This window comes from Rhodoferax sp. GW821-FHT10B06 (genome assembly GCF_059415605.1).
In genome coordinates this window covers 1-96,538 of record NZ_JBWKNO010000022.1, presented here as the reverse complement: position 1 = coordinate 96,538, position 96,538 = coordinate 1, and the positions used below count along the sequence as shown (strand labels likewise).

78 protein-coding genes, 1 tRNA gene and 3 pseudogenes are annotated in these 96,538 nt (G+C 57.7%); 27 read left to right on the top strand and 55 right to left on the bottom strand.

Going from position 1 to position 96,538, the window contains the following annotated elements; genetic code table 11:
* The first annotated feature begins 167 nt into the window (after nt 1–167).
* Complete coding sequence (locus AC07O2_RS23860) at nt 168–1,649, top strand: DegQ family serine endoprotease (protein WP_495234665.1); 1,482 nt, start codon at nt 168–170, stop codon at nt 1,647–1,649.
* Nucleotides 1,650–1,736: 87 nt separating this feature from the next.
* Here AC07O2_RS23860 and AC07O2_RS23855 read toward each other — a convergent pair whose 3' ends face one another.
* The 4 genes from AC07O2_RS23855 to AC07O2_RS23840 are packed head-to-tail and all read right to left on the bottom strand — an operon-like array spanning nt 1,737 to nt 6,802.
* Nucleotides 1,737–3,302: a DHA2 family efflux MFS transporter permease subunit gene (locus AC07O2_RS23855; RefSeq protein ID WP_495103593.1), complete on the bottom strand. Its 1,566-nt coding sequence runs from the start codon at nt 3,300–3,302 to the stop codon at nt 1,737–1,739.
* A 33-nt stretch (nt 3,303–3,335) separates the two neighbouring features.
* Nucleotides 3,336–4,688, bottom strand: a complete 1,353-nt coding sequence (locus AC07O2_RS23850) for an HlyD family secretion protein (protein ID WP_495234664.1) — start codon at nt 4,686–4,688, stop codon at nt 3,336–3,338.
* Between the two features lie 46 nt (nt 4,689–4,734).
* Nucleotides 4,735–6,255 carry an efflux transporter outer membrane subunit gene (locus AC07O2_RS23845; RefSeq protein ID WP_495234663.1) on the bottom strand — a complete coding sequence of 507 codons (1,521 nt, stop codon included), beginning with the start codon at nt 6,253–6,255 and terminating at the stop codon, nt 4,735–4,737.
* Nucleotides 6,245–6,802 carry a MarR family winged helix-turn-helix transcriptional regulator gene (locus AC07O2_RS23840; RefSeq protein ID WP_495234662.1) on the bottom strand — a complete coding sequence of 186 codons (558 nt, stop codon included), beginning with the start codon at nt 6,800–6,802 and terminating at the stop codon, nt 6,245–6,247. The genes AC07O2_RS23845 and AC07O2_RS23840 overlap by 11 nt, the downstream gene beginning before the upstream one ends.
* A gap of 78 nt (nt 6,803–6,880) precedes the next feature.
* Between AC07O2_RS23840 and AC07O2_RS23835 the strand changes: the two genes are divergently transcribed.
* The 3 genes from AC07O2_RS23835 to AC07O2_RS23825 all read left to right on the top strand — a co-directional run bounded on the left by AC07O2_RS23835 (nt 6,881) and on the right by AC07O2_RS23825 (nt 12,422).
* Nucleotides 6,881–8,686 carry an ABC transporter transmembrane domain-containing protein gene (locus tag AC07O2_RS23835; protein ID WP_495234661.1) on the top strand — a complete coding sequence of 602 codons (1,806 nt, stop codon included), beginning with the start codon at nt 6,881–6,883 and terminating at the stop codon, nt 8,684–8,686.
* 125 nt (nt 8,687–8,811) lie between these two features.
* Entirely contained in the window at nt 8,812–11,004 is a 2,193-nt protein-coding gene (yccS, locus tag AC07O2_RS23830; protein ID WP_495234660.1) for a YccS family putative transporter, read from the top strand.
* A gap of 110 nt (nt 11,005–11,114) precedes the next feature.
* The gene (locus AC07O2_RS23825; RefSeq protein ID WP_495097312.1) at nt 11,115–12,422 is read left to right on the top strand and encodes a Glu/Leu/Phe/Val family dehydrogenase; all 1,308 of its coding nucleotides are present in this window, start codon (nt 11,115–11,117) and stop codon (nt 12,420–12,422) included.
* Nucleotides 12,423–12,458: 36 nt separating this feature from the next.
* Here AC07O2_RS23825 and AC07O2_RS23820 read toward each other — a convergent pair whose 3' ends face one another.
* From AC07O2_RS23820 to ypfJ, 24 genes are all read right to left on the bottom strand, one after another.
* A complete protein-coding gene (locus tag AC07O2_RS23820; RefSeq protein ID WP_495234659.1) occupies nt 12,459–12,926 on the bottom strand; it encodes a DUF1178 family protein in 468 nt (155 codons plus the stop codon).
* 6 nt (nt 12,927–12,932) lie between these two features.
* On the bottom strand, nt 12,933–13,532 hold the full coding sequence (locus AC07O2_RS23815; protein WP_495234658.1) for an NUDIX domain-containing protein: 600 nt from the start codon (nt 13,530–13,532) through the stop codon (nt 12,933–12,935).
* 79 nt (nt 13,533–13,611) lie between these two features.
* The gene (locus AC07O2_RS23810) at nt 13,612–13,914 is read right to left on the bottom strand and encodes a DUF2818 family protein (RefSeq protein WP_495097315.1); all 303 of its coding nucleotides are present in this window, start codon (nt 13,912–13,914) and stop codon (nt 13,612–13,614) included.
* A 37-nt stretch (nt 13,915–13,951) separates the two neighbouring features.
* Complete coding sequence (gene nuoN / locus AC07O2_RS23805; protein ID WP_495103586.1) at nt 13,952–15,439, bottom strand: NADH-quinone oxidoreductase subunit NuoN; 1,488 nt, start codon at nt 15,437–15,439, stop codon at nt 13,952–13,954.
* Between the two features lie 25 nt (nt 15,440–15,464).
* A complete protein-coding gene (locus AC07O2_RS23800) occupies nt 15,465–16,937 on the bottom strand; it encodes an NADH-quinone oxidoreductase subunit M (RefSeq protein ID WP_495097317.1) in 1,473 nt (490 codons plus the stop codon).
* 12 nt (nt 16,938–16,949) lie between these two features.
* Nucleotides 16,950–19,010: an NADH-quinone oxidoreductase subunit L gene (gene nuoL, locus AC07O2_RS23795; RefSeq protein WP_495234657.1), complete on the bottom strand. Its 2,061-nt coding sequence runs from the start codon at nt 19,008–19,010 to the stop codon at nt 16,950–16,952.
* Between the two features lie 6 nt (nt 19,011–19,016).
* Complete coding sequence (nuoK, locus tag AC07O2_RS23790; RefSeq protein WP_490590185.1) at nt 19,017–19,325, bottom strand: NADH-quinone oxidoreductase subunit NuoK; 309 nt, start codon at nt 19,323–19,325, stop codon at nt 19,017–19,019.
* Nucleotides 19,325–19,984: an NADH-quinone oxidoreductase subunit J gene (locus AC07O2_RS23785; RefSeq protein WP_495103583.1), complete on the bottom strand. Its 660-nt coding sequence runs from the start codon at nt 19,982–19,984 to the stop codon at nt 19,325–19,327. Before AC07O2_RS23785 ends, nuoK begins: the two co-directional genes overlap by 1 nt.
* 48 nt (nt 19,985–20,032) lie before the next feature.
* Nucleotides 20,033–20,545 carry an NADH-quinone oxidoreductase subunit NuoI gene (gene nuoI / locus AC07O2_RS23780; RefSeq protein WP_495234656.1) on the bottom strand — a complete coding sequence of 171 codons (513 nt, stop codon included), beginning with the start codon at nt 20,543–20,545 and terminating at the stop codon, nt 20,033–20,035.
* A 12-nt stretch (nt 20,546–20,557) separates the two neighbouring features.
* Complete coding sequence (gene nuoH, locus AC07O2_RS23775; protein ID WP_495103581.1) at nt 20,558–21,640, bottom strand: NADH-quinone oxidoreductase subunit NuoH; 1,083 nt, start codon at nt 21,638–21,640, stop codon at nt 20,558–20,560.
* Nucleotides 21,637–23,781 (bottom strand): NADH-quinone oxidoreductase subunit NuoG, encoded by a 2,145-nt coding sequence (nuoG, locus tag AC07O2_RS23770; RefSeq protein ID WP_495234655.1) that lies wholly within the window; start codon nt 23,779–23,781, stop codon nt 21,637–21,639. Before nuoG ends, nuoH begins: the two co-directional genes overlap by 4 nt.
* A gap of 14 nt (nt 23,782–23,795) precedes the next feature.
* Nucleotides 23,796–25,148: an NADH-quinone oxidoreductase subunit NuoF gene (gene nuoF, locus AC07O2_RS23765; protein WP_495234654.1), complete on the bottom strand. Its 1,353-nt coding sequence runs from the start codon at nt 25,146–25,148 to the stop codon at nt 23,796–23,798.
* Nucleotides 25,148–25,651: an NADH-quinone oxidoreductase subunit NuoE gene (gene nuoE, locus AC07O2_RS23760; RefSeq protein WP_495234653.1), complete on the bottom strand. Its 504-nt coding sequence runs from the start codon at nt 25,649–25,651 to the stop codon at nt 25,148–25,150. Before nuoE ends, nuoF begins: the two co-directional genes overlap by 1 nt.
* Nucleotides 25,652–25,658: 7 nt before the next feature.
* Nucleotides 25,659–26,912, bottom strand: coding sequence for an NADH-quinone oxidoreductase subunit D (locus AC07O2_RS23755; RefSeq protein WP_490590192.1), 1,254 nt, complete (start codon nt 26,910–26,912; stop codon nt 25,659–25,661).
* A gap of 14 nt (nt 26,913–26,926) precedes the next feature.
* Entirely contained in the window at nt 26,927–27,535 is a 609-nt protein-coding gene (locus tag AC07O2_RS23750) for an NADH-quinone oxidoreductase subunit C (RefSeq protein WP_495234652.1), read from the bottom strand.
* 1 nt (nt 27,536) lies between these two features.
* Complete coding sequence (locus tag AC07O2_RS23745; RefSeq protein ID WP_495097327.1) at nt 27,537–28,013, bottom strand: NuoB/complex I 20 kDa subunit family protein; 477 nt, start codon at nt 28,011–28,013, stop codon at nt 27,537–27,539.
* Nucleotides 28,014–28,017: 4 nt separating this feature from the next.
* Nucleotides 28,018–28,377, bottom strand: a complete 360-nt coding sequence (locus AC07O2_RS23740; protein WP_495097328.1) for an NADH-quinone oxidoreductase subunit A — start codon at nt 28,375–28,377, stop codon at nt 28,018–28,020.
* Between the two features lie 61 nt (nt 28,378–28,438).
* Nucleotides 28,439–28,523, bottom strand: a tRNA-Leu gene (locus AC07O2_RS23735).
* A 116-nt stretch (nt 28,524–28,639) separates the two neighbouring features.
* On the bottom strand, nt 28,640–29,029 hold the full coding sequence (gene secG / locus AC07O2_RS23730) for a preprotein translocase subunit SecG (protein WP_495097329.1): 390 nt from the start codon (nt 29,027–29,029) through the stop codon (nt 28,640–28,642).
* A gap of 37 nt (nt 29,030–29,066) precedes the next feature.
* On the bottom strand, nt 29,067–29,810 hold the full coding sequence (gene tpiA / locus AC07O2_RS23725) for a triose-phosphate isomerase (protein WP_495097330.1): 744 nt from the start codon (nt 29,808–29,810) through the stop codon (nt 29,067–29,069).
* 4 nt (nt 29,811–29,814) lie between these two features.
* Complete coding sequence (locus tag AC07O2_RS23720) at nt 29,815–30,822, bottom strand: NAD(P)H-quinone oxidoreductase (RefSeq protein ID WP_495234651.1); 1,008 nt, start codon at nt 30,820–30,822, stop codon at nt 29,815–29,817.
* 72 nt (nt 30,823–30,894) lie between these two features.
* On the bottom strand, nt 30,895–33,024 hold the full coding sequence (gene pnp, locus AC07O2_RS23715) for a polyribonucleotide nucleotidyltransferase (RefSeq protein ID WP_495103574.1): 2,130 nt from the start codon (nt 33,022–33,024) through the stop codon (nt 30,895–30,897).
* A 265-nt stretch (nt 33,025–33,289) separates the two neighbouring features.
* Nucleotides 33,290–33,556, bottom strand: coding sequence for a 30S ribosomal protein S15 (gene rpsO, locus AC07O2_RS23710; protein ID WP_495097333.1), 267 nt, complete (start codon nt 33,554–33,556; stop codon nt 33,290–33,292).
* Between the two features lie 137 nt (nt 33,557–33,693).
* On the bottom strand, nt 33,694–34,575 hold the full coding sequence (gene ypfJ, locus AC07O2_RS23705; protein ID WP_495097334.1) for a KPN_02809 family neutral zinc metallopeptidase: 882 nt from the start codon (nt 34,573–34,575) through the stop codon (nt 33,694–33,696).
* A gap of 167 nt (nt 34,576–34,742) precedes the next feature.
* On the opposite strand from ypfJ, the gene AC07O2_RS23700 reads away from it, so the two are divergent.
* A complete protein-coding gene (locus AC07O2_RS23700; RefSeq protein ID WP_495234650.1) occupies nt 34,743–35,936 on the top strand; it encodes an adenylate/guanylate cyclase domain-containing protein in 1,194 nt (397 codons plus the stop codon).
* Here the strand turns inward: AC07O2_RS23700 and AC07O2_RS23695 are convergent.
* The 9 genes from AC07O2_RS23695 to guaD form a co-directional block, all read right to left on the bottom strand.
* Nucleotides 35,933–36,751, bottom strand: coding sequence for a M55 family metallopeptidase (locus tag AC07O2_RS23695; protein ID WP_495234649.1), 819 nt, complete (start codon nt 36,749–36,751; stop codon nt 35,933–35,935). The two genes, AC07O2_RS23700 and AC07O2_RS23695, sit on opposite strands and share 4 nt — an antisense overlap.
* Nucleotides 36,752–36,763: 12 nt before the next feature.
* The gene (locus tag AC07O2_RS23690; protein WP_495234648.1) at nt 36,764–37,810 is read right to left on the bottom strand and encodes a DmpA family aminopeptidase; all 1,047 of its coding nucleotides are present in this window, start codon (nt 37,808–37,810) and stop codon (nt 36,764–36,766) included.
* A gap of 5 nt (nt 37,811–37,815) precedes the next feature.
* Entirely contained in the window at nt 37,816–38,703 is an 888-nt protein-coding gene (gene gsiD, locus AC07O2_RS23685; protein WP_495234647.1) for a glutathione ABC transporter permease GsiD, read from the bottom strand.
* 14 nt (nt 38,704–38,717) lie between these two features.
* A complete protein-coding gene (gene gsiC, locus AC07O2_RS23680; protein ID WP_495097338.1) occupies nt 38,718–39,638 on the bottom strand; it encodes a glutathione ABC transporter permease GsiC in 921 nt (306 codons plus the stop codon).
* Between the two features lie 19 nt (nt 39,639–39,657).
* Nucleotides 39,658–41,193 (bottom strand): glutathione ABC transporter substrate-binding protein GsiB, encoded by a 1,536-nt coding sequence (gene gsiB, locus AC07O2_RS23675; protein ID WP_495234646.1) that lies wholly within the window; start codon nt 41,191–41,193, stop codon nt 39,658–39,660.
* Nucleotides 41,194–41,243: 50 nt separating this feature from the next.
* Nucleotides 41,244–43,070, bottom strand: a complete 1,827-nt coding sequence (locus tag AC07O2_RS23670) for a dipeptide ABC transporter ATP-binding protein (protein WP_495234645.1) — start codon at nt 43,068–43,070, stop codon at nt 41,244–41,246.
* Between the two features lie 29 nt (nt 43,071–43,099).
* On the bottom strand, nt 43,100–43,936 hold the full coding sequence (locus AC07O2_RS23665) for a class II glutamine amidotransferase (RefSeq protein ID WP_495097341.1): 837 nt from the start codon (nt 43,934–43,936) through the stop codon (nt 43,100–43,102).
* A 41-nt stretch (nt 43,937–43,977) separates the two neighbouring features.
* On the bottom strand, nt 43,978–44,544 hold the full coding sequence (gene dcd / locus AC07O2_RS23660; RefSeq protein WP_495097342.1) for a dCTP deaminase: 567 nt from the start codon (nt 44,542–44,544) through the stop codon (nt 43,978–43,980).
* Nucleotides 44,545–44,628: 84 nt separating this feature from the next.
* Nucleotides 44,629–45,912, bottom strand: coding sequence for a guanine deaminase (gene guaD, locus AC07O2_RS23655; protein ID WP_495097343.1), 1,284 nt, complete (start codon nt 45,910–45,912; stop codon nt 44,629–44,631).
* Nucleotides 45,913–45,958: 46 nt separating this feature from the next.
* Here guaD and AC07O2_RS23650 point away from each other — a divergent pair, with 46 nt between their 5' ends.
* Nucleotides 45,959–46,729 (top strand): tetratricopeptide repeat protein, encoded by a 771-nt coding sequence (locus AC07O2_RS23650; RefSeq protein WP_495234644.1) that lies wholly within the window; start codon nt 45,959–45,961, stop codon nt 46,727–46,729.
* A 23-nt stretch (nt 46,730–46,752) separates the two neighbouring features.
* Nucleotides 46,753–47,163 (top strand): hypothetical protein, encoded by a 411-nt coding sequence (locus AC07O2_RS23645; RefSeq protein ID WP_495234643.1) that lies wholly within the window; start codon nt 46,753–46,755, stop codon nt 47,161–47,163.
* 73 nt (nt 47,164–47,236) lie between these two features.
* On the opposite strand, the gene AC07O2_RS23640 is transcribed toward AC07O2_RS23645, so the two are convergent.
* The 8 genes from AC07O2_RS23640 to AC07O2_RS23605 form a co-directional block, all read right to left on the bottom strand.
* A complete protein-coding gene (locus tag AC07O2_RS23640; protein WP_495234642.1) occupies nt 47,237–48,922 on the bottom strand; it encodes an acid phosphatase in 1,686 nt (561 codons plus the stop codon).
* Nucleotides 48,923–49,106: 184 nt separating this feature from the next.
* On the bottom strand, nt 49,107–50,150 hold the full coding sequence (locus AC07O2_RS23635) for an adenosine deaminase (protein WP_495103562.1): 1,044 nt from the start codon (nt 50,148–50,150) through the stop codon (nt 49,107–49,109).
* Nucleotides 50,150–51,133 (bottom strand): aromatic ring-hydroxylating dioxygenase subunit alpha, encoded by a 984-nt coding sequence (locus AC07O2_RS23630; RefSeq protein ID WP_495234641.1) that lies wholly within the window; start codon nt 51,131–51,133, stop codon nt 50,150–50,152. Before AC07O2_RS23630 ends, AC07O2_RS23635 begins: the two co-directional genes overlap by 1 nt.
* A gap of 207 nt (nt 51,134–51,340) precedes the next feature.
* Nucleotides 51,341–52,507 carry a BMP family ABC transporter substrate-binding protein gene (locus AC07O2_RS23625; RefSeq protein ID WP_495097349.1) on the bottom strand — a complete coding sequence of 389 codons (1,167 nt, stop codon included), beginning with the start codon at nt 52,505–52,507 and terminating at the stop codon, nt 51,341–51,343.
* Between the two features lie 45 nt (nt 52,508–52,552).
* Nucleotides 52,553–53,473, bottom strand: coding sequence for an ABC transporter permease (locus tag AC07O2_RS23620; RefSeq protein WP_495234640.1), 921 nt, complete (start codon nt 53,471–53,473; stop codon nt 52,553–52,555).
* Nucleotides 53,473–54,564, bottom strand: coding sequence for an ABC transporter permease (locus tag AC07O2_RS23615; protein WP_495234639.1), 1,092 nt, complete (start codon nt 54,562–54,564; stop codon nt 53,473–53,475). Before AC07O2_RS23615 ends, AC07O2_RS23620 begins: the two co-directional genes overlap by 1 nt.
* Complete coding sequence (locus AC07O2_RS23610) at nt 54,551–56,107, bottom strand: ABC transporter ATP-binding protein (protein WP_495234638.1); 1,557 nt, start codon at nt 56,105–56,107, stop codon at nt 54,551–54,553. Before AC07O2_RS23610 ends, AC07O2_RS23615 begins: the two co-directional genes overlap by 14 nt.
* Before the next feature lie 62 nt (nt 56,108–56,169).
* On the bottom strand, nt 56,170–57,102 hold the full coding sequence (locus AC07O2_RS23605) for a LysR family transcriptional regulator (RefSeq protein ID WP_495234637.1): 933 nt from the start codon (nt 57,100–57,102) through the stop codon (nt 56,170–56,172).
* A 322-nt stretch (nt 57,103–57,424) separates the two neighbouring features.
* Here AC07O2_RS23605 and xdhA point away from each other — a divergent pair, with 322 nt between their 5' ends.
* The 3 genes from xdhA to AC07O2_RS23590 all read left to right on the top strand — a co-directional run bounded on the left by xdhA (nt 57,425) and on the right by AC07O2_RS23590 (nt 62,814).
* Complete coding sequence (xdhA, locus tag AC07O2_RS23600) at nt 57,425–58,894, top strand: xanthine dehydrogenase small subunit (RefSeq protein ID WP_495234636.1); 1,470 nt, start codon at nt 57,425–57,427, stop codon at nt 58,892–58,894.
* Nucleotides 58,891–61,218, top strand: coding sequence for a xanthine dehydrogenase molybdopterin binding subunit (gene xdhB, locus AC07O2_RS23595; RefSeq protein ID WP_495234635.1), 2,328 nt, complete (start codon nt 58,891–58,893; stop codon nt 61,216–61,218). Before xdhA ends, xdhB begins: the two co-directional genes overlap by 4 nt.
* Nucleotides 61,219–61,494: 276 nt before the next feature.
* Nucleotides 61,495–62,814, top strand: a complete 1,320-nt coding sequence (locus AC07O2_RS23590; protein WP_495234634.1) for a tyrosine-type recombinase/integrase — start codon at nt 61,495–61,497, stop codon at nt 62,812–62,814.
* Nucleotides 62,815–62,824: 10 nt separating this feature from the next.
* Here AC07O2_RS23590 and AC07O2_RS23585 read toward each other — a convergent pair whose 3' ends face one another.
* Nucleotides 62,825–63,892, bottom strand: coding sequence for a hypothetical protein (locus tag AC07O2_RS23585; RefSeq protein WP_495234633.1), 1,068 nt, complete (start codon nt 63,890–63,892; stop codon nt 62,825–62,827).
* 36 nt (nt 63,893–63,928) lie between these two features.
* Here AC07O2_RS23585 and AC07O2_RS23580 point away from each other — a divergent pair, with 36 nt between their 5' ends.
* The 6 genes from AC07O2_RS23580 (at nt 63,929) to AC07O2_RS23555 (ending at nt 69,572) form a co-directional block, all read left to right on the top strand.
* Complete coding sequence (locus AC07O2_RS23580) at nt 63,929–64,630, top strand: helix-turn-helix transcriptional regulator (RefSeq protein ID WP_495234632.1); 702 nt, start codon at nt 63,929–63,931, stop codon at nt 64,628–64,630.
* Entirely contained in the window at nt 64,623–65,558 is a 936-nt protein-coding gene (locus tag AC07O2_RS23575) for a hypothetical protein (protein WP_495234631.1), read from the top strand. The genes AC07O2_RS23580 and AC07O2_RS23575 overlap by 8 nt, the downstream gene beginning before the upstream one ends.
* Nucleotides 65,559–65,885: 327 nt before the next feature.
* Complete coding sequence (locus AC07O2_RS23570) at nt 65,886–67,028, top strand: hypothetical protein (RefSeq protein WP_495234630.1); 1,143 nt, start codon at nt 65,886–65,888, stop codon at nt 67,026–67,028.
* Between the two features lie 412 nt (nt 67,029–67,440).
* Complete coding sequence (locus AC07O2_RS23565; protein WP_495234629.1) at nt 67,441–68,034, top strand: hypothetical protein; 594 nt, start codon at nt 67,441–67,443, stop codon at nt 68,032–68,034.
* A complete protein-coding gene (locus AC07O2_RS23560; protein WP_495234628.1) occupies nt 68,003–68,365 on the top strand; it encodes a hypothetical protein in 363 nt (120 codons plus the stop codon). The genes AC07O2_RS23565 and AC07O2_RS23560 overlap by 32 nt, the downstream gene beginning before the upstream one ends.
* Nucleotides 68,325–69,572 carry a hypothetical protein gene (locus AC07O2_RS23555; protein WP_495234627.1) on the top strand — a complete coding sequence of 416 codons (1,248 nt, stop codon included), beginning with the start codon at nt 68,325–68,327 and terminating at the stop codon, nt 69,570–69,572. Before AC07O2_RS23560 ends, AC07O2_RS23555 begins: the two co-directional genes overlap by 41 nt.
* Here AC07O2_RS23555 and AC07O2_RS23550 read toward each other — a convergent pair.
* Complete coding sequence (locus tag AC07O2_RS23550) at nt 69,501–70,349, bottom strand: hypothetical protein (protein ID WP_495234626.1); 849 nt, start codon at nt 70,347–70,349, stop codon at nt 69,501–69,503. The two genes, AC07O2_RS23555 and AC07O2_RS23550, sit on opposite strands and share 72 nt — an antisense overlap.
* A gap of 136 nt (nt 70,350–70,485) precedes the next feature.
* On the opposite strand from AC07O2_RS23550, the gene AC07O2_RS23545 reads away from it, so the two are divergent.
* A complete protein-coding gene (locus AC07O2_RS23545) occupies nt 70,486–71,403 on the top strand; it encodes a hypothetical protein (protein ID WP_495234625.1) in 918 nt (305 codons plus the stop codon).
* Nucleotides 71,400–73,040: an RNA-directed DNA polymerase gene (locus AC07O2_RS23540; RefSeq protein WP_495234624.1), complete on the top strand. Its 1,641-nt coding sequence runs from the start codon at nt 71,400–71,402 to the stop codon at nt 73,038–73,040. The genes AC07O2_RS23545 and AC07O2_RS23540 overlap by 4 nt, the downstream gene beginning before the upstream one ends.
* A 505-nt stretch (nt 73,041–73,545) precedes the next feature.
* On the opposite strand, the gene AC07O2_RS23535 is transcribed toward AC07O2_RS23540, so the two are convergent.
* Nucleotides 73,546–74,130: a TetR/AcrR family transcriptional regulator gene (locus AC07O2_RS23535; protein ID WP_495234623.1), complete on the bottom strand. Its 585-nt coding sequence runs from the start codon at nt 74,128–74,130 to the stop codon at nt 73,546–73,548.
* 115 nt (nt 74,131–74,245) lie between these two features.
* Between AC07O2_RS23535 and AC07O2_RS23530 the strand changes: the two genes are divergently transcribed.
* The 4 genes and pseudogenes from AC07O2_RS23530 to AC07O2_RS23515 all read left to right on the top strand — a co-directional run.
* On the top strand, nt 74,246–75,001 hold the full coding sequence (locus tag AC07O2_RS23530; protein WP_495234622.1) for an SDR family oxidoreductase: 756 nt from the start codon (nt 74,246–74,248) through the stop codon (nt 74,999–75,001).
* A gap of 303 nt (nt 75,002–75,304) precedes the next feature.
* Nucleotides 75,305–75,518 (top strand): annotated as a pseudogene (locus AC07O2_RS23525) (transposase); the annotation flags it as partial.
* 201 nt (nt 75,519–75,719) lie between these two features.
* Entirely contained in the window at nt 75,720–76,577 is an 858-nt protein-coding gene (locus AC07O2_RS23520; RefSeq protein ID WP_495234621.1) for a glycosyltransferase family 2 protein, read from the top strand.
* 80 nt (nt 76,578–76,657) lie between these two features.
* Nucleotides 76,658–76,879: pseudogene (locus AC07O2_RS23515) on the top strand (SDR family NAD-dependent epimerase/dehydratase); the annotation flags it as partial.
* Nucleotides 76,880–77,060: 181 nt separating this feature from the next.
* Here the strand turns inward: AC07O2_RS23515 and AC07O2_RS23510 are convergent.
* Genes AC07O2_RS23510 through AC07O2_RS23495 form a run of 4 tightly spaced genes read right to left on the bottom strand, consistent with a single transcriptional unit; the run spans nt 77,061 to nt 83,103 of the window.
* Nucleotides 77,061–78,185 (bottom strand): glycosyltransferase family 4 protein, encoded by a 1,125-nt coding sequence (locus tag AC07O2_RS23510; protein WP_495234666.1) that lies wholly within the window; start codon nt 78,183–78,185, stop codon nt 77,061–77,063.
* Between the two features lie 2 nt (nt 78,186–78,187).
* A complete protein-coding gene (locus tag AC07O2_RS23505; RefSeq protein ID WP_495234620.1) occupies nt 78,188–79,333 on the bottom strand; it encodes a glycosyltransferase family 4 protein in 1,146 nt (381 codons plus the stop codon).
* A gap of 31 nt (nt 79,334–79,364) precedes the next feature.
* Nucleotides 79,365–80,438, bottom strand: coding sequence for a GDP-mannose 4,6-dehydratase (locus tag AC07O2_RS23500; RefSeq protein WP_495234619.1), 1,074 nt, complete (start codon nt 80,436–80,438; stop codon nt 79,365–79,367).
* Nucleotides 80,439–80,457: 19 nt separating this feature from the next.
* Nucleotides 80,458–83,103 (bottom strand): glycosyltransferase, encoded by a 2,646-nt coding sequence (locus tag AC07O2_RS23495; protein ID WP_495234618.1) that lies wholly within the window; start codon nt 83,101–83,103, stop codon nt 80,458–80,460.
* Nucleotides 83,104–83,293: 190 nt separating this feature from the next.
* On the opposite strand from AC07O2_RS23495, the gene AC07O2_RS23490 reads away from it, so the two are divergent.
* Nucleotides 83,294–84,337, top strand: coding sequence for a phytanoyl-CoA dioxygenase family protein (locus tag AC07O2_RS23490; protein ID WP_495234617.1), 1,044 nt, complete (start codon nt 83,294–83,296; stop codon nt 84,335–84,337).
* A 51-nt stretch (nt 84,338–84,388) separates the two neighbouring features.
* On the opposite strand, the gene AC07O2_RS23485 is transcribed toward AC07O2_RS23490, so the two are convergent.
* Together AC07O2_RS23485 and AC07O2_RS23480 are read right to left on the bottom strand one after the other, a co-directional pair.
* A complete protein-coding gene (locus AC07O2_RS23485) occupies nt 84,389–85,888 on the bottom strand; it encodes a polysaccharide pyruvyl transferase family protein (RefSeq protein WP_495234616.1) in 1,500 nt (499 codons plus the stop codon).
* Between the two features lie 7 nt (nt 85,889–85,895).
* The gene (locus AC07O2_RS23480) at nt 85,896–87,191 is read right to left on the bottom strand and encodes an ABC transporter ATP-binding protein (protein ID WP_495234615.1); all 1,296 of its coding nucleotides are present in this window, start codon (nt 87,189–87,191) and stop codon (nt 85,896–85,898) included.
* A gap of 14 nt (nt 87,192–87,205) precedes the next feature.
* Here AC07O2_RS23480 and AC07O2_RS23475 point away from each other — a divergent pair, with 14 nt between their 5' ends.
* The 4 genes and pseudogenes from AC07O2_RS23475 to AC07O2_RS23460 form a co-directional block, all read left to right on the top strand.
* Nucleotides 87,206–90,769 carry an ArnT family glycosyltransferase gene (locus tag AC07O2_RS23475; protein ID WP_495234614.1) on the top strand — a complete coding sequence of 1,188 codons (3,564 nt, stop codon included), beginning with the start codon at nt 87,206–87,208 and terminating at the stop codon, nt 90,767–90,769.
* A 5-nt stretch (nt 90,770–90,774) separates the two neighbouring features.
* Nucleotides 90,775–91,668 (top strand): UbiA family prenyltransferase, encoded by an 894-nt coding sequence (locus AC07O2_RS23470; RefSeq protein WP_495234613.1) that lies wholly within the window; start codon nt 90,775–90,777, stop codon nt 91,666–91,668.
* A 355-nt stretch (nt 91,669–92,023) separates the two neighbouring features.
* A protein-coding gene (locus tag AC07O2_RS23465; RefSeq protein ID WP_495234612.1) for an IS3 family transposase occupies nt 92,024–93,564 on the top strand; the annotation gives its coding sequence in 2 pieces (ribosomal slippage) (nt 92,024–93,058 and nt 93,061–93,564; 1,539 coding nt in all).
* Between the two features lie 15 nt (nt 93,565–93,579).
* Nucleotides 93,580–93,708: pseudogene (locus tag AC07O2_RS23460) on the top strand (IS3 family transposase); the annotation flags it as partial.
* Between the two features lie 74 nt (nt 93,709–93,782).
* On the opposite strand, the gene AC07O2_RS23455 reads toward AC07O2_RS23460, so the two are convergent.
* Complete coding sequence (locus AC07O2_RS23455; protein WP_495234611.1) at nt 93,783–95,849, bottom strand: ATP-binding protein; 2,067 nt, start codon at nt 95,847–95,849, stop codon at nt 93,783–93,785.
* Nucleotides 95,850–96,538 lie beyond the last annotated feature (689 nt).

Sequence of the window (96,538 nt, the reverse complement as noted above, 5' to 3'; positions counted from 1 at the left end):
TACGGCCTTGCTTTCCCTGGCTTGTTGTGTCATCTGCCTTCGTAGACTTTCCCCGTTTTGTTAGCCGCTCTAAGCCCCAGTTCAAAGGCCCCAAGTCTCTTTAAGACTGGCCTAAGCCAGCATCCCCATAGTCGAGCCATCGCAACGCTCTTCCAAAGGATGCTTCCATGAAAACGCAATCGCTTCACAACACCAAACTGGTATTGGCTCTGGTCGCCGCAGGTGCGATCGGCGGCATCGGTGGCTCGCTGGTCCACAACATAGACCAGGCACGTGCGGCCCCGCCCGTGGTCAGCAGCGCCAGCAACGCCCCCATCGCATTACCCGACTTCGCGCAGATCACCGCCCAGAACGGCCCATCCGTGGTCAACATCAGCGTGGTCGGCAGCACCAAGACATCCAACGACGACAGCGAAACCGCGCAGCGCCAGGGCCGCGACGACCCATTTGGCAACGACCCGCTGTTTGAACTGTTCCGCCGCTTCCAGCAGGGCCAGGGCGGCCAGGCACCGCGCGCCATGCCCACACATAGCCAGGGCTCGGGCTTCATCGTCAGCGCCGACGGCATCATCATGACCAACGCCCATGTGGTGCAAGACGCCAAGGAAGTCACCGTCAAGCTCACCGACCGGCGCGAATTCATCGCCAAGGTGCTGGGCTCCGACCCCAAGACCGACGTGGCCGTACTGAAGATCGACGCCAAGAACCTGCCCGTGGCCAACATCGGCAAGACCAGCGACCTGCGCGTGGGCGAATGGGTGCTGGCCATAGGCTCGCCGTTCGGCTTTGAAAACACCGTCACCGCCGGCGTGGTCAGCGCCAAGGGCCGTACCCTGCCCGACGACGGCGCGGTGTCCTTCATCCAGACCGATGCGGCCGTGAACCCCGGCAACTCCGGCGGCCCACTGTTCAACACCCGTGGTGAAGTGATCGGCATCAACTCGCAGATCTACAGCCGCACTGGCGGCTACCAGGGCGTGTCCTTCGCCATCCCGATGGACCTGGCCGGCAAGATCAAGGACCAGATCGTGGCCCACGGCAAGGTGGAACATGCGCGCCTGGGCGTGGCGGTGCAAGAGGTCAACCAGACCCTGGCGGACTCCTTCCACCTCGACAAGCCCGAGGGTGCGCTGGTGTCCAGCGTGGACAAATCCGGCCCTGCCGCCAAGGCCGGGCTGGAGCCGGGCGACGTGATCCGCAAGGTGGACGGCCGCACCATCGTGTCCTCGGGCGATCTGCCGGCGGCCATCAGCCTGTCTGCACCGGGTGAAAAAGTGCAGCTGGACGTGTGGCGCAAGGGCTCGGCCCAGACCATCGAGGTCAAGCTGGGCAGCGCCAATGACAAGCCCGAACAAGTTGCCAGCAGCAAGGAGCCCGCATCCCAAGGTCGCCTGGGCCTGGCGCTGCGCCAGCTGCAGCCTGAAGAGCTACGCTCTGCCGGCGTGGAAAACGGCCTGCTGATCGAAAACGCAGGCGGTGCCGCTGCCAATGCAGGCGTGCAGAGCGGTGACGTGCTGCTGGCTATCAATGGCACACCGGCGAAAAACGTGGAGCAGATCCGCGCCGTGGTGGCCAAGGCCGACAAATCGATTGCGCTGCTGATACTGCGCGACGGCGACAAGATCTTCGTGCCCGTACGCATAGGCTGAGCGAACAACGGACCCTGAGCGACCCATAAAAATGGGGCTGGTTCCGGCCGGAACCAGCCCCTTTTTTGCGCTTGCGTGGCGGACTTTTTAGTGCGCGCCGGCGGCTGCCTCCGAGGCAGCCGCACCTGCGGCCTGGGGCCTGCGGGTGATCCACACCAGCGGTATCAGCATCAAAAACAGCATGGACGATGCAAAGAACACATCGTTCGCCGCCAAGGTTGCGGCCTGTTGGCCCACCAGGCGGTTGACCTGCTCCAAAGCCTGCTGCGGGTCCAGACCCGCATTGCCCAGACCCGACAAAGCGCCAGTCGCCACCTGCCGCCCCTGGTTGATGTACTCCACCAGCTGCGCATGGTGCAAGGCCGTGCGGTTTTCCCACACCGTGGTGACCAGAGATGTCCCCATGGCACCGGCCGTGATACGCACAAAGTTGGTCAAGCCGGAGGCCGCGGGAATGCGGTCTGGCGGCAGACCGGAAAGCGTCAGGATACTCAGCGGGATGAAGAAGAAAGCCATGGCCACGCCCTGCACCAGGGTCGGCACCATCAACGTGGCTTCATCGGCCTGCACGTTGAATTTGGAACGCATCCACAGCACAAGACCGAACACGATGAACGCGAACGAGGCAAACATGCGCGGATCCATCTTGCCCACGTTCTTGCCCACGATGGGCGACAGCACGATGGCGAACAAGCCCACCGGCGCCAGGATGAAGCCAGCCTGGGTGGCGGTGTAACCCATGTACTGCTGCAGCCACAGCGGCAGCAAAACCACGTTGCCGAAGAACAGGCCATAGCCCACCGACGTCGCCAGCGTGCCGGCCCAGAAGTTACGCCGGGCGAACAGGCGCAGGTCCGTCACCGGGTGCTTATCGGTCAACTCCCAGGCCAGGAAGAACAAAAAGCCCACCAGCGCCACGGCTGCCAGTATCTGCACCTCGGTGGAGTGAAACCAGTCCAGCTCCTTGCCCTTGTCCAGCATGATCTGCAAGGCACCCACCCAGACCACCAGCAGGCCCAGACCCACGCCGTCGATCGGCAGCTTCTTGGTCTGCGACTCGCGCTTGTGGTACAGGGTCCAGGCGGCGCCGGCGGCCAAGATGCCCACCGGTATGTTGATGTAGAAAATCCAGGGCCAGGAGATGTTGTCGGTGATCCAGCCGCCCAGCAGCGGCCCCATCACCGGCGCCACCAGGGTGGTCATGGCCCACATCGCCATGGCGGTGCCCGCCAGCGCCTTGGGGTAGCTGGACAGCAGCAGCGCCTGCGACAGGGGGATCATCGGTCCTGCCACAAAGCCTTGCAGCACACGGAACGCGATCAGCATGCTCATGTTTGGCGCCAGGCCGCACAGCCACGAGGCCAGCACAAACATGACGATGCTGAGCGTGAACAGGCGCACCTGGCCAAAGCGCTGCGACAGCCAGCCCGTCAACGGCACCGAGATGGCGTTGGCCACGGCAAAGCTGGTAATCACCCAGGTGCCCTGGTTGGGGCTGACACCCAGGTCGCCAGCGATGGCAGACAAGGATACGTTGGCGATCGAGGTGTCCAGCACATTCATGAACGTGGCGGTGGACAAGGCGATCGTGCCCCACATGCGGGCCGAGCCCTCTAGCGGCGGGGGCGGAACATAGCTGAGGTTGGAGGACATTGCTTCAGACCCGTAGTACCAGCCGCAGCCGGCTTATTGCACCTGTGCAGGAAGGGACGCGGCGGCCAAGGCCGCAGGCGCTTCAACCGCCTTGGAAGCCTTGGGCGCATCATTGCGCGCCACCACGGCACGGCCACCCAGGTTGGCAGCGATCACGCGCTGCACTTCCAGGTCGGCGCCCTTGTCGGTGGGGGCGGCCAGCCTGGCCAGCGATGCGCTGCGCGGCGCATCGGCCAGCATCTTGCCGTCTTGCTTGGTGACATCGATGGTCGCGTCCATGGACAGGCCCACGCGCAGTGGGTTGTCCACCAGCTGCTTGGCGTCCAGGGCGATGCGCACCGGCACACGCTGTACCACTTTGATCCAGTTGCCGGTGGCGTTCTGCGCCGGCAGCAAGGCAAAAGCAGCGCCGGTGCCCACGCCCAGGCCTTCCACCGTGCCGGTGTATTCCATCTTCTTGCCGTACAGGTCGGCGGTTAGCTTCACGGGTTGGCCGATGCGGATATTGCGCAGCTGCACTTCCTTGAAGTTGGCGTCCACCCAGACCTGGTTCAGCGGGATGATGGACATCATGGGCGTGCCGGCGGCGATGCGCTGGCCGAGTTGCACCGTGCGCTTGGCCACATAGCCGTCCACCGGCGCCACCACGGCGGCGCGCTGGGATGCCAGATATGCCTCACGCACACGGGCGGCGGCGGCCAGCACATTCGGGTGCTGTTCGACGCTGGTGCCTTCGGTCATCGCCTGGTTGCTGGCCAGTTGCTCTTGGGCTGCAGCCACGCCGGCCTGGGCCGAGGCCACGCTGGCCTGCACAGTAGACAGGCCCGCCTTGGCGTTGGCCAGCTGGGTCTGGGCGTGGCTGAGTTCTTCCTTGGACACTGCACCGTTGCCAGTCAAGGACTGGCGGCGGCGCAGGTCATCGGCGGCGCGCTCCACCTCGCTCTGGGCACGGGCAATGTCGGTCTGGCTGCGCGCCACATCTGCCGTACGCTGGGCCACCTGCGCCGACAGCGCGGAGTTGTTCGCATACAGGGTACGTACCTGGCGCACGGTCTGGGCCAGGTTGGCTTCGGCCTGGTCGAGTGCCAGCTTGGCATCAGCGGGGTCGAACTGCACCAGAGGCTGGCCGGCCTTCACGAAGTCGGTGTCGTCGGCCATGATGGTCATCACGTTGCCGCTGACCTGGGGCGTAATCTGGATGATGTTGCCCTGCACGTAGGCGTTGTCGGTGTTCTCGTAGTGGCTGGCAATGACGGCGTCATAGGCCGCCCAGCCCAGGCCGGCCAGCACCACCACGCTGGCGATGGTGATCAGCGCCTTCTTGCGCTGGGGATTGCCGGCTGGGGCGGTTGCGGAAGCAGCGGGAGTGTTTGCGGATTCGGTCATGGTGTTCACCTGCATTCAATAAGGTATGAGTAGGGAGGGACAGAGCTCAGCGCACGAGCCCATTGTTTTTTGCATCCGATGGGGCGCTGGCGTACTGGCCATTTGCGCCGGCAGCTGCGTTTTTTGTAGCATCTTGGTTTGCATCCATTTGGGCTTCGGAGTAGCCACCACCCAGTGCGCGCACCAGGGCGACCTGGGTATCCAGCGCACGCGCGGCCAGGTCTACCTGGGTGCGGCGCTGGTTCAGCACAGCGGTTTCGGCGCTCAGTACGTTCAAGTAGTTGCCCAGGCCGGCGCTGTAGCGCTGCACGGCGATCTCGTAGGCCGACTCGGCCGCCTGCTGGGCGGCGCGCTGCTCAACCTGCTGGCGGGTGATGGACTGCTGCGAGGCCACTTGGTCGGCCACATCGCGCACGGCATCGATCAGGGCGGCGTTATAGCTTTCCACCGCGGCGTCCAGGTCAGCCGTCTTGCCCTTCAGGCCAGCACGCAAATGGCCTGCGTCGAATATGGGCAGATGGATGGCCGGGCCTATGCCCCACTGCCGGCTGCCCGACTCCAGCAGCTTGTCCAGGCCAATGCTGGAAAAGCCGGCAAAGCCCACCAGGTTGATGTTGGGGTAGAACTGGGCCTTGGCGCTGGCCACGTCCGAGCTGGCCGCCTCCACGCGCCAGCGGGCGGCGGTGATGTCGGCACGGCGGCCCAGCAGGTCGGCCGGTACGGCAGCGGCAGACGCTATGTTCTTAATAGCATCCAGCGCAGGTAGATTCTGCGCCAGTGCCAGATTTGGCTGACCTACCAACGCAGCCAGGGCATTGCGCGTCAGAGCGATTTGCTCTTGCACGGCTTCGACCTGCTGGCGCGCCTCGGGCAGACTGCCCTCGCTTTGGCGCAGCTCCAGGCGCGTATCCAGGCCGGCGCTGACGCGGTCGCGCACCAGGTTCAGCAGCTCGGTGCGCTGGGCCAGAGTGCGATTGGCCAAGCCCAGCTGAGCGTTCAGGCGCAGCAACTGGAAGTAGTTGCGGGCCACCTGGCTGGCCAGCAGGACGCGGGCGGCCTGGGCGTCGGCCTGGGCGGCCTTGGTCTGGCCCACAGCGGCGTCCAGCGCAGCGCGGTTCTTGCCGAAGAAGTCCAGCTCCCAGCTGGCTTCGAGCTGGGCGGTGCCCGAGTCATAGATATTGCCGGCCAGGGGCGCGGGATACAGGCCGTTGGCGGTGTAGAGCTGGTGCGTGGCATCCACGCCGGCATTCACCTTGGGCAGCAGTGCCGAGTGGGCCACGTCGGTACCGGCCTGGGCGCGGCGCACACGGGCCTGGGCGAGTTGCAGACTGGGGCTGGATTGCAGGGCCTGGGTGATGAGGCTGTTCAGCTGGGCATCCTGGAAGCCCAGCCACCATTGCGCATCTACTGCTGTGGCCTGGGCACTGGCATCCAGCCCCAAGGACTGGGGCGTGCGCAGTTGCGCTTCAGGCTTGATGCCGGAATAGTTGGCGCAGGCAGCCAGGCCAGCCAACAGGGTAGCGGCCAGCGCAAAACGTGGCAGGCGGTGGATCGATTTACTGCGCATCTTTTTCTCCGGCGGTATTGTTTGCGTGTGCCTGTACGGCGGCGGCGTTATCCAGAATCCGTTGCAAAAAGCTCTTCAGGGTTTGCCATTCCTCGCGGCTGAAACCGGACAAATAGGCGTTGTGCACATTGCTGAGCACCGCGGGCACGTCCTTCACGGCTTCGCGGCCGGCATCGGTCAGCGCCAGATTGACCACGCGGCGGTCCTGCTCGGAGCGCTCACGCTGGCACAGGCCCTTGGCTTCCAGGCGGTCCAGCAGGCGGGTCATGCCGCCAGCGTCCAGGGTGCACTGGCGGGCCAGCTCAGCTACCGTGGAGGCATTGGTATAGGCCAGCTTGAACAGCGGCTTCCACTGGGCATTGGTCAAGCCACTGGGCTCGAACTGACGCTCCATCTCCTGCGTGAAGGCAGCCACCACGCGGGACATCAGATGGCCCACGCTGTCGCCTCCGGCAACATAGTTGTCAGGTTGATAAAAATCGACCGGCGGCGGCAAAGGGGCGACGCTGGTCGCGTTCACGGCGTCTGAAGAGTTATTTGCAATCATGTCCGCAATATTAATTGCCTAGACAATTAATGTCAAGTCTTTGTTTGTTGCATCATCAACTATGGCTACACTCCGGGTATGGCAACCTCCCCCTCCTCTTCCCAAGCCGCCAAAGGCTCTCCGCGCTCCCTGTCCGGCCTGCTGCCGTTCTTGCGGCCCTACCGCGGGCGCATCGTGCTGGCCATCGTCTTCCTGATCCTGGCGGCGGGTGCCACGCTGGCTTTTCCGCTGGCGCTGCGCTCGCTGATCGACCAGGGCCTGGTGACGCAGGGCGCGGACGGCGGTGTGGACCGCGGGGCGCAAATCATGGCGCTGCGCAACCATTTCTTCGAACTGTTCGCGGTGGCAGCGGCGCTGGGCCTGTTCTCGGCGGCGCGCTTCTACACCGTGAGCTGGCTGGGCGAACGCGTCACGGCCGACATCCGCAACGCCGTCTACGCCCATGTGCTGAAGCAAAGCCCGCAGTTCTTTGAAACCACCCAGACCGGCGAGGTGCTGTCGCGCCTGACGGTGGACACCACCCTGGTCCAGACCGTGGTCGGCTCGTCGCTGAGCATGGGCTTGCGCAATGCGGTGATGGGTGTGGGCGCTTTGGGCGTGCTGGTCTGGACCAACCCGCTGGTGATGACCCAGGTATTTGGCGTGCTGCTGCTGATCGTGCTGCCCAGCGTGTGGTTTGGCCGCCGGGTGCGCAAACTGTCACGCGCCAGCCAGGACCGCGTGGCCGACAGCAGCGCCATCGCCGCCGAAGTGCTGAACGCCATTCCCGTGGTGCAGGCCTATACCGCCGAGGGGCGCGAAGCGCGCCGCTTCAACGACTCCACCGCCGCCGCCTTCCAGACCGCCGTGGGCCGCAGCAAGGCACGTTCGGTGCTGGTGGCTTTCATCATCACCGCCACCTCCGGCGCGCTGCTGTGGGGCCTGTACCAGGGAACGCAGGCGGTGCTACAAGGCAGCATCTCGGCGGGCCACCTGGGGCAGACCGTGGTCTACGTGATCATCCTGGCAGGCGCCACCGCCGTGCTGGGCGAGGTGTATGGCGATGTGCTGCGCGCCGCCGGTGCCAGCGAGCGGCTGATGGAGCTGCTGGCCACCGAGTCGCCCATACAGTCTGCGCCGAATGCGGCTCCTACGCAGACAACATCTGCGGGAAGCGCTATCAATTTAGAAGCAATCGAGTTCCGCTACCCATCGCGCCCGCTGCAGCCGGCGCTGAGCCAGTTCAACCTGGATGTGGCACCCGGTGAAACCGTGGCCCTGGTGGGCGCCAGCGGCGCAGGCAAGAGCACGGTGCTGCAACTGCTGCTGCGCTTCTACGACCCGCAGGCCGGCAGCATCCGTATCAATGGCGTGGACACGCGCGCCATGGACCTGCAGGACCTGCGCCAGCACATCGGCATCGTGCCGCAGGACGCGGTGATGTTCTCCACCAGCGCGCTGGAGAACATCCGCTACGGTCGGCCCGATGCGACCGATGCCGAGGTGATGGCCGCCGCCGAGTCGGCCTTTGCCCACGGCTTCATCACCGCCCTGCCCGATGGCTACAACACCTTCCTGGGTGAACGCGGCGTGCGCCTGAGCGGCGGCCAGCGCCAGCGCGTGGCGATTGCCCGCGCCATGCTGAAAAACGCGCCGCTGCTGCTGCTGGACGAAGCCACCAGCGCACTGGACGCCGAGAGCGAGCGCATGGTGCAGGCCGCGCTGGAATCCGCCATGCGTGGCCGCACCACGCTGGTCATCGCCCACCGGCTGGCCACGGTACAGCAGGCCGACCGCATCGTGGTGCTGGACCATGGGCACATCGTGGAGCAAGGCACGCACGCCGAGCTGGTCGCGGCCGACGGCGTTTACGCCCGATTGGCAGCGCTGCAGTTCACGAGCTGAGGCCGCCAGCGCACGGGCTCTGGCACGCCATTTGCGACACGGTTTATTTGCATAAAATATGCCTCCAGCGCAGTATTTATCTGCGCCAGCAGCTATTTTTTAGATAGCAACCCGTGTAAAGCCCTATGCCCTTCTTCCCGCTGTCCCAGTTCTTGCGCCGCCTCTGGGCGCTGGACACCTTTCCCTATAGCCTGCGCATCTTCATCGCGCTGAGCACCACCATGGCCGTGGGTTGGGAACTGGACGAGATGGCGCTGGTGATGCCTATCTTTCTGGGCACCATCGCCTCGGCCCTGGCCGAGACCGACGACAACTGGCGCGGCCGCCTGCACGCTCTGCTGGTCACCCTGCTGTGCTTCACGCTGGCGGCCTTTACCGTGCAGTACCTGTTCCCGCACCCCTGGCTGTTCCCCTGCGCGCTGGTGCTGGCCACCTTCTGCCTGACCATGCTGGGCGCCATCAGCCCGCGCTACCAGGCGATTGCCTATGGCACGCTGATTCTGTCGATCTACACCACCATCGGCATGGACCAACGTGGCGGCTCGGCCAGCGCGTTCTGGCTGGAACCCATGCTGCTGGTGGGTGGCGCGGCCTGGTACGGGCTGCTGTCGGTACTGTGGTGCGCCTGCTTTCCGCACCAGCCGGTGCAGCAGAACCTGGCGCAGCTGTACCGCGTGCTGGGCGACTATCTGCGGTTGAAGGCTTCGCTGTTCGAGCCCGTTCGCGGCATCAACCAGGAGGTCAAACGCCTGGCCCTGGCACAACGCAATGGCACGGTGGTCAACGCGCTGAACACCGCCAAGGAAAGCATTCTGAACCGCCTGGAGGCCGCGCCCAGCCGGCCACTGCAGCACTATCTGCGGCTGTACTTCATCGCCCAGGAGGTGCACGAGCGCGCCAGCTCATCGCACTCGCCGTACAGCGAGCTGACCGACACCTTCTTCCACAGCGATGTGCTGTTCCGCTGCCAGCGCCTGCTGACGCTGCAGGGCAATAGCTGCAACCGCCTGGCCCGCGCCATCCTGCTGCGCCAGACCGTGCGCGAAGACAGCGCAGGCAACCAGGCCCTGCAGGACCTGCAGGACTCCCTGGCGCATCTGGAAGGCCACCAATTGGCGCAAACCGCCGCCTGGCAGCGCCTGCTGGCGCCCCTGCGCGCCCTGGCCAAGAACCTGGGCACGCTGCAGGCCCGGCTGGCCCGCGCCAGCCAGCCTGACGACAACACCGAGCCGCAGGACGACAGCCTGCTGGATCGCTCGCCGCAGTCGCTGCGCGAAGCGGTGGACCGCATACGCCTGCAGCTGACGCCCTCGGCCCCGCTATTCCGCCACGCGCTGCGCCTGAGCATTGCCCTGGCCGTGGGCTACGGCCTGTTGCACTGGGTGCATGCCCGCCAGGGCTACTGGATTCTGCTGACCACGGTGTTCGTCTGCCAGCAAAGCTTTGGTGCCACCCGCAAGCGCATGGCGCAGCGCATCAGCGGCACCCTGCTGGGCCTGGTGGCGGGCTGGGCGCTGTTCCGGCTGTTCCCCAGCCTGCTGCTGCAAGCGATGTTTGCGGTGGCGGCCGGCGTGGTGTTCTTTAGCACGCGTACCCGGCGCTATATGCTGGCCACGGCCGCCATGACGCTGCTGGTACTGCTGAGCTTCAACCAGCTCGGCGACGGCTACCAGCTGATCGTGCCGCGCATGGTGGACACGCTGCTGGGCAGCCTGATTGCCGGGCTGGCGGTGTTCCTTATCCTGCCCGATTGGCAGGGCCGGCGCATGCACGTGGTGGCCGCCCGCACGCTCACCACCTGCCATGCCTATCTGCGCGAAATCATGGCCCAGTACCAAACCGGCAAGCGCGACGACCTAGCCTACCGCCTGGCCCGGCGCAACGCGCACAACGCTGATGCCGCGCTGTCCACCGCGCTGTCGAATCTGTTCCAGGAACCCGGCTTTCTGCAGGGCCGGGGCGATAGTGGACTGCGCTTTTTGCTGTTGTCACACACGCTGCTGAACTATCTGTCAGCCCTGGGTGCGCACCGTGAAACCCTGGCCGAAGCCACCGGCGACACGCCCACTGCGCAGGCCGCCAGCCTCGCGCAGCGCGTGCTGGAACAACTGGCCAACAGCCTGGCCAACAGCCAACCGCTGGCTCCAGCAGACGCATCCGAGCCCATCTTGTTGGAAATGCTGCAGCGCACACCCGAGGACGCACCACCGGCCCAGCGCGTCGTGCACACCCAGTTGGCGCTGATTTACCAGCTGCTGCCCCAGCTGCGCGTGCAAGCTGAACAGCTGCTGCAGCTGGATGGCAAGTCGGCCGTGTAACGGCTTTGTTCTCTTTATGCATTAAACACATAACATGCATAGAACCTGGCGTTAGACAAAGGCACAAGGCGGTTCTAAGCTCGCGGCTTCAACGTCCATCAAGGAATTTCATGTTGCAAGTACCGTCCACCACGGCCCCGACCGTGCACTCGCTGCCCTCTTACCTGAACGCCGACCACCTGGGTCCCTGGGGCATCTTTCTCAAGCAGGTTGACCGGGTGGAGCCCTATCTGGGCAACCTGGCGCGCTGGGTTGAAACCCTGAAACGCCCCAAGCGCATTCTGGTGGTGGACGTGCCGATCCACCTGGACGACGGTACGGTGCGCCATTTTGAAGGCTACCGCGTGCAACACAACACATCCCGCGGCCCAGGCAAGGGCGGCGTGCGCTTCCACCAGGACGTAACTTTGTCCGAGGTGATGGCGCTGTCAGCCTGGATGTCGATCAAGAACGCCGCCGTGAACGTACCCTACGGCGGCGCCAAGGGCGGCATCCGCGTAGACCCCAAGACCTTGTCGCGCGGCGAGCTGGAGCGCATGACGCGCCGCTATACCAGCGAGATCGGCATCATCATTGGCCCGAACAAGGATATCCCCGCGCCGGACGTGAACACCAACGAGCAGATCATGGCCTGGATGATGGATACCTACTCCATGAACCAGGGCTCCACTGCTACGGGCGTGGTGACCGGCAAGCCAGTGGATCTGGGTGGCTCCCTCGGCCGCCGTGAAGCCACGGGCCGCGGCGTATTCACCGTGGGCGTGGAAGCTGCCAAGCACATCGGCTTGGACGTATCCACCGCCCGCGTGGCCGTGCAGGGCTTTGGTAATGTGGGTGGCGTAGCGGGCAAGCTGTTTGCCGAAGCCGGCGCCCGTGTGGTTGCCGTACAGGACCATGGCGGCACCATCTACCGCGAAGCCGGCCTGGACGTACCCAACCTGCTCAAGCACGTGCAAGCCACGGGTAGCGTGGGCGGCTTTGAAGGCGCGGAAGTCATCAGCAATGACAAGTTCTGGGAAGTGCCTTGCGACATCCTGATTCCGGCCGCACTGGAGCAGCAAATCACGGCGGCCAACGCCGGCCGCATCCAGGCCCGCCTGGTGATCGAGGGCGCCAACGGCCCGACCACGCCGGAAGCGGACGACATCCTGCATGAACGCAACATCCTGGTACTGCCCGACGTGATCGCCAACGCCGGCGGCGTGACGGTGAGCTACTTCGAATGGGTGCAGGATTTCTCCAGCTTCTTCTGGGACGAAGACGAAATCAACGCCCGCCTGGTGCGCATCATGAAGGAGGCGTTCTCTGCCGTCTGGCAAGTCGCGCAAGACAACAAGGTCAGCCTGCGTACCGCCACCTTCATCGTGGCTTGCAAACGCATTCTGCACACCCGCGAACTGCGCGGCCTGTACCCCTGATGCCAGAGCGGGGGCCAACGGCCCCTGCCACGGGTATTACTGCAAACGGCCTTTGAAGCCGGCAGGGATGGGCAAAGGCAATACGTCTATGCCCTCGTCCAGCAATGCCTCTGTTTCTTCAGGCGAGGCCAGGCCGAGGATGTTGCGCGCCTCGCTCTCGCCGTAGTGCATTTTGCGCGCTTCTTCCGCAAACTGGGAGCCTACGTCTTCCGTGTTGTCCAGCACATGGCGCAGCAGCTTCATCCAGGCCACTTGGGGCTCAGACGCCGCCGGTAGAGCCACATCGGTGCCCGCAGCCTTTGCTGGCTCAGCCGAGTTGGCCGTCGGGGTTTGCGTCGCACCCAGATTCAAACGCGGCGCACTCAACATCTTGGTGATATGGGTGTCACCGCACAAAGGGCATTCCACCAGACCTCTGCCAAGCTGGCTCTGGAAATCGTCCTCCGAGCCAAACCAGCCTTCAAAGCTGTGCCGGTGCGCGCACTGAAGATCCAGAACTTTCATATGGACTCAGTCGACGGCCACCAACGCGTCGGCAGTCTGCCATTCCAGAGACCAGGCACCCGATGCCACGTTCTGCAACCACAGTGCAGCCGTCAGCGTTTTACCGTCTGTCACCCGACCATCGCAGCACCATTGCAACAGCTCGGGCAAGCTCGCCGTGAAAACATCCAGAAACTCACCAGCGTCCAGCTTGCGCTCGCCAAGGCTTAGCCCGCGCGCAAACCAGATGTCAATGAACTCTGTCGAATAAGCAATCACAGGGTGCAACTGGCCGGCATGGGCCCACTCTGTGGCGGTATAGCCAGTTTCTTCCAATAGCTCGCGCTGCGCACAGTTGAACGTGGATTCGCCTGCGTCCAACTTGCCCGCCGGGAATTCCACCATCACCCGCTGCAAGGGATAGCGGTACTGGCGCTCCAACACCAAACGTCCGTCGTCCAGCATGGGAATCACCATCACGGCGCCCGGGTGGTTCACATATTCACGCGTGGCGCTGCTGCCATCAGGCAGCCGAACCGTATCGCGAAAAGCATGCAAAAAGCGCCCGCGCAGCAACTCCTCGCTATCGGTCTTGTGCTCGATCAAATGCTGGTCGTTGGATGGCATAAGGGTGCAGCGGATAAGGTGGCAAAGAAAGAATCAGAAGAGCCCTGCTGCAGGCAGCAAGCCATCATGGCAGTGTGGCTCAGCGACTGTGCTTGAGCAGATAGCGGTAGACAAACCCTGGAAATGCGAGGGTCAAAAACAACGTTCCCGTGATGGCGTAAAACTCCCAGCCTTGGGATGCGATTTGTCCGGCGTGGTTCTCCAAAAACAAACCCAAACCGCCCACCAGCACATAGAGGAGCAGTAACTCGCCCAACCGAACGCCCAAGGATTTACCCCGGGACACGGATATCAAACCGAACAAACGTTGGCTCACAAAAGGCAAGTTGGCCGCACACAAGGCGGCCAACAAAACCAGCCAAACAGATACTGTTTGGGTCAACTCAATATCCAGCCAGCATAGGCAACATCCAAGCCACTCAAGTGCCCAGTGTCAACACGATGGAGCGTGCGCACAAGGCCATCAAACCACCAGGAACCAAGCCCAGCAACAGAACCAACGCGCCATTCAGAGTCAACACCGCGCGCACGTCCAACGGAGCAGATACCGTGCTGGCGGTAATGGGTGCGTCAAAGTACATCACCTTCACCACGCGCAAATAATAGAACGCGCCAATCAAGGACATGATCACGGCAAAAATTGCCAAAGCGATATAGCCGGTGTAGCCAGAGGCAATCAACGCTTGCAGCACCGAGAGTTTGGCGTAGAAGCCGACCATAGGAGGGATGCCAGCCATGGAGAACAAGCAGATGGCCATCACGGCGGCATACAAGGGACTGCGCTCATTCAAGCCAGCCAAATCAGAGATTTCTTCGCTTTCAAAGCCTTCGCGAGCCAGCAGCAAGATCACACCGAAGCCAGCCAGGGTGGTCAATACATAACTCACGACATAAAACATCGATGAGCTGTAAGCATTCGCGGCAGACAAGGTGTCGCCATTGACCACACCAGACAACAGACCCAATAAGACAAAGCCCATTTGAGAGATGGTGGAATAAGCCAACATGCGCTTCAGATTGGTTTGGGCCACGGCAGCCAGGTTACCCACCAGCAGGGAGCCGATAGACAACACCACCAGCATCTGTTGCCAATCTATCGCCAGAGGCAGCATGCCCTCTACCAACAGGCGGATCACGATGCCGAATGCGGCCAGCTTGGGAGCACCACCGACCATCAAGGTCACCGCCGTGGGAGCGCCTTGGTAAACGTCTGGAATCCACATATGGAAAGGCACAACGCCGAGTTTGAACGCCAGACCGGCAACCACAAATACCAGACCAAACACCAGCACCTGGTGCTTAACTTGCCCGGAAGCAATCACCTTGAATGCCTGGCCCACCTCCAGGGTTCCTGTTGCGCCGTACATCATGGACAAGCCGTATAGCAAGAAGCCAGATGCCAGCGCGCCCAACACAAAGTACTTCATGGCGGCCTCGCTAGCAGTAGCGTTGTCGCGGCGCAAAGCCACTAGCGCATAACTGGACAAAGTGAGCAGCTCCAGGCCCATGTAGATGACCAAGAAGTTGTTGCCCGAAATCATCACAGACATGCCCAACAGCGCAAACAGGCTAAGGGTGAACATTTCACCACCGCGCAGCATGTCACGATCGGCCGCATAAGGACGGCCATATACCAAGGTCACCATGACCGCAACCGTTGCAAAACATTTCAGCCAGTTGCCCATGGGGTCGCTGACCACCATATTGCCAAAGCCGTACAGCGTGGTATTGCCGCTGGCGTAGGAACCCTGCAGGAATGCAACGAAGGCCAGCGTGGCCATCGTCAAGATATAAGTTCCGGTTCTACGAGGGCTTTTCACACCCAAGTCGACCAAGGCAATAACACAGGTCATCGCCAACAAAATAATCTCTGGATAAACCGTAATCCAACTGATTGTGTCAATCATCTTATCGTTCTCAATTCAGTGGTGTTTACAACTTGGAAATCGCAACATGCTTGATCAAATCGGCAACCGAAGCGTCCATCACGTCGGTAAACGGTTTGGGATAAATCCCCATGGCGAGAACAGCAATTGCCAACAGCGCCAGCATCAAAAACTCCCGGGCATTGATATCCGTAAGTTCCTTGACATCGTCATTGGCCACGGGTCCGAGATACACCCGTTTAAACATCCACAAGGTATATGCAGCACCAAAAATCAATGCGGTCGCCGCGCCAAAACCGATCCAGAAGTTGAACTTGATGGCACCCAAAATAACCATCCACTCACCCACAAAGCCCGCAGTGCCCGGCAAACCACAATTTGCCATGGCAAACAACAATGCAAACGCAGCAAACTTGGGCATGGTATTGATTACACCGCCGTAGCTTGCAATTTCACGTGAATGCACACGGTCATACAGTACGCCAATGGACAAGAACATAGCAGCCGACACAAAGCCGTGCGCAATCATCTGAACCAAAGCGCCCGAAATACCCAAGTCATTGAATATGAAGAAACCCAAGGTCACGAAACCCATGTGAGCGACGGATGAATACGCAACGAGCTTCTTCATGTCCTGCTGCACCATCGCAACCAAGCCGACGTAAATCACAGCGATCAAGGAGAAAGCGATCAACAACCAAGCCCATTGGTGAGCCGCATCGGGCGCAATGGGAAGTGAGAAACGCAGGAACCCGTATGCGCCCAGCTTGAGCATGATCGCAGCCAAGACGGCCGAACCACCGGTAGGTGCCTCCACGTGCACATCCGGCAACCAGGTATGTACAGGCCACATGGGAACCTTGACGGCAAATGCAGCAAGAAAAGCAAAGAACAACAAGGTCTGCGTGCGGCTATCCAAGCGCAGCTGGTGCCAGGTAGCGATATCAAAGCTACCACCTGACTTCACGTACAAGAAAATCAATGCAACCAGCATCAGCAAAGAGCCTAGCAGGGTGTACAGAAAGAACTTGAAGGCTGCGTATATCTTGTTTGGACCACCCCAGATTCCGATGATCAAGTACATCGGAATCAGAGTGGCTTCAAAGAATACGTAGAACAAAATCCCGTCGAGCGCACAAAACACACCGATCATCAATCCACTCAGGATCATGAAAGCGCCCATGTACTGGTTAACGCGGCGGGTAATAACCTCCCATCCAGCGATAACCACAACCACGTTGATAAACGCGGTCAAGATCACAAACCATACAGAAATGCCATCCACACCTAGGTGGTAGAAGACATTGAAGCGCTCAATCCAGCTTGCCTTTTCCACGAACTGCATAGCCGATGTCCCAAGTTGAAAACCTTGGTAAATCGGCAATGTGACTAGAAAACTCAGCAATGCACCAATCAGTGCAATCCAACGCACAGCCCGAGCATGCTCATCACGCCCCAGGGCCAAAAGTACAACGCCAAAGAATATAGGTATCCAAATAGCTAGGCTCAACAGTCCCATTTTTCTTTTCCCTTATTTGACGAGCCGGACCAAAGCCATAAACTGATCGTGCCAGACGAAATATGTCATCAATACAAAGACACCGGCAATCATGGCAAAGGCATAGTGGTAGATAAAACCGGTCTGCACCCAACGTACCAAGCCAGATACCCAGCCCACAATTTTCCAGGAACCATTGACCACAGCCCCGTCGATGATCACGCGGTCACCCACCTTCCACAGCAATGAGCCCAACAAACGCGCTCCACGAGCCAATACGTTTTCATTAAACCAATCCAGGTAATATTTGTTTTCAAGCAGCGTGTAAATTGGCTGGCAAGCACGCTTAATGGTCGCTGGCACGGCAGGATTGACCATGTACATGTAATAAGCAACCACCACACCGGCCAAGGCCAATATGAAAGGCAGGGAAGTCAGCGCGTGTAAGGCCATCGCCATAGGACCATGGAAACCTTTGGCCAACTCTTCCATTGCCGGATGACGCTCCGCATCTACAAAAATAGCACCCTTGAAGAAATCACCAAACAACATCGGATCAATCGTCATCCATCCCAAAATTACAGATGGAATAGCCAATAGAACCAATGGCAAAGTCACCACCCAAGGAGATTCATGGGGTGTATGCGCCTCATGGTGACCGTGGTGGTCGGCATGATCATCATGGTGACCATGATGGGCATCTGGATTTTGATCGAAACGCTCTTTGCCATGGAAGACCAGGAAGTAGAGACGGAAGGAATAAAACGCCGTCACAAACACGCCGGCCAACACAGCAAATGAAGCAAAACCTGCACCGGGCAAATGGCTCTCTTGCACAGCTTCAATGATGCTGTCTTTTGAGTAAAAGCCGGAAAATAACGGAGTTCCGATCAGCGCCAAAGAGCCCAGCAACGAAGTAATCCACGTAATTGGCATGTAGCGACGCAGACCGCCCATCCAACGAATGTCCTGGTTGTGGTGAACGCCCATGATGACCGAACCAGCAGCCAAAAACAGTAGTGCCTTGAAGAAAGCATGGGTCATCAAATGAAACACGGCGACCGAATAGGCCGAAGCACCCAGTGCGACAGTCATGTAGCCGAGTTGCGACAACGTTGAATACGCCACAACGCGCTTGATGTCGTTCTGAATAATGCCAAGGAACCCCATAAACAGCGCAGTAATAGCGCCGATGACCATAATGAAATTGAGCGCGGTATCGCTCAATTCAAACAGTGGAGACATGCGAGCGACCATGAAAATACCAGCGGTAACCATCGTCGCAGCATGAATCAATGCAGAAATAGGAGTCGGGCCTTCCATAGAGTCCGGCAGCCAAACATGCAAAGGAAACTGTGCGGACTTACCCATGGCACCAATGAACAAGCAAATGCAAATTACTGTAACCAGCATCCACTCAGTACCAGGGAACACAAGCTTGCTCAACTCATCGGCCTTCCCAAAAGCCTCTGCGTAATTCAAAGTACCAGCATAGGCAGCAATCAGACCAATGCCGAGAATGAAGCCGAAGTCACCTACACGGTTAACCAAAAATGCCTTCATATTGGCAAAAATGGCAGTAGGCCGGTTAAACCAGAAACCAATCAACAAATAAGACACTAGGCCCACCGCTTCCCAGCCAAAGAATAGCTGAAGCATGTTATTGCTCATCACCAACATCAACATGGAGAATGTGAATAACGAGATGTAGGCAAAAAATCGGTTATAGCCTTCATCTTCCTCCATGTACCCGATGGTATAGATGTGCACCATGAGAGACACAAAAGTCACCACACACATCATCATCGCGGTCAGACCATCGACAAGAAATCCGACCTCCATGTGCAACCCACCAACCACCATCCAGGTGTAGAGAGTTTCACTAAAACGAGCTCCATCCAAAATAACGCTTTTGAGCGTCATAGCCGACAAGATGAAGGCAACGAATACGCCCAAGATCGTCAGACTATGGCTAGCGCGGCGACCAATTAAATTGCCACCAAATGCGGTACCAAAAATACCGGCCAGAAGAGCTCCTGCAAGTGGGGCCAGTGGAACTGCAAGAAGAGTAGAAGCGGTAAGGGTTTGAGTCATTTCTTATTAACCCTTGAGCGCATTGAGTTCATCCACATTGATGTTGGACTTATTACGGAAGAGAAGCACCAGAATAGCCAGACCAATAGCCGATTCAGCAGCAGCCACCGTCAGAATAAAAAACACAAATATTTGCCCACGCATATCATTCAGATAGTACGAGAAAGCCACGAAGTTCATGTTCACAGCCAAAAGCATCAGCTCAATTGCCATCAACAAAACGATAAGGTTCTTTCGATTTAGAAAGATGCCAATAACCGACAGGGCAAACAAGATTGCCCCCAGCGACAAAAAGTGACCTAGCGTTAACGTCATTATTTTTTCTCCACGCTCGCAACGACGGCCGCCGCCACCTCAGCTTGAACAGGTTGCGTCACCTTCATCTTGATAATTTCTACGCGATCACGCGCCTTCACGCGAACCTGATCAGATGGGCTGGCATGCTTACTATCCTTGCGCTGACGCAAGGTAAGTGCAATTGCAGCCACAATCGCCACCAGCAAAATAACCGCGGCTATTTCCAAGGGATACAAGTACTCGGTATACAACAGCTTCCCCAACTCTTTGGTATTAGAAAACTGAGGTACTACAGGTACTAAAGCAGCAGAATTGCGAGCCTCCTCCGTTAAACGGAATCCCCCCATCAACACTGCCGCCATCTCCAAAGCGATCAAAGCGCCAATAGCGGCTGCAAATGGGAAATGTTTCCAAAAGCCTTGTCGCATGGAATCGATATTGATATCCAACATCATCACGACAAAGAGAAACAACACCATCACGGCGCCGACATACACCAGCACCAAGGCTATGGCTAGAAACTCAGCTTTGAGCAAAATCCAAATCGCCGCAGCCTGGAAAAACGCCAATACGAGGTAAAGCGCTGCGTATACAGGGTTGCGCGACGTAATGACACGAAACCCAGCGAACAACAACACCGCTGAGAAAAAGTAAAAAAGGCCAGTCTTAACGTCCATGGATCGATTCTTGTTTTATAGGATCAAAAGGATTGCGATCAGAGGATATCAACGGTATTTGGCATCTGCAGCACGGGCAGCTGCAATTTCCTTCTCATACCGATCACCAACGGCCAGCAACATATCTTTGGTGAAATAGAGATCACCACGCTTTTCACCGTGATACTCAAAAACATGGGTTTCCACGATTGAATCGACGGGGCAACTCTCTTCACAAAAGCCACAAAAAATACATTTGGTCAGATCAATGTCATAGCGGCTGGTACGACGCGAACCATCAGCACGCACATCAGACTCAATTGTGATGGCCATTGCTGGACACACTGCCTCGCATAGTTTGCAGGCGATGCAACGCTCTTCACCATTTTCGTAACGACGCAAAGCGTGCAGACCGCGAAAGCGCGGCGATATGGGCGTCTTTTCCTCTGGAAATTGCACAGTAATCTTGCGCCGGAAGGCATGCTTTCCTGTAAGCGCCAAACCTTTAAAAAGCTCCACCAGCATAAAACTGGAAAGGAAATCTTTCAGTGAAAAGGCGGAAGAAGCCAATGTAGAAGACATGAATGACTCTCTTTACTTCCAGATATTTAACGACGTTTGCATCCACGCACCCACAACAACCAGCCACACCAAGGTAATTGGTATGAAAATCTTCCAACCTAAGCGCATGATTTGGTCATAACGAAACCGTGGGAAGCTGGCACGTACCCATAGAAACATAGTGACGACCGCAAATGTCTTGATGCCCAACCAAATCCAGCCTGGAATAAGATTGAACAACGCACCGTCAATCGGAGAGAGCCATCCCCCCAAGAACATGATTACGGTCAAGATAGAAACCAGCCACATATTGGCGTACTCGGCCAAGAAGAACATGGCAAAGCTCATCCCAGAGTACTCCACCATATGGCCTGCAACAATTTCAGACTCTCCCTCGACCACGTCAAAAGGATGTCGATTTGTCTCAGCCAAACCGGAAATGAAATACACAATAAACACCGGCAACAAAGGCAGCCAATTCCATGAGAGGAATGTCAGGCCCTTGTCTGCAAACATACCCTTAGCCTGCCCCAACACAATGTCGGTCATATTCAAGCTGCCAGATACCATCAACACAATTACGAAACAGAAACCCATAGCGATTTCATAGCTCACCATCTGCGCAGAAGCACGTAGTGCGCCTAAAAAAGCATACTTGGAATTGGATGCCCAGCCGGCAATAATGACGCCATACACCTCCAGAGATGTAATTGCCATCAAAAACAGTAAACCTGCATTGATATTGGACAGCGCAACTTCAGGACCGAATGGGACCACCGCCCAAGCTGCCAAGGCCGGCATGATCGTCATAATCGGACCCAAGAAAAATAGCCCCTTATTTGCTACCGAGGGAAGAATAATTTCTTTGGTGAGCAGCTTCAGTGCATCTGCAATAGGTTGCAGTAACCCCAGAGGACCGACGCGATTAGGACCAATACGAATTTGGGTCCAGCCGATTGCCTTACGTTCCCACAAAGTAAGGTAAGCCACACATCCCATCAACGGCAGCAACACCGCAACGATCTTGATAAGCGTCCAGATAACAGGCCATGCACCAGCAGCCCACCAGTTTGCAGCAACCAGCCCCTGGCCAAAACCGAATATCGAATCGATCATGCCGTCACCTCATTCACGCTGGATGCACGACGACCATCCGCAGTAAGCTGCAATGACGTAGCGCGGCGCACAATACCGTCTAATTGGTAAAGGCTTGCAACGGACGGTGTAGCTACATTTGCAGAACTCAGATCCACGTTTGCCTGGGTTTTATTGCTCAGCATATCGACAGAAACACTTGCAGCACCAAGAAAACCCGTTGTCGCCAAGACATCCTGTGATGACTCGAAGTCAAAACCAGGAACCTTCAACAGGTTCGCCAATACACGCAAAACCTTCCATCCTGGTCGAGTTTCAGCCAACGGCCGAACCACCGCATGAAAACCTTGGATACGGCCTTCGGCATTCACAAAAGTACCTGCCGTCTCAGAAAATGGCGCAATAGGCAAAAGCACATCGCTGAACGCCAAGTTGGCCTTGAACGGACTTAACGTAACCACCATTTCAGCTTTAGCCAGAGCCGATGCTGCATTAGCACCAGCTGCAGAATCAAACTCTGGCTCCGTATTCAAAAGCAGAACCGCCTTCAAAGCACCATTCAGCATGATCTGAGCGTTTAATCCGCCTTGCCCAGGAAGTGCATTGACCAATTGCGCACCCACGGTATTTGCTGCTTCCGTCAGATAACCAATAGAAGCACCAGTTTGCTCAGCAATCCAATTTGCCAAAGCAAGAATACTGGAAGCCTTGGCGTGATGTGCTGCAGCATTACCCAGCAACACAGCTTTTCTATCCCCCCCCAACAGAGACTTGGCAATTGCAATCGCAACCGCGGTTGCCTCACCCTTTGCAGGCGGAGCAACACCCTTTTCCGATGCAATTGCTACAGCAACATCAGCCAGAACCTGAACCCATTGCGCAACTGGCACCAGCGTGGAATAAGCCAAAGGCATGGCCCACGCGTCGGGCTGAGCCAACTCAACTTCAGAATTGATAACACTCACAGCACAACCTTTGCGCGCCGCCTGGCGAATGCGTTGTGCAAATAAGGGATGATCCTTGCGCAGATTGGATCCCACCACCAGGACACGTTGCAACTGACACAGACTTGCAATGGAAGTGCCCAGATAACGTACACCTTCGTTTGGAGCAAACTCAGCATTACGCATGCGATAGTCAATATTTTCACTACCCAAACCGCGTACCAACGCACCAGCAAGAACCAGTTCCTCAAGAGTACTGTGCGGGCTCACCAAAGCACCAATGGATGCAGCGCCGTGCTGTTCCTTGATCTGCTGCAGGCCATTAGCAACATATTCAAGTGCGGTTTGCCAATCTACCGACTTCCACTCCCCGCCCTGCTTCAGCATAGGCGTAGTAAGACGCTCGGTACTATTCAATGCCTCATAGGAAAAACGATCGCGATCAGCAATCCAGCATTCATTTACCGCTTCGTTTTCCAGCGGCACAACACGCATAACCTTATTGTTTTTAACTTGCACAACAAGATTTGCGCCCGTAGAGTCATGCGGGCTTACTGATTTGCGGCGTGACAACTCCCAGGTACGAGCGCTGTAACGAAAGGGCTTGCTAGTCAACGCACCGACAGGGCAAATATCGATCATATTGCCCGACAACTCTGAATCCACAGTCTCGCCCAGCACTGTCGTGATCTCGGAATGCTCGCCCCGATGGATCATTCCAAGCTCCATCACACCTGCAACCTCTTGGCCAAAGCGCACGCAACGCGTGCAATGTATGCAACGGCTCATCTCCTCCATCGAGATCAAGGGACCCACATCCTTGTGGAAGACAACCCGTTTTTCTTCCTCGTAACGAGAAGAAGAACCGCCATAACCCACGGCCAAATCCTGCAATTGGCATTCACCACCCTGATCGCAAATAGGGCAATCCAAGGGATGGTTGATCAGCAAAAACTCCATCACGGACTGCTGGGCCTTAATTGCCTTGTCGCTCTTAGTGCGAACAATCATTCCTTGTGTGACAGGCGTAGCACATGCAGGCATGGGCTTGGGAGCCTTTTCCACATCCACCAAGCACATACGGCAGTTGGCCGCAATACTTAACTTCTTGTGATAACAAAAATGCGGAATATAAGTTCCCGCCTTTTCAGCAGCATGCATAACCATGCTGCCTTCGACGATTTCCACCTTTTTGCCGTCGAGCTCGATTTCTACCATGTACTTTCCCTTGATCAGGCGTGCGCTGCAGCCTGTGGATTCTTGTTTTGGATCAACGCCTCGAACTCTGGGCGGAAATGCTTGATCATGGCCCGCACGGGCATGGCAGCAGCATCACCCAGCGCACAAATCGTGCGACCTTGGATGTTGTCGGCCACCGAGTTCAGCAGGTCTAAGTCGGTCACCCTGCCCTCCCCTCGCCATATGCGGTCGATCACACGCCACATCCATCCGGTACCTTCCCGGCACGGCGTGCACTGACCGCAGGACTCATGCGAATAGAAGTAAGACAAGCGCAGCAAGCTTTCCACCATACTGCGAGAGTCATCCATCACAATCACGGCGCCAGAACCCAGCATCGAACCTGCTTTGGCAATGGAGTCATAGTCCATGGTGCACTGCATCATGATGTCTGCAGGCAGCACAGGCGCAGAAGATCCGCCAGGAATCACGGCCTTCAAACTACGGCCTTTGCGAACGCCACCCGCCAATTCCAGCAATTTGGAAAATGGCGTTCCCATTGGAATTTCGTAATTGCCAGGACGCTCTACATCGCCACTCACAGAGTAGATCTTAGTGCCGCCATTGTTAGGCTTACCACATTCCAAATAGGCTTGACCACCATTGCGGATGATCCAGGGAACGGCCGCAAAGGTTTCTGTATTGTTGATGGTCGTAGGCTTTCCATACAAGCCAAAACTTGCAGGGAATGGAGGTTTGAAACGCGGTTGTCCCTTCTTACCTTCCAAGGACTCCAGTAACGCTGTTTCTTCTCCGCAGATATAGGCACCGAAGCCATGTGAAGCATGCAGTTGGAAAGAGTAGTTACTTCCCAAAATATTGTTGCCTAAAAGCCCCACACTGCGCGCCTCTTCAAGCGCCTCTTCGAAGCGCTCGTAGGTCCCAAAAATTTCACCGTGGATATAGTTGTACCCAACAGAGATACCCATTGCATACGCAGCAATCGCCATACCTTCAATCACGATATGAGGGTTATATTGCATGATGTCGCGGTCTTTGCAGGTCCCAGGTTCACCCTCATCTGAGTTGCACACCAGGTATTTCTGCCCCGGAAATTGGCGTGGCATGAAGCTCCACTTCAACCCCGTGGGGAAACCTGCCCCACCTCGGCCACGTAACGCGGACTCCTTGACTGTCGCAATCACCTGATCCTGGGTCAGACCTTCACCACCGTCTTTTCCCAAAATCTTGCGCAACGCCTGGTATCCACCGCGTGCTTCATAGTCCTTCAAACGCCAATTACTACCATCCAGATTTGCAAAAATCTGGGGATTAATATGCCGATCATGGAAACAGGTTTGAACACCTGTAGCCTTGAACTGAGAAAGGATTTGTTCAGCAGACATTACTTCGCCTCCACTGGCAACGCACTGGATGCACGCAATCCATCCACCAACTGATCCAACTTCTCGTTGCTCATAAAGCTGCACATAGTACGGTCGTTCACCAAAATGACCGGAGAATCTGCACACGCGCCCAGACATTCACTTTGCTGCAGAGTAAACAAGCCGTCAGGGGTTGTTTCATTCATAGCAATACCCAACTTGTGCTCAAGATGCTTCAATGCCTTGGCACCATCTCGCAACTGACAGGGCAAATTAGTGCACACGTTGAGCTTGAAGCGGCCTGTCGGCACTTGGTTGTACATGTTGTAGAAGGTCGTCACTTCATGCACGGCAATCTGCGGCATATCCAGATATTCGGCTACGACCTTCTCACTTTCAGCGCTTACATAGCCAAGCTCTTGCTGAACAATAGAAAGGCAAGCCATTACAGCGGATTGTTTTTGATCAGACGGAAACTTCGCCACTTCGCGGGCGAAACGAGATTTTGTTGCTTCAGAAATCATGTGTGCATCACCTGTCAATTTCGCCGAACACAATGTCCATCGTGCCGATCACAGCAACAGCATCGGCAATCATGTGCCCGCGAGACAACTCATCCATTGCAGCCAAGTGCGCAAAACCGGGTGCACGAATCTTCAGCCGATAAGGCTTGTTGGCACCATCGCTAACCAAGTAAATACCAAATTCACCCTTAGGATGCTCCACGGCGGCATACGCCTCACCCATCGGTACGTGGAAACCCTCCGTGAAAAGCTTGAAATGGTGGATCAACTCCTCCATATTCGCCTTCATAGACTCACGTGCAGGCGCAGCAACTTTGTGGTTGTCAGTAATAACCGGACCAGGATTCACACGTAACCAATCTACGCATTGCTTGATGATCCGGTTTGATTCGCGCATTTCCTGGACTCGAACCAGGTAACGGTCATAACAATCCCCCGTCTTACCAACAGGAATATCAAACTCGACCTTGTCATAAGCATCGTAAGGTTGTTTTTTACGCAAGTCCCATGCAACACCAGAGCCTCTCAGCATTGCGCCCGAGAAACCTAGGTTTAAAGCACGCTCGGGAGTCACCACCGCAATGCCAACCGTACGCTGCTTCCAGATACGATTTTCCGTCAGCAAGGTTTCGTATTCATCAACGCACTTTGGGAATCTGGCGCAAAAATCGTCAATGAAATCGAGCAAACTGCCCTGGCGATTTTCATTCAACTTTGCCATGGTCTTCGCATTTTTGATGCGACTGGCCTTGTATTGCGGCATGGTGTCCGGCAGATCACGGTACACACCGCCTGGACGGAAGTAAGCCGCATGCATACGCGCACCACTCACCGCCTCGTACATATCAAACAGATCTTCACGCTCGCGGAAGCAATAGATCAGTACGTTCATCGCTCCACAGTCTAGGCCGTGCGCACCCAACCACAGCAGATGGTTCAATAAACGGGTGATCTCCGCAAACATCACGCGGATGTATTGCGCACGCAGCGGCACATCAATGCCCATCATTTTTTCGATGGCAAGACAGTAAGCCTGCTCATTCGCCATCATTGACACATAGTCAAGACGGTCCATATAGGGCAGCGACTGGATAAAAGTCTTGGATTCGGCCAACTTTTCAGTGGCGCGGTGCAACAAACCGATATGCGGATCCGCGCGCTGAATAACCTCGCCATCCAACTCCAAAACCAAACGTAAAACGCCGTGCGCGGCCGGATGTTGGGGCCCAAAATTGAGCGTGTAATTCTTGATTTCAGCCATGAGCTATCCTGCGCTTAATGCAAGCCACCATAGTTGTCTTCCCGGATGATGCGCGGGGTAATTTCCCGCGGCTCAATAGAAACCGTTTGATAGACAACACGTTTCTGCTCCGGGTCGTAGCGCATTTCGACATGCCCCGAAGTTGGAAAATCTTTGCGGAAAGGGTGACCGATAAAGCCATAGTCCGTAAGGATCCGACGCAAATCGTTGTGACCCTCAAAGAGAATGCCAAAAAGATCAAATGCCTCGCGCTCAAACCAGTTGGCTGAATTCCAGACTGCATCAACAGAATCCACCAAAGGGAAATCATCGTCGGCGCAAAACACCTTCAGTCGCAAACGCTGGTTCAAACTAACCGATAGAAGTTGCAACACAACGCCATACCGTGGACCGTCATACTCGCCATCACGAAATGAAGAGTAATCCAATCCACACAGATCCATCAGTTGCTCGAACTTGCAACCTTGTGCGTCACGCAGCAGCAGCGCCACCGCCGCGTAGTCGGCTGGCGCCACAACCACCTCAACCTCGCCCAACGCAATGGTGACCTGGCGCGCTCGATCCCCGAGCACATTTTCAATAATTTCTTTAAGCGCCTGGGGCTGAACAGCGTATGCAGTCATCTCAAGCCCTCGCAATCGTATTGGTGCGCCGAATCTTTTGTTGCAACTGAATCACACCGTACAACAAGGCTTCAGCGGTGGGTGGACAACCAGGCACATAGACATCGACAGGCACAATGCGATCACAACCACGCACTACCGAATAACTATAGTGGTAGTAACCACCGCCATTGGCGCATGAGCCCATGGAAAGAACCCAGCGCGGCTCCGGCATCTGGTCATAGACCTTGCGCAGGGCCGGTGCCATCTTGTTGCACAACGTGCCTGCAACAATCATCAAATCGCTTTGACGTGGACTGGGGCGAAACAACATACCAAATCGATCCAAGTCGTATCGCGCCGCGCCCGCATGCATCATTTCGACAGCACAGCAAGCCAAACCGAACGTCATGGGCCATAGCGACCCCGTCTTAGCCCAGTTCACCACCGAGTCATAAGACGTGGTGACGAACCCTTCTTTCATGACACCTTCAATCATCTTATTACTCCCAATCCAGGGCGCCTTTTTTCCACTCGTAGACAAAGCCAACGACCAGAATGCCCAGAAAAATTATGACGGCCCAAAAACCAACCACACCGACCTCCTTCAGCGCTACCGCCCAAGGAAACAGAAAGGCAATTTCCAGATCGAACAATATGAAAAGAATGGCAACGAGGTAATAGCGCACATCGAACTTCATGCGCGCGTCTTCGAAAGCCTCAAAGCCGCATTCGTAAGGGGAGTTCTTGGCCCCATCAGGACGATTGGGCCCAAAGATATGACCAAGCACTTGGGGCGCTACACCGACCCCCACTCCAACCAAGATGAACAAAAGGACTGGGAGGTATTGGTCGAGGTTCATCTTGAAATTTCTATCACCGCTAAAACCTGTCAAACCTTGCTGGCTTGACAGGCCTTTTTGTTGGTGCCGTCGGCGAGACTCGAACTCGCACAGCTTTCGCCACTACCCCCTCAAGATAGCGTGTCTACCAATTTCACCACGACGGCGGTTTCTCTGTACAGATGGCATGAGGAGCCTTGCGGCTTTTGGCTTTCAGTACAGCAATAGAGTTTACCCGAAACACCCCTCCATTTCAGAGTGCACTCGGTAAATTCAACACAGATTATTTCGTCGGAATTTGACCGGCACCAGAGCTCGGCACAACAGCTGCAGCAGGCTCATTTTTTGCTCCAGCAGCAACACCAGAAGCTGCCGCATCGGGCGCAGCGGCGCCGGCAGCCGGGCGATCCAAAACACTACCCGAACTCACGGGACGCGCACCATTGAAATACGCCAGAGCCAAGGTACACGCAAAAAACACCGCAGCCAAAATGCCTGTAGTGCGAGAGAGGAAATTGGCGCTTCCGCTGGCACCAAAGAGACTGCCAGAACTACCGCTACCAAAAGCCGCACCCATATCAGCGCCCTTGCCATGCTGAACCAGGATCAGACCAATCATGCCAACCGCCGCCAGCATCTGTACCGCCAACAGAAGGGTCAATAAAAAATTCATTTGGAACTCCTAAATCTAAGCTATTAATATTGATTAACTATTGAGCAGCTGCAACGATAGTCAGAAAATCAGCAACTTTGAGCGAGGCACCGCCCACCAAGCCACCATCGATATCCGCCTGGGACAGCAAATTCGCCGCATTGGCAGCATTCATGCTGCCGCCATACAGAATAGGGATGAGATCGGCATGGCTGCTAGCCGCCCGAAGCTGAGCACGCAACAACGCATGCACTTGCTGAGCCTGCTCTGGCGTAGCGGTCTTGCCGGTACCGATAGCCCATACAGGCTCATAGGCCAGCACAATTTCGCTAATGCAATGGCCATTGGCATGGATCACAGCCGCAAGCTGGCGCTTCACAACCTCTTCGGTTTTACCCGCTTCACGCTCAGCCAGGGTTTCACCCACACATACGATCGGCGTAACACCATTGGCTAGTGCGCACTGGGTTTTTGCCGCAACTACCTCGTCTGTTTCTCCATGGTATTGACGGCGCTCCGAATGACCAACGATGGCGTAACGCACGCCAAACTCCTTGAGCATAGCGGGTGACAGCTCGCCGGTGTAAGCACCTGACGCATGCTGGGAAACATCCTGCGCTCCCAAAAAAATAGCACTAGATGCAAGCAAGGTCTGCGCCTGAGACCAATATGGCGCGGGGACGCAAACCGCGACCCCACAAGTCGACGCAGCCACACCTGCAGTCAATCCTTCCAACAGTGCCTGGTTAGCGGCCAGGCTACCGTTCATTTTCCAGTTACCAACAATCAGTTTTTTCTTCATAAAACTACCAAGTCAAAATGATTTTCCCAACATGCTGGTTCGACTCCATCAAGGTGTGTGCCTGAGCCGCCCCAGTCCATCCTGCCTTGTCACCAACAGCAGCAAACACCTTATGAATCACCGGCTTGATCGCCCCGACCTCCAACAGAGGCCATACACGACTCTTCAATGCGGTTGCAATTTCTGCCTTGAAGACCACGGAACGGGGACGCAAGGTCGAACCGGTAATGGTCAAACGCTTACGCAACACCAGCCCCGCATTGAACTCACTCTTGACCCCGCCCTGGACCGCAATAATCACCAAACGACCATCTTCGGCCAAGCACTGGATTTCGCGCGCTACATAACCTCCAGCAACCATGTCCAACACCACGTCCACACCAGCGCCACCAAATATCCTTTGGATGTCCTCGACGAAATCATGGGTTTTGTAGTTGATCGCATGGTCAGCCCCCAGCGCCAGACAAGCAGCACATTTCTCAGCACTCCCCGCCGTCACAACAACCGTGGCCCCCATGGCCTTGGCCAGCTGGATGGCCGTTACACCAATGCCACTGCTACCGCCCTGTACCAGCAAGACCTCACCTTTTTGCAAACGAGCTCTGTCGAAAACATTGCTCCAAACGGTAAAAAACGTTTCAGGCAATGAGGCTGCCTCGACGTCAGTCAATCCAGCAGGAACCGGCAGACATTGGGCAATGGGCGCCACACACATCTCCGCATAACCGCCGCCAGCGACCAAAGCACAGACCCGATCACCAACAGCAAAGCCCGCCTCGGCCATAGCCAGCAGGTCACCCGCCTCCACGACGCCAGCGACCTCCAGGCCCGGGATATCCGAAGCACCGTCCGGTACAGGGTAATGGCCCGTGCGCTGCAATACATCCGGTCGGTTGACGCCACTGGCAGCCACACGAATCAGCAACTCACCCGCCTTGGGGACGGGCACAGGCCGATCCACCAGACGCAAAACGTCAGGTGAACCATAGGCTTGGATCTCGATAGCCTTCATCACGGCGTTAATACAGGGAAGGCCCCACCTCCGGCAGGTGGCCGCATTGGAATACGACCACCACACACCAGATCAGTGCTGGGCTTCTGGGTTATAGGCAGCAGGCGCCGGACGGTCCAACAAAGCCTTCATGGACAGCTTGATGCGGCCTTTTTCATCCGTTTCCATCACCTTAACCTTGATGATCTGGCCTTCGGTCAGATAGTCAGACACCTTTTCCACACGCTCGTGGGCGATCTGGCTGATGTGCAGCAAACCATCCTTGCCAGGCAGCAAATTAACCAGCGCACCAAAGTCCAAAATCTTGGTGATCGGGCCTTCGTAAACCTTGCCGATTTCCACTTCGGCCGTGATCTGCTCGATGCGGCGCTTGGCTTCTTCGGCCTTGGCTGGATCGCTGGAAGCAATGGTAATGGTGCCGTCTTCTTCGATGTTGATCTGGGTGCCGGTTTCTTCGGTCAGCGCACGAATCACCGCTCCACCCTTGCCGATCACGTCACGGATTTTTTCCGGATTGATCTTCATGGTGAACAGACGTGGCGCGAAGGTCGACACTTCGGTCTTGGCTTCCGACATCGCATCCATCATCTTGCCCAGGATGTGCAGGCGAGCCTCCTTGGCTTGCGCCAGCGCAACCTGCATGATTTCCTTGGTGATGCCCTGGATCTTGATGTCCATCTGCAGCGCGGTGATACCGTTGGTGGTACCGGCCACCTTGAAGTCCATATCGCCCAGGTGATCTTCATCACCCAAAATATCGGTCAGCACGGCGAAACGGTTGCCGTCCTTGATCAGGCCCATGGCAATACCGGCCACGTGGGCTTTCATCGGCACGCCAGCGTCCATCAGCGACAGGCAGCCGCCGCAGACCGAAGCCATCGACGACGAACCGTTCGATTCGGTGATTTCCGACACCACGCGCATGGTGTAGGGGAAGTCTTCCTTGCTCGGCAGCACAGCGACCAGAGCGCGCTTGGCCAGACGGCCGTGGCCGATTTCGCGGCGTTTCGGCGTGCCCACGCGACCGGTTTCGCCGGTGGCAAACGGAGGCATGTTGTAGTGCAACATGAAGCGGTCTTCGTACTCACCGGCCAAAGCATCGATACGCTGTGCATCGCGCTCAGTGCCCAGCGTGGTGACGACCAACGCCTGGGTTTCACCGCGAGTGAACAAGGCCGAGCCATGGGTGCGGGGCAACACGCTGTTGCGAATTTCAATCGCACGCACGGTACGCGTGTCACGGCCATCGATGCGGGGCTCGCCAGCCAGAATCTGGCTGCGCACGATCTTGGCCTCGATGTCGAACAGCATACCTTCCACAGCAACGCTGTCGAAAGCCGCGCCATCGGCCTTCAAGGCGGCCATGACTTCGGCGTACGCAGCGCGGCAGGCCTGGGTACGAGCTTGTTTGTTACGGATTTGGTAGGCAGCGTTCAGCTTGTCACCGGCCAATGCGCCGACCTTGGCGATCAGCGGCTCATCCTTGGCAGGCGCCTTCCAGTCCCACACAGGCTTACCAGCGTCACGCACCAGTTCATGGATGGCGTTGATGGCGATATTGCCCTGCTCATGGCCAAACACCACAGCGCCCAGCATGATTTCTTCGCTGAGTTGCATGGCTTCGGACTCCACCATCAGCACAGCAGCTTCGGTGCCCGCCACGACCAGATCCATGATGGAGTCTTTACGAGCCGTCTGACCTGGATTCAACACATATTCGCCGTTGACGTAACCCACGCGGGCCGCACCAATCGGGCCGCTGAATGGCACACCACTGACGGACAAAGCCGCGCTGGTAGCGATCAAGGCAGCAATATCAGCATCCACTTCAGGATTCAACGACAGGGTGTGCACGACCACGTGCACTTCATTGAAGAAACCTTCAGGGAACAGCGGGCGGATCGGGCGGTCGATCAGGCGGCTGGTCAGGGTTTCGAACTCACTGGGGCGGCCTTCACGCTTGAAAAAGCTGCCGGGGATCTTGCCCGCAGCGTAGGTCTTTTCCAGGTAATCCACTGTCAGCGGGAAGAAATCCTGGCCGGCTTTGCCTTCAGTTTTGGCAACCACCGTGGCCAACACCACGGTGCCATCCATATCCAGCAGCACGGCGCCGCTGGATTGGCGAGCGATTTCGCCAGTTTCCATGGTGACGGTATGGCTACCCCATTGGAAGGTCTTAGTTACTTTTTTGAACATGGTCATCTTTGGTCTCCTGGAAGAAAAACAGAACCCGAGGGGTCTATCCTTGGATCGCGGCCGTTTGCAAGGCCGGCTTGTGACAACAACCCAACCCGGGCTGAAAAGGCCAGAGAACCTCAGCTATACGATGCCATTCCATAACAACCAGCTACATGGCTCTTATGGAATGACACAGCGCGTACTCTGCGGTTGGACTCTGGGGGCAAAAACAAACAAAAACGCCTGAGCTAGTGAACTAACTCAGGCGCTTATGCATTGGGTATCCGACTTACTTACGCAGACCGAGCTTAGCAATCAAAGCTGCGTAACGGTCATGATCCTTGGCGTTCAGGTAATCCAACAGCTTGCGGCGACGGCTCACCATACGCAGCAGACCGCGACGACCATGGTGGTCCTTGGCGTGGGTCTTGAAGTGAGGGGTCAGTTCGTTGATGCGAGCGGTCAGCAGTGCAACTTGCACTTCTGGGCTGCCGGTGTCCGTTGCGCTACGTGCGTTGGCCTTGACAACTTCGGCCTTGATAGAGGATGCGATCATGTGTATATCCGTTGTGTTTAACTTGCGTTGGTAGATGGAATTTCAGCCAACGTGCGCCTTGCAGGATGCAAAGCCTTCAAATTATAGCGCGTAACGCACAACAGGCCTGCACCGGGGCTACCAAAGGCCGTCAAACATCACAACTGGCGGACGCTGAAGGTATCGCAGGACTTCACTGCGCCGGTCTGTAAACCCGTGCTGAACCACCGCTGGCGTTGGGCACTGGTGCCATGGGTGAAGCTATCTGGCACCACTTCGCCGCCGTTGGCGCGCTGCAGAGCGTCGTCACCGATCTTGGATGCAGCATTCATCGCCGACTCGATATCTCCATCTTCCAGCATTTTGCGGGCATCCCGCGCGTGGTGGGCCCATACTCCAGCAAAACAATCGGCTTGCAATTCCAGGCGCACGCTCAGGGCGTTGTATTGGACTTGGCTAACTTTGCCACGCGCCTGGTCCATCTTTTCGCTGATGCCCAGCAGGTTTTGCACGTGGTGCCCCACTTCGTGGGCGATCACATAGGCCTGGGCAAACTCCCCCGGAGCGCCCAGCCGGGTGCGCAGGGTTTCATAGAAAGCCAGATCGATATACACCTTTTGGTCGCCCGGGCAGTAAAACGGCCCCATGGCCGTCTGCCCCTTGCCGCAGGCCGTAGGCGTTGCGTTGCGAAACAGCACCAGCTTGGGCGCAATGTAGTGGTTGCCGTTCTTACTGAAGACCTCGGTCCAGACGTCCTCGGTATCGGCCAGCACCACGGATACGAACTTAGCCATCTGGTCGTCCTTGGGTGGGCGGTGGGCTGGCACCTGCTGCACTTGGCCAGACGGTGTACCACCGCCACTGAGCAGTCCCAAGATGGTCAAGGGATTCACCCCCAGGACCCAGCCGCCCAGCAGGGCAATCACAATCGTGCCAATACCAATGCTGCGGCCGCCCAGCATGCCACCGCCGGAACCGCCATCGCCGGCGTCGCGGCGGTCTTCCACGTTATCGGACTCGCGGTTGCCTTCCCATTTCATACGCTATCTCCATGTTTCGGAGCACGATGGTACCGTGCGGGTAGCAATGCGATTTACACGCGATGTACGATTCTTCCGCGCAGCCATGTTTACACAAACAATTCGACAGACAGTGGTTTTCTAGAAAACGCTCCATGAACATATTGGGATTCACTGAAAAGCCAACCGTGCTAGTCATAGACGACACCGCGGACAACCTCACCCTGATGGCCGCATTGCTAAAGGACAGCTACCGGGTGAAGGTAGTGAACCATGGCGAAAAAGGCCTGGCCATCGCCGCCTCGAACACACCACCAGACCTGATACTGCTGGACATCATGATGCCCCAGATCGACGGCTACGAGGTATGCCGCCGGCTCAAGGCCAACCCAGCCACGCGCAACATACCGGTGATATTTCTTACGGCCAAGTCGGATGACGAGGCCGAAGAAAAAGGCTTCGAGCTGGGTGCGGTGGACTACATCACCAAGCCCATCTGCCCGCCCATCCTGCTGGCCCGCGTGCACAACCATATTGCACTGAATGTGCGTACGGCCATGCTGCATTCACTGTCACAGAAGCTGTCTCGCTACCTGTCGCCCCAGGTCTACAAATCGATTTTTGAGGGTGCCCAAGATGTGTCCATCCAGGCGGTGCGCAAGAAGCTGACCATCTTCTTTTCGGACATCAAGGACTTCACCCAAACTGCCGAAGGCATGCAGCCTGAGGACCTGACTTACTTTCTGAACAGCTATTTCTCAGAAATGTCGAAGATTGCGCTGGAGCATGGAGCCACCATCGACAAATTCGTGGGCGACGCGATGCTGATCTTTTTCGGCGACCCCGAGACCCGTGGCGTACAGGAAGACGCCTTGCAGTGTGTGCGCATGGCGGTTGCCATGCAGCGGCGCATGCATGCGCTGCGCGACATCTGGCGCGACAAGGGCTACAGCCACCCGTTCCAGGTGCGCATTGGCATCAACACCGGCTTTTGCCACGTGGGCAACTTCGGCAGCGAACAACGCATGGACTACACCGTCATAGGTAACGAAGTCAACCTCGCCGCCCGCCTGGAGCAAAACGGCGAGCCAGACAACGTCATGCTGTCGTACGAAACCTATGCGCTGGTGAAAGACGAATTTGAGGCCGAAGAACGCGAACCGATCGCAGCAAAGGGCATTTCGCATGAAATCCGCTGCTTTGTATTGCGCGACATAGCCCCGACACAAAGTGCAGCGGACGCACTGCACCAGCGCTATCCCGGGCTGCGCTTGGCCGTGGACCTGGAAAAGCTCGACGCAGAGAGCCGCGAGCGTGCCGTACAAGACCTACAGAGCGCCATCGACAGCATCCGCCAATTACCCCCCTCCACTCCCGTCTAACGCAGCATGGCCGACATGGCCGACAAGCTGTTCAGCGTGCGCACCACATGCTGCACACTGGGGCCGGTGAACTCGAGAGTGACGCCATCCACCCGCTCGATACCGGGCAAAACGGCAAACAGGTCGGTCAGGCCCGGGCCCTGGGTCTGCAAACGGCACTGCACCGGAGCGTCCACTGTGCGCACAGGCGGTATATGTACACCGGCCACCGCTTCGCGCGCCGCCGTCTCGATGGCCCCGCAGGCCGCCGACGGCGACAAGGACACTCCACTTGCGTGCCCCTGGGCGGTTTTGGTCACCACGAAGCGTGCGCCCGGAAACAGCGGCTCGGTCTCGGCCTTGAACACGTCGTCACCGCTGGCCAGCAGCACGGGCACGCCCTGCTCTGCCGCAAGCGCACCGTATAGGCCAGCCTCACCCAGCTCCTGGCCCTGCAGCCAGACGCGCGCAAACGCAAAGCTGTTGATGGTGTGCGCCAACACACCGCGGCTTTGCGAACGCGCGTGGTAGCCCACCATGAACACGCCGTCGCAGCCCTGCTCCAGCCCCCCCATCATGCCCAGCACACGCGGCTTGCCCAGCACCACCTGGGCGCGCGGGTCCAATAGGTCGGGCAGCAGGTTGCGGAAGCCGCCGTGCGAATCGTTCACCAGCACCGTGGTCGCGCCGCCTGCAAAAGCGCCGCGTATCGCCGCATTCGCCTCCTCGGTCATCAAACGGCGGGCCCGCTCGTACTCGGTATTGCCGGCACGGGTCTGCTCGGCGTGGAATACGCCGGCCACGCCCTCGATATCTACTGAAATCAAAATTCTCATGGTCTACACATCCTAGTGGGAGACCAGCGCCCGCCAGTCGGGCGCTATATCTCTGATAGCTGCTCGCGCACGTCCTTCGTGCCCCAGCACGGTTTTTGCCTCAAAGAGCGCGTGCACGATGGCCTGCTCGGTCACCTGGGCTGCAGCCTCAAACAAGGCATCCATTGAACTCTCGTGCAGCAAGGGCTGGGCGCGCAAATGCCCCACATCCTGCTGCGGCACGGTATAAGCCGTAGAAAAAGCCAGCGCGATATCACCGCTGCCATGGCCGAAGTCCGAGCCCGTGCGGACCAAGCCGGCACTGGCGCGCACCGCCAGCCGCCGCAGTTGGCGCGCATCCAAAGGCGCATCCGACGCCAGCAACATGATGATGGAGCCCAACTCGGGTACTGCCGGGCCTGCTTTCAGGCGCTGCACCAGCAGCGGGCCGATGCGACGCCCAGCCAGGGTCAAGGCCTCCAGCCGGCCGAAATTGGCCAGCACCAAGGCGCCCAAGGTAAACGGCCCGGCGGTCGTCGCGGCGATGCGCGAGGCCGAGCCTATGCCACCCTTGAGTTCAAAACAGCTCATGCCCCGACCCGCGCCCACCGCCCCCTGGGCGAACTGCGTGCTGCATGCCGCATAGGCTTGCAGAAAATGTGCCTCGTCCACAGCAAAAGCCTGCAAATCGTTCAGATAGCCGTCATTGCACTCCAGCACCAACGGGTTCACCGTGGGCAGGCCGCGACCAATGCCAGGGTTATCCGCCACCGCCAGCCGGGTGATCGCCGTAGCCACGCGGCCCACGGCAAAGGTATTCGTCAGGGCAATGGGCGACTCCAGCACACCCAGCTCCTGCACTTGCAGCAGCCCCATGCTTTTACCGAAGCCGTTGATCACCGCCAGCCCGGCCGGCGTCTTGTGCATGAACGGGTCTTGGCCATGGGTGCGCAACACGGTCACGCCGGTTTGTATGCCGCCCTGGGCCAGGGTGCAGTGGCCGACCTGCACACCGGCCACGTCGGCGATGCTGTCCAGCGGCCCACTGGGCAGATCACCAATGCGCGGCGATTCGAACACGGGGCTCAATTGTCCAGCTTGGGGTCCAGCGCGTCGCGCAGGCCATCACCCAGCAGATTGAACGCCAACACGGTGAAGAAGATGGCCAGGCTGGGGAATAGCGCGATATGCGGCGCGCTCATCATGTCGGCGCGGGCCTCGTTCAGCATGGCGCCCCACTCGGGCGTGGGCGGCTGCGCGCCCAGGCCTAGAAAGGACAGACTGGCCGCCGTGATGATGGAGGTACCGATGCGCATGGTGAAGTACACCACCACCGACGAGATGGTTCCCGGAAAGATGTGGCGGGTGATGATGGTCCAGTCGGACGCGCCGATGGAGCGCACGGCTTCGATATAGGTCAGGTGCTTGAGCGCCAAGGTATTGCCACGCACCAGGCGCGCAAACGCGGGCACGCTAAAGACGGCGGTGGCCAGAATCACGTTCACCATGCCGCTACCCAAAATGGCCACGATGCCAATCGCCAGCAAGATGCCGGGGAAGGCAAACAGCACGTCCGATATACGCATCACGATGCGGTCCCACCAGCCCTCGTAGTAGCCTGCCAGCAGACCCAGCACGGTACCCACCAGGGCGCCCACCGCCACCGAGATAAAGCCCGCAGCCAGCGAGATGCGAGCGCCCATCAGGATGCGGCTGAAGATGTCACGGCCCAGAGGGTCCACACCGAACCAGTGCGCAGCCGAAGGCGTGGCGTTCAGGGCGTCGTAGTCGAAATAATTCTCGGCGTCATACGGCACCAGCCAGGGAGCCAGTACGGCAACCAGCACCAGCGCAAGCACAAAGCCCCCGGCCACCAAAGCCAGGCGCTGGCCCTGGAATTTGCGCCAGAACTCAGTCCAGGGGGTGCGTACACGCTCTTGGGTCTTTTGGGGCTCTGGCGCAGATGGAGTCATCACAAGTAGCTATATTATTTGTAGCGTATCGCTGGATTGATCACGGCATACAGCACGTCCACCACCAGATTGATCAAAATGAACTCCAGCGAAAACAGCAGTACCTCGGCCTGGATCACCGGGAAGTCACGCATCTCCACCGAGTCCACCAGCAGCCGGCCCATGCCGGGCCAGTTGAAAACCTTCTCCACCACGATCGAGCCGCCCAGCAAGAAGCCGAACTGCAGGCCCATCATGGTGACCACCGGGATCAACGCGTTGCGCAGGCTGTGCTTGACCACCACCACAAACTCGTTCAGCCCTTTGGCGCGGGCGGTGCGCACATAGTCTTCCTTCAGGATGTCGATGAAAGACGAGCGCGTGAAGCGCGCCATCACCGCCGCCACGCCGGCCCCCAGCGTCAGCGACGGCAGAATGTAGTGCCGCCAGGAATCCGCACCCACCGTGGGCAGCCAACCCAGCTGCACGGAGAACACCTCCATCAGCAGCATGCCCAGCGCGAACGACGGGAAAGAGATTCCGGTGATGGCCAGGGTCATGCCCAGCCGGTCCGGCCATTTGTTGCGCCATACGGCAGACACCGTACCGATCACCAGGCCCAGTAACACCGACCAGCCCATGGCCGCCACGGTGAGCCAGAAGGTGGGCATGAAGCGCTCGGCAATCTCGGTAGACACCGGGCGCTTGCTACGCAGTGAAATGCCGAAATCGCCCTGCAGCGCATTGCCCATGAAGCGCACAAACTGCTGGTGCATGGGCAGGTCCAGCCCCAGGTCTTTGCGGATCATCTGAACCACCTCCTCGCCCGCCTCGGGTCCGGCCGCCAGCCGCGCCGGGTCGCCCGGCAGCAGATGCACGAACAGGAACACCAGGGCCGCCACGATCAACAAAGTGGGCAGCAGGCCCAGCAGGCGTTTGAGGATGAAATTCAGCATGTCGTCAAAGGCAAGCGGCTTACTTCAACTCGACTTCGTCGAAGTTGAAGGAGGCGTCGGGCATCATGTAGAAACCATTCAGGTTCTTGGTGCGGGCCGACAGCAACTGCTCGGTGGCCAGGAAAATCCAGGGTGCGTCCTTCCAGATTTGCTGCTGGGCACTGGCGTAGAGCTTGGCTTTTTCGGTGGTGTCCACCGTGGCCAGGGCCTTGGCGATGTCGGCATCGACCGCGTCGTTCTTGTAGTACGCGGTGTTGAATGCCTTGGGCGGGAAGGACTCGGACGCCAGCAGGGGGCGCATCGCCCAGTCGGCCTCGCCGGTAGACGAAGACCAGCCCACGTAGTACATGCGCACCGGGGCCGTGGCCGGGTCTTGCCAGCTTTCCACGCGCTCCACCCGTTGACCCGCTTCCAGCGCCAGCACCTGGGCCTTCACGCCCACCACGCTGAGTTGCTGCTGGATGAACTGGATCAGCTTCTGGCCGGTGCTGTGGTTGTAGGCCGACCATAGCGTGGTTTCAAAGCCATTCGGGTAGCCGGCTTCCTTCAGCAGCTCGCGCGCCTTCAGAGGGTTGTAGGGCCAGGGACCGAGCTTGGTGGAATAGGCCACATCCTTGGGCACCACACCTTCGGCAGGGATGGCATAGCCGCCAAACACCACCTTGACCAGGGCTTCCTTGTTGATGGCATAGTTCAGAGCCTCACGCACCTTGGGGTTGTCGAAAGGCTTTTGCTGCGTGTTCAGCGACACATAACGGTGGACGATGGACGGGGCTGCCGTCACTTCCAGGTTCGGCTTGCTCTTGAGCTGCTCGGCCTGCTCCGGCGGCACGGGGTAGGTGAAGTTGGCTTCGCCGGTCTGCATCATGGCGGCACGCGAATTGTTGTCCACCACGGGGCGCCAGGTGATGGTGTCCACCTTGGGGTAGCCCTTGCGCCAGTAGCCGCCAAACTTCTCGACCTTGATGTAGTCGGTCTGCTTCCATTCCACAAACTTGAACGGGCCGGTACCCACGGGGTTGCGGCCAATGTCCTTGCCAAACTTCTGCAAGGCAGCGGGCGAAATGATGACGGCCGACGGGTGCGCCAGGGTGTTCACAAAAGCCGAGAACGGTTCCTTGAGCGTGAAGCGCACCGTGCTGGCGTCCACCGTCTCGGTCTTGGTGATGTTCTTGTACAGGCCGTAGCGCTTGAGCTTGTTGTCGGGGTTGGTGACGCGGTCGAAATTGATCTTGACGGCCTCGGCGTTGAAGTCCGTACCGTCCTGGAACTTGATGCCCTTCTTCAGCTTGAAGGTGTACGTCAGGCCGTCCTTGCTGGCGGTATAGCTCTCGGCCAGCACGGGGCCCATCTTCATGCTTTTATCAAAGCCCATCAGGCCCTGGTAGAAGGACTTGGCGACCGCTTGCGACAAGGTGTCCTGCGAGTCGTACGGGTCCATGGTGGTGAAGTTGGAGAACACCGCCACCACCACATCTTTGGCAGCGTATGCGTGGGACACAAAGGCGGCCGACAAGGCCAGCGCAACAGACAGTTTCGTCAAACGGGGTTTCATGCGAATACTCCAAAGTTACCAAAAATCCCGGCTACCGGGTACCAAGCCATCTAGTAGACACCACCTACCTTGTGCCGTGCCACAAAATGGCCCGGCCCCACCTCCAGCAGGGGTTCTACCTGCGGCAAATCGTCCAGCGCGCGAATCGGACTGGGGATGTCGCCCACCAGCAGCTCACGCTTGCCGCGTCGGCGCGCCGGGTCGGCTACTGGCACCGCCGACATCAGGCGGCGGGTGTAGGCGTGCTGCGGGTTCTCGAACACAGCGCGGCGTGGGCCGATCTCGACGATCTGGCCCAGGTACATCACCGCCACGCGGTGGCTGATGCGCTCCACTACCGCCATATCGTGCGAGATGAACAAAAAGGCGATGCCAAATTCGCGCTGCAAGTCCAGCATCAGGTTCACGATCTGCGCGCGTATCGATACGTCCAGCGCCGACACGGCCTCGTCGGCAATCACCACCTTGGGGTTCAACGCCAGGGCCCGCGCAATCGCGATGCGCTGGCGCTGGCCGCCAGAGAATTCATGCGGATACCGCTGGGCCGCGCTGGCGGGCAGGCCCACACGCTGCAGCAGCTCGGTCACGCGCTGCTCGGCCTGCGTACCCTGGGCCACGCCGTGCACCAGCAGCGGCTCCATGATGGCAAAGCCCACGGTGAGCCGGGGGTCCAGCGAGGCGAATGGGTCTTGAAAAATGAACTGCACGTCGCGCCGCAAGGCCTGCAGCGCGCGGCCCTGTAGCGGCGCAATCGCGCGCCCGGCCACGTCCACGCTGCCGGCATTGAACTCCACCAGCCGCGCCAGCGAGCGCCCGGTGGTGGACTTGCCACAGCCCGACTCGCCCACCAGGGCCAGGGTTTCACCTGGCTGCAAGCTGAAGCTGACCTGCTCCACCGCGCAGACCTGGCGCGTCACCCGGCCCAGCACACCGGTACGCACCGGGAAGCGCGTGGTCAGCGCCTGCACGCGCAGCACCGGCGGCGCCTGGCGCTGCACGGTGTCCGGCAGCGGCTGGTCCAGCACAGCGGAAGCATCGGCGTCCAGCAGCGGAAACTTGGCTGGCGTGTCGGTGCCATGCATGGCGCCCAGCGTGGGCACGGCCGCCAGCAAGGCTTTGGTGTAGGCTTGTTGAGGGGCAGCAAACAGGGCAGCGCAGTCGCCCTCTTCCACCGGATCGCCACGGTACATCACCAGCACGCGGTCGGCCATCTCGGCCACCACGCCCATGTCGTGGGTGATGAAAACCACGCCCATTTGCATTTCGTCTTGCAGCATGCGGATGATGGCCAGCACCTGGGCCTGGATGGTCACATCCAGCGCGGTGGTGGGTTCGTCGGCAATCAGCAGACTGGGTTTGCAGGACAAGGCCATGGCAATCATCACGCGCTGGCGCATGCCACCTGACAGCTGGTGCGGAAAGCGGTCCAGCACATTTTTAGCCTCAGGGATACGCACCAGGTCCAGCATGCGCAAGGCCTCGGCACGGGCCGCTGCGCGGGCCAGACCCTGGTGCAGGCGGATCGACTCGGCGATCTGCTCACCCACCGGGAACACCGGGTTCAGCGAGGTCATGGGCTCCTGGAACACCATGGCCATCTCAGCCCCACGGATGCGCCGCATGGTGGCCGGGCTGGCCCGGGCCAGATCCAGCACCGAGCCGTCGCGCCGGTGGAAATCCATTTGACCGCTGACGATACGGCCGCCGCCGTTTTCCACCAGACGCATCAGCGCCAGCGAAGATACCGACTTGCCCGAACCCGACTCGCCCACGATGGCCAGGGTTTCACCCGCATTGACATGGAAGGACAGGTCGCGCACCGCGTCCACGACGCGCTCCTTGGTTTCAAAGCGTACGCCCAGGTGGCGCACATCCAAAACACGGCGAGGTTTTGCGCCCTCCACCGTCACGCAGCCACTCCGCGCAGCAGCCGGGCCGTGCTGTAACTGCTGTCAGCCGGTTCCTGCAGGCTACTCCAGACCTGGGCGCCTTCCACGAAGACCTTCAGCTCGCCGGGCTCGAAGCTGGACCAGGGCTCATCCGTGGTCAGCGGCTCGGTGGCCACCAGCACCATGCGGTCGCTTTCGCTGTTGACCTCACGCAGGTCCAGCGTCATGTCGCAATCGACCAGGCGCGCGGTCTGGAACGGGTGCTGACGCGACACCCAGCTGAGCTTGGTGGAGCAATGCGCGTACATGGCCTCGCCGTTGGACAGCAGAAAGTTGAACACGCCATGGTCTGAAATACGGCGCGACAAACCGGCCAGCACCGGTGCGATCTGCTTCCAGCTGGGCGGGCAGGCGCCGCAGAACACGCTGCGCAGCTCCTGCAGCATCCAGCAAAAGGCTTTTTCGCTATCGGTCGTGCCCACCGGCAGGTAGTTGCCCACCAGGCCGGGGTGGAAGTTCTTCAGGTCGCCGTTGTGGCAAAACACCCAATGCTGGCCCAACCATTCACGCTGAAACGGGTGGCAGTTAGACAGGGTGATCTGGCCCTGCGTAGCCTTGCGGATATGCGCCAGCACGGACTTGGATTTGATCGGATAGCTGCGCACAAAGTCGGCCAGCGGCGAGTCGCTGGCCCGGCCGTCGTCTATGAATAGGCGGCAGCCGGTGCGCTCGTAAAAGGCGATACCCCAGCCATCTGCATGCTCACCCGTCTGGCCGCCCCGGGCGGAAAAGCCGGTAAACGAGAAGTTGATGCTGGCGCTGCTATTGCAGTTCATGGCGAGCATTTGGCACATGGTGGTTTCTTTCCTTGGATTCGCCTAATGCCCAGCAAAAATCAGGCCCGGGGCAGGGTCACTCCTACCTGGCCTTGGTATTTGCCGCCACGGTCTTTGTAGCTGACTTCGCAGACTTCGTCGCTTTCGAAGAACAGCACCTGGGCACAGCCTTCGCCAGCATAAATCTTGGCGGGCAGGGGCGTGGTGTTGCTGAATTCCAGCGTCACATAGCCTTCCCACTCGGGTTCAAAAGGGGTCACATTGACGATGATGCCGCAGCGCGCGTAGGTCGACTTACCCAGGCAGATGGTCAGCACATTGCGCGGAATGCGGAAGTACTCGACCGTGCGGGCCAATGCAAAGCTATTGGGCGGGATGATGCAGCTGTCGCCGGAGAAATCGACAAAGCTTTTTTCGTCGAAGTTCTTCGGGTCCACCACGGTGCTGTGGATATTGGTGAAGACCTTGAACTCGGGCGCGCAGCGGATGTCGTAGCCGTAGCTGCTGGTGCCGTAGCTGATGATTTTGTTGCCATCTCGCTCGCGGATCTGGCCGGGCTCAAAGGGTTCGATCATGCCGTGTTGCTCGGCCATGCGGCGAATCCATTTGTCGCTTTTGATTGTCATAAAGATGTCTTTCGGTGAACGACGATTGTAGCGTGCGGCATCCTTGAATGCTATCAACTTAATAGCTATATCGACATAAGCAATCTACAGCGCCTGCGAAATCACCGTGCGCTCCACCAGACGGTCGTCGCCCAGAATAATGCAGCCAAACAGCAGCTCGTCCAGGCTGTGCGCCCGCGAGGTCTTGCGTGCCAGCAGCGGCGTGGCCTGCGGGTTCAGCACCAGAAAGTCGGCCTCGCAGCCCACCGCCAGATTACCCACCACCCCGCCCAGGCCCAGCGCGGCGGCGGCGCCCGCCGTGTGCTGCCACCACAGCTGCTGCGGGCCCAGGGACAGGCCGGCCTTGGTCTGCCCCTCTCTCCCCACGTAATAGGCAGCGCGCATGGTGTGGAAGGGGCTGAAGCTGGTGCCGCCGCCCACATCGCTGGCCAGGCCGTAGCGGAAGCCCGCGCGGTCCGCCTCGGCGTAGTCGAAAAAGCCACTGCCCAGGAACAGGTTGCTGGTCGGGCTGACGGCGGCCACGGTGCCACTGTCGCGCATCAGCGCGCGGTCGATGGCGTCAAAGTGGATGCAGTGCGCGTACACGGCGCGCGGGCGCAGCAGGCCGAAGTCCTGGTACACCTCCAGGTAGCTGCGCGCATCCGGGAACAGCTCCTTGACCCAGGCGATCTCGCCCAGGTTCTCGGCCACATGCGACTGCACCCATACATCCGGGTAGCGCGCAGCCAACTCGCCCGCTCCGCGCAGCTGCTCCGGCGAGCTGGTGGGCGCAAAGCGCGGCGTGATGGCATAGCCCAGGCGGTCCACGCCGTGCCAACGCTGCAGCAGGTCTTCGGTGTCGATCAGGCTTTGCTCGGTTTCGTCGCGCACGCCGTCGGGTGAATTGCGGTCTTGCAGCACCTTGCCGGTCATCAGGCGCATGCGGTGGCTTTGCGCCTCGGTGAACAGGGCATCCACCGAGCTGGGGTGCGAGGTGGCGAATGCCAGCGCGGTCGTCACCCCATTGCGTAGCAGTTCTGCTATGAAAAACGCAGCTACTTCCGCAGCATAGGCGGGCGAGGAAAAGCGTTTTTCTGCGGGAAAAGTGTAGTTCTCCAGCCAGGGCAGCAAGCCGTCGGCGGGGGCGCCGATGATGTCGGTCTGCGGATAGTGGATGTGCATGTCCACAAAACCCGGCGCCAGGATGCGCCCAGGCAGGTGTTCCACGGTCAATCCCGGGTATTTGGGCCCCAGCGTACGGTAGGGGCCCACGGCCTGCACCACCCAGGTGCCCAGGGCGTTGGGGCCGACAACCAGCAGGCCGTCCTCCTCGTACAGGGCGGTTTGGTCGTCGGCAAAACGAAGGATAGCGGCGCGGTAAGCTTTCATATCTGACAAGCTTACGCATAATTCAGGCCATTTGATGTATTCCAACATGCCGATATCGACTTCTATCCATGCGCTACCGACAAGCCTGGATGAGCTGAACACCCTCCCCCCGGACCAATGGCAGGCTGTGTTGGCCAGCCCGCCTGCCCAGGCCGTACCCTGGGTACGCGCCGCCGCCGAGCTGGGCCATGCCTCCGCCCAGGCCGCGCTGGGCCAGTGGCTGCTGGACGGCCACGGCATGGACAAGGACGCCGCGCAGGCCGTGCAATGGTTTTTGAAATCCGCCGCCCAGGGCCACCCCATGGGCATGAACATGGCCGGGCGTTGCCTGGAAAACGGCTGGGGCACCGCACCTGACCTGTTTGACGCTGTCGCCTGGTACAAAAAAGCCGCCAGTCGCGGCCTGGACGCCGGCCTGTACAACCTGGCCAACCAGCTGGCCGCCGGCCACAGCGTGCCGCAAGACCACGCCGCCGCGCTGCAGCTGTACCGCCAGGCCGCCGACCAGGGCCATGCCAAGTCCATGACCAAGATCGGCCGCTACTACGAAGATGGCCTGGTGGTGGAGCAGGACCGGGAGGCCGCCTTCTTCTGCTACCAAGAGGGCGCGCAGGGCGGCGACTTTCGCGGCCAGTTCAACTACGCCAGCATGCTGGCCGAGCGCGGCCGCCTGGCCGAAGCCCTGGAGTGGCTGGCCAAAGTGCCGTTGACCGCCACCAAGGCCTACCTGGAGAAGACCGGCGCCCTGCTGCAGCAGTCTGGCAATGCGCAATTCCAGCGCGTTGGCAAGCTGTTCCTGCAGCAGGCCGGGCACTGAGCCCTGTTCCCATCCGGCTGACCATGGCTGTTGTGCACCCCGTCTTCCCCATCCGCACCGAATGCCCGCCCGGCGCCTGCAACTGCGGGCGCGACGCGCTGCTGCAAAGCCCCGACGGCGACCTGCGCGTGCTGCGCCTGACGCGCGAGGACGAAAAGCGCCTGGTGCAGCGCCTGGAAAACCTGAGCAGCCTGGGCGACCTGCGGCGCATGGAAGAGCGGATGGAGCAGCAGGTGGGCATACGCCTGAGCATCAGCAGCAGCCCGAACGAGGTCCGCACGCTGCGCGGCATCGTGATCCTGGTGCACGAGCAACCCGGCCTGTGCCGCAAGACGCGCCAGGCCATACCGGCAGCCATCAAGCGCAGCCTGGAACTGCACCCCGAGATTGCCTACGACATCCTGAACGTAGGCGGCCTGTTCGAAGGCAGCTGAACGCCGCCCCGGCGTTTACTACAGTTTTAGTAGCTGCTAGCGCAGGTAGTACCTGCGCTAGCGGCCTATTTCATCAAGATTTGAATTGCAGGGCGTTGGTCATGTCGCCCATGGGCTGCTGGCCGCGCGCAACCATGGCGTCATCGCGCTCCTTCAGCCCGTCCAGCTTCTCCAGGCCGAACACGCGGGTGATCAGGCGCAGGATGGAGCCGGTGTCGTAAATGGTGTGGTCCACCGTGCCCTTGCGGGCGAAAGGCGAAATCACCATCGCCGGCAGGCGCGTACCCGGGCCCCAGCGGTCGCCCTTGGGTGGCGCCACGTGGTCCCACCAGCCGCCGTTTTCATCCACGGTGACGATAACCACCATGTTGTCCCACTGCGGGCTGGCGCGCAGCAGCTTGATGGCGTGGGCGATGTGGCGGTCGCCGCTGGCCACGTCCGCATAGCCAGCGTGCATGTTCAGATTGCCCTGGGGTTTGTAGAAGGTCACCGGCGGCAGCTTGCCGGCTTCGATGTCGGCGAAGAAGCGGTTGGTGCGCGTTTCGTCACCCAGGCCGCCGTCGCGCAGGTGCTTGGTGCGGGCGGTGGGGTTCTCGGGGCCGAGGTTCTTGAAGTAGTTGAACGGCTGGTGGTGATACTGGAAGTTGGGGATCTTGGGGATGCCCTTGGAGTCCTTGAACTGATCGAGCGTGGCCTGCCAGGCGCCGGCGTACCAGGCCCAATCCACGCCCTTCTTGTCCAGCTTGTCACCGATATGCTGGTGCACCTGCGGCACCAGCACGCTGGGCTGGTTGGGCTCGGCGTAGTCGGGCCGGGCGCTGTCGCGCGACCAGGTAGGCCAATATGGTGGCGCCATGGTGTTCACGGCGTAACCATCGGGCGTAAGGGCATTGGGGTCGAACTTTGGCGGGCCGTCCATGGCGCTGGCCGGGCTGTTCTCGGTGGGCTTCAGGCGGTAGTCGGTCGGGTCGCTGCTTTGCAACCTGGCCACCTGGGTACGGGCGGGCGAGTTCATCACGTCCGGGTAGAAGGGCACGGTGCCGGTCACCAGGTACTGGTGGTTCAGGAAGGAGCCGCCGAATGCGCCCTGGAAGAAGTTGTCGCACAGCACGAATTCCTGGGCGATGTCCCACAGGCGCAGGTTGTAGCGGGTGTCGGCGTAGTAGCCCATGGTGATGCCACCCGCGTCGCCCCAGGCCACAAAGCCGTCGTTCTTGCCGCCGTTGATCTGCATCTGGTTGTGAAAGAAGGCATGGATCAGGTCGCGCGTGACCAGGCCCAGCGGCAACGCCTCGCCCTGCGGGCCTTTGAGCGCATACGGGGCATTCGGCAGATCGGTCTGGTACTGCGTGCCGGCCTCGTAGGTCACACCTTCGACCACCTGCGTGCCGACTTGCACCACACCGCCCCAGGTCTGCGGCAGCTTGCCCAGCAGCTTGCCGTCGCGGTCACGCTGGGCGAAGTCGCCGGGCTTCAGGGCCGACAAAGGCTTTTCCAGACCGGGGAAGTTGGCAAACAGGTTGTTGAAGCTGCGGTTTTCAGCGTAGATCACAACCACAGTTTTGACGTTTTTCTGCAAGGCGCTGTCCAGCGCGCTGCTCTCCATAGGGCTGGCACCACGCATGCTGTCGGTTGCGCAGGCGGTGAGCGTGGCGCCCACGCCGGCCGTGGCCATACCGCCCAGGAAGTGGCGGCGCTTGAGTTCGGGTACTGGGCTGGTGCTTGCAGAGTCTTCGGTGGAGTCTCGTGGGTCCGTCATGGCATTCCTGGCTGGTTTGTTGTCTACGAAGCTAGGCATGCTAGCCAGCAACGGTGACAAAGAACAGCGCCGAATATGTAAAGGAATGTGAAACCCAGCCCATCATTTCACTATAGAAAAAATAGCTGCTAGCGCAGGTGCTATCTGCGCCAGCAGCCTATTTTCTATAAATTTTCCAACCAGCCTAAAAGCCGGTGAAGCAGGCTTGCAGGCGATCGGTCAGGGCTTTCTTATGGCTGGCGTCGATGAAGCTGGCCTCGAAGCTATTGGCCGCTAGCTGGTAAGCCTGCTGCGCGCCCAAGCCGGTGGCGGCGAAGGTCTGGGTGAAGTTCTCATTGATGTAGCCGCCAAAGTAGGCCGGGTCGTCTGAGTTCACCGTGGCCACCAGGCCGGCATCGAGCAGGCGGCCCAGGTTGTGGTCGGCCAGGTTGGGGAACACGCACAGCTTCTGGTTGGACAGCGGGCACACCGTCAGCGGGATGCGGTCCTTGGCCAGGCGCTGCATCAGCAGGGCATCCTGGAAGGACTGCACGCCGTGGTCGATGCGCTCGACCTTGAGCACGTCCAGCGCGCTCCAGATATAGGCAGGCGGCCCCTCCTCGCCCGCGTGGGCCACCAGGCGCAGGCCCAGGCTGCGGCACTTGGCGAAGACCTGAGCGAACTTCTCGGGCGGGTGGCCCAGCTCGCTGGAGTCCAGGCCCACGCCGACGAATTTGTCCTGGTACGGCAGTGCCTGCTCCAACACCTCGAACGCATCTGCCTCGCTGAGGTGGCGCAGAAAGCACAGTATCAGCACCGCGCTCAGCCCCCACTGCTTGTGCGCGTCCTGGCAGGCGCGATGCAGGCCGTTGATCACCACCTCAATGGGCACGCCGCGCGCGGTATGCGTCTGGGGGTCGAAAAACATCTCGGTATGCACCACGTTGTCGGCAGCGGCACGGGCCAGATAGGCATGCGCCATGTCGTAGAAGTCCTGCTCGGTCAGCAGCACGCTGGCGCCTGCGTAGTAGATGTCCAGAAAGCTCTGCAGATTGGTAAAGGCGTAGGCACGGCGCAGCTCCTCCACGCTGGCGTAGGGAATGGCCACCTGGTTGCGCTGCGCCAGGGCGAAGATCAGCTCAGGCTCCAGCGAGCCCTCGATGTGCATATGCAGCTCGGCCTTGGGCATGGCGCGCAAGAGCGCGGGCAGACGGTCTGCGGCGATGGGGGGGACGGTAAAGGTGTGCATCAACAGACTCCAAAAGTAATGCCCAGGTTTTTCAAATAGCGGCGGTAGGCGGAGGAAGCTTTGTCCGCCGCCGTGTGCAGCTCGGCGCGCAGGTCCAGCGGCAAGCACTTGGGGCTCTGCGACTCCAGCACGGGCTGGTCTTGCGTAAAGATGGTGTGCTGAAAGGCCCGCATGGCATCGATGGTGCTGGTCCAGTCATTGGAAGCCAGTCTAAACCAGACCCGGCTGCGCTCGGGCCCCTGCGGGCAGATGAACAGGGCGATGGCCTCGCGGTAGTCTTGCAACGCCACTTGCGCCGGGTCAGGCAGCTTGGTGAGTACCGCCGTATAGGGCGCTTCGACCGCATAGCTGTACTCCACTTGGGCCGGCCCGGTGGCCTGCAAGCTGGATTGGGGCTGCCAGGCCTTGCACTGCGTGGCCCACAGGCCCTGCGCTGTGCTGTCCACCCGGTAGTCGTCGATGGACGATGCCTCGCGCGTGCCCAGCCAGCCTTCGTGCACAAAGGCAAAGTGCGACATGTCCAGAAAATTCTCGACCAGGCGCGGCGCACTGGTGGCCACGTCATACGGGCCGCACAACAGCTTGCGCAGCCGCGCATCGGACTCGGCAGCAAACGGTACAAGCTCCTGCGGTGAGGCAGGCGCCTGCAACTGCACCCACACCAAGCCATAGCGTTCGCAAGCCGCAAAGACCGTGGCGGTATGTCCCACCGGCGGCACAAAGCCCGGCAACGCCGGCACCCGCACACACTGCCCCGAGGCCGCGAACTGCCAGCCGTGGTAAGGGCACTCCAGCCGGTCATCACGCACCTGGCCCAGCGAAAACCGCGCACCCCGGTGCGGGCACTGGTCCGCCCAAGCATGCACCCCACCCGCCGCGTCGCGCCACAGCACCAACGGCTGGTCCAGCAAAGTAGCCCCCAGCGGCTGCTGCGCCACCGCCTCACTGGCGGCCACCGGATGCCAAAGCGTTTTTTCAATCATCTTCAAGCCATTCAGCAAAGACTGTGCCGCAATAAAAAAGCCGCTCCGAAGAGCGGCTTTTAAAGGAGAAACTTCCTTTTCTTCACCCAGGCCAGCGCAGCGAGGCCCCTTCCAGAAACAGCGCGGAGCTGGCTTTGCCAGGCCGCTGCTGTTGCCCCCTGCAAGGGGGTTGGCGGCGACACGCAGTGCGCAAGCCTGGGGGTGTGCTTACTTCCCGCCAGGAACCTTGCCCTCAACACCCTTCACGTAGAAGTTGATGCCTTGCAGGAAGGCGTCATCCGCCACGGCGTCCTTAGCGACCAGCACCTTGCCGTCCTGACCCACGATGGGGCCCTTCCAGATGGCGAAGCTGCCGTCGGCCAAGCCCTTCTTGACTTCGTCGATCTTGGCCTTGGTTTCAGCTGGCACGTCATCGGCGATGGACACGACATCAATCGCGCCTTCCTTCACACCCCACCAAGCTTGGCCAGTAGCCCACTTGCCGTCCAGAGCGTCCTTGGTGGCCTTGATGTAGTACGGGCCCCAGTTGATGATGCTGGATGCCAGATGGGCCTTGGGGCCATAGGCGGACATGTCCGAATCCCAGCCAAAGGCGCGCTTGCCCTTGCTTTCAGCGGTCTTCAGCACGGCGGAAGAGTCGGTGTTCTGGAACAGGATGTCGGCGCCGCCGTTGATCAGCGAGGTGGCGGCTTCGGTTTCCTTGGGTGGGCTGAACCATTCGTTCACCCAGACCACCTTGGTCTTGATCTTGGGGTTGCTGCTTTGCGCGCCCAGGGTGAAGCTGTTGATGTTGCGGATCACTTCAGGAATTGGCACAGACCCCACGATGCCCAGCACGTTGGTCTTGGTCATCTTGCCCGCGATGATGCCGGCCATGTAGGCGCCTTCGTAGGTACGGCTGTCGTAGGTACGCACGTTGTCAGCCGTCTTGTAGCTGGTGGCGTTCTCGAACTTCACATCCTTCAGGTCGGCAGCGGCCTTCAGCATGGGTTCCATGTAGCCGAAGGTGGTGCCGAAGATCAGCTTGTTGCCTTGGCCGGCCATGTCGCGCAGCACGCGTTCGGCGTCGGCGGACTCGGGCACGTTTTCCACGTAGCTGGTGACGATCTTGTCGCCCAGTTCCTTTTCCAGCGCCAGGCGGCCACGGTCGTGTGCATAGGTCCAGCCACCATCGCCCACGGGGCCCAGGTAGGCAAACGCCACCTTCAGCGGCTCGGGCTTGGCGGGTGCAGCCTCGGCCGCAGGCGCGGAAGCAGGGGCTGCCGCAGGGGCAGCAGGTGCCGGCTCTTCCTTCTTGCCGCAACCCGCCAGGGCTGCCGCCACCGCGGACGCGGCAGCGAGTTGGATGAGGGAGCGTTTCTTCAAGTCAGTCATGGCAAAAGCACTTTCAGGCAGGGTTGAAAAAAGAGTAACAAAACATTATGAACCGGGAAAAAACGGTTTCCCCAGCGACGCGGGCATATTCATGCGTATCCACGCCGGGTTGCGCGAGATCAGCGCTAGCACCACGATAGGCGCCAGATAGGGCAGCATGCTCAGGAACTGGCTGGGCACGTTGACCCCCGTTCCCTGCAGATGGAAGGACAGCATGGTCACGCCACCAAACAGGTAGGCTCCCAGCAACACGCGGGCCGGCCGCCAGGTAGCAAAAGTGGTGAGCGCCAGGGCAATCCAGCCGCGCCCGGCGACCATGCCCTCCACCCACAGTGGGGTGTAGACCAGCGACACAAAAGCACCCGCCAGGCCACACATGGCACCACCAGCCACCACGGCCATGAAGCGGATGCGGCGCACGGGATAGCCCAGCGCGTGGGCCGACTCGGGCGACTCACCCACCGAGCGCAGCACCAGGCCAGAGCGCGTGCGGTACAGGAACCAGATCAAGCCCAGGGTCAGCGCCATCGTCACATATACCAGCGGATGCTGGCGGAACAGCGCCGACCCCACCAAGGGAATGTCGCCCAGCAAGGGCACCGAGAACTGCACCCGCTCCGGCAGCTTTTCCTGCACGTACTGGATGCCCACGAATGCAGAAAAGCCGGAACCGAACAGACTCAAGGCCAGGCCGGTGGCGTACTGGTTGGTGTTGAGCCAGATCACCAGCACGCCAAACACCGCCGCCAGCAGCGCGCCCGCGCCCATGCCCGCCGCAAAGCCCAGCCAGTCGTTACCGGTATGCACCACCGTAGCAAAACCGGCAATGGCCGCACACAGCATCATGCCCTCGGCACCCAGGTTGACGATGCCTGCACGTTCGTTGATCAACAGCCCCAGGGCCGCCAAGGCCAGCACGGTGCCGGCGTTGAGCATGTCGCCAAATAGCAAGAAATACGATTCCATTACTTCGCTCCCCCGGTAGCAATGTGGGCGATCCGGGTCAGCCCCAAACGTACGCGGTATGCGATCAAGGTATCGCAGCCCAGCAAGGTAAACAGCAGCAGACCCTGGAACACCCCGGTCAGCGACTTGGGCAGACCCAGGCGCGACTGCGCCAGCTCACCACCGATGTAGAACATGCTCATCAGCACGGCAGAGAACACCATGCCCACCGGGTGCAGCCGCCCCACATAGGCCACGATGATGGCCGCGAAACCGTAGCCCGCCGGCACATAAGGCGTCAGCTGGCCCAGCGGCCCGGCCACCTCCAGTGCGCCGGCCAAGCCAGCCGTGGCGCCCGACACCAGCAGCGCCGTCCACAAAGCCTTGCGCGAGGAAAACCCGGCATAGCGCGCCGCGGCCGGCGCCAGCCCACCCACCTGCAGTGCGAAACCAGCGCGTGTGCGGAACAGGAACACCCACAGCACCGCCACGCCCGCCAGCGCCATCCACAGCCCAATGCTGACGCGAGAGCCCTTCCAGATGCGCGGGATCTGCGTCACGGCCTCGAAGTTCTTGGACTGCGGGAAGTTATGCCCCATCGGGTCTTTCCAGGGGCCATCCACCATATAGCCCAGGATGAGCACGGCCACATACACCAGCATCAGGCTCACCAGAATCTCGCTGGCATTGAACTTGTCGCGCAGCACCGCCGTGACGCTGGCCCAGGCCATGCCGCCCAGCACACCGGCCAGCAAGATGGGCACGACGATCCAGGGGCTGCTGCCCTTATCAGCCATCAGCGCCACGCCACCGGCAAAAATGGCACCCAGCAGGTACTGGCCCTCGGCCCCAATGTTCCAAACGTTGGAGCGAAAGCACACGGCCAGGCCCAGCGCAATCAACAGCAAGGGCACGGCCTTGACCATCAACTCGCCCAGCGCATATGGGCTTTTGATCGGCTCCCAGAAAAACACCTGCAGGCCCTTGGCCGGGTCTTTGCCCAACACAACGAACAGCGCAATGCCAATCAACACCGTGATCAGCAGCGCCAGAATGGGCGAGCCGTAGCCCCAGAACTTGGACGGCTGGGGGCGGGGTTCAAGCTTGAACATAGACCACCTCTGCCATTGCTGCCACCGGCGTAGCCACCACAGGCGGGGCATTCCACAATCCACTCATCCATTCTCCAATCTGGGCCACGGTGGCCTGCGCACGCGGGATGGACGGGGACAAGCGCCCCTTGGCTACCACGTGCAGGCGATCGCATATTTCAAACAATTCGTCCAGCTCTTCGCTGACCACCAGCACCGCGCAACCAGCATCGCGCAGCGCCAGAATCTCGCCACGGATCTGCGCCGCAGCCCCCACGTCCACCCCCCAGGTAGGCTGGGACACGATCAACAGCTTGGGCTTGGCATCAATCTCGCGGCCCACAATGAACTTTTGCAAGTTGCCGCCCGACAGGGACTTGGCAGCCGCATTCGGCCCTCCAGCCTTGACCTTGAAGCGGTCGATGATGGCCTGGGCCTGGGCCTGCAGCGCACCCAGCTTGATCCAGCCGCTGCCGGCCACCGCGTCGATGCGCGTCAGCAATAGGTTGTGTGCCAGGCCCATGGTGGGCACGGCGCCACGGCCGAGACGCTCCTCGGGCACGAAATGCACGCCCATGGCACGGCGCGGGCCGGGGCCCATCTGGCCTACGTCGCGGCCAAACACCTGCACCATGTCGGGCCGGGCCCGCACGTCTTCACCGGACAAGGCGTACAGCAGCTCGCGCTGGCCGTTACCGGAGACGCCAGCAATACCGACCACCTCGCCCTCGCGCACATCCAGGTCGATGCCATCCAGGTCCACACCAAACTGGTCTTCGCGTGCCAAGTGCAAGCCGCGCACGCGCAGCACAGTGGGGCCGGTCTTGATATCGCGGTGCTGCAACGCGGGTGGCTCGGCGCCAATCATCAGGCGGCTGAGCGAGGCATTGCTTTCCTCGGTAGGGTTGCACACGCCGGTGACCTTGCCGCCGCGCAGCACGGTGCAGGCGGTGCAGAGTTCACGAATTTCATGCAGCTTGTGGCTGATGTAGAGAATGCTGCAGCCCTCGGACACCAGCTGTTTGAGCACCACGAACAGCTTCTCCACCGCCTGCGGCGTCAGCACCGAGGTGGGCTCGTCCAGGATCAGCAATTGCGGGTTGGTGAGCAGCGAGCGGATGATTTCCACCCGCTGCATCTCGCCCACGCTCAGGGTGTGCACCGGGCGGCTGGGGTCGATGTCCAGGCCGTAGGCGCTGGCCTTGGCGGTGATGCGCTGGGTGACTTCGGCCAGGCTCAGGCTTTTGTCCAGGCCCAGCCACACGTTCTCGGCCACGGTGAGGGTGTCGAACAAACTGAAGTGCTGGAACACCATGCTGATGCCCAGCGCCCGCGCTTCCTGCGGGTTGCGGATGTGCACCGGCTGGCCGTTGAACAGCACCGTGCCTTCGTCGGGCTTGACCGAGCCGTAGATGATCTTCATCAGCGTGGACTTGCCCGCGCCGTTCTCGCCCAGCACGGCATGGGCCTCGCCCGGCTGCACCGCCAGCGACACGCCGCTATTGGCCACCACGGCCGGGTAGCGCTTGGTGATGTTCGTCAGTTGCAGTCTGGGTGGGGCCATACCTTGGGAATCTCGATTTATAAAAATAATGCCGCTAGCGCAGAGTAATCGTACACGAGCAGCTATGCTTTTCGTAGCGACGCAGCCACCGACTTGGTCAAGGCACGCAACCACTTGCCCGAGGCAGAGGTGTGGGTGCGGGCATGCCACAGCTGGTAGTACATCATGCGCGGGAAAGCGATGGGACAAGGCAATATCTTGACCGGCAGCGTCGCCGCATAGCGCTCGCAGTACTGGCGTCCTGTGGTCAGTACCAGCAAGCTCGATGCCACCATGGCCGGGATCAACCCGAAATGCGCGCAGCGCGCGTTAATACTGCGCCGCAAACCCAGGCTGTCCAGGTGCTCGTCGATCACCCCCTTGGCCCCCGGGTACACCGGCGTGGGTGCAATGTGCTCGGCTGCCAGCCAGGTGGCCTGGTCCCAGCCACGGCGCACGGCGGGGTGGTCGGAGCTGACCAGGCTGACCACCTCGTCGCCAAACAGGCGGGCGATGTGCAGGTCTTCCGGCGGGCTGCTCCAATTGCCCACCACCACGTCCAGCTCGCCCTGGGCCAGGTGGGCGTGGTAGTCCAGCTGGCCCGACAGACTGTGGATCTCCACCGTACACAGTGGGGCCTCAGCCTTCAGACGGGCCACCAGTTGGGGCAGAAATAGCGGGTCCAAATAGTCGCTGGCAGCAATGCGGAAAGTGCTCTGGGCCGTCTTGGGCTCAAATCCGCGCACATCGCTGAACAGCACCTCGGCCGCCCGCAGGATGCTGACGCTGGGGTTGAGCATGCGCAACCCAGCGTCGGTGGGCACCATGCCAGAGCCGGAGCGCACCAAAATGGGGTCATCGGCCAAATCGCGCAGACGCTTCAAGGCGGCACTGACCGCGGGCTGGGTCATGCCCAGGCGGATGGCGGCACGGGAAACACTGCTTTCGGTGAGCACGGTATGGAGGACCCTGATGAGATGGAGGTCGATCTTGTCGAAAAGCGTCTGGTCTCTCATAGGTGCTCGTGGATGCAGGTCATATATCTTGGCGTATGTATTGTGGGGCGTGTCCAGACTAGGCTCTGAATATGCGGCCTGCCACAGGGCGTAAGTATGAACAGGTTCTTGTGCCGTTCATCCGGCTTCTCACACGCCAATCCGGCTGTGGCTGGTGAGGTTGCGGCACAGGAAATGCACAGGCATGGCGGCGACGCATTTGAAAAGCAGCGCAACCGCGCCTAGTGTTCCTTAGAACGTATTCACGTTTTTAGGCTTGCCGTATGCTGCATCCATTGACTTTGACTTATATCGTTTCAGCCCCGCTAGGACTCCACACCTTATGACAACCCACCCTCTGCGCTTCATCCGGCGTGGCCAGACCGTGACACTGAACAACGTGCCGCCCGACCGCACCCTGCTGCAGGTGCTGCGCGAAGACCTGGGCGCCATCGGCACCAAGGAAGGCTGCGGCGAAGGCGACTGCGGCGCCTGCACCGTGGTGCTGGCTGAGCCCCATAGCCATGAACATGGCAGCCTGCGCTTTCGCGCCATCAACAGCTGCATACGCCTGGCCCACTCGGTGGACGGCATGGCCTTGTGGACGGTGGAAGACCTGGCCCAGGCCAATGGCGACCTCCATCCAGTTCAGGAAGCCATGGTGCAGTGCCACGGTTCGCAGTGCGGTTTTTGCACGCCCGGCTTTGTGATGAGCCTGTTTGGCATGTACCAGAACCATGTGTGCCGCGGCCAGGGCATCAGCCGCCAGCTGGCACAAGAGGAACTCTCGGGCAATCTGTGCCGCTGCACCGGCTACCGGCCGATTTTGGACGCCGCGCAGCAAATGGCCAGCCTGCCACCGGTTCATATAGACGAATCCGCCTTGCTACAAAAATTAGAGCTACTTGCGCAGACAAAACCAGCGCTGCAGGCCGATTTTTCTTATAAATCGCCCACCACCCTGGCCGAGCTCACTGCCGCACGCGCAGCAAACCCGCAGGCCCAGATCGTGGCCGGCTGCACCGACGTAGGCCTGTGGGTCACCAAGATGCACAAGCATTTCGACAGCGTGCTGGACGTCACCCAGGTGGCCGAGTTGCGGCAGATCCAGCCACAGGCCGACGGCATCCGCATCGGCGCGGCGGTCACCCTGCAAGACGCCTTCAGCGCGCTGGTGGCCGACCGGCCGCAACTGCACAGCTTTGCCAGCCGCTTCGCCGGCCTGCCGGTACGCAACTCGGGCACGCTGGGCGGCAACGTGGCCAATGGCTCGCCGATTGGCGACTCCATGCCGCTGCTGATCGCCCTGGGTGCCAGCGTGGGCCTGGCAAGCCTTCGCGGTACGCGCAGCCTGCCGTTGGAACACCTGTACACCGGCTACCGCAGCAATGTGATGGCACCCGACGAGGTGCTGGCCTGGATCGACGTGCCCCGCCCGCAAGGCGAGCTGATGCAGGTCTACAAGATTTCCAAACGCTTCGACGACGACATTTCCGCCGTCTGCCTGGCGCTGCAACTGACGTTGAAAGATGGCCTGGTGCACACCGCTTCCATAGGCGCGGGCGGCGTGGCCGCTACCCCGGTGCGTGCGCTGCAAACCCAGGCCGCCCTGGTCGGCCAGCCCTGGAACCAGGCCACGGTGCAGGCCGCCGCCGCCGTGCTGCGCGCCGAGTTCCAGCCCATCTCCGACATGCGCGCCTCGGCCGCCTACCGCAGCGAGGTGCTGGGCAATTTGCTGCAACGATTCTGGCTGGAAAGCCAGGGCCAGACCCAGATCAATCTGGCCACCCTGGACGTGGAGGCCCTGGTATGAACGCCCCGGAAAAACTCGAAAAACTCTCTCTAACCCCGGCCGCCGCGGGCCGTAGCGTGGCCCATGAAAGCGCCCGCGCCCAGGTGGCTGGCGCCGCCCATTACGTGGACGACCTGCCCGAGGTACGCGGCACGCTGTACGCCGCGCCCATCCTGTCCAACGTGGCCCACGGCACGCTGCACAAGGTAGATACGACCGCCGCGCTAGCCATGCCCGGTGTACAAGGCGTAGTGCTGGCCGCCGATATCCCCGGCGACCCCATCCTGGCCGCATTCGCACACGACGAAGCCATTTTTGCCATCGACACGGTGCACCACATCGGCCAGGTGATAGGCCTGGTGGTCGCCGACTCGGTCATGCAGGCACGCGCCGCCGCACGCGCCGTCCAGCTCGACATCAGCCCCCTGCCCGCCCTGCTGGATGTGCGCCAGGCCCACGCCGCCAAAAGCTATGTGCTGCCGCCGGTATTTGTGCGCCGGGGCGATGCCGCAGCAGCCCTGGCCCAGGCACCCCACACCCTCAGCGGCCAGCTGGAAGTAGGTGGCCAGGAACACTTTTACCTGGAGGGCCAGGTAGCCTATGTGCTGCCCCAGGAGCAAGGCCAGTGGCTGGTGCACTCCAGCACCCAGCACCCAGGCGAAGTTCAACATTGGGTGGCCCACGCGCTGGGCATTGCCAACCACGCTGTACGGGTGGAATGCCGGCGCATGGGCGGCGGCTTTGGTGGCAAGGAAACCCAGGCCGGGCATCTAGCCGTGTGGGCCGCCGTGGCTGCACAGAAGCTGGGCCACCCCATCAAGCTGCGCCTGGACCGGGATGACGACTTCATGGTCACTGGCAAGCGCCACCCGTTTGCCTACGACTACACCGTGGGTTACGACGACCAAGGTCTTATCTGCGGCCTACAGCTGACCATGCTGGCCAATTGCGGCTTCAGTGCCGACCTCAGCGGCCCGGTGGCCGACCGCGCCGTCTTCCACGTGGACAACGCCTACTTTCTGGCCGATGTGGACATCGCCTCCTACCGCCTGAAAACCCATACCCAGAGCCATACCGCTTTCCGCGGCTTTGGCGGACCGCAGGGCGTGATCGTCATCGAAAGCATACTCAGCGAGATCGCCCGCCAGCTCCACCTGGACCCGCTGGCCGTGCGCCGCCACAACCTCTATGACGCGGCGCACACGCCCAACCCGACACGCGATACGACCCACTACCAGATGAAGGTGGAGGACAACATCCTGCACCCCATGCTGGAGCAGATAGAACAAACGTCCAGCTACCAGCAACGCCGGGCCGCGATTGCCGCCTGGAACGCTGGCAGCGCGGTGATCAAACGCGGCATCAGCATCACGCCGGTAAAGTTCGGCATCTCATTCACCGCCACGCTGTTCAACCAGGCCGGTGCACTGGTGCATGTCTACACCGATGGCAGCGTGCAGGTAAACCACGGCGGCACCGAGATGGGCCAGGGCCTGAACACCAAGGTGGCGCAAATCGTGGCCGACGAGCTGGGCATTGCATTTGAAAGCGTGCTGGCCACCGCCAGCGACACCAGCAAGGTCCCCAATGCATCGGCCACGGCCGCCTCCAGCGGCACCGATCTGAATGGCCGCGCCGCCCAGTACGCAGCCCGCAATGTGCGCGACAACCTGGCGCAGTTTGTGGCCGGGCTGGACAACTGCGGCCCAGGCGCTGTGCGTTTCAAAAGCGGTGAAATCAGCACCCCGGTGTGCAGCCGACCCTTTGCCAGCGTGGTGCAGCAGGCCTATGCCAACCGCATACAGTTGTGGAGTGACGGCTTCTACCGCACACCCAAGATCCACTACGACAAGACCACACTGACCGGGCGCCCGTTCTACTACTTTGCCTACGGCGCTGCCTGCACCGAAGTGGCCATCGACACCCTGACCGGCGAAAGCAAGGTGTTGAAGGTGGACGTGCTGTACGACGCCGGCACCAGCATCAACCCGGCCATCGATATTGGCCAGGTCGAGGGCGGCTTTATACAGGGCATGGGTTGGCTGACCACCGAGCAGTTGGTGTGGAACGACAAGGGCTATCTGAGCACCCACGCGCCCAGCACCTACAAGATCCCAGCCACCGGCGACATACCGGCGCACTTCAAGGTAGCGCTGTGGGAGCAGCCCAACTTCGAGGACAACGTCTTCGGTAGCAAGGCCGTGGGTGAACCGCCCTTCATGCTGGCCATCAGCGTTTTCGAAGCCCTCAAGGACGCTATTGCCACGGCCCGGAACGATGGCGCAGTGGTGCAGCTGGCTGCACCGGCCACGGCAGAAAATGTGCTAAAGGCCCTGGCGCATTGATCTGCAACATTCCACGCCCAACGTGGAATGCAAAAAGCCCGCTATCTTTTGGATAGCGGGCTTCTACAATTTTGGTGGGACGTGCGGGGGTCGAACCCACGACAAACGGATTAAAAGTCTGAAAAACATGGATTTCATTAGATTTCATAGAACTGGAAAAAAATCATAAGTTGTTGATTTATATAAATTTAATTCCAAAATAGTCCGTTAGTGAGTTTTGTCATCAAGAAATATTCTGGCAATATTCTGGCAACGGGCAAATAACTGGGCTTCAAATTGGCAACGAATCTGGCAACGAAAACAACTGGTCAAATTATCAATGAAGCACCGACTGGCGTCTTCAAAACGTTGACCAAAATCAGGCCCACAGGTGCGCTACAAGTTCGCAAGCAAACTGGGGGCGCAGCGGTGTTCTACTGGCGCTACAGCATGGGTTCCACCAGTGAGCGGGTGAAAATTGGAGTTTACGATTCGGCCGCAGCGCCGAAGAGCCTTACGCCCACGGAGCGTGGCCATTCATATGCAGCAGCCGTTCGTGCCGCAGAAGCTCTGGCTATTCAGCACGACACACACAAGCAAGACGGAGGCCGCCCTGCCCTTCTCGCGGCCAAGAAAAAAGAGCACGCCAAAACTGAAGAGGCGAAGACCGAGGCCGAGCATTTCACGCTTAAGAATCTGCTGATCGACTATGCAGACCATTTGGAAGCCATCGGTCGCGTCGCGCACAAAGACGTGCGCAGCATATGCAAAGTGCACATATTTGAGCCATGGCCGAAAGTGGCCGCGCTGCCTGCCAACCAAGTGACCGGGGAACAGATCGCAGACATGATGCGTCGCGCCTTGGAACTGGGCAAAGGTCGCACCGCGAACAAGCTGCGCAGCTACGTGCGCGCCGCATACCAAACAGCCAGAGCGTCGCGGTCAAAAGCTAGCGTTCCGGTGAAGTTCAAAGATTACAAGGTCACTGCAAATCCCGCCGCCGATACCGAACCAGATGAGAGCGCGAACAAAGCAGACAAGCGCCCCTTAACCAGTGCAGAATTGAGAATCTACTGGCAAGCGATCAAAACTGCGCCTGGGTTCCGTGGTGCAGTCCTTCGACTACATCTGCTGACAGGCGGGCAACGCATTCAGCAACTGGTCATGTTGCGCACGGATAACGTAATGGGCAACCTCGTCAGGCTATATGACGGTAAGGGGCGTCCCGGAAAACCACCGAGACCTCACACCGTTCCGCTGGTACCTCAAGCAGTCGTGGCCATGCTGGAATGCAAACCGCAGGGTGTCTACGCCATCAGCACCGACAAGGGCGAAACCCACTTGGCGGCAACCACGTTAAGCGCTTGGGCGGTGGAAGCGGCGCACGCGTTACCGGAATTCCAGGCCAAGCGCATCCGCTCCGGGGTGGAAACCATCCTCGCCAGCGCACGTGTCAGTTCTGAAATTCGGGGGCGCCTACAGTCTCATGGCATCGCAGGAGTGCAAGCGCGCCATTACGACGGACATGACTATATGGACGAAAAACGCCAAGCACTAGAAACATTGTTTCGGCTGCTGGATGATCCCGAAGTGAAGTCTCAGACCGACGCGGCTTAAACGTCACCGGTTAACGAGGTTTTCGCCTTACCCCGTATTCGACTGGTGCCAATTTTTTGGGACGACCACGCGGACAGCTGACAAACGCGGAAAGCGCTTTGCGCAATGTGCTGTCCGTCCCAACCAAATTCAGAGCTGGGTTGCCTTTGAGTTTACGTAGAAGCGCTAACGCAGACAACTCGCTTTGGTACTTCCGTCTTCCTTTGCCGGGCTCCGTCAGTAGACCGCGTCCGGATTTTGCTTCCTTGGCCAGCGCATTTTCCAACTGCTCCATAACGCCCGATCCGCATTGTCTTCGATACGACGCCATTGACTGACGCTTCAGCCTGGTGGGCTTCGGTTCAGCGCTACGAACTGGCAACAGGACACTGTCTGATGCGGCTGGTTGGACGCGGTCCGTACTAGCGTCACCCCCCCGTCTTCGCGGAACGATCATCAACCGCCACGCTCTTGCGAAATGCACAGACTCCGACTTCACATCACGGAGCATGAGTTCCTCTACCGTAAACCCGCTTCGCGTCTTTTGCCCTGAAAGTCTAAGTGGCTGTTTTTTTGATTGTTCGTCCCCGCTGAAAAAAACAGTGCCCTCGGTCTCGCAGTTCAGCCGCCATAAACCTAGCGCGCGGTACGCCAGGTCTTGGATTGGTATCGACAGTGAGCGCAACAACCGAATCCATAACACCGCATACATCGTATGCCGCGGTTCAAGACCCAGCTGTTCCATCCTTGCTCGGATTTTTCCAATAGCGTCCAACATGGACTCGGCATCGTCGGCCAGGTCCTCATCCTCCTTCAGTCTGGCCGGTTTCCCATGGAACGCATCCTCTACCAGCGTAAGAACCCTCTGCGTCAGATTGTTGGATGAGCCATCGTATCGCTGACGAGGCACACAGAGCCGTGCCACGGCCGTCGATCGACTCCACTCATGCGAAAAATACAGCATAGAAGTGTCCTCTTTTTTATCCTCTTCTTTTCTTTGTTCATCAGTCATTTTCATTTTTCTAAACCTCTTTTCATTCCTCCATTTAAATTCAAAAAAGGAGCCTTGTAAACCATCTACAGCTAGGGAAAAGTGCATTTCGCACAGCAACTCTTAGCGACCAAGGAGGTCCACATGGACATGGATGAAACAGTGTTGAACGCCCCACTCAAAAATGCGTTTGTCGCCACACCACAGACAGACTGGACCTATCACGGCCAAAGCAAAGCTGGTCGATGGCAGTTTAAGAATGGGGGCAATCGGTACTTCGGGGTCGGCAGATTGGTGGCCTGTAGTGATTGCGGTGAACCGGTGGCGGACGACGTACCGCCTGCTGCATCCGCGCCGGACCTTTGTCCGGGCTCGAAACGAATCGAAGGGATTTTGTGCCGCTGTGCCAAGTCGGATAAGGTCTACCAGTTCTTTGGACACCTTGACTGCGTCCAACCCCGATCGCACACGGAAACTCACTCTGATTCCGCGAATGGCACATTGTCGGAAGACTTGGCGGTTGACGTTCGCTTGCCGGAAGTCGTGCCGGCGTTAACTGAACCGACCTCGCAAGTCCAAATGACAATGTCTGTCGTCCAGAAGAAAGATGCAACCTACTTGGCTGCGATCAACCGCGTAGCTACTCAGCGTGCGGCGGGCCTGGACCCTGACGTGCGCATGGACTTCATGGCGCAGTATTTGAATGAGTCTCGTGCCAACATTTACCGCAAGATCAAGCTTGGCCAGTTCCCCGCTCCCGTAAAACGCGGTCGCGGCGCTTTCTGGCCCATGTCTTCCGTTGAGGCCTACAAAGCCGGCAAGACGCAGGAGGTCAGCCATGGTTAAGACTCATCTTCACTCGATGCTACTGCGAGCAGTGGAATTCAAACCCTCGCCTATTCCGGAGGGCCTGACCATCGTGAGCGTTCCGGCATCGCCCGGACTGCCCTTCTTGCGCCACGCCCTGACGTTCCAAGCCCGTGCAGGGCAGTCTGAACTTGGCATCCCCATGCCAAAAGTATCTAAGGTGTTGTCCCTGATTCCGGCGACTCCTCGCGCGCAGGAGCTGATTCACTTCGTAGAACAGGCATTCTGTCCGCCCAAGTCAAAATTGGCCGAACATGAGCTGCATCTAATCGGCTCCGATGCTGACTTTGACTGGACTTGCGACGAGGGCCTGAGCGCACTCCTCCCCATCATGGAAACCGCACCCGGGTGGATCATTGTGGAGTGGCGTGCGCCAACGCGGTTGACTCCCGCCATGGCCGAGGGGCTGCTGCGCATCGCCAACGCCGCCCAAGCCCGCAAGACGCGGGTCATGCTGCTGGCTGTAGGGCTGCACGATGCCGGCATGGCCCGTCTCTGTCAGGAATATCTGTTGGTCCGTGACTGCGAACCCGATCCGGATGGCGAGTGGGCATTCGTCGTCGAATGCTGGGCCTTGCTGCAACTTGGCATACTGGGAAAGGGGCGGACGATGCTCAGCATCCGCCGCAGCTCCCAGGGCATGAAGGTCCGCTCCACGCTGTTTGTTTCCGAAACTTTGCAAGTCCGCTTCATGGCCAAGCTCAGGGCTGCTGAAGAGTCCTTGGAGGTCATCGGCGTGGCGGTTGGGCTGCACAAATCCTCCGTTTCCCGCGCACTCCAGGGGCTACCGCCCTTACCTGCCGCGCCGATGACAAAAGCAGAGCGGGACCTGTGGACGGATGCTCTCCGGCACCTTCGCGCGCCCAAGCCCCGTCCGGATGAGGTTGAGCCACCGCTCGTGGAGTAGTCGTCGCAACCCATGTTGCGTGGTCGCCAGCCCAAGGCTGCAATTCACGCAACAACACCGACGTTCTTGCAGACGCCAATTTCAGATAGTGCCAACGACGGCAACTCGCCGCGATGGAAACAAGCGAGCCATGTATCTGGCAACGTGGAAGCACTGAAAAACATGCTTTTCCTGCAAACCCAATCCGATGACATGTCCTCCTAGCCATCGCGTGACGAGATTAGCCAACGACGGCACCTCCAGTCAATCACCAGCGTTGCCGCAGTGCCCACGATCACTCAAAACGCGAGACGTGTAATGCGGCACGTATTTTCAAAGGAATTCACCATGCGCCAAGCATCAAAAACATCGGCATATAAGAACAGTAAGACCAGTAGTGAAGTGAAGATCATTCAGCGAGATGGAGGACAGAAGCAATACCACCAGAAGCTGAAGCAGAACCACCTCATCAAGAAACCCACCGATGCAGCCGCCCTATACGGCGCTGCGCCCGTTGTTGGAACCATGGCGATCGACAAACTGATCCTGGACCTGCCTGTGTACCTGCATGAGCTCGACACTGTGCTGGATCGGGCGAAGCAACTCAAGCGCCATCGCCTGCTTGTCAGGGGCAGCACCAAGGGCACGTTCTTTAAGCATGCCTTCGTGCTAAAACTCAAGAGTGGTGCAGTGGTGCGCTTTCACCTCGTGCCGAACATCCCCGACAAGGGAGCACCGATGCAGATGGTGCTGAACCCAAACCAGATGGAAGACGGCGACAGCGACCTGATCATCGAGGTGTTTAGGAAGCTGTTTCCGTTGGATGCCAAGGAAATGGCGGCTGCCATGCTAATCCGTCGTATCGACGTTTGCATGCGACTCGGACTTCCGATTGATGACTTGATCATCGACTTGAAGGGTGCCATGTCCGGCACCAAGGTCTTTGTAATGACCAACCGCCAAGGCCGCCAGCAATCTGTATACGTGGGCAGTGTGGAATCCGCGCATCATGGTGTCGCCTACGACCAGATCGCTAGTGACCAGTACAAACGACTGGTAGGCGAAAAAGCCAGCCGTACGGCCATGCGTGAGGATGCAGAGCTGGTACTAGAGCTGGAGCGTAAGACCGGGCGTACCCAACTGGAGAGCCGCCGCGTATTCAATAAGCCCGTGACGCTGGCCCAGTTGGCAGAGATAAAAACGCCCTTTGGGGGCTATCGCATCATGCAGATCAAGATGGGCAAGAAGAAATTTGACCCAGCATTCTGCGGCTACCTTGATAGCGTTCGCCTGCGTGGCATGCATGGCACCCGCCAACACTGGCAGGATTTGTGCGGCAGCGTAACCACGGTGAAAGACCAAATTGCCAATTGGGAAGCGCAACTCGGAAAGATGGTGGTGGAATGGTGGAGGCCAGAGCATTACAGCGCATCGCTGCTTGAGACACTGCAAAAGACACCGGCATGGAAGTTTTTAAGCGTTATGAAATAGTCTGGACCGGATCGACCGGAACGTGCTTTAGAGCGCATTTCGGCCAGCGTGGCACTATCGGTAGAACCATGCTTCCAAGTACGCGTGGTGGCTGTTCTGGCGGCTGCAAACGCATAGCCGACCATAGTTTTGACCACTCCGACAGCGGTTTTCGCCATCCAGACTGAGCGGCGTCCAACAGCGTCTCGCACGTGTGGACTTGCGTTACAAAGAACTGTAACCGTCGGGAAAAATAGAATTGGCAAAACGCTCTGCCCACATACGTCCGACGCGCCTCGCAAGATACTCCCCCCTGAGGGACAACACAACAACGCAAGCTCAAGGCTTAGTACCTGTTGCCATGCGATCAGCAATTTGCACATCGTCCAGATTTGACGTATATTCACCGAACTCAGTGAATTAAATGATGCAAATGTATCCCACCTTCTTTCTGCTACCCGCGACGTTGCTCGACGAAGGTGTCATGTGGGCCGGCGAAACTGCTGGTAAAAAGATCCTAGCCGAATTGATCGCCCGAGTTCCTAAGCTTGAGGAAGACTTTGTGATCGTTGATCTACAGGGGGTAGCCATGATCACGGCCAGCGCATTTAGAGCATCCCTTCGGGGGCTACGGGAATACATTGGCGGCACGTTTCACAAGCCCACGGTGTTTGCAAATGCAGAGCCCGAAACGATTGAAGAAGCAGAGATCGTTGCCGGCAAGTACGGCGACGTTTACCTTTTCGCGGAGCGGCAAGCAACAGCTGTCCGTAATTTCCGGCTGGTTGGCGAACTTGACCCGACTTTGCTCGATACCTTGAATCTGCTTGCACTCCATAACGAGTGCGATGCGAAAACCTTGTTTGACCTTCGGCAAAAACCCGGCGTGACTGCTTGGCATAACCGCCTGACGGACCTCTCTGATAAAGGGTTGGTCACAGTCAGAAACGAAGGGCGATCGAAAAAGTTTCGTTCACTTCTGCAAGAGGTTTCTCATGGGCATCGAGTTTATTCGGGCGACGTCTAAATCCCATCAAAAGGCGTGGCAGCGGGAAACCGCCCTCGCCTCTGACGACTTGTTCACCGCGGCAAATGCACCTACGTTTGTCAGTCGGGTCTTGCTGGCCGATAGCCTAGTGGACATTAGCAGGCTCAATCCAGACACGGTTCTGCTACTGAAGTCTGAGGGTGATCGTATTGATTGCTTCCTGAACGAAAACTTAGTGGCGGAGATCGAAGGTCCCACGGCCGCCCTGCTTGCGTCCGAGATTGTCGATCAACCTCACAGATACTTCAGTGCCGTGATAGAGGAACGGCATGTGGAAGCGAAAAAAATCCACGTCCGCGTTGTGGAGTAAGGCGACCATGCTGTCAAATAATCGCCCACAGATTCCCATCAAAGCGATCCAGCACAAGGAAAGTGCATCCATGCTTCTTGGCTGCGATTCCTGCCATATGAAGCAAAATTGTGGCGGGTTACAGCTTGAGGGTGCTATCGCGCATTGCATCGATTTATGCAATTGCGCCAACCCTGAAGCCTGCGACATCGTTTGCAGCAAAGCGCCTCAGCGTTTCGTAAAACGCCTTACCGAAGTGGGTGGCTTTGGCCTCGACGGCATCGACCTCACCGCTGCGCCTCCATGGCCAGAATTGCCAGAATGGGTACCTGTCATAGAGAAGCCGATGCCTGAAGTCGATTTCTCCCAAGTCATGTACGCAGCACTTCCAATCAATAGCGTCTGCAAGCGAACACCGGACGGTTTGGTTGCACTTACCGCAAGTGAGATTGTCCAAAAGTTTGGCGGAACGCCACAGGCGGGGTGGGTACTCAGTGGCGTCGATCATGATTTCCGGATCGAGCAAATTTGGAAACTTGGACATGCTGCTCGCAGCAAACTCTTTGCTGCGTTTCGTACTGCTGGAATCATCGCCGTCACGTCACCGAACTTCAGTTTGATGGCGGACGTACCCCGCGCAGATAATCTGCATGCCCGCAAACGGATTGGCATAGTCTGGGGCGAAATGAATGCTGCAGGCCTGCCTGCAGCCCTTCATTTAAACGCTCGTACCGACGCCGATTTCGATTTCTACAGTGCATTGCTAACAAAAGCAGGCGGTAATGTTGTTGCTTTTGAGTTTGCTACTGGCACAGCAGGTCATGATTCCATTGACCGATACCTTGCAAGACTCAAGCGTTTTGCGGCCACCATCCCTTGGCCGCTACACATATTGGTTCGAGGAGGAGTTCATCGTTACAAGGAACTTCTGCAGATTTTTGCAAGCGTGGTTCAACTCGACACAAATCCACATATGAAGGCACGTAAGCGCCAAACTTTGACCCCTTCGTCCAGCGTCCGAGGACATCGCTGGGTAACCGACCCGAATGTCGCCGAATTGCCCGTTGGAAAGGTTTTCGCTATCACTTCGGATCAGTGTCACCGCCTTGATCAGCTTGCGCGTATGCCGAAACCGATCTTCACAGTTGCGCCACCGTCAAGGGTTAGGGTCCGCAACACGGACTTGAGCGCAAACGACGAAACCGGCCAGCTGGGCTTTGGTTTTTAAGGTCGCGCGATACTCACTGCCCCCTGCTGGACTCAAGTCCATTGCAACGTCGTCAGATCGGACCCTGATCGCTGCATCAAATTTACGGAGCGCGCGCAGTAGCGTGCTAAAGCCGGCCCCCCTTCCGGGCTCTAAAAAGCGCGAATGACCGCGTAACACTGCTTGCTCCATCAGAGCAGCGGCAGACTTAGAACCAAACGAGCCACGCGTTGCTGCGTAGGCTTTGGACAAGCCCCAACCGCTATCGGCAACGCCAAACGAAATAGATTGGTTGGAGAACACCTCATAACCACAAAACCCCGAGCTAGGCCTACCACTGTGCTGCCAAATGTTGTCGTGCATTTCGCTGAACGCACCTGCCAAAGCCATTGCTGCGGTTGTCTCAATTCCTGCCAACGCAAGATTTTTACGGAATTCAAGCAGATATGAATTGATCCGGTCAGGCTCAAGGGCGGGATCAGAGGCTCGAAAAAACTGCGCCACCCCGTGACCATGTAGGCTGATCTTTGCCTCATTCCGCATACCTTCAGCCAGTTGGGCATCCAATGTCAGAGCGCTTCCAACGCCACCCCGTCTCCAAACCCGCGCCAGTGGAAGCAACTCCAAAGCACCTATAACGGTGGACACTGGCGAATATGAACGTAGATTGAACGCGTGTTTGCCCTGAAATGCCAGGGCTGCGCTTTCGATATGATGCAACGCCAGTGCTGCCGCTCCGCTGAATCCTGCAATGGAATTGGATACGTCAGGAGACGAAGAGTCGGCACTTTTGCTCATCGGCTGCAGTATTACCTAACTCTTGCAACCGTTCTACCAATTTGTTCGCCACTACCTTCCTGCGCTAAGTGAAACACAAGGGTGCGGCCCTCCATGCCCTCTGGCGCATAGTGCAGAAAATTAAAACAGACGATTCATGAAAAATATGCCTTTAGCTAGTGGATTTACAAAAGATGCGGCCATGAAAATAGTTGATCTAACTGTATCTACACACCAAACTCTTTGCGAGACGTTGGGGATATTTAATCAGTACGATCAAGTGCAAAAGGCTGGAGGTCATATTGGCGGCAAGGGTGACAAGGAGAGCCAGGATCATTTTCTCGCTCGATTTTTAAATAGTGCGGCACGAACGCAATTGCCTCTCGTCTCGCAGGATGAGCCGCTCACCCCCATAAACGATCAAATAATCGCGCAACTGTTATCTGGAGAGATTTATGTTGTTGACATTGCCGCGGGCAACGGTGCTGGCGTGATTTCAATGCTTAATACCATTACAAAGCAACGAATGGAAAACAATCTTCCTAAAGATCTGTTGGATGTTCGTATACATGCCATTGATTTCTCAAAGATGTCTCTTTCTTACTATGAGCAGCAACTACAGATACTTCGAGTCCGCTATGCTAGCGTTGGAATTGAAGTTTTCTTCCATTCGTATCATGTAGATATAACGGATGATATGGCCCTTGAGAATGGCATCTCAAGCATTAAGAATTCGATTGATAGCGATCCGAGGTTTCTTCTGGTTTGTTCTGCCATATCTGGTGTATCAAAGAAGGTTTTCAAGGAAAGTTTTAGTTCATCCTATAAATTTATTGCCAAATCATTCAGAGGTGCCAATAGTTCATTTCTTTGGGTTGAGCCGCTGCATAAAGGTCGCTGGGTGAAGGATGAGGCTCAAGCTATATCTTTTGCACTGGACGAAGGTAAGGCTGGCGAACTACCGAAGGAAATGTGCGAAGCGAGCATGAGTTTTTTCTGGATTGATCCTCATCTGAAAGTAGAAGAACCAATATCGACTGGGGCCGATTACTACTTGTTGGAGCTCGCTGCATGAAGAGCTATGTACTGACTAGACCAGTTAACGCCCTCAAGAAGCTCTATGCTCCGTCGTATCTAGGTGCGAAGATTCGCGCATCCATTAATACGCCAACACTAGCGAGAATTACCGAGATTTCAATTGAAAAACGACTGAATTCATCAGAGAGATGGGCGTACAAGAATTTTCAGGTTTTTAAAGCCATTGGTGAAAATGGGATGGAATACAGGGATTATTTGGCACCAAGCCCAATAACATCTACCGCAGAAGCTTTTATATTAAATAAGTTGGGCGCTGAGCTTGCCAAGTGTCGCTCCTCTCGTGTGTATAGCTACATTTTGAATGAGCAAGAGGGGAATCATAACTATTACCACTATCTGATTGGCTATGAGGGTAGAAACAGAGAAATACTGGAAGCATTGGATGAAAACGAAGAGTATGTAGCGATTTTTCTTGACGTTAAGAATTTCTATGCATCCGTTGATACTGGAAGACTCGAGCGCCTTCTAGTGGAGGATACCGTCTTTGGACGGGGCGAAAACTACTTTGCTCTTAATTTTGCTATAAATCAGCTTAAGAGTTCACCGGCTGGAATACCGATTGGCACGGAGTTGTCGCATGTGCTGGCTGATATTTATCTAAAATCTCTTGATGAGCAGCTTTCAAAAGAGCATGGCAAAAAATATTTTAGATATGTTGACGACCTCACAATTGTTTGTAAGATTGAGGACGTTGATCGGCATGAGAGACGTGTCGAGGAGTTTCTGCTTGATATTGGTCTTGAGCTGAATGAAAAAAAGAGAGAGGTTCTGTCTCGCACAGAATGGGCTGATGCAATGAATACGGCTCCAGTTGAAGGTCAGGATTTTTATGACTACTGTTTCAAGGTTGGCGATTGGATGGCCGGAAACAGGGAGAAGGTAAGTTGGCTAGATACTGAGCTGCGCAATGAGGGTTTTCAGATGCCTCTCAGTAAAATATCCGCCTGGAAGGCGCGTGCATCCGAAACTGGCGCTTCCCTTTTAAGTGAGAAGGAAATTATTCAAGGTCTGCTGAATGTACGAATGAAGTACTCTTCTGCTCTTGAGGGGATTGCGGAGGGCCTCTCCAAGAACTCTAGTCGTTGGTACCTTCAGAAAACGAAGCGAGCCATCAATCCTTTGTTCTATCTTCTCAATATAGAAAGCTACAGTTCTATCATTGATGCGGCAAAAGAAAGCACGGCATTGAAGTCTCAGGAAGAGGTTTCTCGAGCAATGAAGGCGGATGATTGCACGCGGTTAATCCGTTACCCAGGTGTGGCTGTAAGCTCGTTCTGCGAAATATGGAAATCTACCCACGCGGAAGGAGTGCGGATTGGGCAGTATCCACAAAGATTGAGCGGCACTGTTGAAATCGAGGCGGCGACAACTTTGGCTCTCTTTGAGGTTATGGAGCCTCACTCTGATCTTATTCAAAGTCCACTGTGGAAGGCCTTGAAGCCTGAGGTTTCCTCGAGAGGGGATGGTTTGCCAAATTTTGAAGCAGAGATTGAAGCAATCCGAATCGGAATTTCTTCTGAGCATCAGCGGGAGTTATTGGGCAGCCGGCTTTCACCAGAGGAGGATTTGAGTCTCAGTGCACTTGATTTGGGAAGCCAGTCGATTTCGCCTTAGACGTGATTTTGCATGGAAGAATTTTGGCAACATTGCCTTGCCGTATGTCCTCCGCTGCTGCTCAACCTAAGCCAGCGCGTGCATCACGAATCGCGCGGCCCCATTCCTGCCAGCGGTCACCGCCGCTGCGCTGATGCAGAATCAAGAAGGCCTGGCCGTTGCTCGCGGAGCCCTGGCACAGGATAGACCGCGTGGCTACCAGGTCAGCCCTCTCCTGTGACGTCGCCTGTGGCTAGAAGCATTGCGTCAAGCTGTGCATCCCACTCCACCCGGAAATCAGAGAGCGCGAAGGTGATGCTCGGCGCGCCATGGCACCAACGTCCGCATTAGGCTGACTGCCGACATTCGACCACGACTGTCGAATGCCGCCTCCTGCTCAAAGCTGACTTTGTCAGCGACTTGCTGCGAAAGGCGCATTCACCTCGGTTGTAGACATGCTGGTGGAGCAGTGAAGTGCAGTGCGTTACGTGCCGCACTTCCCAGTGCACAGCGCACTGGCGGGCCTCTACTTCGGAACCGCAGCGACCCGCACCGGCGCACCGGCACACAATCCTTCCATGATGAAGTCTATGAGCCAAGTAAGTCGCGGTTGCCACTCGTCATTGAAATCGATCTGCCAAATACCAGCAGTTGCCAGGAAGAAGTCGTCCGTGGTGACGCCGGCGCGGATGGTTCCAGCTTTCTCATTTGCGTCGAGCAGCAATTGGGCCGCAGCGATCACAGGAGCATAGCCCGACTTTCCCTGGTAGTCCCGCATGAACGACATCTCGCGAACTGCATTGGCCAAACCCGCCTTGGTCATGGCGTACTCGGCAAGGCGATTCATCCACTCCCGCAATGCTTGGTCGGGAGAGCGAGTCTTAAGCAGATGTTCTGCAAATTCTGTGACTTGCAACATCTCATGGCGATATACCTCCATGACCAACGCCTCCCGCGTCGGGAAGTGCCGATAGAAGGTTCCCTGTCCAACGCCAGCTTTTTTGGCAATTGCGCTCAGCGGCACTTCTGCTGAACGGATCAACTCCGCAAGTGCGACCGTCAGGATGCGTTCGCGGTTCTTCAACGCGTCAGAGCGCTTGGGGCTATCCACACCTTCTCCATTTCATGGGGTTAAATTGACAAACGGACAATTGTCCGATACGCTTCATAAAAACGGATGGTTGTCCGTTTTTAATTTTATCCTCTTCATCCATCAGGAGAAACCCATGAAGACCACTGGCAACACGATTCTCATCACCGGTTCTACATCCGGCATAGGCCTTGGCCTGGCGCTGCGCTTTCACCAAGCTGGTAACAAGGTCATCGTCGCGGGAAGACGAAAGGCGCTGCTTCAGCAGATCACGACCGATCATCCAGGCATCGAAGCTATCGAACTAGATGTTGCGGACGCCAAATCCATCATTCAGGCAAGCGAGCTGGTAGCCGCGCGTTACCCCGACTTGAATGTCGTTATCAACAACGCCGGCATCATGGTGCGCGAAAATGTTTTGGAGCCTGATTCACTGAAGGTTGCGGAAGAGTCCGTCGCGATCAATCTTCTGGGCACCATTCGTATGACCTATGCGTTCCTGCCGCAACTCGCTCGGAAAAACGATAGCGTCATCATCAATGTCAGTTCCGCCTTGGCGTTTGTTCCGTTTCCCATCGCCATGACCTATAGCGCCACCAAGGCGGCCGTCCATGCGTTCACCGAAGGCTTGCGCGTTCAACTCGCCGACACGTCCGTACGCGTGATTGAGTTGGCACCCCCTGGCGTGCGCACCACGTTGTTCGGTCAGGAAAGTGACGAACAGTCCATGCCCCTGGAAGACTTCCTTGATGAGGCGCTCGCTCTTTTACATGGCGAACCCACGCCTAAGGAAATCATCGTGGAACGCGCCAAATTTCTCCGCACTGCCGAGGCTACTGGCAACTACGACAACGTCTTTGGAATGCTTTCCACATGGAAGGCCCCAGACTAAGCGTTCAAACAGCGAATGTGTCTGTCGCACTTTCGCCTGGGCAGTTGTTGGGGTGCAATGGTGCAGCCTAACGGCGATACGGGATCGGATAGCACCCCGATATAGAGCGACGTAGACCTGCTGGACCAACAGTTGCAGACGTATGCTGCGAAGCAGAGGTGGGTAGCCCACTTCACCTACTTCTGGACGGCAAAAGGCTAGCTGCACGCCGCTGCGGCGCTCGATCTGAGCCTGCGCCGCATTGTTGGCCAGTCAATTGTTGATTTCCACGCAAACCCGACCCACCCTCTTTGCAAGCCTGTGCGACTCACGAAGCCGACGGCAGTGGACTTGTACAAGGTGTTTTGTGCGGTGCTGTACCTGCTAAGAACACGTTGCCAGTGGCGCTTCTTGCCCAGCGATTTTCCCCAAGTAGTGCACCGTACATTCCTACTTTGCCAAGTGGAGTGAGCCCGACGAGCACGGCGTTAGCATGCGGAAGCGGGCTTTTAAAAAATCAGGTTCGAGTGACCCGCAATAGACTGAGGCGCAGCGCATTATCAACATTAATGATCGCGGGCGTGCAGATTAGGGACGCATTGGGTAACTTTGATGAACATAAATATAATCCGATGGCATTTCAAGCACTGAAGCCAGAGTTCAAGAGGCCGCCGTCGATAAATTTCCAGATGGTTTTGGAACTGCAAATCAATTTACTTTATGCTTCAACACATCCATCGTGAACTCCACTTCAGAGAGTGAACATGGCGATTTACGTCGATGGTTGATTGACGACTTCCCCCCCCCAAAAAAAACACCTCCCGTCACCTCATCATGGCCAAGATATTTAAAAATGTTTTTTTATGATTATGGAAAATCATTAAGCATGCAGAGACAACCCTCCTTACCCAAGCTAACCATTATAATCCCCTGTTACAACGAAAAAAATACAATTCGCAGCATCATCGAAGCAGTGTGGGCCACTCCCTTCGCTCGTAAGGAAATTATCGTTGTCGATGATTTCTCAAGTGACGGCACCAGGGCCATACTTGAAAATGAGCTTGCCGACAGAATTGATAGGCTTGTTTTGCAGGAATCCAATCAGGGAAAGGGCGCTGCGCTTAGGGCGGGCATAAAGCTGGCAACTGGCGACATTGTGATAATTCAGGATGCCGATCTTGAATACGATCCTCAAGAATATCCGATATTAGTCGAGCCGATTTTGGCCGGCAAAGCTGATGTTGTGTTTAGCTCCCGATTTATGAGCGGAAATCCTCATCGGGTAATCTATTTCTGGCACCGCGTAGGTAACGGTTTTCTCACCTTGTTATCCAATATATTTACGAATCTGAATCTAACCGACATGGAATCATGTTATAAGGTTTTCAGACGAGAGATAATCCAATCTATCCGTATCGAGGAGAATCGATTTGGATTCGAACCAGAGATCACGGCTAAATTAGCCAAGATGCACTGCCGCATATATGAGGTCGGAATTTCATATTTTGGAAGAACCTATGAAGAGGGGAAGAAAATAGGATGGCGGGATGGGGTTAGAGCTATTTATTGCATAGTAAAATACAATGTTTTTCGCTAATGTTTATTTAGCCTGTCATTGCAGTCAATTTTAAGGCTCATGAAGAATAAGGCAAGGTAAATGGCCACAAAGTCCCTGGAATGAAAATACACATCCTAGTCACTAGTGATGCCGGATTTCTTGGCTCTCATCTTTATGTGCCGCTGGTCTCGCAAGGATGCAATGTGTTTTGTGTTGATAATTTTTATACGGATTAACGGTCCAACATCGCCCATCTGCTGAACCGGGGAAATTTTGAAAGACTAAGACATGACGTCACGTTTCCACTCCATGTGGAAGTGGATGAAATCTACAATCTAAGCCGAAGCAGAGACAGCCGGATATCTCGCTAGCCAGGCAGCTCCTTGACTGGAAACCTGAGTTGTCACTGGACGACGGGTTGATCAAAACCATTGCGTATTTTGATCACCTGTTGATGCAAATTAGATAAAAATTCTGCAATTCAAGTTGGCATTGAAGAGATGACGATGGAGAGGCAAGGCGTCATGCTTTCGTATTTTGTTGTGCCAAATTTTCGTACAAGGCTGCATAGGATTTCACCATTTTCGCTGCGGTGAAATGTTGCCAATACCGGGCTTCTGCCAACTTTCCCATCGCCGTCGCTTGCTCTGGGTGCTCCCACAAAAAACGCATTGCAGAGCCTAATGCATTCGGATTTCCAGGTGGAACCACTAGTCCGGTGTCATTGGCAATGTTGACGTAGGTTGTTCCGGTGCCGATCTCGCTGGAAATCATGGGTTTCCCAAACATTGCCCCTTCGAGCAGAGAGATGCCAAAGGCCTCGGAGCGTAGATGCGAAGGGAATACCACGGCGAGACACATAGTAAGCAAGGCAACCTTGTCCTCCTCTGGCAGGAATCCGAGAAAGTGGATATTTTTTAAACCAAGCTGCTCGGCTTTGGCCTTCAGCTCCCTCTCGATTGGACCTGCGCCGACGATTGCCACGGGGTAGGCGTTGCCTTTGGCAGCATCCAGCAAAAGATGTAGTCCCTTGTAGTAACGCAATACGCCGACAAACAGGAAGAATTTCGTTCCCAGCCGCCCTTGCCAGTAGCTCAGACGTTGCGCAGATGCGGGAGGGTAGGCGGCCTTGTCGATGCCGATCGGGATGACACTGACCTTTTCGGCAAACCTCGTCAGCACATCACTGGTAGCTAGGTAATTCGGTGAAGTGGCGACGATGTGGTCGACGCTGGCGAGAAACCGCTGCTTCAACGGCCGATAAAGCTTGAGCAAATGCTTCTGTCGGATGATGTCGGAATGATAGGTAACGATGCAGGGCTTCGTGCCCCTTGTTGCAAAGTGAACCAGATCCATGAACGGCCATGGAAAATGATAGTGAATGACATCGGCTTTTGCCGCCAATTGGGCAAATTTCCGAAAAGCGGCCAGCGAGAAATCGGTCGAGGCAATCTGCAGGTGCCGCCGGACACGATGGGCAGTGTAACCGTCGAGCTCAATGCTGCTGGCTGTGTGTTCAGACGTTAGTGACAGGACATCGGTGGTGATGCCGTGGTCATTACCGCCCTTGGCGAGTTGATTGATCACCTGCTCGGTGCCCCCCATCGAATCCGGAAAGGCAGTCTTGTAGAAATGCAGGACACGCAAACTCAAGATGCGTTTTCCGTTCTGACAAGAGAGCGATAGACCTCGATCGTTTGCTCGGCGCAACGCGCCCAGGTGAATTGGCTGGCACGTTCCCTGGCGCGCTCGGCCAGGCTTGATCGCAACGAATTGTCGTCGGCGAGTTGAAGCATCATTTGCGCAAGTGAAAATTCATCATGCGGGTCGACCAGCAGCCCGGCATCCCCCACGACTTCAGGTAGCGACGAGTTATTGGCGCAGATGACAGGCACGCCGCAAGCCATTGCTTCCAGTGGCGGCAGGCCAAAGCCTTCGTAGATCGACGGATATACGAGCGCAGTAGCCCCCGCCATCAGCGTCGCCAGATCGGGGCGCGACAGGTAGCCCAGTTGCCTCAGTTGGCCGGTACTCTCCAACTGCCGCATCTGTTTCTCCAGTGCCGACATATGCCAGCCTTTCATTCCGATCAACACCAGTGGGAAATGTTGACGTGTGGCGGCAGAAAGCTTCTGATAGGCGAGCAAAGCGGCCTTCAGATTCTTGCGTGGTTCGAGGGTGCCGACGGCCAGGAAGTAGCGTCCGTGGATCAATCCATGACGTTTCAATAACGAATAGGTGTCGGCAGGCGGTATAGGGGTGAATAGTGCCTCGACACCGAGCGGAATCGCCGAGATACGCTCGGGGGCAACGCCCATGACGTCGACCAGTTCCTGTTTGACGAAGGTTGAATCGGTAATGATCGCATCGGCCTGGGCCAGGCCTGCGGCAAAATAACGGTTCATCGCCTTGACACGTTCGGCCGGGTGCGCCTCGGGATGTCGTATCCACGACAGATCATGAACAGTCACCACCGTCCTTCCGTTGAAGCGCAGGGGAATGATGTTCGGATCGTGGTAGACATCAAAGTGGCAACGCTTGGCATGCTGACCGAAGCTGATGTTCTGGACGAGGCGCCTCAATTGGTACGAATAGGGTAAATGGCGGCGCAGCCAGGGCAGAGATTTCGCAATCGGAGACGGACGTGCGTGCAGTTGCCTGTCCCAGAAAGCACCATAGAAAAAGTGGGACTCAATGTTCTGGAGCTTCAGCAACTCCTCCGCCAGATGCAGGCTGTAATGCCCAATCCCGGTCAATGGACTGAGCAGCGCCGTGGCGTTGAACGCTAGGCGCATGGCTGCTTGATGTCTGTGGAATATTTAGCGTTCAAGCTGCAATTCTCTGCTGGTTGCGAAGCACGTCTGCAGTGACCATGGATCTACATAAATCATCGAGGGACGTGCCTGGATGCCAGCCTAGTTGGTTTTCTGTCTTGCTTGGGTCGCCAATCAGGGGCACTTTTTCGGCGGGGTGATAAAAATCGGGTGAAACTCTTATCACGGTCTGCCCTGCTCGCAATCTTGACGCAGCAGCCAGGTTATCTGGGGCAATTGTGTCGATGGCAGCAGTCTCGTCTATAGCATCTCCATTGAATGTCAAGGCGAGGCCAGCAGCCGCAAAGGCTCTTTGCGCAAAACCTCGCACGGCCTCCATCCGGTTGCTTGCAAGAACGAAGGCGTCAGGTGCGTCTGCCTGCAGCATACGCCGCATGCACTCGACATACTCGTGCGCGCAGCCCCAGTCTCGCTTTGCCTCGAGATTGCCCAGCAGCAGCGCTTCAGCATCGCTCCAGGCGATTCGCTCAGCAACTTTGGTGATTTTTCGCGTTACAACCTCGGAGCCACGCAAGGGGAATGCGTGTTTGAAAGCGATACCGTTGACGGCAAAAATATTATGTGGCTCCCGGCAGTTGACTGTCATCCAACGAGTGTAGAGTTTCGCCACGCCATAAGGATTACGCGGGCAGAACGAGGTATCTTCATTCTGCGGAAACGAGCGCGTCTCGCCGAACATTTCCGAAGTACTGACCTGGTAGAAGCGGACTCCGGGCTTAACTTTCCGGATCGCTTCAAGGAGATTAAAGGCTCCGACCCCGTCGATCTGCATCGATGCACCGGCATGTCCGAAGCTGCTCCCCGCAAAGCTGAGAGAAGCAAGATTGTAGATTTCATCCGGCATGATTTCGGCGATCAGCTCTATACATGCCGTCAGGTCGCTCAGATCGTGTTCGCGCCGGTGAAAATCGGGATGGTTATGAAGATCAAGTTCTTTTAGCTGCCAGAAATCCATTGCATCACCTTGTCGATGGGTTCCATAGGCAGCATAGCCCTTGCCGAGCAGGAGCAGAGTCATATAAGCACCGTCCTGGACAGCCTCGCCGGCGGTAAGTGCTTTCTTCATGATGATGTCACCGTCTCGTTCAGCATGCGCGAGCCGGGGTGTCCACTAGTTCGGGGTGCCATCGACCCAGAATTTCAAGACGTTGGCGAATTAGAAGCCCGACAGTGTGCGGGCCAAGTTGGTGTCGGACATCCTGCCTGGCCCGCTCACCCAGGCGACGGACCAGCTCGGGCTGACTGGCCAGTTGGCCAAGACATTCTGCAGCATGAGCAATATCAGCTTCGGCCCACAGGGGTCCGGCCGGATAAGCGCCTATGTCTATTTCCAAGGGCTTTAGAAGGTAACGCACAGGCATAGAATTTTCGGTATTCATAAAATCAATATTGGCCGACCAATTGGTAGCGACCACCGGTTTGCCCAGATACATCATTTCGGCAAGTGCCAGACCAAAGCCTTCGGCACGGTGCAAAGAGAGCAGGATGTCGCAGCAGGACTGCAAGTCCCAGGTCTGTTGGCGGGGCAGAAAGTCGTCGATGAAGAAGACTCCGTCCAAGTCTTGTATGCTGTCACGCAATTCGCGATAAGCTGCGGCGTGTTGCCGACTGTTCATGGTCTTGATGACCAGCGCGAGTTGTGGGTGCGCTTGTGCCGCCAGACGATAAGCAGCAATCGCCGCCTGAGGGTTTTTGCGATACTGGTACGAATCGAAGTCATACATGACCAGTACTAGTTGCCGGCCAGGAGGAAGACCGAATTGCTCGCGGCTAGCGCCCGGCGTCACATCGAATTGCAGCGAATGGGGAACCTTGAATACCGGGACCGGAGATACCGCAGAAATAGCATCCTGGACAAAGGTCGAGGACACCCAGACTTCATCGACAAGCGTGAAGGCCTCGTGTAAGACCGCCGGAAATTCCGGCTGTTCCCAATGCCAGAAACCGATGGTATAGGGCGCTTTTGGCCGACCTTCGGCCGTCAGTTGCTGGCAGGCCAGGGATGTCTGATCAGCGTTGACGTAAAGCAGGTCTACGGCGTAACGGGTCGGCTGCGCATGGACGATGATGCTGTCATCACGCTGCGGGTTGTGGCCCGGAAAATAGGCCTCGGTGGCCGAGAAGGGAATGTCGGTGGCAAGGCAGGCACGAGCCAGCGAACGCGCCGCTTCACCAACACCAAGTTCTGTACGCAGGTAACCGACCAGATTGATGCCGAATGGCATGGTGCTCTCTATATTGGTTACGGCGTTGGTAACCGAGGGCAGAGTGCAATCTTGCGTGGCGAACCGATGCCGACCGGCAGGGGCCTGGTAAGCCAGGGCTGGCCAGATGTGCTCAAGCTGTGCAATCGCGTCGCAGAGCGGACGAATTACCCATCGCTTGGCAGAGTCAGGCGTCATGCGCGCCGCGCCAGCAAAGCGCAGGAGGCGTGCCATCCAGCCTGGCATGGCGCGTGCCTCTCTCGATAGTCCAACGCCAGCAAGGGTGCGCAACATGCCCGCCCGGGTCTTCAGGTGCCGGCCTCGATGGAGATAAGCGCCGGGCTCGGGCAGACGTCCGAGCAGCGCCCGGTAAATATTGTCCAATCGCCGCCGGTCGACCGGATCCATGTCGAGGGGCTCGATGGCAATATCTGCGGCAGCAATAGTGGGGCCATCGATGGCAACATCGACGATGACATTGGTGATGGCATCGGTGCTTGTAGCGCGATTCAGGCCGATGATTTCCGGGTGCTCGAAGGGACGCTGGCCGCAGCGTTCGCGGAGCGTGGCATTGTCGCGAAAACGGACTCGTTCGGCGCCGCTGATTCGGGAGCCATCACTGTAACGATCAAAACCGTATTCGAGACGGCTATAGCGGTCTGCGCCATTGGCGACGACAGTTTTGACATACTCCTCGATCAAGGTCCTGGCGAGTCGGTTGAGGCTCTTCAGCGTGAAGCGATTCTGGTGTTTAGAAACGGTATGTGGTTTTTGAAGCTCGAGACCACTGAAATGGAAAAAGACCAGAGGCTGCCCATTGACCAGAAACTCATCGCTGACTGCATGTCGCGAAAACTCTCGTTGCCCGAGATTCCAGTACGCAACGTTGTAGCCAGGATGACGCAGCACGGCGACGTTTTCGAAGAGACCGGGCACCAGGTCTATCCAGCTCTGGTCGACGAAGATGCCCTCGTCCACCTTGACGACACAGTCGTGCCGCAGCTTGCTTTGCCACCAATCGAGGAAATCGTGCGTGTTCTTACTATCACGAAGGGCGCAGAAGCCCAGGTTGTAAGTCCCGGCGCGCCGAATGTCGAGTTCGGTGGGAAGCAGATCATCATTCAGTGGAGCGAGCAGATGCGGCGTGAGCACAATGTCGGCCCCTGCGGCGAGCAGGTGATGCACCTCGCTTAGCGCACGGTATAACTTTATGTCGGGATCGACATAAATTACTTGCTGGTGCCCCTTTAGCAGCAGGTGCTGTAGTGCCCAAGGTTTGACAGCCGTGTTGAACTCGAGAATGTCGTATTGAAATATGAAGTCTTGTCCGTCTGGCAGACCGAGCTCGTCAAGGGAGATGATTTCGAACTCATTGGCGAGGGCCCGTGCCGGCTCATGGTCGACATCTGTAATGACACAGTAGCGCTTGGCTTCCGGGTGATGGGCGGCGGCGCTTTGCAATAAAGTACGAGCAAAATGCAGGTAATTGTTGCTGACAACGGTGAAAATTGCACTCTGGTTCTTCATGTGGGGAGTGCGTTTCGCTGCTGGGGGCAATGGGCCTGTGATCGAATGATCAACTGAACGCAAGTTTGTTGTGTTGCCAGGAAACTCATCATACGAATACGGAATTAATTAGGATTGGCTGATGTGTAGCCAATCAGGCCTTCTCTGGTGCAGGGCGCTCTGCGGCAAGCGATCCGTAAGCATATAGTTATTGATTATCCCCGATCTCGAGGCAGGAGAAGGCAGCCGCCATACTGTTAGCGGGCTGCTCGCCTGCCGAGCATGGGGAATGAGCTTTCTCTTCCTCCACGAGTTTTGGCGGAGGAAAGTGAGAGAAATTACTGATGGAGTTGAAGTAATGTTGAGCAATGAGCAGTGGAATGATTATCAGATTAACGGCTTCCTGCGTCTTGGCAAGGTGCTGGAGGATGCCGAGCTCGATGCCCTGAAGCAGCGTGCTGACGATCTGGCGAGCGGCCTGCTCAGCAACCCCGCCATCCAGTTTCAAATGGACACTGGCGGTGCTTACGAAGAGTTGCCATCTGTGGTTTCCGAAATCGGGAAAGGGTCGCGTCTCTATCGCAAGATTCAAGGGCTGGAAAATGATGATAGTTTCGCACCTCTTGTTAAACATCCATTGTTCCTGGAAATCTGCGCTCAACATTACGGACGGCATGTGCCGGTTTCGATTTTTCGTGCCATGGTAATGAATAAGCCCGCCGGGCAAGGGACGCTTTTGCCATGGCATCAGGATGGTGGCGATGTCTGGGCGCTTGATCGAGATCCTTTGGTCACCATCTGGGTCGCCCTTGATCCCGCCGCACTGGAGAATGGTTGCGTCGAGGTGATACCTGGAAGCCATCGCCTGGGCCTGTTGCGTGCTTACGGCAGCACCTTGCAACCGGAAGATGCCGCACGCCACTGCCCGCCCGAAAAGGTGCTGCCGCTTGAGGTCCGGGCCGGCCACGCGGTATTGATGCATAACTGGCTGATCCATCGCTCCGGGGTCAATCCTTCCTCCACTCCGCGTCGGGCATTCACCGCGTGCTACATGGATGGACGAACACAAAGCGTGCTGACCGGAAATCATTTTCCCCTGGTCTCAGGAGCATTGCCTGAAACTCCTCCTTACTTGCGCCAGTTGCGCGGTGATTGCGCGATCTTGCGCGAATCGATCGGAATGGCCACCGTTTATGCGCGCAGCCTGGAGGATGAAATTGCGCGAATGCGCGGCGTCAGCGAAGCACAGGCCTGACCACGGGTTCGTAGCCGGAATCCAGTTCGCCAATACCTTGCCTGCTGACTATTACTGCTCAGCCTGATTGCCAGCTTGCTCTACTGATGCGGAACGCGCGGCTTCGAGGCTGCGCGCGTATTCGACTGCAGCTTGAGCCGTTGCTCGCCAGTGGGTTAATTCGCGGGCCAGCTCCCTTTTTTTCCAGCCGCCAGGGTCATCGGTGGATCGTTGGGCAAGCGTTCTTGCCAATCCAAGCATGCGGTCGTCGGTAAGACGGTCTCTCATGGGCAACCGGCCCTTGAGTGAGCGCGAAAGCCGTTTTTCGCGATCATGCTCGGCACGCTCCCACGTATCAAGAATTTGTTTCGACTGGTCACCGTATTCTTGTCGACGAATGAAGATGCTCATTGCGTGTTCCGCAATACCGGCTATACAAGTTTCGCCCAGTGGCTGCAGATACTCCTCGCCCATACCCGCATGGATCAGCGCACCTTGTAGCTTGACATGGGTATATGCGTCGACATGCAGCGCCAGGCAAGGCCGTTGCGCGGCAAGGCCAAAAACTATCGGGTGATAGCGCGAGCTGAGGATCATGCTTGCCTTCTGCGTAAGCCAGACTGTTTCGCGTGTGCCCTGGACATCGAGGACTGTTATGGATTCTGCATGACGCATACGTGTAGCCAGGGCTTCGCCCATGGCGCGGTCGCCATGATCTCCATCTTCACCGACAAGCTTGAGGTGGGGTATAAATAATAGATGCGCGCCGCTTTGATCGACGAGGCGATCGAGTTCGTCAGCAAGTTGGTCTAGCGCCCGTGCATGCGAGCTTGCCGGCACAAATTGATGCAGGGTGATCGCGATTACCAATAGATGCTCCAATCCGTCCGGACCCCGTGGCCACAGATGGGGACAGGGGCGTCCGGTAAGAAGCAGGGCGTCATCCAGCTGGTAGTCGATTTTTTCGAGTGGAATGCCGAATTCGATGGCGAGAGCGACGGATGGCGCTTCGCGCAGTCCGACCCATCTCGCAGCATTGAGTATTTCCGTGACCAGGGGCCGGTCGGCTGGCTCCAGATTCGGCCCGATAGTCTGGCCGACGATGACGATGGGAATGCCACATCGACACGCTAATCTCACAAGCGCAAGGCGTTCCAGAATATGTTCTGGCCAAGTACTGGAAAGATTGCCGCCTCCGGAAATTACCAGCAAATTTGCTGTGAGCAGACTTCGGAAAACATCGGGAATTTCATTGCCGTTGCCCAGGGCGTACTCCACCCATGCATCAATGCAGTGAAGTTCTTCATGGCGATCAGCGGAAACGTTCGAAAAACCAAGTGTTGCCGATGCATCCGTGTTATAGAGTTGGCTGGTCAACGCGGGGGTTTTGGACGCGACGATAACTTCAGTACCGGGCAGCAGGCGGCGTATCAATGCGAGATTGGCTTCAAGCATGGCCTCGTCGCCAACGTGGAAAGCATTGTTGCCACCAACATCACCAAGCATCAGAATCTTTTTAATGGGCCGTAGTGCTCCCCTACGGGCAATCAGTAAATCGAACAGCTTGGACATTTTTTCTTTATACCTGTTCGAGACCAAGATCGAATATCCCCAGAAAATCCTTGTTGCCCGGCAAGGCATCGAAAGACAGCAAGGCTACCTGCTTCTCGATCAGGTGCGATGTTTCTTCCGTGTGGCCATTCAGCAGTTTGACCGTCACATGGTAGCGACCAGCACCGAGGCGGGCAGGAAAGCGAACGGTGATAGCTGCTTTTTTCCAGCCATTTTCTGCTGACTCAGGACGCAACACGAAATTGCCACCGCCTATTATCAGCAGGCGCATTTCCTGGATCGTGAAACTGATGCTGGGATTCTGGATATTGCTATTTAAAAGGCATTCGACGCGAATCTCAATCATGTCTCCATAGACGAAGCTTGAATACTGGTCCTGTGAATCGGTAAAGCAGGCCGACAATACCCGCCCTTCTTCGGTGCCGAAGGCGAATCCTTCTGCTTGGCCGATAAAGGCTTTCTTTTTAACCGGCATTTCGGTGTCTGTTGCCCAGCGTTGCTGATCATCGCGCAAGTCGAGCATGTAGAGCTCGGCGATTTCGTCGGGTGCACCGCTGGCGCGAATCTCACCCAGGCGGAGATACACGACGCGATTGCAGAAGCGCCGCACCATATTCAAATCATGCGATACGAACAGCAGCGTCGTGCCTTGTTCCGTGAGTGCCGCAAGCCGGTTCAGGCATTTGAACTGGAACGACGCGTCGCCGACGGCGAGCGCTTCGTCCACGACTAGAATATCGGGTTCGACACAGACAGACACGGCGAACGCAAGCCGCATTGTCATTCCGCTGGAGTAAGTCTTCATGGCTTGCTCCATGAAGTCGCCGATGCCGGCAAAGTCGGCTATTTCATTAAAGCGTACGTCGATTTCTTCCGTCTTCAGACCGAGCAGGGCGCCATTCAGATAGACATTCTCGCGCCCGGTGAATTCGGGATTGAATCCCGAGCCGAGTTCGAGCAGGGCTGCAATCCGGCCGTGAGTTTGTACCGTGCCCTCACTCGGCGTCACGGTGCCACAGATCATCTGCAGCAGAGTGGATTTGCCGCTGCCGTTTTGCCCTATGATGCCCACCGTTTCGCCGCGACGAATATCAAGCGAGACATTGCGCAACGCCCAGAACTCGCGATACTGTTTCCTGTTGCGCCCCAACATCTGAAACAAGCGATGCTGCGGCTTGTCATAAATCCGGTAGCACTTGCTTAGCGCATCGAGTTGGATAGCCATATTACCGGACATCAATAGACCCTTTTGGCGCATGTCCGGTCCCGAAAAATGGCGGGCGCAATAGTAATGTTTTTCCATTGGCAGATAAGCACATGATCTTCTCAGCTTCCCTACTGTTACTTGCTTGGTCTTCACTGCGATTGAGTTCTCGCCTCGCCAGCTCACCAGCCGATGGTTTTTGGATATTCATTGCCAGCGTGATGCTTCAAATCGGCATGATCACCAGCCTCACTTCGCTGCTCCACCAACTGCATCCCGGCGCTTGGCTGGCCGTTCAAGTGCTCATTTGTGTCGTCACCCTGAAGTTTACCGGGGGCCTGCGTCCGCCAGATCTTCGCCACCCGGTAATCACCTGGCGTGGCTTGTGCTCAGGGCTGTCAGGATTCGTGACGGGGCTTTCATCCTGGGCATTGATGATACTGATTGCCATCGGCGGGATTCTCGCTCTGTCAGCAATAACACAGCTGGCAACACCCATTCATGCTGGCGACGAGAAGATGTATCACGCCTCGCGCGTCCTCTACTGGATTCAGAACCAGACGGTACTTCCCTTTGCCACACACAATATCCGACAAACGTTAACGCCGTTCGGCAGCGAATTGCTCTTCTTGTGGCCCATACTCTTCACCAAGACAGAGGCGATTGGCCGTCTTGTCTTTTGGCTGGCATATCCGCTGGCGGCAGCAGGTCTGTATTTTCTCCTGCGCTCCATGAACTTGAGCCGCACAGTTGCCCTTGTCGGCGCGTTGATATTGATTTCAACGCCTCTTGTAGCTTCGAGCGCAATAGGGCTTAAACCTGAACTCTGGTCTGTCGTCACACTGCTCGGGGTTACCTATTGGCTTGTTTCAATCTGCCTCTCTCCGCGGGGGATGGCAAAAAAGTATTTTTTCATGGGGGTGTTCGTTGTATTGAGCATAAACATCCGAGCATTCCCCATGGCAATCCTTCCCAGCCTGATACTCCTTGTTTTCTGTACACGAAGTCGATTTCCGGCACTCACGCGACTGAAGCTCCTCGCCGCCGGCCTGGTGTGCTCGGGTGTCATGAGTTCGTTGCTGCTGTTATTGGCAAGCAACTTCGCAACTTACCATCACCCGCTTGGCCCAGCGGAGGTCCAGCGCTACGTTAAGGCGGACATCACGCCTCAAGTGATTTTCACGCATGCCGTCCGGTTTGCATTCGTGTTGCTGGAGTTGCCGGATGTGCCAACCTCTGCTGAGGCGCGGAGTGCATTCAATGGGGCAGCAAACAACTTTATCTCGGCCATTGGGGCTGGTGCCCCTTTATTAGGAGAAGACGACGGGCCCTGGCCCGGAAAATTCGTGTACACCTTGCCAGAACGCTCAACAAGGTTCTCATTGTGGGGCCTCTTGTGGATTCCGTCGCTGAGCATCGCGCTGCTGCTACTGATTCGAAACGTCATAGCGACATGGCCGCGCGTGAGGCTGGCTGCTGTTCCAGCACAAACCTTGCTGGTGGTTCCTTTGCTGGGCGCAATCCTCTTTGGCGCGAGATGGATGTCTCATTCAGATGTTCCAACGCGCTTTCTCATTGGTCCTTATTCACTGCTGTTGCCGATTGGCATAGCCATATTTGCTCCGTACTTCTCTGTCCGAAAATTTGCGCAGTCGCTATTTGCGATCGTCATTTTATATTCTGTGTACCAGCCGATTGGAGCCCAGGTCCGCAATGCCGTGGAAGCCATTGCCTCGCCAGTTTCCGCGACGGCGATCAATCAGCCCTTCGAGGAAGTGCTAGCCTTGATGCCGTCCGGGTCGCGAGTTCTTTTCGTGGGTGACCAGTCCGCGCCCGACTATCCTCTCTTCTCACCGGAAACCCACTATTCAAATGCAGTGATTCCCTGGGGCACCTCGTCTTTCGATCCAGTAAGGATGCGTCACTTGATCGATTCCGAGAAGGTCACCCATGTGTTGATTCAGCGCGATGAAGGCGTGTCATTCCTAGATGCTCCAACTCTCTATACCGGGAAGATAGTGCGTTGGCTGGCGCAAGAGCCTGGATTGAAGGCGATTCCCCTGATAACGCAGCACATGCGTCTGTTCAGCGTCTCCGATAGGCCACAGACGGATGAGAGGGCATTTGAAACCCCAGGAATGCCTCCTTCAGCGCCTTTGATTGCCGTCGGTACAACGCTGCAAGGCCAGGTAGGAATCGACCCCGTGCCTCCCAAGACACCATGGCCGATTGAAAATTTTGGCGGGGCCGAAGGCAGTTTCCTATGGGTGGGGCAGGGACAAGCGGAAGGTATCGAGTTCGGGCTTTGGTCACGGCAGGAACGCGCCGTGGAGCTGCAGTTTGATGCTTTGCCAGGTCCAAGCCTTTGGACTTCAGAGAGGCGAGTCATGTTGGCGCACAACGGCGTTCCTGTTGGTGACGAACGTAGCTTCAAGAACGACACGCCCATTGTGTTCCACATCAGTCTCCATGCCGGACGAAATGTGTTCAGCTTCTTTGCCCTCGATGCCCCCACGGTGAAGCGCATGCCGAATGGCGATGCCAGAAACCTAGTGGTCGGCCTTCACGAGATTCGGGTCGAGGCGGGACAGACTCCGATCGAAAGCGAAGCGTCGACGCTGCCACAAAAGACGAGCCTCCCCGTCAACGATGCTGGGAACACAGACCTCACCGAGAGTGCCCGCATAGCGGCCGAGATTATCAGCAGTCGACAGCAAGTCGAGGGGTACTGGCTCACCTCCTACACCAGTTTGGAGCGCTTTGAATCTCCAAAACAGGAAATGAACACGTTTGCCACAGCGATGATGGTCGACCTCCTGAGTGCAAAGTCGATCCCGGCCGGACTGGAAGGAAACCTGGGGCGGGCACGTACCCATCTGCGCAACCAGATCGAGGTCAATGGGCTGGTCCGGTATCACGGTCGGCCTGACGCCCCGACGATTGGCACGCTCGGTTGCGCCATCACACCGGATGCGGATGACACCGCCCTGGTCTGGCGGATTGCTCCCGGCGCACAAACATTGCGACCCACTGCGCTCGCGACACTGAAGCAATATCGTACTGCCGACGGTCTGTACAAGACCTGGCTCGGGCAACGCACCGATTACCAATGTATCGATCCTGGTTCCGATCCGAATCCCGCCGACGTGGCGATCCAGATGCATGTTCTCATGCTACTGGCACAAGCCGACCCGCCCGCTGCCCGGTCACTGTGTGCTGCGCTCCGGCAGACGATCGATCAGGACCGCGTCTGGGTTTATTACCGCAGGTCACCGCTGATCCCGGTTCTGCGTCAGGCCGAGCTGCAGGCTGCGGGCTGCGCCGTGCAAGTGCCGCCATCTCGTTCCCATTCCGCCATCCCGGCGCAGGACATCTGGCTGGACGCCGCCCAGATGTTGCAGCGCCTGGAGGGCAGCCACGATCAGCTTCCATCCTCGGGCGAAGTTCTGGACCTGCTTCGAAAACTGTCCAACAATGACTTCTCCCGCTTGAGACTGAACCCGCCCTTGATCTATCACAACGATCTCACCGCATCGGTGCGCAGGTTTTATTGGTCAAAGGACCTGGGCTATGCAATCTGGTTGCGCTTGTACAGTGAAAGCATGCGGCATGGCTTTCTAGGCGAAAGTCGTGTGAGTGAAGAAGCTATTGCGCGCAGCCCCGCTGCCCGGAAATGATCATGATGGAACGCCCCCAAGGTGCGCGCAGATTGCTGCGTCTGTTATCGTGCATTCGATTCGACGAGGTCTTAGTGCTTCAGGGGGCGCCCCTGCTTGGCGCCGTCTTTTCGATCACCCACCTCAGCAGCCAAAGCCTGATGGCATTCTTGCTTCTGGTTGCAGGAAATTGTTTTCTGGTCGCTCATGTTTTTTTGCTCAACGATTGGTCTGGGGTTAACGGTGATCTAAAGGATCCCTCCAGGGTGGAGCGAGTGTTCCTGAATCGTGGCATCCGCCGCAATGAGATAGCTTGGCTAGCATTGATCCTGCTGCTTCTCAGCCTGGTACTGTTCGCGCAATTGGGCTCGGTAAGTCTGATTCTCGGACTGATGATAGCGATCGCGAGTGCGCTCTATTCGGCACCCGCCTTTGATCTGAAAGGAAAGCCGCTCCTCAATTCACTTCTTCACCTGGTCAGCGGCTTACTGCACTTTCTGCTAGGCTATTCTGCGTTCGGGATCCTTGATGCACGAAGCCTAGAAATTGGCTGCTTCTTCGCTCTCATATTCAGTGCGGGGCATCTGACCCAAGAGGTTCGCGATTTCGAAGCGGATTTACGCAATGACATCAAAACCAATGCGGTTCAGTTTGGCAAGGCACGAAGTTTCATCGCTGGATTCGCATTATTCACGTTAGCCGATGCGCTATTGATCCTGTTATCCGTCAAAGGGGCCCTACCACACGCTCTCGCCATTGTCGCTGCGCTCTACCCGCTGCATTTCTACTGGTCGCTGCGAGCGATGCGTGAAGGCCTCACCTTCGAGAGTGTGCGCCGACTGCAAGCACGCTATCGTATGCTCTACGCGGGCGTTGGTGCAATCATGGTAATTTCCGTACTGAACCGCCCAGGGTATTGATAAGGCTCAAATCTCTGAGAGGATTGTGCCGGCATTAATAGAGTGTGGTGAGCACTCCTGGGCAAGGACACATATCGGTTGGCTATTTTCGGGGTCATAGCGTCGATAGCTATGGCATGTCTTTGATTGCGCATTCGCATTAGTTGATATATTTATAGGGATTTATGTCGTTTGTAGCCACGCACGCTTGCAAAAATCCAACCAGTTATGTTGCTAAGCGTTGACATAGGTGTGCGGCAGATGAGTTAGCCCCAGAGAGAGCTAGGGGATTTTTAGCCATGCTTAGTGTTAGTGCCGATCCAAAACTGACCAGCTGGGGGTGCGGATAAAAACTTGGACTACCTGAAAGTAGTTCATGTACTCCTACGAAGAGCGAATCCGAGCAGTTGAGCTCTACATCAAGCTCGGTAAACGCACCAGTCCGACCATCCGTCAATTGGGTTACCCAACCAAGAATGCACTGAAGGGGTGGTACCGCGAGTACCAGCAGCGGCTCGACCTGCCGGTGGGTTATGCACGTCGGGAACCGACGTTCTCGCAGGTGCAGAAAGCTGCTGCTATCGAGCACTACCTCACCCACGATCAATGCATCGCGGCCACCATGAGGGCTTTGGGCTACCCCGGGCGTGGAACGCTTAGCAAGTGGGTTCGTGAGGCCCTTCCTGAGACCTGGGCGGCTGTCGTTGGTAGTGTGGGCCAACGGAGATATTCCGAGAGCTTGAAACATGCCGGAGTAATGGAGCTTTGCACTCGGCAAGAAAGTGCGCAGGCGGTGGCCGACAAGCTCGGTGTGTCCCGGCCAACGTTGTACAACTGGAAGAACCAGCTTCTGGGACGTGAGGCACCCGCATCCATGAAACACACCAATCAATCCCCGCAGGAGCGAGAGCGCGAAGAGCTTGAGCGCCAGGTTGAGGTTCTGCGCCGCGAAGTCCGGCAACTGCGGCTTGAGCAGGACCTCTTGAACAAGGCCAATGAACTGCTAAAAAAAGGCCTGGGCGTCGATCTGCAGTTCCTGTCCAACCGGGAGAAAACACTGCTGATTGACGCCCTTAAGGAGCACTATGGTCTGCCAGAGCTCCTTGCACAGTTGGCTCTTGCGCGTAGCTCCTACTTCTACCATCGAGCGCGCGCCGCAGTGGGCGACAAGTACCTTCAGGTGCGGCAGTCCATCACCGAGATCTTCGAGTCGAACCACCGCTGCTACGGCTACCGCAGGATGCATGCCTCGCTAGCCAGGCAACAAGGCCCTATCTCTGAGAAGGTGGTGCAGAGATTGATGAAGCAGGAAAGCCTGGTTGTAGCAAAGCCCAAGCGGCGCAGGTACGCGTCCTACCTCGGTGAGATCAGTCCAGCGCCTGCGAACATCATCAACCGTGACTTCCAGGCCGCGCGGCACCCAATGAGAAGTGGCTAACGGACATCACGGAGTTCCAGATCCCTGCGGGCAAGGTGTACCTGTCACCCATCATCGATTGTTTCGATGGAATGGTGGTGAGCTGGACCATTGGCACAAGCCCGGACGCTGAACTGGTCAACACGATGCTGGATGCTGCCATCGAGACGGTTGTGCAAACCACCGACAGGCCAGTTGTTCACTCCGATCGTGGTGGCCACTACCGCTGGCTAGGCTGGCTACCAAGAATGAGCGACGCAAACCTTACTCGCTCGATGTCTCGCAAGGCCTGCTCACCTGACAACGCAGCCTGCGAGGGGTTCTTCGGGCGGTTGAAAAACGAGTTGTTCTATCCTCGGGACTGGAAGAGCGTCACCATCGAGCAGTTCATCGAAGCGGTCGACTCGTACATCCGCTGGTACAACGAGAAGCGGATCAAGATCTCCCTTGGCTCTCTCAGCCCCATTGAATACCGGGTGAGCCTCGGGCTAGCGGCATAAAACCAGTCCAAGTTTTCGTCCGCACCCCCATTCATCCAGATCGTTGACTCTTATATCCGCTGGTATAACGAAAAGCGCATCAAGATCTCCCTTGGCTCACTCAGTCCCATCGAATACCGCGCGAGCCTCGGAATAACGGCATAAACCAGTCCAAGTTTTACGCCGCCCCCATTAGAGCGATTTCCTTCTAGGTCTTACGCCAGGGTTCAAGCAATGAATCATGACAGTGGCTCGGTTTGCGCGGCATTTGCCTGGCTCACCGGCAGGGTGACACGAAACGTCGTGCCTTTGCCAAGCTCGGTTTGTACATCGATGGAGCCGTGGTGCTTTTGAATGATGCCGTAGGACAGTGACAGGCCCAGGCCGGTGCCCTTGCCGATCGGCTTGGTCGTGTAGAACGGATCAAAGATACGCGGCAATATATCCTTAGGAATGCCGGCACCGGTGTCGGTCACCGAAAACCAGGCATTGCCATCTTCAATACCGGTCCGAATCGTAATTGTTCCGCGCTCGCTCCCAATGGCATGCGCCGCATTGACCACCAGATTCATCACCACCTGGTTGATCTGCGAGGACATGCACTGCACCTGTGGAAGCTCTGCGTAGTCCTTCACGACATCGGCCTTGTATTTGATTTCGCTGTTGACCACATTGAGCGTGGAGTCAATTCCCTGGTTCAGGTTGCTGAACTGCCAGTCGGAGGTTGCGTCCACGTGCGAGAAGTCCTTTAGGTCCTGCACAATCTTGCGCACCCGAACGATGCCGTCCTTCGACTCGGTCATCAGGGTCGGAATGTCCTCTTTGAGAAACTCCAACTCCATCTTCTTCTTGAGCGCCACAATCTGCGACAACGTATGTGGGTCTGAGTATTTGGTCTCCGCCGTCTCATAGGCCTCAAGCATCAGGAACAGCTCGGCCAGATATTTCTCCAATGTTCCGAAATTGGAGAATATGTAGCCAATCGGGTTGTTGATTTCATGGGCGACACCGGCGGCCAGTTGACCAATGGAGGCCATTTTTTCTGCTTGGATCAGACTCTCCTGTGCCAGGGTCAGTTTGCCTATCAGCGAATCAATCGAATCGGCCATTGCATTAAAGCCCTCGCCGACCACGGCCAACTCATCCTCGGACGTGATGTCCACCCGCGCCGCCAGGTCACCTTCGGCAATGCGCTTGGCGGTGGATGACAGCCCCGCCAGGTCGGCCATGATGGCCAGATAGGCCGCTATGAACAGGTAGACGGAAATCGCCAACAGCACCAGGGCCGTGCCCAGGCTGATGTACACCTGCTTTTGCAGCTTGGCCCGCCGTGCATCAATCAGTTTCTGCGTCGTGGGCAGCAGTTCGCCAAACAACTCCTCATAGCCCAAATCGATGACCTTGACAATCTTGCCGGCTATGAACTGCGGCGGTTGCGCCAGTCGGCCCGTGACGAATTCGCCGTCAATGGCGACCACCACCTCGTTGACGCCCGTCAGGAACTTGGGTTGAAACTGCGACAACGTGCCCTTGATGGCATCGTTGTAGCTGGCCGAGCGCTCCAGACTGACACCGAGCTCGGACGCGATGCGCCGGATTACACCACTCTGACCGGCAAATACCGCGCGTTGGTCTTCCGACACTGATTTGCGGGCATAGCTATCTGCGCCAGCATCGCCCACCTGACCCAGCAATTCGATCAAGTCGGGCATGTTGTAGACCAATATGCCCACCAGGTAAAAGGAGTCCAGCGATGGGTCAGTGGCCAAACCGCTGGCATCACCCGCGGCATAGACAAACTTCAGCGACAGCTTGACCAGTTCGTCATAGGCCTGCAAATTGGCCGTGCGCGCCAGATCGGACCAGTCTTCGGCCAATGACTTCCAACTCTTCTTGATGGCGGCCCAATCGTCCACCATTTTGGGCGACATGCCGACCACGGCCAGCGTGGTGTCCACGCGCTGGATGACCTCGGCTATTTCCGCTTCTTTGGCCACCGCTTTTTCTTTCAGCGCATCATTGCCGGCCAGTACCGCCGATGTCAACCCGCGGTGCTGCTGTACCAGTTGAATAAAGCGCAGACTCGGCTTGACCAGTTCCAAGCCACTGAGCTCCCGTTGCGCCACGTTGACCGAGGCCAACAAACTGACCAGCAAACTGACCAGCAAAAACAATATCGCCACCGCGCCGCCAAAGCCCAGAATGGCAAATTTGTAGGGATAGCGCCCGCGCTTCATCAGCGCAATGGCGGGCCCAAAGATGCCAGAGATGCCTGATGCCGCGCGCGGCGGTTTGGCAGTTGTCATACGCGGTCTCCTCATTTATCCGCTGATTGTGGAAGACGCGGCACGAACGTGCTAGCTGTGAACCTCCACAGCTAGGGTTTGCCCGTACAAATGGCGGCAATCTGCAAAGCCGTCCCTGCCGACAGCCACTTCAGGCTGATTGCTGCCGTTGGCAGGCGTTTGGTGAGCAGGTACTATCGGCCATTTACGGACATTCACAAAACGCAATGAGAAGCCCGAAACCGCGGTTGCATAGGTTCTTTAACCGGCTGGAGGCAGAAATTACTCTGCTGGAATCTTCGCCTCGCCGAGATTGGGTTGACCGTGCCCTACCGTGGCTGGTATTCACCCTTGCGATAGTTGCATTTGCAGCAGGGATTCATGCGGTGATTGGTTCCGAATACTGTTATCGAGGGCGTAGTTCATCCAGTTGCGTAACTGGCGTTACTGCCCAACTCCAGGGCGCAGCTACGGTTGCGGTAGCAGGCGCGCTTGCCTTGATTCCCTTCCGGTGGTCGGTAAGAAGCGTAATAGCCATGACGACGCTCTCAACAATTGCTTTCGGGCTTTTGATTGCTTCGCTGCTGTTTCGTTAGCGACTGCTTTGGGGTGCTGGCAAAGTCAGCAACGGGCCGAGGCTGTGTGAAAACGCTTCACGCATGGCAGCTTCAAAAATAAAATAGGGTCACCCGTTTCCAGCGAGGTAGCCC

Coding starts and splice junctions, on each gene's coding strand:
- AC07O2_RS23860 (WP_495234665.1), top strand. CDS start 168: ATGAAAACGCAATCGCTTCACAACACCAAACTGGTATTGGCTCTGGTC.
- AC07O2_RS23855 (WP_495103593.1), bottom strand. CDS start 3,302: ATGTCCTCCAACCTCAGCTATGTTCCGCCCCCGCCGCTAGAGGGCTCG.
- AC07O2_RS23850 (WP_495234664.1), bottom strand. CDS start 4,688: ATGACCGAATCCGCAAACACTCCCGCTGCTTCCGCAACCGCCCCAGCC.
- AC07O2_RS23845 (WP_495234663.1), bottom strand. CDS start 6,255: ATGCGCAGTAAATCGATCCACCGCCTGCCACGTTTTGCGCTGGCCGCT.
- AC07O2_RS23840 (WP_495234662.1), bottom strand. CDS start 6,802: ATGATTGCAAATAACTCTTCAGACGCCGTGAACGCGACCAGCGTCGCC.
- AC07O2_RS23835 (WP_495234661.1), top strand. CDS start 6,881: ATGGCAACCTCCCCCTCCTCTTCCCAAGCCGCCAAAGGCTCTCCGCGC.
- yccS (WP_495234660.1), top strand. CDS start 8,812: ATGCCCTTCTTCCCGCTGTCCCAGTTCTTGCGCCGCCTCTGGGCGCTG.
- AC07O2_RS23825 (WP_495097312.1), top strand. CDS start 11,115: ATGTTGCAAGTACCGTCCACCACGGCCCCGACCGTGCACTCGCTGCCC.
- AC07O2_RS23820 (WP_495234659.1), bottom strand. CDS start 12,926: ATGAAAGTTCTGGATCTTCAGTGCGCGCACCGGCACAGCTTTGAAGGC.
- AC07O2_RS23815 (WP_495234658.1), bottom strand. CDS start 13,532: ATGCCATCCAACGACCAGCATTTGATCGAGCACAAGACCGATAGCGAG.
- nuoN (WP_495103586.1), bottom strand. CDS start 15,439: ATGATTGACACAATCAGTTGGATTACGGTTTATCCAGAGATTATTTTG.
- AC07O2_RS23800 (WP_495097317.1), bottom strand. CDS start 16,937: ATGGGACTGTTGAGCCTAGCTATTTGGATACCTATATTCTTTGGCGTT.
- nuoL (WP_495234657.1), bottom strand. CDS start 19,010: ATGACTCAAACCCTTACCGCTTCTACTCTTCTTGCAGTTCCACTGGCC.
- nuoK (WP_490590185.1), bottom strand. CDS start 19,325: ATGACGTTAACGCTAGGTCACTTTTTGTCGCTGGGGGCAATCTTGTTT.
- AC07O2_RS23785 (WP_495103583.1), bottom strand. CDS start 19,984: ATGGACGTTAAGACTGGCCTTTTTTACTTTTTCTCAGCGGTGTTGTTG.
- nuoI (WP_495234656.1), bottom strand. CDS start 20,545: ATGTCTTCTACATTGGCTTCTTCCGCCTTTTCACTGAAAGATTTCCTT.
- nuoH (WP_495103581.1), bottom strand. CDS start 21,640: ATGATCGATTCGATATTCGGTTTTGGCCAGGGGCTGGTTGCTGCAAAC.
- nuoG (WP_495234655.1), bottom strand. CDS start 23,781: ATGGTAGAAATCGAGCTCGACGGCAAAAAGGTGGAAATCGTCGAAGGC.
- nuoF (WP_495234654.1), bottom strand. CDS start 25,148: ATGTCTGCTGAACAAATCCTTTCTCAGTTCAAGGCTACAGGTGTTCAA.
- nuoE (WP_495234653.1), bottom strand. CDS start 25,651: ATGATTTCTGAAGCAACAAAATCTCGTTTCGCCCGCGAAGTGGCGAAG.
- AC07O2_RS23755 (WP_490590192.1), bottom strand. CDS start 26,912: ATGGCTGAAATCAAGAATTACACGCTCAATTTTGGGCCCCAACATCCG.
- AC07O2_RS23750 (WP_495234652.1), bottom strand. CDS start 27,535: ATGACTGCATACGCTGTTCAGCCCCAGGCGCTTAAAGAAATTATTGAA.
- AC07O2_RS23745 (WP_495097327.1), bottom strand. CDS start 28,013: ATGATTGAAGGTGTCATGAAAGAAGGGTTCGTCACCACGTCTTATGAC.
- AC07O2_RS23740 (WP_495097328.1), bottom strand. CDS start 28,377: ATGAACCTCGACCAATACCTCCCAGTCCTTTTGTTCATCTTGGTTGGA.
- secG (WP_495097329.1), bottom strand. CDS start 29,029: ATGAATTTTTTATTGACCCTTCTGTTGGCGGTACAGATGCTGGCGGCG.
- tpiA (WP_495097330.1), bottom strand. CDS start 29,810: ATGAAGAAAAAACTGATTGTTGGTAACTGGAAAATGAACGGTAGCCTG.
- AC07O2_RS23720 (WP_495234651.1), bottom strand. CDS start 30,822: ATGAAGGCTATCGAGATCCAAGCCTATGGTTCACCTGACGTTTTGCGT.
- pnp (WP_495103574.1), bottom strand. CDS start 33,024: ATGACCATGTTCAAAAAAGTAACTAAGACCTTCCAATGGGGTAGCCAT.
- rpsO (WP_495097333.1), bottom strand. CDS start 33,556: ATGATCGCATCCTCTATCAAGGCCGAAGTTGTCAAGGCCAACGCACGT.
- ypfJ (WP_495097334.1), bottom strand. CDS start 34,575: ATGAAATGGGAAGGCAACCGCGAGTCCGATAACGTGGAAGACCGCCGC.
- AC07O2_RS23695 (WP_495234649.1), bottom strand. CDS start 36,751: ATGAGAATTTTGATTTCAGTAGATATCGAGGGCGTGGCCGGCGTATTC.
- gsiD (WP_495234647.1), bottom strand. CDS start 38,703: ATGACTCCATCTGCGCCAGAGCCCCAAAAGACCCAAGAGCGTGTACGC.
- gsiC (WP_495097338.1), bottom strand. CDS start 39,638: ATGCTGAATTTCATCCTCAAACGCCTGCTGGGCCTGCTGCCCACTTTG.
- gsiB (WP_495234646.1), bottom strand. CDS start 41,193: ATGAAACCCCGTTTGACGAAACTGTCTGTTGCGCTGGCCTTGTCGGCC.
- AC07O2_RS23665 (WP_495097341.1), bottom strand. CDS start 43,936: ATGTGCCAAATGCTCGCCATGAACTGCAATAGCAGCGCCAGCATCAAC.
- dcd (WP_495097342.1), bottom strand. CDS start 44,544: ATGACAATCAAAAGCGACAAATGGATTCGCCGCATGGCCGAGCAACAC.
- guaD (WP_495097343.1), bottom strand. CDS start 45,912: ATGAAAGCTTACCGCGCCGCTATCCTTCGTTTTGCCGACGACCAAACC.
- AC07O2_RS23650 (WP_495234644.1), top strand. CDS start 45,959: ATGCCGATATCGACTTCTATCCATGCGCTACCGACAAGCCTGGATGAG.
- AC07O2_RS23645 (WP_495234643.1), top strand. CDS start 46,753: ATGGCTGTTGTGCACCCCGTCTTCCCCATCCGCACCGAATGCCCGCCC.
- AC07O2_RS23640 (WP_495234642.1), bottom strand. CDS start 48,922: ATGACGGACCCACGAGACTCCACCGAAGACTCTGCAAGCACCAGCCCA.
- AC07O2_RS23635 (WP_495103562.1), bottom strand. CDS start 50,150: ATGCACACCTTTACCGTCCCCCCCATCGCCGCAGACCGTCTGCCCGCG.
- AC07O2_RS23630 (WP_495234641.1), bottom strand. CDS start 51,133: ATGATTGAAAAAACGCTTTGGCATCCGGTGGCCGCCAGTGAGGCGGTG.
- AC07O2_RS23625 (WP_495097349.1), bottom strand. CDS start 52,507: ATGACTGACTTGAAGAAACGCTCCCTCATCCAACTCGCTGCCGCGTCC.
- AC07O2_RS23620 (WP_495234640.1), bottom strand. CDS start 53,473: ATGGAATCGTATTTCTTGCTATTTGGCGACATGCTCAACGCCGGCACC.
- AC07O2_RS23615 (WP_495234639.1), bottom strand. CDS start 54,564: ATGTTCAAGCTTGAACCCCGCCCCCAGCCGTCCAAGTTCTGGGGCTAC.
- AC07O2_RS23610 (WP_495234638.1), bottom strand. CDS start 56,107: ATGGCCCCACCCAGACTGCAACTGACGAACATCACCAAGCGCTACCCG.
- AC07O2_RS23605 (WP_495234637.1), bottom strand. CDS start 57,102: ATGAGAGACCAGACGCTTTTCGACAAGATCGACCTCCATCTCATCAGG.
- xdhA (WP_495234636.1), top strand. CDS start 57,425: ATGACAACCCACCCTCTGCGCTTCATCCGGCGTGGCCAGACCGTGACA.
- xdhB (WP_495234635.1), top strand. CDS start 58,891: ATGAACGCCCCGGAAAAACTCGAAAAACTCTCTCTAACCCCGGCCGCC.
- AC07O2_RS23585 (WP_495234633.1), bottom strand. CDS start 63,892: ATGCACTTTTCCCTAGCTGTAGATGGTTTACAAGGCTCCTTTTTTGAA.
- AC07O2_RS23580 (WP_495234632.1), top strand. CDS start 63,929: ATGGACATGGATGAAACAGTGTTGAACGCCCCACTCAAAAATGCGTTT.
- AC07O2_RS23575 (WP_495234631.1), top strand. CDS start 64,623: ATGGTTAAGACTCATCTTCACTCGATGCTACTGCGAGCAGTGGAATTC.
- AC07O2_RS23570 (WP_495234630.1), top strand. CDS start 65,886: ATGCGCCAAGCATCAAAAACATCGGCATATAAGAACAGTAAGACCAGT.
- AC07O2_RS23565 (WP_495234629.1), top strand. CDS start 67,441: ATGTATCCCACCTTCTTTCTGCTACCCGCGACGTTGCTCGACGAAGGT.
- AC07O2_RS23560 (WP_495234628.1), top strand. CDS start 68,003: ATGGGCATCGAGTTTATTCGGGCGACGTCTAAATCCCATCAAAAGGCG.
- AC07O2_RS23555 (WP_495234627.1), top strand. CDS start 68,325: ATGTGGAAGCGAAAAAAATCCACGTCCGCGTTGTGGAGTAAGGCGACC.
- AC07O2_RS23550 (WP_495234626.1), bottom strand. CDS start 70,349: ATGAGCAAAAGTGCCGACTCTTCGTCTCCTGACGTATCCAATTCCATT.
- AC07O2_RS23545 (WP_495234625.1), top strand. CDS start 70,486: ATGAAAAATATGCCTTTAGCTAGTGGATTTACAAAAGATGCGGCCATG.
- AC07O2_RS23540 (WP_495234624.1), top strand. CDS start 71,400: ATGAAGAGCTATGTACTGACTAGACCAGTTAACGCCCTCAAGAAGCTC.
- AC07O2_RS23530 (WP_495234622.1), top strand. CDS start 74,246: ATGAAGACCACTGGCAACACGATTCTCATCACCGGTTCTACATCCGGC.
- AC07O2_RS23505 (WP_495234620.1), bottom strand. CDS start 79,333: ATGCGCCTAGCGTTCAACGCCACGGCGCTGCTCAGTCCATTGACCGGG.
- AC07O2_RS23500 (WP_495234619.1), bottom strand. CDS start 80,438: ATGAAGAAAGCACTTACCGCCGGCGAGGCTGTCCAGGACGGTGCTTAT.
- AC07O2_RS23495 (WP_495234618.1), bottom strand. CDS start 83,103: ATGAAGAACCAGAGTGCAATTTTCACCGTTGTCAGCAACAATTACCTG.
- AC07O2_RS23485 (WP_495234616.1), bottom strand. CDS start 85,888: ATGTCCAAGCTGTTCGATTTACTGATTGCCCGTAGGGGAGCACTACGG.
- AC07O2_RS23480 (WP_495234615.1), bottom strand. CDS start 87,191: ATGGAAAAACATTACTATTGCGCCCGCCATTTTTCGGGACCGGACATG.
- AC07O2_RS23475 (WP_495234614.1), top strand. CDS start 87,206: ATGATCTTCTCAGCTTCCCTACTGTTACTTGCTTGGTCTTCACTGCGA.
- AC07O2_RS23470 (WP_495234613.1), top strand. CDS start 90,775: ATGGAACGCCCCCAAGGTGCGCGCAGATTGCTGCGTCTGTTATCGTGC.
- AC07O2_RS23455 (WP_495234611.1), bottom strand. CDS start 95,849: ATGACAACTGCCAAACCGCCGCGCGCGGCATCAGGCATCTCTGGCATC.